At 35.6% G+C, this 91,247-nt stretch carries 45 protein-coding genes and 2 pseudogenes; 8 read left to right on the top strand and 39 right to left on the bottom strand.

Annotated features, from left to right (window positions below; all coding sequences use genetic code 11):
• Positions 1–499: 499 nt before the first annotated feature.
• The gene (locus tag Q0486_RS15015; protein ID WP_299235144.1) at positions 500–2,107 is read right to left on the bottom strand and encodes a DUF6377 domain-containing protein; all 1,608 of its coding nucleotides are present in this window, start codon (positions 2,105–2,107) and stop codon (positions 500–502) included.
• A 262-nt stretch (positions 2,108–2,369) separates the two neighbouring features.
• Here Q0486_RS15015 and Q0486_RS15010 point away from each other — a divergent pair, with 262 nt between their 5' ends.
• Positions 2,370–4,556, top strand: coding sequence for an alpha-galactosidase (locus tag Q0486_RS15010; protein WP_299235141.1), 2,187 nt, complete (start codon positions 2,370–2,372; stop codon positions 4,554–4,556).
• A 286-nt stretch (positions 4,557–4,842) separates the two neighbouring features.
• Positions 4,843–6,120, top strand: a complete 1,278-nt coding sequence (locus tag Q0486_RS15005) for a rhamnogalacturonan acetylesterase (protein WP_299235138.1) — start codon at positions 4,843–4,845, stop codon at positions 6,118–6,120.
• Positions 6,121–6,136: 16 nt separating this feature from the next.
• Here the strand turns inward: Q0486_RS15005 and Q0486_RS15000 are convergent, their stop codons facing one another.
• The 14 genes and pseudogenes from Q0486_RS15000 to Q0486_RS14935 form a co-directional block, all read right to left on the bottom strand.
• Complete coding sequence (locus tag Q0486_RS15000; protein ID WP_299235135.1) at positions 6,137–8,485, bottom strand: glycosyl hydrolase 115 family protein; 2,349 nt, start codon at positions 8,483–8,485, stop codon at positions 6,137–6,139.
• A gap of 44 nt (positions 8,486–8,529) precedes the next feature.
• Entirely contained in the window at positions 8,530–12,807 is a 4,278-nt protein-coding gene (locus Q0486_RS14995; RefSeq protein WP_299235132.1) for a hybrid sensor histidine kinase/response regulator transcription factor, read from the bottom strand.
• Between the two features lie 259 nt (positions 12,808–13,066).
• Entirely contained in the window at positions 13,067–15,136 is a 2,070-nt protein-coding gene (locus Q0486_RS14990; protein WP_299235155.1) for a beta-galactosidase, read from the bottom strand.
• 191 nt (positions 15,137–15,327) lie between these two features.
• Positions 15,328–15,642 carry an L-rhamnose mutarotase gene (gene rhaM, locus Q0486_RS14985; RefSeq protein ID WP_299235129.1) on the bottom strand — a complete coding sequence of 105 codons (315 nt, stop codon included), beginning with the start codon at positions 15,640–15,642 and terminating at the stop codon, positions 15,328–15,330.
• A gap of 47 nt (positions 15,643–15,689) precedes the next feature.
• Positions 15,690–18,563 (bottom strand): sugar-binding domain-containing protein, encoded by a 2,874-nt coding sequence (locus Q0486_RS14980; RefSeq protein WP_299235126.1) that lies wholly within the window; start codon positions 18,561–18,563, stop codon positions 15,690–15,692.
• A 13-nt stretch (positions 18,564–18,576) separates the two neighbouring features.
• The gene (locus tag Q0486_RS14975; RefSeq protein ID WP_299235123.1) at positions 18,577–19,803 is read right to left on the bottom strand and encodes a DUF4861 domain-containing protein; all 1,227 of its coding nucleotides are present in this window, start codon (positions 19,801–19,803) and stop codon (positions 18,577–18,579) included.
• A gap of 160 nt (positions 19,804–19,963) precedes the next feature.
• Positions 19,964–20,650: a rhamnogalacturonan acetylesterase gene (locus tag Q0486_RS14970; RefSeq protein ID WP_299235152.1), complete on the bottom strand. Its 687-nt coding sequence runs from the start codon at positions 20,648–20,650 to the stop codon at positions 19,964–19,966.
• A 72-nt stretch (positions 20,651–20,722) separates the two neighbouring features.
• Positions 20,723–22,111 (bottom strand): annotated as a pseudogene (locus Q0486_RS14965) (glycoside hydrolase family 88 protein); the annotation flags it as partial.
• 25 nt (positions 22,112–22,136) lie between these two features.
• Positions 22,137–24,143, bottom strand: a complete 2,007-nt coding sequence (locus Q0486_RS14960) for a rhamnogalacturonan lyase (protein ID WP_299235120.1) — start codon at positions 24,141–24,143, stop codon at positions 22,137–22,139.
• Between the two features lie 127 nt (positions 24,144–24,270).
• Complete coding sequence (locus Q0486_RS14955) at positions 24,271–27,552, bottom strand: DUF6250 domain-containing protein (RefSeq protein ID WP_299235117.1); 3,282 nt, start codon at positions 27,550–27,552, stop codon at positions 24,271–24,273.
• A gap of 138 nt (positions 27,553–27,690) precedes the next feature.
• The gene (locus Q0486_RS14950) at positions 27,691–29,805 is read right to left on the bottom strand and encodes a RagB/SusD family nutrient uptake outer membrane protein (RefSeq protein WP_299235114.1); all 2,115 of its coding nucleotides are present in this window, start codon (positions 29,803–29,805) and stop codon (positions 27,691–27,693) included.
• 31 nt (positions 29,806–29,836) lie between these two features.
• Positions 29,837–32,980, bottom strand: a complete 3,144-nt coding sequence (locus tag Q0486_RS14945) for a TonB-dependent receptor (RefSeq protein ID WP_299235109.1) — start codon at positions 32,978–32,980, stop codon at positions 29,837–29,839.
• A gap of 255 nt (positions 32,981–33,235) precedes the next feature.
• A complete protein-coding gene (locus tag Q0486_RS14940) occupies positions 33,236–35,080 on the bottom strand; it encodes a rhamnogalacturonan lyase (RefSeq protein WP_299235106.1) in 1,845 nt (614 codons plus the stop codon).
• Between the two features lie 95 nt (positions 35,081–35,175).
• Positions 35,176–36,819, bottom strand: coding sequence for a rhamnogalacturonan acetylesterase (locus Q0486_RS14935; RefSeq protein WP_299235104.1), 1,644 nt, complete (start codon positions 36,817–36,819; stop codon positions 35,176–35,178).
• Positions 36,820–37,009: 190 nt separating this feature from the next.
• On the opposite strand from Q0486_RS14935, the pseudogene Q0486_RS14930 reads away from it, so the two are divergent.
• Positions 37,010–37,987 (top strand): annotated as a pseudogene (locus Q0486_RS14930) (glycoside hydrolase family 43 protein); the annotation flags it as partial.
• A gap of 84 nt (positions 37,988–38,071) precedes the next feature.
• On the opposite strand, the gene Q0486_RS14925 reads toward Q0486_RS14930, so the two are convergent.
• From Q0486_RS14925 to nadA, 21 genes are all read right to left on the bottom strand, one after another.
• Positions 38,072–39,298, bottom strand: coding sequence for a DUF2264 domain-containing protein (locus Q0486_RS14925; RefSeq protein WP_299235102.1), 1,227 nt, complete (start codon positions 39,296–39,298; stop codon positions 38,072–38,074).
• A 55-nt stretch (positions 39,299–39,353) separates the two neighbouring features.
• The gene (locus tag Q0486_RS14920; RefSeq protein WP_299235099.1) at positions 39,354–40,796 is read right to left on the bottom strand and encodes a nucleoside hydrolase-like domain-containing protein; all 1,443 of its coding nucleotides are present in this window, start codon (positions 40,794–40,796) and stop codon (positions 39,354–39,356) included.
• A 4-nt stretch (positions 40,797–40,800) separates the two neighbouring features.
• Entirely contained in the window at positions 40,801–42,828 is a 2,028-nt protein-coding gene (locus Q0486_RS14915; RefSeq protein WP_299235097.1) for a glycoside hydrolase family 2 TIM barrel-domain containing protein, read from the bottom strand.
• A gap of 326 nt (positions 42,829–43,154) precedes the next feature.
• Entirely contained in the window at positions 43,155–45,014 is a 1,860-nt protein-coding gene (locus Q0486_RS14910; RefSeq protein WP_299235094.1) for a rhamnogalacturonan lyase, read from the bottom strand.
• Positions 45,011–48,016: a DUF4982 domain-containing protein gene (locus Q0486_RS14905; protein ID WP_299235091.1), complete on the bottom strand. Its 3,006-nt coding sequence runs from the start codon at positions 48,014–48,016 to the stop codon at positions 45,011–45,013. Before Q0486_RS14905 ends, Q0486_RS14910 begins: the two co-directional genes overlap by 4 nt.
• A gap of 23 nt (positions 48,017–48,039) precedes the next feature.
• On the bottom strand, positions 48,040–49,368 hold the full coding sequence (locus Q0486_RS14900; protein ID WP_299235088.1) for an oligogalacturonide lyase: 1,329 nt from the start codon (positions 49,366–49,368) through the stop codon (positions 48,040–48,042).
• A gap of 132 nt (positions 49,369–49,500) precedes the next feature.
• Positions 49,501–50,262, bottom strand: coding sequence for a hypothetical protein (locus Q0486_RS14895; protein WP_299235085.1), 762 nt, complete (start codon positions 50,260–50,262; stop codon positions 49,501–49,503).
• A 170-nt stretch (positions 50,263–50,432) separates the two neighbouring features.
• Positions 50,433–52,136, bottom strand: coding sequence for a RagB/SusD family nutrient uptake outer membrane protein (locus Q0486_RS14890; RefSeq protein WP_299235083.1), 1,704 nt, complete (start codon positions 52,134–52,136; stop codon positions 50,433–50,435).
• A gap of 27 nt (positions 52,137–52,163) precedes the next feature.
• A complete protein-coding gene (locus Q0486_RS14885; protein ID WP_299235081.1) occupies positions 52,164–54,974 on the bottom strand; it encodes a SusC/RagA family TonB-linked outer membrane protein in 2,811 nt (936 codons plus the stop codon).
• A 36-nt stretch (positions 54,975–55,010) separates the two neighbouring features.
• Positions 55,011–56,975 (bottom strand): RagB/SusD family nutrient uptake outer membrane protein, encoded by a 1,965-nt coding sequence (locus Q0486_RS14880; RefSeq protein WP_299235077.1) that lies wholly within the window; start codon positions 56,973–56,975, stop codon positions 55,011–55,013.
• 18 nt (positions 56,976–56,993) lie between these two features.
• Positions 56,994–60,176 carry a TonB-dependent receptor gene (locus Q0486_RS14875; RefSeq protein ID WP_299235074.1) on the bottom strand — a complete coding sequence of 1,061 codons (3,183 nt, stop codon included), beginning with the start codon at positions 60,174–60,176 and terminating at the stop codon, positions 56,994–56,996.
• A 282-nt stretch (positions 60,177–60,458) separates the two neighbouring features.
• On the bottom strand, positions 60,459–61,109 hold the full coding sequence (locus tag Q0486_RS14870; protein WP_299235071.1) for a hypothetical protein: 651 nt from the start codon (positions 61,107–61,109) through the stop codon (positions 60,459–60,461).
• A gap of 14 nt (positions 61,110–61,123) precedes the next feature.
• Positions 61,124–62,671, bottom strand: a complete 1,548-nt coding sequence (locus tag Q0486_RS14865; RefSeq protein ID WP_299235068.1) for a DUF4990 domain-containing protein — start codon at positions 62,669–62,671, stop codon at positions 61,124–61,126.
• 485 nt (positions 62,672–63,156) lie between these two features.
• Positions 63,157–65,025 carry an FAD-dependent oxidoreductase gene (locus Q0486_RS14860; RefSeq protein WP_299235066.1) on the bottom strand — a complete coding sequence of 623 codons (1,869 nt, stop codon included), beginning with the start codon at positions 65,023–65,025 and terminating at the stop codon, positions 63,157–63,159.
• Positions 65,026–65,099: 74 nt separating this feature from the next.
• The gene (locus Q0486_RS14855) at positions 65,100–66,851 is read right to left on the bottom strand and encodes a hypothetical protein (protein WP_299235065.1); all 1,752 of its coding nucleotides are present in this window, start codon (positions 66,849–66,851) and stop codon (positions 65,100–65,102) included.
• Positions 66,852–66,860: 9 nt separating this feature from the next.
• The gene (locus Q0486_RS14850; RefSeq protein WP_299235062.1) at positions 66,861–68,540 is read right to left on the bottom strand and encodes a glycoside hydrolase 43 family protein; all 1,680 of its coding nucleotides are present in this window, start codon (positions 68,538–68,540) and stop codon (positions 66,861–66,863) included.
• A 30-nt stretch (positions 68,541–68,570) separates the two neighbouring features.
• Positions 68,571–69,590, bottom strand: a complete 1,020-nt coding sequence (locus Q0486_RS14845; protein ID WP_299235059.1) for a M20/M25/M40 family metallo-hydrolase — start codon at positions 69,588–69,590, stop codon at positions 68,571–68,573.
• Positions 69,591–69,645: 55 nt separating this feature from the next.
• Entirely contained in the window at positions 69,646–72,051 is a 2,406-nt protein-coding gene (locus Q0486_RS14840; protein ID WP_299235056.1) for a glycoside hydrolase family 3 N-terminal domain-containing protein, read from the bottom strand.
• Positions 72,052–72,062: 11 nt separating this feature from the next.
• Positions 72,063–73,319: an alpha-L-fucosidase gene (locus tag Q0486_RS14835; RefSeq protein ID WP_299235149.1), complete on the bottom strand. Its 1,257-nt coding sequence runs from the start codon at positions 73,317–73,319 to the stop codon at positions 72,063–72,065.
• 85 nt (positions 73,320–73,404) lie between these two features.
• Positions 73,405–75,717, bottom strand: coding sequence for a family 20 glycosylhydrolase (locus Q0486_RS14830; RefSeq protein ID WP_299235053.1), 2,313 nt, complete (start codon positions 75,715–75,717; stop codon positions 73,405–73,407).
• 418 nt (positions 75,718–76,135) lie between these two features.
• Entirely contained in the window at positions 76,136–77,125 is a 990-nt protein-coding gene (gene nadA / locus Q0486_RS14825; protein ID WP_299235051.1) for a quinolinate synthase NadA, read from the bottom strand.
• A gap of 475 nt (positions 77,126–77,600) precedes the next feature.
• Between nadA and Q0486_RS14820 the strand changes: the two genes are divergently transcribed.
• A complete protein-coding gene (locus tag Q0486_RS14820; protein ID WP_154044911.1) occupies positions 77,601–78,146 on the top strand; it encodes an RNA methyltransferase in 546 nt (181 codons plus the stop codon).
• 74 nt (positions 78,147–78,220) lie between these two features.
• Here the strand turns inward: Q0486_RS14820 and Q0486_RS14815 are convergent, their stop codons facing one another.
• A complete protein-coding gene (locus tag Q0486_RS14815) occupies positions 78,221–78,817 on the bottom strand; it encodes a DUF4294 domain-containing protein (RefSeq protein ID WP_299235048.1) in 597 nt (198 codons plus the stop codon).
• A gap of 78 nt (positions 78,818–78,895) precedes the next feature.
• Here Q0486_RS14815 and Q0486_RS14810 point away from each other — a divergent pair, with 78 nt between their 5' ends.
• The 3 genes from Q0486_RS14810 (at position 78,896) to Q0486_RS14800 (ending at position 84,719) form a co-directional block, all read left to right on the top strand.
• On the top strand, positions 78,896–80,944 hold the full coding sequence (locus Q0486_RS14810) for a helix-hairpin-helix domain-containing protein (RefSeq protein ID WP_299235046.1): 2,049 nt from the start codon (positions 78,896–78,898) through the stop codon (positions 80,942–80,944).
• A gap of 67 nt (positions 80,945–81,011) precedes the next feature.
• Complete coding sequence (locus Q0486_RS14805; RefSeq protein WP_299235044.1) at positions 81,012–81,791, top strand: radical SAM protein; 780 nt, start codon at positions 81,012–81,014, stop codon at positions 81,789–81,791.
• Between the two features lie 102 nt (positions 81,792–81,893).
• Complete coding sequence (locus tag Q0486_RS14800) at positions 81,894–84,719, top strand: beta-glucosidase (protein ID WP_299235041.1); 2,826 nt, start codon at positions 81,894–81,896, stop codon at positions 84,717–84,719.
• A 79-nt stretch (positions 84,720–84,798) separates the two neighbouring features.
• Here the strand turns inward: Q0486_RS14800 and Q0486_RS14795 are convergent, their stop codons facing one another.
• Positions 84,799–86,730, bottom strand: a complete 1,932-nt coding sequence (locus tag Q0486_RS14795) for a heparinase II/III family protein (RefSeq protein ID WP_299235038.1) — start codon at positions 86,728–86,730, stop codon at positions 84,799–84,801.
• Between the two features lie 20 nt (positions 86,731–86,750).
• On the bottom strand, positions 86,751–86,930 hold the full coding sequence (locus Q0486_RS14790; RefSeq protein WP_299235035.1) for a hypothetical protein: 180 nt from the start codon (positions 86,928–86,930) through the stop codon (positions 86,751–86,753).
• Positions 86,931–87,132: 202 nt separating this feature from the next.
• Between Q0486_RS14790 and Q0486_RS14785 the strand changes: the two genes are divergently transcribed.
• The gene (locus tag Q0486_RS14785; RefSeq protein WP_299235033.1) at positions 87,133–91,146 is read left to right on the top strand and encodes a hybrid sensor histidine kinase/response regulator transcription factor; all 4,014 of its coding nucleotides are present in this window, start codon (positions 87,133–87,135) and stop codon (positions 91,144–91,146) included.
• Positions 91,147–91,247 lie beyond the last annotated feature (101 nt).

Here is a 91,247-nt window from a genome sequence, read left to right as displayed (position 1 = left end):
CTGCAATACATTTGACAACTTTTTTTTCAAAAAAATTATAACTATATACATAACTAGCTGTTAATCAATGGGGGAAAAGAAATAAAAAATTTACAGGTGAATTACACACAGAATTATATAATAAATCAACACACATTATAATTATATATTTAGCTCAAACCCTGGAAATCTTGATTTCCATAAAGGGGAAAACATGCATAAATAATAAGACACAAGAAATAATTATTTATAACGACAAAACAAACTTGGCGTGACACGGACGTGCAACGCGCGTGACACGAACGTGTAACGAGTGTAACACGTAGGTGTTACGACCGTAACACGAACGTGTAACGATAACAATGTCTTGACAAACCTGCAGTCATAACTGAAAATGCAGACTCAAAAATAAAACTTATAGCTTGGCACCAAAGTCACTACTAGCGCCTAAATACACTAATACATATACCACTGAAATATGTAAAATTGCTAATAAGGTTTAATCTTACACTATAATCAATTATTCTATAGAACAAAGTCCTTTTACCTTCTCCTCAAACTCATCTCTATTCCTAGCCTTGTTCTTGACTGCAGTACGGTAATTATAAATAGTTTGCGGAGAATAGAAAAGTAAAGTAGCAATCTTTGAACTATCCTTAATACCCAATCTAATAAGAGCAAAAATTCTCAACTCTGTGTTTAAAATATCACCTTTACCAGGAACGATCTCTTCACCTTCTCTAAGAAGTTTATTAAACTCAGAAACAAAATCAGGATATAGAGTTACAAAAGCTGTATCAAAATTCACAAAGAATTGCATTGCGTCACTATCTGTCATTTTAGTGCTATTAACCATTTTCAGCAAATCATCTATCTGTTTTGCTTTGACTTTTCTTCTCACCAGATCCTGATATTTATTGAGTTTATCAATATAAGCCGCACAAAGCTCTATGAACAAACTGACATATTCTTCACGCGTACGATTAGTTTTCATAAGTTCAGAATTCAAATCTTTGAGTTGTATATTCATATCTGTCACTATGGCCCTTTGCCTACCGAGAAGTTTAAACTGCCTGAAAATATACAGCATGGCAAGAACAAGCATTATGCCAAGAAAACTAATAAAATATACAGCCTTCACAAGCACCTTGTTCTTTTCTATCCATTTACTCTGATAAGCATTTACAATAGGAGGAAATTTCTTGGCAATCTCTAACATTCTCAACCTATTATTATAAAACATAGCATCTTCCATGGAATAACTGATATACCTATTGGCCCTTTCCAAATCCGGTTCCTTGCTTTTATAAAGAAACATTGCAAGCTCCTGCATGGATAGATTTTCCTTCAAAGGACAGGTTATATCCGAGATAGCCGACATTATAAGGTACTTCTCATACTCACGCATATTCCCCTGGCTTCTATGAGTGAAAGCAAGACCACACGTTACACACGCATAAAGTCGGGTATTTACCCTCAAACCATTCAATGCTTTTTCATAAAATCTTTGAGCCTCATACTGATTTCCATTTCTAGCTTTCAGTTCTCCACTCCAATACATAAACTCATGTGATGAAGGATCAATAACCTGCAACATAGAGTCTATATACAATACTTCTTTATCTTTAAAGTCTATAGAGAAATTGTCATCTGCAGAATATTCGCTCCATACACTATAAACCCATTCGTAGGCCGAAAAATAATCCAACAACAATGATTTATCAATTTTGGCCCTTTCTATATTATTTAATATATCCAAAGATTGAGAAAAATATCCTGTAGTGGCAAGCAACAACGAACGGTTTATATTACATTTCTGAATATATCTGTCATCAGAAGCTTTCAAAGCTATTTTATCCAACAATGACAAATAATAATAAGCTGAATCAGACCTATATGTATAATACTCTTCAAATACTTTATCGTATAATTCAAACAATGCAGAATTTCCCATACCAACAGTTTTTATTTTTTTGATACTATCTATACGGGATTCTTTTATTAAAGAAAATTCATTTCTGCGTAATAATGCAGCATCCAGCTCACTATATAACTTTGTAATATCATTTACGGCATATGCAAACAAGACACAGTTTATAAGCAAAACTAATAGAACTATTTTCTTCATAAAGCACAACATTAAAGAGTATGATACAAAAATAAGCAAAGTTTCGAATAAATCAAAATCTACTTTACGCGTTAAAGCATATTATCATAAAGCATTGGATTACAACCCATTATACTAAAATAATCAATTAAAGAATCTACTTTATGTCTACTATAATAGAAATAACTCTATGATTAATCATATATTTGTATATCTCATAATGGAAAACATATGTACTTTTATTTAGAGAACAAAAAGATTCAATAACTAATAAATAATAACCATGAAAAAATTAATCATTGCCGGTGCACTTGCGTGTATGACCTTACACACAAATGCAGAAAACAAAGTATTCCGTATTTCAACAAATCAGACAGACCTGATACTCCAGGTAGCCGATAATGGTCGTCTTTATCAAACTTATTTAGGTGAAAAATTACTTCACGAAAAAGATATAAAAAACCTCAAATGGAATGTACATCCCGGAACTGACGCCAGCGTCAGCCAACGCGGTTGGGAGGTTTACAGCGGTTCTGGAAACGAAGAATTCTATGAACCGGCAATAGCAATCACTCACAACGATGGAAAGACTTCTACATATTTATATTATATATCTTCATCAACCAAAGAAGTTGAAGGAGGTACACAAACTACAATCAATCTCCGCGATGACAAATATCCTGTAGATGTTACACTCCACTATGTGGCATATCCTGAAGAAAACATAATCAAAACATGGAGCGAAATCAAACATCAGGAAAAGAAACCTATCACTCTTTCCACATACGCTTCTACAATGTTATACTTCAACCGTGCATCGTACTATCTGACAGAATTCAGTAGTGACTGGGCAAAAGAAGCACAAATGAGTAGCCAGCAGTTGCTATTCGGAAAAAAAGTAATCGACACAAAACTTGGAAGCCGTGCAGCAATGCATACACATCCTTTTTTCGAAATAGGACTTGACCAACCTGTAGCAGAAAATCATGGTGAAGTGCTGATGGGAACATTGGGATGGACAGGTAACTTCCGTTTCACTTTCGAAGTAGACAACGTCGGTAATCTACGTGTAATCCCCGCAATCAATCCATACGCATCAAATTATGAACTACCTAAGAACGAAGTATTCACTACACCAGAATTCATATTCACTCTTAGCTATAATGGAACATCAGAAGGAAGTCGCAACTTCCATAACTGGGCTAGAAACTATAGTCTGAAAGATGGTAAAGGCGAAAGACTGACTCTTCTGAACAACTGGGAGAACACTGCATTCGATTTTGACCAAGAGATATTGGCTGAACTGATGAAAGAAGCCAAACACCTTGGAGTAGACATGTTCCTTCTTGACGACGGATGGTTTGCAAACAAATATCCTCGCAAGGATGACAAAGCCGGACTTGGAGACTGGGAAGTGACACACAGTAAATTGCCAGGAGGTATTCCTGCACTCGTTAATTCTGCAAAAGAAGCTGGAGTTAAATTTGGTATATGGATTGAACCTGAGATGGTAAATCCTAAGAGCGAACTTTTCGAAAAACATCCAGACTGGGCTATTCACGATGAAAACAGAAAAATTTACTACTACCGTAATCAGTTAGTCCTCGACTTGAGTAATCCTGAAGTGCAGGATTATGTTTATAACGTAGTAGAAAATCTGATGAAAGAAAATCCAGAAATAGCATTCTTCAAATGGGATTGCAACAGCCCTATAACAAACATCTACTCTCCATATCTGAAAAACAAACAAGGTAATATGTATATTGATCACGTTCGCGGTGTATACAACGTAATGAAAAGGGTGAACAAAAATTATCCTAATGTTCCGATGATGCTTTGTTCTGGTGGTGGTGCACGATGCGATTACGAAGCTTTGAAATATTTTACCGAATTCTGGTGCAGTGACAACACTGACCCTATAGAACGTATCTACATACAATGGGGATTTTCACAGTTCTTCCCTGCAAAGGCTATGTGTGCACACGTTACAAGCTGGAATAAGAACACCTCCGTAAAATTCCGTACAGACGTGGCTTCAATGTGCAAACTCGGTTTCGATATAGGTCTTAAAGAAATGAGTGCAGAAGAACTGGAATATTGCCAGACTGCCGTGAACAACTGGAAAAGATTGAATCCTGCAATCATGGAGGGCGACCAATTCAGACTGGTTTCACCATACGAATCAAACCATATGGCTGTAAACTATGTTAGCAAAGACCAAAACAAGGCAGTATTATTCGCCTATGATATCCACCCACGCTATCAGGAAAAACTTATGAATGTAAAACTTCAAGGACTTGATGCAAACAAGATATATAAAGTGGAAGAAATAAATCTTATGCCTGGAACAAAATCAAGATTCAAATCAAATGGTAAAACTTTCTCCGGTGATTATCTTATGAAAGTAGGAATAGAAGTATTCGGTTTTACACATACTCAAAGCCACGTAATTGAAATAACAGCAGAATAACACAAGAACTAAATACCAGACAAAAATTCTCATTAATTGTAATGGTGCAACAGGGAAACCGGATTGCACCATTATTTTTTTCATGCGTTTCAAATTCTTTCTAACTACAATTGCTAATATATTATTTCCAATTAGAGCTGATATCAATAAATTTTTGAAACAAAATTCAATTCTTATGTATAATATTCCATTTCCAGACAATTGCATTTGGTTAACTTTGCAATTGTCAAAAAAGACTAGAATATAAGATTGATTTAAAGTTAAAATAACAATTAAATATCTACACATGAAAACATTATTATTATCTGTTCTCTTAGCGAGTGCACCAGTTTCAGGCTATTTAAGTGCACAAGACTATTTATTTGATTTTTCCAACCGTAAGAATGTAGAAAATGTAATCAAAATAAATCAGGAGAATATTTATCCTGGCACCAACGGATATGGTTATGACATTCTTCCCGCGCCAAAGAAAAATAGTAATACTCCTTATTACTTTTCAGTCAATGTACCAGATGGTAATTATAGAGTAACAATTACCATTGGAGACAAGAAGGAAAATGGTATCACAACAGTAAGGGGTGAATCAAGACGACTCTTCCTAAATAATGTTGTCACTAAAAAGAATGAATTCAAGACATTCAGCTTTATTATAAACAAAAGAAATACTCAAATAAATGAAAAAGAGTTTGTAAAGATAAAAGATAGAGAAAAAAACAAACTGAACTGGGATAACAAACTGACATTCGAATTTAATGGAGAAAAACCGTGTGTATCATCTTTAAAAATAGAAAAAATTGATAATGTAACAACAATATTTTTAGCAGGGAACTCAACTGTTGTAGACCAGGATAATGAGCCATGGGCCAGTTGGGGACAAATGATTACTTATTTCTTTGACGATAACATTTGTATTGCTAATTATGCAGAAAGCGGAGAACGTACAGACACGTTTATCAAAGCCAAACGATTGAAGAAAGCATTAAGTGAGATGAAAGAAGGTGATTATATGTTCATCGAATTCGGACATAATGACCAAAAACTTAAAGGCCCTGGATGTGGAGCATATTACTCATTTGCCATGTATCTCAAAACATTTGTTGATGAAATAAGAGCAAAAGGTGGTATACCTATATTCGTTACCCCAACCCAAAGACGTTCATTCGATAACAACGGACATATAAAAGATACACATGAGGATTATCCGGATGCCATGAGATGGGTTGCAGAAAAAGAAAACATTCCGGTTATAGAACTTAACAAACTGACACGAACTTTATACGAAGCCATGGGTGTAGAAGAATCCAAAAAACTTTTTGTTCATTATCCTGCAGGAAGTTATCCGGGACAAACAACTGCACTTGCCGATAACACACACTTCAATCCTTTCGGTGCTTACGAGATTGCTAAATGCGTAATAGAAGAAATAAAAAGACTAAATCTTCCTTTTGTTAAGAATATCAGAAAAGACTATATTACATTCGACCCTTCAAGTCCTGACAATCCTTCAGACTTTTTGTGGAACAATAGTCCGTTTACAGAAATTGAAAAACCTGATGGAAATTAATCCATCAGGTTTCAAACTATTTTTTAAATATCAATATCTGATCGAGGATAACACCATTATCCAATGCTTTTATCGAAAGTTTATGCCTGTTTGAATTACTTACAGGTAAAGTAATCTTCTTGCGGGCCTGATTTCTAAGGACATTCTGTTTCCATTCCTCACTTCTACCTTTTGTCTCATAATGAATAGGCATTGACTTTACTCCATCAAGTTCAATAATAAAGCGCAAGCTGTTCCCAGAAACCGGATGAGAAGGTAACAAGCATACCTCAACATCAACGGAGTCAGAGTCTATACAACCAAACTCATACGACACAGATGAATCCTTTGAAATCATACCAGCCTTACCTTCATAACCAAGACCTTCGCATGGCGAAACATTACCGGAAACTGTTTCTATGGCATTCATAACAAACACCGGTCTATCATCATTCAACAATCTGCTTTCAGAAAGAGATTTCTTTACTTTTTCAAAAACAGGCAGTTTCCTTGGCTTGGCATCCATAATAAAATTCCATTTACCATTATTGCCTATACCTCTATTATATATTGATGTCAAAGTCATTATACTATCATAAGCAATTTCACTTTTACTCCAGTCCATCAAATTATGCCTTGCCAGTTGGGCATAAATAAACTTCTTATTCATCTCAGCGGCTCCTTTTATAGGATATTCCGCCAATTGAAAATAAGCATCCAATAACGTTTCAGGAACTTCTTTCTTTAAAGCATCAACCTTTGATGAAATAGACTCATAATTATTTACTCTTTCCAACAAATAATCCTCACTCCATTCCAAATCCCTGACAGTATTGTAATAGGCCTTTTTCTCATATTCTTCTACACGAGTATTTCCCATAAACTCAGGCTTACGAATATATGCAAGTCTGTAATGTTCATTCAATAAAGGTAACAAGTCTTTAGCCACAACACTACCAAAATCCCTGTTCAGATAACTATACAATTGTTTACTAACCCCGTTTTCAGCTACATCATTAATATTCCATGCCATATCCATGAATAACTCTATCTGATATTCAGCTGGTTTTATATCACCAACATTTAAAATCCATATTTTCTGAATACCACTGTCATAAGCCAGTTTCATTTGCTGATATAACAAATAAGGACTAAACGTTCCAAGCCACAAATAATCATGAGGGCGCCCCCAATAAGATACATGATAATAAATACCATTACCTCCTTTACGCTTTATCTCATTCTCATTAGGGAAATGTCTGATATATCCATAATTATCATCACACCACATTAATGTTACATCATCCGGTACATCTAAGCCATAATTATATATATCAAGTACCTCCTTATAAGGGATGAATACCTGTGGAATATTATTAAGATTCTTATCAACAAACTCAGTCAGCATGTTACGTTGCTCAGCAATAACATTATCCAGAACCTTCTTTTGTTCTTCTACAGTTTTTGCACCTTGCATCTTACCGTCATGCACACCTCTCATCCCTAATGTATAAATAATCTCCTGACCTGATACTTCTTTTACACGTTTCTGCCAAAAATCAATTACATTGGAACTGTTATTTACAAAATCATATTCTCCATTACCTCTAAGTGGCCATTCTCCGGCTGTGCTGCATGCCATAGGTTCACAATGAGAACCTCCCACATATATACCATAATCTTTGGCTACCTCCATATTTCCTTCTGTCATGAAGAAAGGATAAGTGCACTCATGCATGGCAGGCCAATACGCATTCGCTTTCAGGCGAAGAAGCAGTTCAAAAATACGCTTATTTGTCTCAGGGCCTATTACCCCAGGGTTATTGCCCTTCTCGTAATTCTTATTACTCCATGGCAATAATCCCCAGTCTTCATCATTAATAAATATACCCCTATATTTCACAGACGGACACTGAGCATCAAAATAACCAGAGGCGAGACTAAAGCTTTCCTTTTTACGAGGTTTTACATCGGCCCACCATTCCCATGGAGATACTCCAAGAAGTCTTGAGAACTCCATTATACCATAAGCTGTTCCATGACAGTCACTACCAACTATGGCCAACGTATTATCAGGCATAACAGAAATGACAAATGCCTGAGATTTATTTCTGATACAAGAAAAATCAATATTCAGAGATTCTACAAGATTACTTTTCCCTAACGTACCAATAATAATATTACCTTTATTGCCAAAATTAACAGTAACATCAAGAACAGACGATAAGTCATGTTCAAGCAGCCTCAACGCATTTTTTACGATACCTTCTTCTTTTTTTTCAACAGATATATCAATTTTCTGTGATGACTTTATTGAAAACCCTGCAGACAATGCAAATGCCGTTACACTATAATATAAAAATAAAAAAAACAGATATTTCCTCATATTTACAAGCTATACAATCAAGATTATAAACTACAAAACAAAGACTAATCTTCTGTCTTATCAGAATCAGGTAATTTACCTTTCAGTTTCTGATAAGTGGAAGGTGAAACGCCAAACTGGCTTTTAAAGCATTTACTGAAATAAAAAGGATCTGCTATTCCAACACTATATGATATTTCTGAAATATTCATCTTACCTTCTAAAAGTAAAGTTGTAGCCTTACGCATCCTCTTTATTCTGATATATTCATTTGGTGAATATCCTGTGATACCCTTCACTTTTCTATAGAATATAGAACGTCCTACCCCCAATAATGAAGCCAATTCATCTACTGAAAGATTTTCATTAGACAGATGTTCATCAACTACTTTCGAAAGACTATCTGCAAACTCCTTATCTTTATCTGTCGTACATAAAGCATCATGTATAGCAGTAGGATCCTTAGAAAATTTTTCTCTAAGTTTCTCGCGCTGACTTATTAGCTTAAACACTCTTGCCACTAATAGCTTTGTACTGAATGGCTTTGTTATGTATGAATCCGCACCCACTTCTATACCCTCAAGATAACTTTCTGACGTTTCCAGGGCAGTAAGAAGAACTATTGGTATGTGACTTGTAGTAAAATCGTTTTTCAACAGTTTCGTCAATTCAAAGCCCGACATTCCAGGCATCATAACGTCACTTATAATCAAATCTACCTCAGAAGAACGTACATACTCCAATCCACTCTTTCCATCAGCTTCGGCAATAACCTCAAAATATTTACTCAATGTCTCCTTTAAATAACTTCTGACATCATTATCATCCTCAACAATTAATATCCTTTTTTTATTAAGCGGAGTAACAATACGTTCCTCAAAACTTTCATCTATATCATTCACTATAACATGATCGCTATGTTCCTTTTCTTCTTTAAACACTGGACTATCAGATTCCAAGAAGTCTTCAGATCCATATAAATCTGTACCTAAAGGCAGAGATATTGTGAAAATTGAACCACCGTTGACATTATCGTCAAAACGTATACTACCTTTATGAATAGTAACAAGTTCATAAGTAAGGTTCAATCCAATACCCATGCTGTTACCTGATATTCTATTATGAGTAAAACGTTTGAATAATTCCTTGCGTTCTTCTTTAGATATTCCAACTCCTGTATCAGATACTTTTATGTCAAAAGTCGAATTATCGGTATTTACAAACAAACTCAATTCAATTTTTCCACCTGAAGGAGTATATTTAAATGCATTCGACAATAAATTATAAACTATCTTATCAACTTTACTTTTATCAAAATACATTAAATAAGAATTCTCAGATGAGGTAAAAACAAAATCCATTTTCTTAGATTCTGCCGCATCCTTAAAGTCCAAATAAATATCATTTATAAAAGATATAATATCTGTTTCTTCCAAAGACAATGATAATTTATTTTTCTGCATTTTTCTGAATTCTATTAACTGATTTACAAGTCTCATCATCCTTTTAGTGCTTCTATCCATTAATTTAATAGAATAAACCATATCCTTAGGTATATTAGGTATGGAATTTATTTTTTCCAAAGCACCTTGAATCAATGAAAGCGGAGTTCTGAACTCATGAGATATATTCGTAAAGAAAACCAACTTGAATTCTGTCATTTGCTCTTCGACCTTTATCTGATTGCGTAAATTATTCATCTTATTAAATACCATAATAACAATATACAGCAAAACAGACAATAAAATAAAATATATAAAATAGGCTAACGATGTTCTCCAAAACGGAGGATTAACCACAATTTTCAAAACAGAATCTTCAGTGCCCCATTTCCCTGATGCATTACAAGCCTTTACGTGAAGATAATATGTACCGTATGGCAAATTTTTGTATGCAGCAAAATTAATATTAGATGGTGAACGCCATTCCTTATCATAATCCTTAAGTATGAAACTGTATTTAGAGTTACCCATATCAAAATCCATGGTTGAAAACTCTACCACAAACGAATTCTGTGAATAATTTAATTCTATTTCATTGACAAAAGGCAAAGAACTTACAATTGGAGAATCCTTCTCATTGGGTTTGACAGACACTCCATTTACTTTTAAATCAGTAAATGTTACAAAAATATCATTCTCCACTAACTTTACCTGCCGTGGATCAATGACCATAAATCCATAATTAGTACCAAATACTAGATTACCATTATCCAGACCAATACCACAATTCTCGCAAAATGTATTACCTAGGTCTATATTAGAGAAGAAAAAATTCTTGAATTCTTTCTTTTCAAGACTAAAACATGATATTCCGTATTCAGTAGAAATCCACATTCGTCCGAAAGGATCTTCCACGAACTTCTGAACCATATTATTAATCAAGCCATCTTCTGTACCAAAGTGTTCAAATTTTAACCTTGAATAATCATTCTCCTGCACATTGCAGTAAGCAAAGCCTGCACCTGCCTCAGATATCCAGATATTACCTTTTGAATCTGATTCTATACATCTTATTTCATTACTCTTAAACAAGCCATTATTAAACGAATAATGATAATATGAATCTGGATTTTTTATTAATTCATCTGGATTAAAAACGAACAAACCTTCATCAGTACCTATCCACATCCATCCGTTAGAGTCTTGACTGATTGTCCTTACTCTTTTTTGTCCATATGTCTTATTAAAAAAATGTTTGAATATATATTTCCCGTCATTCTTTATCGCAAGATTCAATCCTCCACCCAATGTAGCAATCCATACTCTTTTTTCAGAGTCCATAAACATACTATAAACATGATTAGATGACAAAGAGAGTGAATCATTCCAAACACTCCTATATACCACATTATCTATAATCAAACCCTTACCTCTGGAGCCATACCATTTATTACCTTCCGAATCTTCTAACAATGCATATATATTAGTATCAAGAATAGATGATGATTTTAAATTTAAATCTTTATCATAAACCGAACAAGTACCTGTACGTGTAAATACATAAAGTTCATCATTTATATATGACAAGCATCTTACAGTATTAGACCTGTCAATTCTCTCGGAAACATTAGGATATACCATAAATGCTCCTTTGTTAATCATATACAACTTGGAAACACCGGTAAATTCAGAGCTAACCCATATATTTCCTATCTTATCCTCCATTATATCCAACAAATAATTAGATCCAAAAATATATGGAGAATTACCGTTTTTAGCTTCTATCTGACTAAAAACATCATTGTTAATATCATATGTGAAAAGTCCATTACCATAAGTAGCTATCCAAATTATATCTCTAGAATCATGTACCACATCGAAACGCTCCTCATCTATATAATCAACATCAACATTCTGTGTTACATCAAATGCTTTTACCTTACCAGTATTTACATTTACATATCTTAGAATACCTGTGTTATTATATATCCAGTAGTTATGTTTATTGTCTTCCAGAATCAAAGCCTTTGATATATTAAGTGAAGTTTCTATTGGAACAAGCTTATGCATATTCATATCAAATGATATACTTCCCTCACTATAAAAGATATTCCATTTGTTACCAACAGAAAAAGCGCCTGTTATTTTTGATTTACGTTCCATTCTAAGATCAGATACAAGAGATAATTCCTTTCTCTGATTATCAAAGCAATAGATTTCTCCTCTTACAGTAACAAAAAATGTTTTAGATTTATAATCTTGGATTAGTCTAAAGTTCTTCTTATTATTTACTGTATGTATTTTAACACCATCCCAGTAATATAGTCCTTTGCTGGTAGCTATCCAAGTCAATTTATCTCCACCATCTTTTAAATCATTTATAATAATATTATCCCTTTCTGAATTTAAAAAAGAAACTGAAGAAAATTTACCGTCTTTATATAATATACGCCTGCAACCATTAAGATCACCCCATAACCACATCACATTATTTTCCGTTTTAGAGAAATAATGGTTTCTATAAAAATCATTATACTCTCCGCAGCCTGTAAAATCAACAAACTCTTCTGTTTTAGTGTTATAGCACCCATAAAGATCTGCCACTGTTTTCACCCATAAAAAACCATTTGAATCCTCAAAAATTCCTCTGACCCTGTGATCAGGCAAAGACAGTGTCTCTTTTTGTGATGGAGTATATGTTTTAAATGAGATACCATCATATCGGGTCAATCCATTTAATGTACCAAACCATATAAATCCTTTTGAATCTTGATACATCGAACGAACAGTATTATTAGATAAGCCATCAGACACATCAAGCCTGACAGAAGACACATTAACCGAAGAGTATGCTTTATAAGCAAAAAGAAGAAATATAAATAATAAATGATTTATTCTCATCCTTTGTTTATTTTTTATAGAAGACATCAACATTAAATTTCATTTATCAGTTAACACTATATAACAAAACATTATAATACAATAATTATATGATTGTACTGCAAAATTAAATAAAAAAGGATAGAAACAAAATAATGCCAATAATTATAACTATATTCGGATAAGTGATTAAATCAATAAACATAAAATATGCTGAAAACACGATATGGTCTTCAAAAGAATATTATCGCATTTTCAGCATATAAAAGTATAATGAATATCAATATTTAAACACCATTACATCTACAGGAGATACATCTTCTTTACCGATTATAACCTTTCCTCCTTCTGGAAGCTGGAAATGATAAGGCTTGTCACTATAATTAAGCACTACACCTAAACCGTTTCTATATTCTACAGATATACCGTATGGTAAATCCATTACATCTATATTAAGCCTTTTGTATAACTTATTCAATACATCATGTTCCAGTTCACCATTTTGGGTATCTACACCTATATATGTAACACTACCTGCACCATCTTGCTTGAACGTTACAGCAGGTTTACCTTCATAGAACTCTTCTGAGTATGTAGCCCATACTTCATTTTTACTTTCAGGAATAAGAATCTCGCCCCATGTATTCCATTTATAAGATTTGTTATCCATTGTCACTAATCCCGGACTGTCAGGCAGTAACAAGTCATAGAACTCTATTTCGTTTCCAGTAAGATCATATATCATCGAACCAAACTTACTTTCAGGCAAGCGTCCGAATCTGTCCTTCTGTGCAGTTCTGCAGGTAATAACAAGATTTCCACCTTGTTTTACATAGTTCTGCCATTTATCTACCAGTTCTTTATCCGCCAACTGATAAGCAGGAACTATTAAAACCTTATATTTTGTGAAATCCATATCTTCAGAAATAATATCAACAGGTGCACCGTATGACTTTAATACCTTATAATATTTGTCCAAGTGCTTAAATGTATCCCATGTCCTATTCTGTTTTTGTCTGTCAATACTCCAATAATTTTCATGATTCCACAAAATAGCAGTCTTTCTATTAAGATATGATTCCGGTTTTGTTGATTTTGATTTTACCTTTCCTCGTAAAGACTTTATTTCTTTCATGAAAATCTCATATTCTTTACCACCACTAGTAAGAGTCACACCATCAGTTCCAACAATTCCATAATGATATTGCTCTGTTCCAAACAAAGGCTGTCTGTATCTATAAGTACAAATAAAATCTGCCCCACCGGCAAAAACACTCCACAACCATAATCTTACTGCTCCCGGATAAGGTTGTGGATTTATACTTCCCCAGTTCACCTGTCCTGGCTGTAATTCCATTACACCGTATGTCTCACTTATAGGTCTGAAGAAATCATTAGCTAAAGCTATTCTCAAAGGATTACCTACCCTAAATCCACGACGTCCGATACCTTCATTGTCACCATATACCATATATCTGGTATAACTTACAAAATCAAGCTCCTTGCTTCCACCTATATGACCTTTATCATAATCAGGAATATAATTGGTCGTAACCCATTGGTTTTTTGCATACTTTTTAATTATACGAGCCTGTTCATCTAGAAAATCATTGGTTTGTTTTGCAGCATAACGACGATAATCCAAAATCTGATGATGATTCATAAACATCTGAGCTGTCTTAGGGAGTGTGATTTCGGAAAAAGAAGAATAAACCTCACTCCAGAAAGATGTTCCCCAAGCATTATTCAATGAATCAATATCCTTGTATTTGTCAGCCAGGAAAGATCGGAAACCCATTTCAGCCTGATAACTGTAATCAAACTGTACTGTAGGCTCATTATCCAACTGCCATCCTATGATTCTACTATCATTACCATAATGCTTTGCCAGTTCCTCAATCATCTTATATGCAAGATTTCTATATGTTGTAGATGCGAATGACGCATGCTGTCTTGCACCATGATCGCAAATAGTACCATCCTCTGAACGTAATAAAACCTCCGGATATTTTCTACTCAACCATACAGGAGGAGTAGCTGTAGATGTACACATTATTACTTTCAGGTCGTATTTATCAGCCAAGGCAACAGCTTTGTCCAACCACTCAAAATTATATACCCCCTCTGACGGTTCCAGCTGAGCCCATGCAAACTCTGCAAAATGTGTAAATTCAAAACCCAATTCATGCATACGTTTCAAGTCCCTTTCCCATTGACCCTCATCCCAATGCTCAGGATAATAGTAAGCTCCTGTGGTAACAAGATCGTCTTCATCAAACCAAGATTTCTGGGCAAAAGTCACTTCTGTAAATAAACAGCAGCATAAAATAGAAAAAAATAGTGTCTTCATACTGTTCTTCATATTGTTTTTCATAAAATTCGTTTCAAAAATACATCAAATAAATACAATTTGCAACATGTTGATTTTTACAAAATTAAATCCGTCTATAGTTGATAAATACCTAGGTTGGAAGTAAAAATAAAAATCGATTGATAAAACTCTTGACGACAACATTTTACCAATCGATTAAATATGACAATTTAGTCCATATAAAATACTTCCTTGAGCTCTATTGTCACAGGTGAATTGTCTGGGTTGACTTCCATGATATCAGCCATGTAGTCCCACCATTTCTTTACAATCTCAGTGTTTCCTAAATCTTGCGAGCCATTATCACCACTCACCTTCTGGAAAGCAAAAAGGATATTGGTATCCTTATCCCAGAAAATAGAATATTCCGACACTCCGGATTCAGACAACAAAGATTTCAACTCAGGCCATATAGCAGCATGACGTCTTTCATACTCTTCTTCACAGCCTTTCTTCAAATACATTTTAAAAGCTTCTCTTTTCATATCAATTATTTTATGAGACTGAATGACAGTCCCTGGTTAAAGTTATTTCAGTTTATCTTAGGTTTAAGTTCATCTGGAGAGTCGTTTGTATATAATTCTACTCCATTGTCAATTTTATTGAACAAGCTCATCACCAAGTCAGTACTGATATTATATTCAGGTCTGAAATAGTCAGAGTTCATATAATCCAAAATAGATTTACGCATCTGGCGTGCAACAATTCTGTCATCCAAGTCTGAATTCAAATCCATACTTGTCATTATCAATTTTCCATTCAATACATTAGCCTCAAAAAGTATACCTATTTTACGGCTTAAGAACCAGGTATCAATACTTTGCACTAGAGGTCTAAAGTTTGCCGGGAAATCACTAAACCTCATTACCTGACAGTTATTCACCAGTTCCCACCACTGTAAATCACTATGATAGTCAGTCGGGAAAGATTTAAATAACGGATGTTTATTGTTCAAATATATACCAGTAGTATGAGGTGGTCTCATCTTAAACCATGATGTATTCCAGAACACAGGCAAGAATCTCTGTACAATACTTTTTCCGTATGAAATTTTTCCGTTAGCAATAATAAGGACTTTACCACCTTCCTGCAAAATATCCAATGCTTTTTTATCCAAATAGTCTGTTATATACACCTCACTATTATTTATTTCAACAGACTCAGGATATACCCAAAAGTTCCAGCTATTTTTAGCTTCCGAACCATTAATACCCACTTCCAGAGTAATCTTCTTTGCTACAATTATATTATTAAGAGGTATATTTATTTCTCCAATATTATTACAATTGCCTATATTAATACTGCAAGCAGGAAAGACCCCACTGTATAAGACTTTTTTATTATCATCAGTAACAGTATAAGAAACATCGACATTTTTCAATGCTTTTACACCAAAATGAGCTACTTCTATATCTGCTTTAAGATTCTCACTATTCTTATAAATAAACTTTGAAGTTCTCATTAAAGGAACTGTAGCAGAACAGAATGTCCTCCATTCATCAGAATTTATATAACCTTTTTCCTCAAAGAAAACATCAAGAACACCAACAAGCGCACTTCCCTGACCTGAATAATCATTTAATGCCAGTAACTGAAATCCGGCATAATCAGGAGTTCGCAAAGTTTTCTCAATCTCGTATTTATAACAGATAGATTGTAACTTTCCACTTGCCATAAGAAATTTGTGTCCCATATCTTCCATGCCATTATCCCTCAATATATCACGGAATATCTCAAAATTCTTTGCCTTATTTACTCCTGTATATTTATTGATTTCATTGAAATTCGGGAAAACACACCATTGTCCGGTTTCATGTGATACATATGGTTGTTTAACAGTGTCCAGACCATTCTGGAATCTATAATCATCCATTGTTGAAGGACGTTTATTCTTCCAAGTCAATCCTCTTGCACCAGCCTTTACATGATATTGGCTTTTAGGCTGCCATTGCCAACCGTTTCCTACTGATGCCCCAGTATACACACGCCTGTTATCCTCATTTTTCCAGTAATCTACAAAATCACTTACCCAACTTACCCAATTTCCATACGGTTCATTACCACAAGCCAACATACAAAATGAAGCATAATTACCGTATGCCTTGGTTAAAGCTTTTGTTTCATTCATCAGATATTCATCAATAGGTTTACCTAAGCCAAGTCCTGAGCCATGATTAGGCCAACTCGGTCCCTCTGGCTGTAAATAGAATCCAACCAAATCTGCTGCTATAAAAGCAGCTTCCGGCGGACAATATGAATGGAAACGCATGTGGTTTAATCCGTAATTCCTACATATTCTGAAAACTCTTTCCCAGCTTTCAACATCCATTGGAGGATAACCTGTATTAGGAAACAAGCAGTTCTCAACCGTACCTCTAAGCATTATTTTCCGGTTATTCACATAAAACCACTTACCCTTTATTTCGAATTTTCTCATACCGAATTGGACTTCTTTAACCTCAGTCTCTCCTTCCAATATAGATTCAACCTTAAGTTTATACAAGGCTGGATTAAATTCATCCCACAACTGAAAATCATCCCCCATAGGAAGAACAATGCTTGTTTCTGTGACATTTCTACCAAGCTTTACACTAGTTTCTACCGTTGGAACAATATGTTTTAAATCTGAGTTAAAACTTTCTGCTGATAATCTCAACTTCGTTTTACCTTTTCCTTCCAACCTGATTTTTACCAAAGCTTCACCTTTATCTACATCAGGATAAACTTGCACATCTGTTATATGTATTTCAGGAGATGAATAAATTCCAATTCTACCTACTATCCCATTCCAGTTTCCCTGTGTCTGGTCTGTAATACTATGAGAATCGGGTCCCACATTTATTTCTTTTATCCTATTGTCAACACTAACAGACAAAGTATTATTTTTCCCATAGTCAACATATTCTGTAATATCATATTCGTGAGGAACACACAGACTATTCTGCATTCCAACTTTCTTTCCATTAATCCAAACATTTGTTTCTATATGTGGACGCTCAAGAAATAAATAAATCTTTCTACCCTTCCAGTCAGCTGGAATCTCAATTTTTTTCTGATACCAAGCTACACCGACATAATGCCTATCAGGAGTAAGAAAGAAAGGTAATTTTACATTACCTTCTTTCCTGTATTTATCGAAATAAGGATTATAATAATATGTACTGTCGTATAATGTTCCTGTCCACTTTGTAGAAGAAGAAACAATATCACCCTTAAGTTTTTCCGGCATAGATGCCGGTAAATTTATATTATCGTTTAAATGTCCAATATACCATTTTTCTTTAACACCTCTATCCAGACTATCGATTTGAAAGGACCATTTACCTTTTAAGTCAATAAATCCTTCAGCATAAATAACTTGAGAGAAAGTCAGAAAAGCACATAAGACAAAACCCAATATCCTCATAAACATTTCCTTATTACTTTTTTACATACACCTTACATGGAGTGTTCAGTCCTTCTCTCCATTCTTTCAAATATCCAAACCACTCCTTACTTCCTCTCATACCATTTTCTTCTTTCTCACTAAAGAATATGATATTATAATCCAGAGTATTGCTTTTTGGATTTACAAGAATCAAATAATTATTCGTTTCTTCTACAGTTTTATTCACAAACTTTGTCGGAACATTAATACCTAATCCCAAAGTTTCTATCTTATTGTTTATAGTATCATTTTTATCAGGAAAGTTTCTACCCCAAGATCCTGCCAAACCATTTTCTAAAACAAAACCTGTGTTATTTTTCTCCAATTTCTGTACTCCTGTACAAAACAACATATTATTTGTATCACCTTTAAAATCAATAGAGACATTTACATCACGGTGTCCGGAATAAAGCACATATCTCTGACTGATATTAAGTACGCGTCCATTTATAACCCAATCCTTATCTTTGAATTCAACAACAGTACGTACAGGACCATACGCCAATACACCGCCGGTTCTGCTTTCTACACTGTCCAATGTCACATAGTTATTGTTGGACCATCCTCTAAATGATCCAAGTCCAATACTGGTGCCAGCCCATAATATATCACATCCATATCCTTCGGATTTTTGTTTGGCGGTAGTATAGAAATTTGTTTCACTCAATTCCAGACGTTTATGTTTTTTTCCATATATGTCTACAGACTGACGATTGTCAAAGTAAACCCTGAAACCAACCAGTTCCGACTCAAAGGCAGGACCATGATGATACAAAGCATCATATATATCTCCAAACTTTGTAGTTCCAGGTACTGTCATCGAAGATATATGCGGAAATCTTGACTTTTTATCATTTATCATCATTTGAGCATGAACACGTGGAGTATATGTTATTTTCTCTTCTGTTGTCTTGATAATGAAAGTTTTCGAGTCTTTGGCAGGTATGTCTGCAACAAAAACAAGTTCATCATATTCTGAGTCAGAATTCAGATCATCCAACTGAACAGGGATAATTTTATCTCCATCCATAACAACAATATTCTCACCGGAATTCAAAAAAGGAATTTCATTCGAAGTAAGTACAACTGGTTCATTATACTTTGGTTTACTCCAATTATTTTCCACAACCACAGATATACTGTCAGCATAAGCCGATGCACAAACAAAACATGTATTAACTACAAGAAATAAAGAATAAAGGTTTAATTTAAGCTTCATAGTCGATTATAATATTAAATAATATGCAAATAAATCAAATAGTCAGACAACTGACAATGGAAAATCATACACATATATTATATAATTGTACATTAATCGCAAAAATAAAGGCCAAGAGTTTAAAACACCCCTGGCCTTCATAACAATAAAATGTAGACTGTTACTTAATAAATTTGTTCAAGTCAGACTTTGTAGCTTTAATGCCTTCTATTACAGATTCAGCATTTAGAATAGCACCTTCTTTAGTATTATGAACACTATCTACAAAATATGATGCGGATTTCTCCTTTCCCATTTTTTCAAGTTTATCTGCTGTTATAGCATTCAAATCTACAAAAGTAACTCCTTCTTGAGCCGCAACTTCTTTGGCCCATAATCCGTATGTGTTATCACATCTCTTTACTTTTCCATTATCCCATCTGTTGCCAGGTGTATGAGAAAGAACTATAACGTTAACTCCCTTAGCTTTAGCCTGACGTATATATGTACGGATGTATTTTCCGAAAGTATAAACTTCTTCTGTTCTGCCATCTCTCTCCATCACAACTTTCTGAGACTTGTCATCCGAGCCAGCCAATGATCCGCGTGCTCTACCTGTATTAAGAGGTCCGCCATCATTGTGTCCGAAATCAATCAACAAATAATCGCCTTTCTTAAGTGCCGGAAGAACCCTACTCCACAATCCTTCAGAAATATAAGTTCTACTGCTTCTACCACCAAGCGCACAGTTTTCAACAGTGATTTTCGAGAGATCAAAATAATTTTCGAAGAAACTTCCCCAACCCCACATATTATTCTCACCGTTACCTTTACCACACTTAACTGTAGAATCACCTATCAAGAACACTACCGGTGCCTTATCATTCAAACGGCTTACCCCAGCAACAAACTCTCTAGGATTACCTGGTTCTGAATAGAAGAATATAGGTTCTTTTGTCTGCTGTTCAGTTGGATAAAAATGTACAGCACTGTCATTCATTTTAGGATGCTGATTATTCAACAGACGAATCATTTCAGCACCAGCCCAAATTACAGGACCATAACCATGTGCAGCATAGACATTTACAGGACGATAGTAATAGAAAGCAGGATCATATCCCATACCTGTACCTACACAAACACCTTCGACTTGACCTTCTTCATTAATTGCAGATGAAACAGCATGCCAGCCTAACTGTACAACCGGGCCGTATGCCAACGCATCAATCCAACCTTCGTTTATTGCGTGAGCCATACAATATACATATATTGCAGTAGCAGAAGTTTCCAGATATGAATCGTTTCTATCCAACAACTGATGCCAGAATCCATCCTTGCTTTGACATGCAGCCAATCCACGTACATGAGCACGCAATAAATCAATAATCTTACCTCTTTCTGGATAATCCTGAGGTAATACATCTAATACCTCGCACATTGTCAGGATAGCCCAACCGTTTGCGCGTCCCCAATGGAAAGCAGGATGATCTTTCATTCCTTCCACCCAACCATGACGGAACAAACCAACTTCAGGTACAAACATACGTTCAGCAAACTGCAGTATCTGTTTAACAGATTCTTGAAGATATTTATCTCCATTATCAGATGCATATTTACCCATCAAAGCAACAGCAGGTATACCCATAAACATATCATCCAACCACAAAGTATTATGATAAGGCCTGTTTCTTGCAAAAGTACCATCAGCAAGTCTATATTCCTTATACATGATAAAGTTGAAATAATTTGTAATCAGATCCTGAAGCTTAAGTTCTTTATCTTTCATCTGAGCCTTCATCATAGCAGCACAAACCGCACCGGCATCATCCAAAGCATGTGGAGTAAGGATTTGTAACATCTGAGGATCTGTAGTTCCATACTTTTCGTATACCTTCTTAAAATATGGAGCTACTTCAGCCAAAAAATTAAATCTATCGTATACATATTTCTTATACTGATCATCACCTGTAATTTCGGCAGCAGCCAACATTGCAGAATATGTAACACCCCATTCGTAACTAGCCAATCTGAATGCACCTCTTTCCAGCTGTGCATTTGCATCCATATTTGCATAATCGGTAATCACCTTGCCATTACGTTTATCAACCACCCTTGTTGGAGTTGTTGATTCCAGATATTTCAAAACTTTATCTATATCCTTCTTAACTTCTGACGATTCAATTACCCCATAACCCACAGTATAATCAGGTTCAAGTAAATGTAACGGAGTATTAGAATCGTTCATCACTTCTTTTTTCTTCTGTGCATTTACATTCATACCTGCCGACAACATCATCAGCAGAGCCATACTAAATAATGGTTTATTCATAATTAATTATAAAGTTAAAAAATTCTTACTTGATAACATAACCTCTAAATTCGCCCTTCAAATCAGGTCCAAAATAGAAACCAGGTTGTGTAGGCTGATTATAAGCAACATTCTGAGTTGCTATACTTATACGGTAAACAGGATCTGTAACAAAAGAATGGAATCTGTATTCTGTCGGAATAGTTGTAACATATAATCTCATAGATTTGCTATCGGCTGTTCTCATAAGTACTTCTTCTCTCCAGTCTCCGATAAAGTCACCCTGCAAACATGGATTTGCTTTTGTTCCATTATTCCATTCAGCACCTTCGAATGTCTGAATTATATCAAACTTCTTATTATTCCAGTCGTATTTGCTAACTTCATTCTTGTCTAGTAATTCTCTAAGCAAATCTCCATCCCACCATACAGCCATATTATATGACAATCCTGGAACATTACTTGCTATTACTTCACCCTTATAATTAACAATACCACCAGAAGCCTCCAACCAATCAAGACTTGTATTGCCATTAGCATTTACATTCTGTTTTGCAGTCTTTGACTGATAACCACCAAACATTTCAACACCTTCATTTGTAGGATCAATATCAGCGGCCATACATCTTCCTACATCCTGTTTCATAGGGAACTGGAATATAACCTCACCAGTCGCTGCATCTCTAAATGATGTTCCATCCTTACGATTTTCATGACAACACCACACCTGATATTTATCAGAGCCAGGTATAAACTTAGTAAGATGCATAGCATCACCATGTCCCATACCTGTAGAATACAATCCTGTTCCATCATTGTCGATAGTACATGATCCATAAACTATTTCATCACATCCATCTCCATCAACATCAGCCACTCTCAGGTTATGGTTTCCCTGTCCTGCGTATGCTTCGCATCCAGGATTATTACTGTCGAAAACCCATTTTACAGACAAATCCTTACCGTCCCAATCGTATGCAGCAAGTACCGCTCTTGTATAATAACCTCTACAAAAAACTACGCTAGGTTTCTTTCCGTCAAGATATGCTACAGTAGCAAGGAATCTGTCACTTCTATTAGCTCTGTTATCTCCCCAATCCATAAGATTTCCTCTAGCCGGTACATAATCTACAGTCTTAAGAGCCTCACCTGTCAGTCCGTCAAACACTGTAAGATATTCATTACCTGTCAATATTCTACCCTGATTTCTCAAAGGATCTCCAGGTTTTGCCTTGCTTCTAGGGTCATTGGCGCCAAAGTCACCACCTTTAGGAGCATTTGGATCACCCTTTTCTCTATAATCAGCAGTTGCATCACCTATAATATTACCTTTACCGTCAATAGTACCATCAGAGGTTTTCATATAAACTTCCGAACGTCCATCACCGTCCAAGTCATATACCATAAACTGCGTATAATGAGCTCCGGCACGTACATTTCTACCCAAATCTATACGCCATAATTTTTCACCTGTCAGTCTATAACAGTCTATCAGTACATTTCCTGTATAACCGTCATGTGCATTATCATGAGCATTAGTAGGATTCCATTTCAAAATATATTCGTAATTACCATCACCATCAACGTCACCTATTGATGCATCATTTGCTTCATAAGAATATTTCTCCCCAGCAGGTGTAACACCATCCTCAGGTTTATCCAGTTTAATGTCTATATATCCGACTGGAGAATTTTCTGGAAGAGTATATGAATTACCATTTTCAGACAATTCTTTTCCGTTTACAACAGGTACTACCGAATACTCTACTGCCGATTGACCATTATAAGCATCAGTATAGAAAGTACCTGTTCCAGCAGGAATTTCAGCTATCTTTTCTCCATTACGATACACATTGAATACTGTATTCTTATCATCAGTTACAAGATATCTCCAAGACAAAGCGACTTTATCTTGTGATTCTCTTACAGCAACAACACCACGTCCCAGCTTTTCCATTTTAAGTCCAACCAATTGTTCCGGTTCAGACTGTGTACAACTTGCTACAGCAATAGAGCAAGCTGCCATTAACATAGTAAGTTTTCTATTTTTCATAACTCATGGCATATTAATTATAAGATAATTCATCTGCTGCAAAATTAGTTCCAATTCATATGCTCTTAAATAGAATATTATACACAAGTATGTCTATTTGTGTACAAACACATAAATACATAAGTTATTAGTATTGAGGTATAGTTTCCAACATATATATAGCATCCAGACTCCACAATGCAGCATCATTTGTACTGATTGTAGGACATTCATAAATATCCGAAGGAACCTCAGGAGTTTCTATAATATTAACCTTAAACTCAGGAGCTTCAAAATGCTCATTTCTATTCCACAGATCATCCCATGCCTGAGCAGAAAGTTCAGGATCGTAGTTATGCCATGCTGCATAAGCCATCAATCTGACAACCCTGAATTTGTTATGTGAAATTTTCAATGCATAACTCTTATAATTCGCAGCATGATCCAGCCAACATTTTTCAAATTCAGGCATATTTACCATCGTCTGCAATTCATTCATCACTTCAAATCCTCCCATAATTGTCATAAGATGATTTGTATTCATTCTTTTAGGATCTCCGGTATATGATATTATTCCTGTAGCTGGATCAAATCCTAAGGCTAGATTTCCTGTAAATAATCCGTTTGGAAGTTCTGAAATACTTTTCATTCCAGCAATAATCTTATCCCTATACTTTATATTTTTAGTTCTTTCCCATTCTGTCATCCAGTTACCAGCATAAGCCAACCAGTCAGGTCCGATACGAAGACGTGCCGGAGCAGAACAAGGGAATTTTTCCCTAGGTTCAGCCAAACGCATAGGGTCCAAAGTATAAAGTTTTTGATCACAATCTTTCACCTCGGTCATCAAGTCTCCAATTCTTTCATCTGTTGTAAGATAATAATAGAATCTGTTCCATGCAGCCTGACTGATTCTAGCCTCTTTTGCGCCACATCCCCAATGACTTACATTATGTCTACTACCCAAACCGGCATTATCACCAATATGATAAACATCAACCTCCGAATTATGTCTGGTCATAGCCTCAGCCATATCCCAAATATCTTTCCGTCCTGTCCTTAAGAAACTATACCATAGCCACATATTTGATGCCAGTTCAGTATTATCCCATGCATATCCCCCTACATCATATCTCCATGAATGTCTTATAGGGTCGTATGCATGCATAAAATCACCATAATTCCAGAATCCATACCATTTATGCTGTTCCACAGCCTTCTTATATATATCAAGATACTGGTTAAGGCGATTTTCAACCTTAGCTCTTTGTTCATTCGAATAGTCAGGAAGTGACCATATTCCAAAAGCCTTCTTCTTATGCAAATATTCAGGTGTACAGAACAATTTTGAATCTTCAGAACAAGCTTGTGCATAATCGGCAACACCAGCCTTACCCGGATATTTTTCATGAGCAATAAGTGTAATTGAATGTGTTCTGGATATCCCAAACGGAGTACTCATTCCCTCCTGAACATCTTCATAACTTGCATTAAGATCATGAGCCACCTTGTCATAATGCCTCAAATCCATACACTCAGACTCAGGACTCCACAGCCAAACAATTATAGAAGCCTCTTCACTTCTTGCATCACAAACTTCAAGACTTGTAGGATATGATTGCCAGAAATCCTTTAATGAGACACCAATACCTCCACTTACACCACCAACAAAAACATAACCATTAGACTTTTCACCAGTAAATGTTCCAATCCAAGGACTATCTGAAGTAGCCCTCTTTCTTATTGAGAAAGAATTATCTGTAAGCTGACTCAATCTATATCCATCCCAAGAAGCCCAATTATCTATGAGATTTTTATTCTTAGAATCGAATTTTTCATATTCAGGTATTCTTTTACCGTCCATTTGCTGTTTCTGGAATGTATTGTCACCATTCAAAGTCAATACTCTTCTACCAACAAGAGGTTTGACAGGTTCACTCCATACTCCATTTTCTCCACACGAAAAAGCAACATGCCTGTTATACAATTCATCTCTCATTGGAACAGAAAAGCGTAAACCTAAAGAACGAATAAAATCCTTATTCTGGTCACCGTCATAAATGAAAGAATGAACCATTTTTATCTGTTCACTACCTCTATAAAAATACATTCTAAGAACAAAAGGCAGTAACTGTTTTCCAGTATCAGCTTTATGAACACCTTCTATTTTCACCAAGGTACGTACTGAATTAACATTTTCAAGCGATACATTATTAATAGAAGTTACATATTGTTCAATATCTGATTTGGTAATATCCTGATTAGATTGAGTAGTCAGTAACAAATCTGCACTTCCACCAACCTTCTTTCCATTTCTATACAAGCTATCTAACACGAAAGCTCCTTGTTTAGGTATATATGCCTTAAGAATATCGTTGGAAATTATAAACTGTTTTTCTGTTTCATTTACATCAACAGGTTTTACACTATTCTCCAGTTCATTTAGTTTTTTCTTAGTATCCTTATTTGGTTTATTATCCACCACTACAAACAAGGAATCAGACTTGGCAGGAATATAAGCAGAAACCCCAGCCCATTTTACAGAGCCATCAGGCCAATAAGCATTTACCCATGAATCAGCCAGTAAAGGCTCTCCATTTTTTGTTTTAAGCGTTATTCTATCTGTCGTTTTCAGTTCACCCATATTGAATGGAACACCAAAGCTAACTCCAGCCGATGTAGAAGGTACATCACCCACCCAATGCAAAGATATATTATTCGAGTCTTCTACTATACGTGTATATTTAAAGTTAGTAATACGTGTTTTAGAAAGTGTAGTCCTGAATCCAAACCATCCTGACTTCAGAGGATTAACATCAACAAAATCGACGAGTAATTTTCCATCAATATAATACTGAACTCTATTACCCTTACTAACCAACTTTATATGATACCATTTATTTGCAACAAGTAAATTATCCTTATCTTTATATTCTTTCAATATAGTAGGTCTGAAACTTGCCTGATCAACTCCTCTTTCATCACCGGTATATCTTCTGAATCTGGTAGTAGAATTATGATTACCTCCATATCCCAAATAATACATTTCCAATGTATAGCAATTCAAGAATACACCTTTTCTCCAATCCTCTCTTTTAAATATATTATTTGGATATTTAGGATCAGAAGCCATCCAAAAACAATTCAAGTCACTTAGACGTTCCCCTTCAGCCCCATTATACACCACACATGCATCATATTCTATAGTTACATCTCCAGATATTTTCTCTTTTCTCCATAAAGTAAGACCTTTAGGAGATAAAATTTCACAAGTATCACTATTGAAAGATACCCTATAATCAGGAGATTCGGATTCCACCTTCCAATACTTATTGAAAGATTTCTTATCAAGACCTGATTTTACACTTTCTGTAGCTAAACAGTTTAATGATGCTAACAACCCAATTAAGAAAATAATAAATTTATTCATAAATATTGATTTGTATATAAAAATAATACCTACAAAAAACTTACTCAGGAATACATATCTATTGTAGACCTGAGTAAGATTATAAAATTTACTAGGGCTCAAGACTAACCCTATTTTAACTAATCATAATGAAATAAATCAATATCCAGGATTTTGCATTGCTGCTTTTTCAGCATCAGAATAATTCGTACCATCTTCATGTTGTAACCCATCCAAGAATGTTTGAGGAATAGGACGAAGTTCATGTTTACCCTCAGTTATAGCCTGAGCCTCTGGATTAAACATTTTAGCACGTTTAATTAACATACCTGTACGACTCAGTTCTTCCCAACGATTCCATTCACCCAATAATTCACGTGTACGTTCATTTAAAATAAAATTTATCATACGTTCTTTATCTGTCCTACAACCTAAAGCTGATAAGATTACCTCATCTTCAGCAGGAAGGTTATGATAATCAGCAATTTGAAGATTAGAGGCCGCAGTTGTACGCTCAATGCCTGTTGATAAATAATATGTGTTTTTCTGTATGAATGATACCTCATGTGCCTCAGAATTAGTTAATTTACGTCCTGTTGCATCCTTACATTTTCCCAATGTTGCATTTGCCGTAGTATTTTCCGCAAAAGCCATTGATCCATCTGTATAAAACTCACGGTCTTCACCTTCTTTCCATTGAGCTCTAGCACGAAGTTCATTTACTGTTACAATTGCTCCTTGATAATCTTCTAACCTTACTTGTGCTTCAGCCTTAACCAAATATGTTTCACCTGTACGAGCCATGATAACATCACGATGTGCATCACCTTTTTCTGCTGTACGAGTACCATCTTCGGTTTTATTAATACCACAAAAAACATTAGACTGTGAAGGATCACCACTAACTCCGTAAGTATTCATTACATACTCTCCATTCAAGAATACAGGAAAAACATTGGGTACCCACTTACCAGTTTCAGGATGAACAAATGTATGAGGAATTGCTCCACGACCAAATGTACCATAAGTAGATTCGTCTATGTGTGTATCATCTTTTTTATTTAAGATAAACAAAATTCCATAATCTCCCAAAGTTGGAACCTGATCTTCTTTAATTCCATTGTTTTCTACTACTTTTGCAACATCCTCAGCAATACTATTCAATCCAAAAACAGTCTTGAAAGTTTTCCACATTCGTGAATCATTCACATTATCAAAAATAGAATAACTATATTCTGTAGGACGGCAACGTTGAAAATCCATACCTCCAATATACTGACCACGCTGAACCCAACCTCCAGAAAAATTAGAGAACTGTGGATTGAAATAATTATATGAGCGATTACCAAATCGTCCTTGAGTAGAGCTATCATCATTATGTTCAGCAGCCATCAAAATCTCACTAAGACCTTCATTTGCACAATCAACTCCTGTCCATTCTGCATAAAGCTGGTTATAATCCTTAGCTAGAGGACATGCTTTAATAACCTCATTACATAACGTTATTGCACGCTCTAAATCTGTTTTTGCAGGATATTTAGAATTCCAATCCTGACAACGCTCACTTTGACGATACAATAAAGCTTTTGCCAAAAAATGAGCTGCTGTATAACGTGTCCAAGTTCCATTACCACGCCATTTATTTGTAGGAAGCAATCTATAGGCTTGTTCAAAATCAGATATTACTTGATTTAATGTTTCTTCAGCACTAGCACGCTCAAAGCTGCGTACTACACCTTGTAAAGGTTCTGTCTGTAATACTACGCCACCGTATTGAGAGAACAAACGATAATAATTATATCCTCTTAAAAAATAAGCCTCTCCCATAGCCTTATTACGACTATCTTCATCAGCTACTTTTCCGACCTTTGAGATTACCAAATTAGCTGTAGAAATACCATAATACATCTGATTCCATAATGCAGATACACCTGGACAGTTATTATTAGCAGCCCCTGTCGCTACTGTACAGTCAAGAGGATTTAATCTTGTATCATAAGTATTCCACGGTTCACTTGTCAAATCTGCTCCATTAGTAAATTCATCTGTACCATAAAGAGTAATACCATAAGCCCATTCATATCCAAAATGCCAACGTATATTCCCATATAAACCTGCAGCCATTGCCAAAGCGCCATCAGCTGTCTCCAATAGACCATCAGTTACCATATGATTGGAATTTTCCTTCAAAAATTCGTCAGTACAAGCAGTAGAACCTGCAACCAACGATAGTGCTAAAGCACCTATATACAATTGATTTTTTATGTTATTCATAAAATACTAATTTAAATGTTTAATATATACTTTAGAAACCAATCTGCAGACCAAATGTAAATCCACGATTAAAATATGTAGTTCCTAAATCCAAATCCATAAAATCAACAGTTGTAAATAAATCACCTAAATTCTTACCTTGTGCATAAACTTTAAGTGATCCTATTCTCAACTTATCACAAATATTCTTACTAAAGTTGTATCCCAAAGACAAGTTACGTACCTTAATAAATGAAGCTTCCTTAAATCCAAGTAAACTAGAATATTCATCCCCACCAGCAGTACTATATATAGGTTTCTGCCATTCAGCATCTGTATTATCAGGTCTCCAATAATCAATCTCACGCTGGTTATACATACCATACTGTCCTTCACCACCAGTACTAATCATATATTTGAATCGTCCATAAAGTTCTACACTCAAATCAAGACCTTTATAACTAAATGTATTTGTCCACCCCATAGTCCATCTAGGATTTTTGTTTCCAAGAATTATACGGTCATCTTCATCTATCTTATAGTTACCATCCTGATCAATTGGTTTAACTTTACCTATTTCAAATTTATGTCCGTTTGCATTAAATTTCGCCATTTCTTCTGCATCACTTTCCTGCCACAATCCATCAGATGCAATACCATAATGTACTGCTATTGACTGACCAATAAACCACGCATTTGAAATATCATCGACTTTACCATTTGACAACTCTACTATTTCATCTTTCTGATATGAAAGATTAATATCTGAAGCCCATTCAAAATCTTTCAAACGAATAGGTACTAAATTTAAAGTCAAATCTACACCAAAATTCTTAGTCTGACCAACATTTGCCATCATACCAGGATATCCACTTAATGAAGGTATTGTCATCTGCATCAAAAGGTCTGAAGTTTTCGAATGATAAATATCCATACTACCACCTATACGACCTTTTAAGAAACTAAAGTCAACACCGTAGTTATATTGAGTAGTCTTTTCCCAACCAAGATCTTTATTTGGCATTAAATTTGATGATTTTGAATAATAAGGGTCATTTGTTACAAATATCATACTGTTACCTGTACTGAAAGGCATCCAATATGCACCAATAACACCTAATGTACCATAAGCAGATACAGCAGCATTACCCGTAGTACCCATACCTAAACGTAGTTTTAATTGATCAACCCACTTCACATCCTGCATAAATGCTTCTTGGTCAATACGCCAACCTAAAGCAGCAGATGGGAAAAAATCCCATTTGTTACCTTCTGCCAATACAGAAGAACCATCATAACGACCAGAAACAGTTAAAAGATAACGATCTCTGAAAGAATAGTTTACACGAGCCATATACGAAGCTAGTTGGTTTTCAGACAATCCTGTACCCATCCCAGCAGCATATTTGGTATTAGTAATATCAATTAATCCCATATTATTCCATAAAAACTCAGGAATCAATACATTTTGTTCACTCATATTACCACTTTCATGATTAAATTTTGAAGCACTCTGTAATAATGTCACTCCAATTGAATGCTCATTGAAAGTCTTATTGTACATTACCATGTTATCAAGTGTCCAAGAGAAATAACGATCAGTATTCCAACTTGCATAATTACTACCTCCAGCACGTACAGCAGAACTACTATCAATAAAAATACCCTTTCTGTAATGACGGAAATCAGGACCAAAAGCAAATTTGTAACTCAAGCCTTCAAGAGGTTCCCACATTTTACCAAAATCAATCTGAGCGTAAAAGCTTCCTAATGCTCTGAAATTCTGTCTGTTATCAGTAGATTTTGTCCATTCATCAACAACAGTATATGCATTCACAGCTGAACCTCCAGGATTTGTTATCAAATTTCCTTCTTCATCATAAGGTACTGTGTAACGAGGTAAAGCCTTAGCAGCACTGTATATATCTGTTGGTCCTGAATTAGAAGACTGACCAGTACGAGAATAACCATAATTCTGAACACTCCAAGCAGCATTAACAGATCCACCCATCTTAAACCACGGTTTTGCTTGAATATCTACTGACATAGCCATATTATAACGTTCATATTCCTGACCTTTCTGAGTACCTGTATTATTCAAATAACCTACAGAGAAAAAACCTTGCATATTTTCTGTACCACCGCTAGCACTTAATGTATGTTCATGAGTTATACCAGTCTGTGTTACCATTCCACCCCAATCAGTATCAATTACTTTTGAGCCATCCCATTGTCCATTTACCCAACCTCTATTGACATTGGCCAATGCAGCTGGATCCCCAGCAAAATAATCCTGGTCTTTATCATAATTAGGTTGGTCACCCATAGGATTTGCTGAAGGATTTGAGTTATAATACGCCCAACGACGCCATGTAATATAATCACTGGCACTCATTGCCGGTGATTTATCAACCAAGTTTTCAACAGTTACAGAACCTGAATAATTCAAAGATAAAGTACCTGATTTACCACGTTTTGTAGTGATAAGAATAACACCATTAGCACCACGAGAACCATAAATAGCAGTTGAAGAAGCATCTTTTAAAATATCAATAGATTCTATGTCACGCGGATTAATAGTTTCAATACCTCCAGAATTCAAAGGAACTCCATCCACTACATACAATGGAGAATTTGAAGCACTTAGAGAACGATTACCACGTATACTTATACTACCAATCTCACCAGGACGTTGATTTGAGGTAATGTCTACACCAGCAACTTTACCCTGCAAAGCCTCAAATGCATTTGACACAGGTTTAGTATTAAGTTCTTCAGAAGATACACTAACCAAAGCACCTGTCACATCAGATTTCTTCTGAACACCATAACCAACTACAACCACTTCATCCAATACTTCTGTATCATCCTTTAAGGTTACATTAAATTGGGTTTTCCCGGCAACAGGAATTTCCTGAGTTTTATAACCAACAAAACTCACAGAAATAGTTGCATTCTCATCGACTCCCTGTAAAGAGAAATTACCATCAATATCAGATATAACACCAATGGTAGTACCTTTCACCAATACACTAGCTCCAATAACAGGTTGACCTGTAGAATCAACTATTTTACCAGAAATAGTCTTAATCTGCGCATAGCTACTAATAGCAACTGAAGAAAAAAGCGCAGCAAGAAAAAGCCATTGGATAAAAAATATCCGGCTAAACAAACGATTTTTTTTGCTGTTTCTCATAATTAAACATTTAGTTAAACAAAAGTGATAAAATCATTAAAATTATCATATAATGCAAAATTATATAAAACGGCTACATAAGACATGGATTTTTGTACAGAAAACATGGAAAATATTGCTTATACACCTTTTTGGCCACATATTATATATAAAATCCCCTTTTTCGATTATTTTTTACTAAGTAAAAACGAAAAAGGGGACAAGTAAAATTTACTATTACAACTCTAGTCAAAGATTAACATATACATAAAATTATCATTTAAAAATATACCCTCTAAATTCACCCTTCAAATCAGGACCAAAATAGAAACCTGGTTGTGTTGGCTGGTTATATGCAACATTCTGAGTAGCAATACTTATTCTATATACAGGATCTTCAAGAAAAGTATAAAAACGATATTCTGTAGGTATAGTAGAAACATACAATCTCAAACTTGAATTATCAGATGTCCTCATTAGAACTTCTTCTCTCCAGTCACCAATAAAATCTCCCTGAAGACAAGGATTTGATTTTGTTCCGTTATTCCATGTTGTACCTTCAAAAACCTTCAACACATTACATTTTTTTGATTTCCAATCATATTTGCTGATAACATTCTTATCTAAAAGTTCTCTCAGTAAGTCACCGTCCCACCATACAGCCATATTATTTGAGAGTCCTTGAACGTCTTCGGCTATTGTTTCACCTTTATAATTTAAAATACCAGAAGTAGGCTTGATATAAGTTACCCCTTCTTTTCTTTCAAACTCAGGAATATCATTCTGATAACGTTTACTAACTCCTGCAAACATCTCAACACCGTAATTTTCCGGATCTATATCTGCAGCCATACATCTTCCTACGTCCTTCTTTACAGGCATTTGGAAAATAACCTTACCAGTAGCTGCATCTCTTAGCGACGCTCCGTCTTTTTTATTTTCATGACATGCCCATACCTGAAGAGCATCTTTATCAGGAACAAACTGAGTTAAATGCAAAGCATCACCATGTCCCATACCTGTAGAATATAAGCCTGTTCCATCGTGATCTATTGTACATGAACCATAAACAATCTCATCACAACCATCTTTGTCAATATCAGCAACTCTTAGATTATGATTTCCCTGACCCGCATATTTTTCACAACCTGTATTGTTACTGTCAAAAATCCACTTTACAGATAAGTCCTTACCATTCCAATCGTATGCTGCCAATACAGCTCTAGTGTAATAACCTCTACAGAATACGACACTGGGGTTCTTACCGTCAAGATATGCCACAGCAGCAAGAAATCTGTCACTTCTGTTTGCCCATGTATCACCCCAATCAGCAAGATTTCCTCTTTCCGGTATATAATCAACTGTTTTTAAAGCCTTACCGGATAATCCATCAAACACAGTAAGAAATTCGTTACCGGTAAGAATCCTACCCTGATTTTTGTCACCATGAACACGATAGTCTGCATTCTTGTCGCCTATTACATTTCCGCATCCGTCAATTGTACCGTCAGATGTTCTCATATATACCTCAGAACGTCCGTCACCATCCAAATCATATACCATTATCTGAGTATAATGTGCACCTGCCCTTATATTTTTGCCTAAATCTATTCTCCACAGTTTCTCTCCTGTCAGACGATAACAGTCGATAAAAACATTTCCAGTGTAGCCATTCTGTGAATTATCCTTAGAATTCGAAGGATCCCATTTCAATATATATTCATATACACCATCTCCGTCGACATCACCTATAGATGCGTCATTGGCATTGTATGTATACTTCTCTCCGGTTGGAGTAACACCGTCAGCAGGCCTGTCTAACGGAATATCAATATAACCTATTGAAGAATTTGCTTTTATATTATATATACCTATTGATTCATTATTTTCTATACCATTGACTACAGGCACTACTCTATATTCACAATTTTTCTCTACATTATTGTTATCCTGATAAAATGTACCCTCAGTGGAAGATACATTAGCAATCATTTTACCATCACGGTAAACATTAAATGAAGTTCCTATATTATCTGTCGACAAATACCTCCATGACAAAAATACCTTTTTACTATCCTCTCTCAGTGCAACTAGTCCACGTCCTAGTCTTTCTTTTATCATTTTATTATTATCATAATTAGTTTGTCCATAAGAAGATAAACCAATTAGTGATAAAAAAAATAAACTTATAATTTTACTTTTCATAAGGTTGTTCTTTAGTTCTTCAAATAGTTCTTCAATTCACTTTCCGATTGTAAAAGACCATCCACAATACTCTGTGCATTTAGTTTTGCCCCTTTTAATGATGTATGGGTATGATCATTCTTGAAATATTCATTTACATATTTCAAACCTGAATTATAACCTATTTCCTGTAACTTATCTGCAGTTATCTTATTCAAGTCGATATAAATGGCACCTGTTCTCTCCGCAGCTTGTTTTGTCCAATTACCAAAGCTATCGGTATTTCTTATAATCATACCGTTATCCCACATATTTCTTGGAGTATGGCTAAGTAATATAGGATGAGCACCTTTTTCCAATACATCCAAAACAAACTTCCTCAAATACCAGCCAAAAGTATATATAACCTGATACTTTCCGGTTTTTTCCATCTTAAATACCTTACTATCATCACCAAAACCAGGTAACTCAGCTCTTGCCTTACCTGTATTTATCTGGCCTGCATCATTATGTCCAAACTGAATAATAACAAAATCACCAGGCTGAAGAGCATTATATATTTTATCCCATCTTCCTTCATCAAGGAATGTCCTGGCACTTCTGCCTGCCATTGCATGATTCTCTACAGAAATTTTATCCAAATCAAACCATTCAGATATTACACTTCCCCAGCCCCACATACTGTCTCCATTATCTGTATTCTTCACAGTACTATCTCCTATTGTAAACAAAACCGGACAACTTTTTTTTCTAGTAGCACCTGTTTTATCATCGGTTTCTTGTTTAAGAAGATAATTTGCAAGTTTAAGTCCTTTATACGTTCTTATACCTTCAATAGCTGATTCTGCATTTACCCTGGCACCAAAAGCACTTGTATGAATTCTATCCAAGTAGAACATATATTTTACTTTCTCTTTTCCAAACTTTTCAAACTTCTTGGCTGAGATTTCATTCAAGTCAATAAAAGGAACTTTTTCTTTTTTGGCAACTTGCTTAGCCCAAAGTCCAAATGTTTTGTTCACTCTAGTTATAATAGTACTATCTTTATCTTCCCATGCATTTCTAGGAGTCAACGACATAAGAATTGGAAAAGCTCCTTTGGATTTTACATCTTTTATAAACTTACGCATATACTCTCCATAAGTATATACAGTTTCCTTTACACCAGTTTCTTTAATTGTAACCTCAAGTGTTTCCTTACCTATACCAGGTATAGAAGCTCTGGCCCTTCCACTATCGTATGGTCCATTGTCGTTATGGCCTAATTCTATAATTACCCAATCACCTTTTTTTACACCTTTAAGAACATCAGGCCATAACTTATTATAGAAAGTTCTACTACTCATACCACCCAAAGCATGATTCTCTACAGTAATCTTTGATAAATCAAAATACTCATGAACATAGTATCCCCAACCCCACTGTCCGTTGTTACCATTACCTAGGGTGCCTGTTCTCATCGTAGAGTTTCCAACTAAAAACAACACAGGATTGTCACCTTTTCTAGTCGAACCAGAAATCGGTCTTGCTGTATTGGCAAGATTAAGACTATCCAAGGTGTTATCTACTACAAGATTAACATCTTGCATAGGTCTGGGAATATTATTATTTTTATTCTGAGCATAAATTCCAAGGCTCAATCCCAAAAACAATAAAGAATAAAAATAGCGTTTCATATATTTATAAATTAGATTTTATTGCAAAGGAACAAAATTAGACAGTATGGGAAATGTAATTTCATATATTTATATGTATAATTGTACATTTGCCACTTAAAAAGGAATATTACATTTTGCACTGTCATTTGTTATAACGAACTTAGCAAAAAAATATTATTCATAATAACTAATACTAAAAACGATAAACATGAAAAAGACAACTATCTTGATAATATTCGCAGTATTATCATTCCTAAATGCAAGTGCACAGAACCATTCTGATGGAAAAAATTTCTCAGGATACCTATTTACCTATTTTACTGGTAATCACATCTCACAGGAAGCAATACATTTTGCTATCAGTAAGGATGGATATACATATACAGCTCTAAATAATAATAAGCCTGTTATTGATTCCAAAATTATAAGTTCGACAGGAGGAGTAAGAGATCCACATATACTGAGATGTGAAGATGGGAAAACATTCTATATGGTAGTTACCGATATGGTATGCCATAATGGTTGGGACTCAAACCGAGCTATGGTTTTGCTAAAATCAGAAGACTTGATAAACTGGAAACATTCTATTATCAATATCCAGAAGAAGTACAAAAATCAAGAAAACCTAAAGCGCGTCTGGGCCCCACAGACAATATATGATCCTGCAGCAAAGAAATATATGATCTATTGGTCTATGAAACATGCTGACGGACCTGACATAATATATTACGCATACGCAAACAACAGCTTTACTGACATTATAGGAGAACCTAAGGTACTATTTATGCCATCCGACAAGAAATCTTGTATCGACGGAGATATTATTTATAAAGACGGATTATTCCATCTATTTTATAAAACAGAAGGACATGGAGATGGTATTAAAATAGCAACAACTTCTTCTCTAACTTCAGGAAAATGGAAAGAGGATCCGAAATATAAACAGCAAACAAAAGAATCTGTTGAAGGTTCAAGTGTTTTTAAACTAATAAATGAAGATAAATATATATTAATGTATGATGTATATAAAAAAGGGGCATATCAATTCACAGAATCAACTAATCTGAAAGACTTCAAGGTAATAGACAACGAAGTAAAGATGAATTTCCACCCACGCCATGGAACAATAATACCTATTACACAGAAAGAAATGGATAACCTTATGAAGAAATGGGGTAACGAAAAATAATAAACATATATATAATAAATTAGTCCCGACCTGGAAATAAAATATCCTCGGTTGGGACTAATATTTTGTATATATCAGAAATTATTCATGCATAGCATGATCTTTAGGAAAATCTTCACCTTCCCAAGCCTTCTTTGAAGTCCATGATTCAGGTTCAGAAGTCCAGAAAGGATGATCAGCAGACAAGCCTAATGGCAAGAATGCAAATGAGGCCAAATAAAGACTACCATTATTAGTATAGCTGTCTGAAATATTTGGCTGCGAACCATTAAATCCAAGTTTGAGGAATCCTTCTTTATTATAATTACGATCATCCTTAAACATATTCTTTATCACAGCAGTCATAGCAGCTCTGACCTGTCCGTTTGATAACTCTGAAGGTAGTTTTTCCTGCCATGCTAACATTGCCAATGGCTGCAATACACCAGTACGATAAGTAATGGAACGTCCGAATACAGGGAAAGTTCCTTCTGGCGATATCAGTCTTTCAAGTACCACACCATATCTCTGCATACGCTTTACAGCCTTATCGTACGAAACCTTCCAACCTCTGCTATCTTTTCTCGCTTCAAGACAATCCACATACATGGGTTGTATAACAAAGCTATTATAATAATCGAATGCAAAACGAGGACCGTCAGAATACCATCCGTCACCAACATACCATTCATCTATCTTTCGTAAAGCTGAAACAATTCTATACTCGTCATGCTGTGCCCCTGCCTTATGTAAAAATGTTTCTACAGTAGCAGAAAACAATAACCAGTTAGAATAAGGCGGGTTTACACGACGTAATTGAGTAAATTCCTTTATATAACGCTGCTTGGTAATGCTATCCAAAGGAACCCATAAGGCATCATAACCTCTTAAGAAACTTTCAGCAAGAAAAGCAGCATCTACCAATGCCTGACCCGAACCTCTCCATAATAGATAGTCTGGACTCTCAGGATCGACGGCATGGGCGTATGAAGCTAATGCCCATTCACGAAGCTGTTTTCTCATTTTTCCTTCTTTAGTATTATCATCTGGTAATGCAAGCCACGGAGCTATACCATCCATCAAACGTCCAAAACATTCCATATAAGTTACTTTTTTGCTTCTGCCATCCCATCTCGGACTTACTTCTACAGCCATCCTCTCCTGCAGTTTTCCCTTACTCATATTTGAAAGTACAGGTTCAGCCATTTTATAAATGATTTCACACCATGCTTCTCTGTCACTAACATTATCCTCTTTCTTGGATTTTGCAAAACCTGGTACACTTAAGAATAAACATACAATAAGTGTAAATACAGAAATCTTTTTCATTGTTCTAATAATATTAAATTTTTTATGCTATCAATACTTTATATTAGTCTCAATATTAATCTATTACATGTATAATTATTCTTTTATATTTAGTAAGCGAAGGTACACCATCATCCGACACCTCACATATAATATGTATAGTTTCTCCCGAACGGGCATCTAGCGGAATTTCTAAAACAGTATTAACTTCATTTGATTCAAAATAAAAATCTCCTTTATATTTTCCTGCTTCGGGATACATCCACCAGTGATAACTAAGATTATCACCATCAGGATCTACACTTTTTGAAGCATCCAAAATAATTCTATCACCTGTTTTGGCATTCAAGTCCAAAGACTCGATATTTAGATTTACAATAGGATGATGATTCGCTGATTCATAATCATTTACACACCAATCTGCTCTGGCCGCAAAATCCTTTTGTACCTGTTCAAGCCATCTCCATAATGGTTTAAAATAATGCGTACGCATTACGATTTGTACCGAATCTTTATAATGCTCCATCATTTTCGACCAACTATTGTCAAAACCGTATTGTCCATCAGGGTACTTATATTCAGAAGATGGCTGTGGATCCATCCAAACGTTATTTCTTACCTTGACGTAGCGTCCACCCCAACCACCATATCCCGGATTTTCCATGTTACGAAGGCCTGTTGACATAGTATGAAGAAAAGCAGGTGTATCACCCTCAGCATTAAAAGCTCCTTTCTTATTTGGATATGCTTCGCATAATACACCATGCCCTTGTAAAATGTTAGGTGTAATCCATTCTCTCTTGAAAAAAGTCTGTACCGAAGATGGTAATACCTCGGACCAAATATAAGCCATACAATCAAACTGATCTGAAATAATGACCGGCATCTGAAAATGTTCCCAGTTAGGACGAATATATTCCTGATATGCCTTATCCTGTTCCCAAATCAAAAACAAACGGATTTTTGCAGCCACATGCTTCATCTTATCCGGATAATCTTCCTGAATTATTTTCAGAGCTGAAGCAAGTGTATTACATCCTCCCCATGCCTGAATCCAGATTGGACGCGGATCCTTATTATCCTCCATAAGAACATTCGCTATAAATTTAGCTCCTTCAGTCCTTTCGTGATATTCTCCATCTCCTTTTATATTTCCAATTTTCCATTTACTCAATAAAAATTCAGGAGAAGGATAACGTTTATCATGTAATAAAAGATTATCGTAAATCTTACTATAATAATCTATGTATTCCTTTATCCATTCTACAGGATGAAATGCATTCCATCCTGTACCTCCTACCCAGTGAAATTGAGAACTGCTATTTATAATTCCTTCCACATCAAATTCATTGGAAGAAAGCAAAAAACGTACCATAGAAGCCCTATCATCCGCCTCGCCATCTGTAGTTATAATTACACGTGCTCTTTCAGATTCAAAAACAGGATTCACTGATACCTTAGAAATACAACTAAGAGAGTAGAAAACAGATAAAAATATAAGTAAGAACTTCTTATTCATATTTTTAATTATTAACTACTATAATTTCACAGGAATCATATAGTTTTTTATTCTTTACATCAACTACTTTTATCAAGTTATTTCCATCCACAAGTTTTACGTTTTCCCATAAAACTGTACTATACTTATCTGCTTCCTTTCTGCCGTAAGATTCTCCGTTTATCCATAATTCCACTTCTTTTTGAGTAGTAAACACCATAATATTCTGAGTCCCTGATTTCCGTCTATTATTACGTTTTTCTGCTATATATATCATAGGATCTTCCTTATTCCAATTAGCTTTGTAATAGAAATATGAATCCTTGAATACTTTACGGTCGAAAGTAACTAGTCCTTTGTCATTAATACCAGGTCTGTCACCTTCTGTACGGTGTGCGGCACCAAAATCAAAAAGATTCCAAATAAAACTACCCCATACAAACGGACGTTCGGAAATTATTTCCCAATTTTTTCTATGGTAATATGTCTGCCAGTTTTCAGGATGCCACCAACTGTTTGGAGAAACCTTTTTCAAGCTATCCTGCTGATGATAAATACTTGCTCCGGCTCCATATTCACTAATACCTATCTTTATTTCCGGATGTGCTGCATGGGTTTTATCAAGAAATACGGCAAGAGAATTAGGATCTCCTCCATACCATCCATCATAACGATTCCAAGCTATATTGTCTGTTAGGAAATTTATATCTCCGCTTTGATTACTTGCAGCTGTTGTAGGACGTGTAGAATCTTCTTCATGAGCCAAAGCATTAAGTTCTTTAATATATGATATAGGGTTGTCTCCCTGTTCTTTCAATTCATTGAATATACCCCAAAAACATATTGAAGGATGATTATAATGTTGTCTGATAAGTTCTCTAAGCTGTTCCTTACCGTTTTCCTTGAACGATTTCTGATCAATAAATCCTTTATCATCATATCCACCAGGACCGACAAAAGGAATTTCAGCCCAAACCACAATTCCATGTTTGTCCATTAAATCATAAACTTCTGTTGCCTGAGGATAGTGAGCCAGACGCACTGCATTTGCTCCCATATTAAGCATTATCAGTACATCTTCTTCATGGTGAGAATAATGCAACGCATTTCCTACCTCGGCCCTGTCCTGATGACGGCAAACTCCTTTCAGTTTCAGATACTCTCCATTAAGGAAAAAACCTTTCTGAGGGTCAGTACAATAATATCTCAGTCCAAGAGGCTGTTTCACTGAATCTATGACTTTATCATTTACTTTCAGTTCAACCAGAACTTCATACATAAACGGATCCTTACGTCCATTCCATAATCTTGGATTCTTTATTTCCAGAGGAATGAAAATACGCTCATCTTTATTATTTATCTTTATCTCTTTATTTTCATTCAAGACTATTTTTTTACCGTCTAAGACTTTAACACAAACATCGGCTGATGTATTTAACTTAGAGGAAGACAAAAGTACCTCCGCTGAAATCTTTGCATTGTCTTTACTAACCGATTCCTGATGAAGATACACTCCTGGTGAAGCATAATCTAATGGAGAAATACACAACTGGTCAGTCACTATAAGTTCTACTCCTCTGTAAATACCGCCATACATATTAAAATCTCCAACCAGGGGCATAATATCAAGTTGTTCTGCATTGTTGACTCTCACCCACAATTTATTGTTTTCACCATACTTCACAAAGTCAGTAAGTTCAAATATAAAGGCACCATAACCTCCTCTATGTTCACCTATATGTTTTCCATTCAATAAAAGATTAGTCACAGTATTAGCACCTTTGAATCTGATAAACAGACGTTTGCCTTTCCATTCATTCTTAATGAAAACTGTTTTATAATAATTACCTACACCACGTTTGTAATCTCTTTTGCCAACCAAAGCGTCAACAGTATTCCAAGTATGTGGTAAGTCCACTCTACGCGTAGTTCTTTCTACTTGATGAGAAAAGCGGAAATTCCAGTTTTCATTCAAGTCTATACTTAACCTCTGAGAAAATAAACAAGATACATTTAAAATACTAAAAAACAATAAACAATAAAAATACTTCATAGTAATTTATATAAATGATTTTACTTAAATTAATTGTCAACAATTCATCCAACTTATTAATATCACAAAAATGAGAGATATCTTACACTTGAAAAATGTAATAAAAAACTATTCTAATGTACAATATCTCCAATTATTAACCAACATGAGAAATAGGTTAACAATCTTATAGAAACGATGTAATTACATATACACAATAATAAATCACATTCTGTAATATTTTAAGGTTTGCTACAAAAGTAGTAATTTATTGTAGATTATGAATATTTTTAAGATTAAAATCATTAATGTACACAATTCAGGTTCACAAAAGACATAAAAATATATCAATAACTTGTATGTGGAGGTTGGTTATAAGCTACATTCTGCCAAGCTATAGCCAATCTATATTGGCGATCGTTCATTAAAGTAACACGTTTATTTTCGGCTTGAACTGTAGTTACATAAATTCTTAATTCTTTCTGATTCTCATCAGCCCAAATCACTTCTTCACGCCAATCTCCCAAAATATCTCCTGATAAACAAGGATTACCTTTTGTTCCGTTATTTGACACAACACCTTCTGCCTTCATTACTAAATCTGTAGTCTCTGTTATCCAATTCCACTTACTTATAGAAGTATGATCTAGTAATTCAGACAAAGAATCGGCATCCCAATATATGTTAAAATTACAAGAAGATGGTTTCTTGGAAGTGATAATTTCTCCAGTATCTCCCCTACGCAAACCTCCATAATTACACCAACATTCAGCTCCATCGAATCTAGGATCAATATTTGCAGCCACACCTCTACCTGCGTCTTTTCCAAAACCATCTTGCCAAATAATATGACCGGTAGCACCATCGAACATTGCTAAAGCAGGTGTCTTTTTTACAATTGGGTGATTACCTTCATTCTCATGGACACCAAAAACCTGTATTCCTTTCCTAGAAGGAATAAGTTTACCTACATGCATAGCATCACCATGTCTGAGACCGGTAGTATAAAGTCCGTTCCCATTATGATCGACCGTCATAGCACCCACACAAATTTCATCAAACCCATCTCCATCAAAATCTGCAACTGTCACTCCATGGTTAGCCATTCCAGAATAGCCTTCATATCCGGGACAAGCACTATCAAAAGTCCACAATGGACGTAACTTTTTTCCAACGAATGTCCACGCTACCACAACTGTACGTCCATACCATCCCCTAATCATAACAGGAGAAGGGGTTTTACCATCCAAAAGAGCTACACAAGCTGAAAAACGATCTGACCGTCCTCCTGTATTATCATTTCCACAATTACCTCCAATACCTCCCCAACCATCCAATGGATAACGTGTAGGAATATATTCATGAGAATCCAAAGCACGCCCTGTCTCTCCATCAAAAACTGTCAAGAATTCAGGTCCTTTCACTATTTTTCCATAAGTTGGAGAGTCCTTATCCAGTGTTCTCCAATCTACATTCTTGTCACCCAAAACATGTCCCTCACCATCAACTGTTCCATCAGCGGTTTTACAGCATATTTCAGCTTTACCATCCATATCAAAATCAAAGACCAAAAAATTGGTTGTTGCTGCCCCAGAACGAATATTATGTCCCAAATCAATACGCCATAATTTCTGTCCATTCAATTTATACGCATCCAGAAATGTATTCCCAGAGAGGCCACGCTGAGGAGGATTCTTGGCATTAGACGGATTCCACTTCAATACAATCTCATATTCACCGTCTCCATCCAAATCGCCAATACTTGCATCATTAGCCTGATAATGATAAGAAATACCGGCAATCTCACCTCCTTCTGGCCTATCTATAGGAATAGATATATAAGGAACACGCTCCTTATTCTTTGGAAATGTCCAACTAGCCACTTCATTATTATTCAGACGTAATGACCAACGGTTATTTATTGTCCAATCTACCTTTGAATCAAAAAAATCAGTAGTATTCTTAATCGGACTATCATTTAACTTCAATTCTTTTCCGCTATCATCTATCCTATAAATATCAAAGAATGTATTTTGTTTATCTTCATACAACATTCTCCAACTTAAGTACATGCCACCATCAACCGGTATACCTACCATTCCTCTATTCAAATGTTCGGCCAAATAGGGTTGTCCTATTAAAGATATTGGGGCTAAAAGCCCCAATATCAATACTATAGCATAATATATTCGTTGTTTACAATTCATTGATTCAGATTTTCCTTAAACTCAATTTCTACAATTCTTAATTCATGATTTGTCTTATCACCATTTTTAGCTTTAAACAAATCCAATTCACCTGCAGCAGGAGCAGCAACCTCAACAATCTGTCCAAATTCATCTCCTTCTTTACTTGCCCCTTTCAAACGAATAGTAATCTCATCTGCCAATACAGGTTTTACATTCAGATGTATGTAGCCCAAACTTTTTTCTGTATCTCCACTCCATATAAGTTCTTTTCCTGCATATATTTCCAGTGGATAACTTCTCATACGCCAACCTGTAAGTTTCATACAAATTTCATCAACCATAGCTCTACGCTCCATCTTATATGTAATCCAAGCAGTCTGTAAACGTCCATCGTTAGACCATTCACTTAATTCATTATCATCAAAACTATTTACGGCTTTATCAGTATTTGCCCCTGCTGATGCTGAAAGGATTCCAACATCTACTTTGGTAATAGTATAAGAAGGGGATAATGGTGTTTCACCACGAGTAAGGCGGCCTTCCAACTCATCACCAGGTATATAATTGCTAAGTCCATGTTCTACTTCAACTGGCAAAGTAGACAATTCTAACTCAGCAGGTTTCAAACCATCAGCAGTAGCCTTAATATGTACCTTTCCTGAATCTACAAGTGAACGAATCAACGCACGATTAATACCACACTCTACAGGTAAATCTTTAGACAAAATATAGTTATCAGGTCCTTGAGCAATACCTCCACGCCACTCAGCAGGTCCTTCCAAATCGAAATGGATAAGGTTATTAGCCAACGGACAACGATTACCGTCCTTATCAGTCACCTCTACCTGTAGCAATATCATATCAGCTCCATCAGCCTTCCAGCCTTTTGGATTTTGTATGACACTCAATTTTATTTGCTCAGCCTCACCTGATGTAGTAAGTTCTGTACGACAAGTTTCTTTGCCATTTTCATCATAACCAACAGCCTCCAACTTTCCAGGAATAAATGCTATATTGTCAAAGGTATACAGAAAACGATGTGTTTGTCTTCCAAGTCCCATAGATTTACCATTCAAGAACAATTCTACCTGTTCCGTGTTAGATACAACATAGACAGGTTTTACAACCGTATCATTGTAATTCCAATGGCCTATTATATGGATTCGTGGATTTTCAATATCAACCCATCCATCCCACATTACCTGATGTGCAAAGAACGGATCTTTAGGGATTCGCATAGGATCTGTTACGCCACTACGACGATAATTTTCAACTCCACGATAGTGAGTATTAGTATCTGAGAATATTATCTTGACACCTCCTGAACTTACACGATCACCAGTACCAGGACGTTCCCGCCAATAATCGAACCATCTTATCACATTTTCTATTGTAAATGAGTCCTGATTATGGTTATAAGCTCTTGCATCTACCTTTTTCTGAACCTTATTAGTCATAGCAGAGCGGAAAGCATCGTTTCCTTCACCATTCTTGTGATACGGATAAGAATATTCATCCCAGTATTTACGTAAACCTTCATCACGACAATATTCCATTGCCCACATAGGATGATGCTTACTTTTGTTTATATATAGCATTTCACCACCATACTCTGCCTCACGTATATCAAGCATCTCACGAGAACCGATAGCTCGTCCCCCATTTGGATCATACTGATCACGTATTGCTTTCATCTCATTCATGTGCTCTCTGCTAATAGATTCATTTCCACACTCATAAAAAATAATACTAGGATTATTTCTATTGTATATAATAGCATCTCGCATAAGTTCCACACGTTGTTCCCACTGACGTCCCTGTCTATCCTTTTCAGCATCACCGGCAGGCATGGCCTGCATTAAACCGACACGGTCACAAGATTCAATATCCTGCTTCCAAGGAGTAATATGCATCCAGCGTACCAGATTAGCATTTCCTTCTACCATCAAACCATTACTATAATCACTTAGCCATGCCGGAACACTCATACCTACTCCAGGCCATTCATTACTAGTGCGTTGAGCAAAGCCCTTTACTTGAATAACACGGTCATTCAACCAAATCATACCTTTCCCAAAACGGGTTTTACGAAAACCAGTGCGAGTGTCGACTTCATCTATCTTCTTGCCGTCAACCCACAAACTAGTTCTTACTACATACAAATAACCGTATCCCCAACTCCAGAAATGAAGGTTATCAACCTCGGAAAATGCTTTCAATACTACTTTCTCACCAGGAGCAACAACTACTGGTGTACTTTCAAAAGTTTTCAGAAGTTGTCCGTCACGATCTATTAGCTCTGCACGATAAAGGACTTCTTTAGCGCGACTGTATTCATTATATACCTCAGATTCTGCATGTATAACAGCTTTTCTTGATTTTACACGTATATCATTTGCATATATATAAACACCGGTTGTTTTCAGATTACTGTATAAAGGAAGTGTCTGATACAATTTATCTGTCACATGCAACCATACATTTTTAGGAATTCCACCATAATTAGCATTAAAATTACGATCACTCCATTGATATTTGGTATTCGTCGCACGTTCTCTGTAGTTCCAATTATTGTCAACTCTAACAGCCAATACATTATCGCCACTATAACGAATATAAGGAGTCAAATCAAAACCTACAGCCATTGCTCCATTTTCATGTAATCCTATAGTTTTTCCATTAATATAAAAGTCAGCTCCCTGACGTACTCCTTCAAACTCTACAAACACTTTCTTCCCTTTTGAACCTGCAGGCAAACGAAAGTGCTTACGATACCATACTACAGTATCTGTCAATTGTTCAATACTAAGTTTAAAAGCCTCATCTTCATTAAATGGACGGGGTAAAGTAACACGTTTCCAATTACGATCATCAAACTTAATCTCTTTTGCATCAGCATTGTCACCTATATTTAAAAGCCACTCTGCATTGAAATTATACTTTCCACGTACACTTTGCTCCATTGCAGACAAAGGGTACATCCAAAAACTAATCAGAAATATAAATAAAAGTCTATACATAGTTTACTTATTATATGAATTTATTAATTATCAAATGAAGAAATATCCACCATCATTAAATTTAATCGTTTTCCATTTGTAAAATGACCGGATTGTAAAAGTACCTTAGTTCCGTCAGGACTAAAGCTAGGATGTGCATGGTCAGGACGCATTTTTGTATCTGAAACTAACTGATGACGTTCACCAGTCTGTAGATTAATCAGCCAAACATTTCCACCAAATGTATCACCTACAGCCCATCTATCATCACGACTGGCATTACAATGCCAAAAACCACGTCCAACTAACTGTCCCTCAATAGCCTGACGATCCTTCTCCATTTCAACTTGCCCCAACAAATCTACATCATCAGTACGTAAGTTAATGCGTAGAATACCATTGGCCTGCTTACGTAAACGTGGCTGGAAACCTAAAACATTAAAATATACATAGTCTTTCGAAGCAAATGTTTCATGAGTTACCCAATCAAGAGCTGTTTCTTTATACAACGGTTTAAATACTTTTCCATCAGCAGTACAAAACCACATACGTTGATGAGCATCACCGCCTGTCTCATTACAGAAAACTATCTCTCCAGATGTAAAACGACTGGTTTGGATATGACCAACTTTAAACTCGGTATCAATCACCTTTTCCACTTTTCCTGTTGCCAGGTTCATCTTACGAATACCACATAAAGTTGGCTGAATCTTTATCGGCTGATTACCTTCAGGTTTAAATGTATTCTTATTCATACGTTCCATCTCCTCAGGTGTTCCTTCACGCTCTACAGTAATATAAGCATAATCATCGTTACAGTCTACAGCAAAGCCTCCCGGACGTCCCATTTCTGTAGGGAAAGTACCAATCAGACTTTCATAATCAGCAGGATGTCCAACTTTCTGACGTTTCACATCTTCAAAAAATTTATCAAGATTCATAACGTACATGTTCCATTTACCTTGCTGTTTCCTGCTGATGAACATACGATTACTTTTATTTGCCAAATATATGCCTCCCAAATCAGTACCTTCTGTAGCCTGAATTATTTTACCGGTAGACATCTCAATAAAAAACATCTGTGTTGGCCTCCATTTGCGCTTTTTGCCATCCGGCATGATTTCTTCTTGTTCTTTGTCACCAGCACGGCTTGATGAACGAAATATCAGATATTTTCCATCAGATGTCCACATAGGATCAGTTTGATAAAGAAAGCGGTCATTTTGTAAAGTATCAGTCAATACTGTGATTGTATGCCCGGTCTGAGCATCTTTATAACTGGTCATCTCTGACGGTGTACATTTACCAAACTGGGCAGAAACATATCCACCACAAAGCATAAAGAATGAAATTGAAAGAAAAAATTTTCTCATGATATTATACAGTTTTTTTATATGTGAATACACAAAAGTATTCCTAATACACTGTATAACAAATAGAAAATAATCCAATTTACATAGGTAATTGTACACCTAAAACTTAACAGATCATACTGTCTATAATAATCATGGTAATTGCAAGTCTTTAAGAGATAACTTACATTCGATTTCTTTATTTCCTGAAAATGCTTCAACATTCAAACGGCAAGTTATTGAGTCTGAATCTTCTTTTCCAGCACCAATAAACCTAGAATAAATTCCATAAGGTATTTCCATACTGATAAATGAAGAAATTTCACCATAAGGAGACTCAGTACTATTATTAAAGTAAAGATTTAGACAAAACTTGTTATTAACAACATCAATATCTTTCACACCGTCATAATACAACAAAAAATAAACAGGATTAACAGGAGAATAATCAAATGTTGGTACTAAATTTAAATACCCATTTTTTACATAAAACGAACCTTTACTTTCTTCAATTGAACGTATAGGTTCATTTTTAAGAGCAATTGAATCTTTACCTCCATTTTGGTAATCTACACTTAACGTATCTACTCCTACAATAAATGTTGGTATTTGCTGAGCAGATTTCAATATAACAGAATATACTTGACCTGGTTTTAATTCCTCCGTTTCCTCAATCATATCAAAACCAACTATCACACGCCTAGCCTCTTTTAACCATTCCAATTGACTAAGACTTTCTTGGGTTGGTTCTAAAACAGCATCAAAGTCAGTATACAGACGATAACCCTGAACATCATCTCCCGCTACAGTTACATACACACCTGAAAAATCAGACCAACGTTCATTTTCCTCACTCAAACAAGAGCCTAAAAATATTACAATACAAAACGACAATAAAACAAATAAATTCTTCATAATCATTTTTCAATACTTACAAGTCTATTCGTCAATACAATAAAGACTTATCAATTAGAATAACAAACTTAAATATCTCCTTATAATTTATATTGTAAAGATACAAAAGTATATTTAACCTCAAAATAGAATAAAAGGGGAAACTGAATATTCAGTTTCCCCTTTCTTATTTACCATCCCGGATTCTGTTCCAGATTAGGATTTTTTAAACGTTCAGACTGAGGAATTGGGAATAAATACATTTTTTCGTCCCAAGTACGGTTCACTACATTACGTTCGTATGTAATTGAACCGTCAGGATTTTTAGTCAGTTTCATTTCTGTAATACTCTTCAATTTATCACCCTCTTTCCATCTTCTTAAATCATAAAAACGATGACCTTCAAAAGCAAGCTCAACCATGCGTTCATTCTGATATTTTGTCCAGAAATCCTGAGAAGAGAGTCCTGTTGGCAACGGAGGCATTTCAACTCCAACACGATTACGGATTACATTTACAGCTTCACGTGCTGTCATTTCATATTCAGAAGGGTCATCTGCCGATTCCGTATATTTAAATACTGCTTCTGCATAATTTAAGTAAAACTCACCCAAACGATAAGTAATCCATGAATGACGTGCTTTATTAGTAGTACTACTTGCACTTAAATCAATAGCAGAATCCAAATATTTCTTCAAATAATAACCTGTAGGTGTTGCACCAGAGAGAGGCTCAGCATTTAAGCCACCATAAAAGGTCTCTATAGGACTGGCATTTTTAGAAGGCCATTTAGTATCTCCATTTTTTACAATTGTCATTGCAAAACGTGGATCACGACCTTCATAAGGATTAGCAGGATCATAACCACTTCCTGGTTCATTCCATAACTTACCTGTAGCCTTCATTTCATAAGCATCAACCAGATTCTGTGTTGGACAGTTACCTGATTTACCACCAGGAACACCCATTGGGAAGTTATATCCTTCCATTACATTGTCTCCACCATTTACAAAATAACGACGAACAAAAATCATTTCCTTGTTTGTCCAGTTATCAGGTCCCCACAATTCAGTATATTCACCAAGCTTAAAATCATATTTAGCACAAGTATCTATAACAGCCTTGTTCGCTTCAGCAGCTCTTTTCCACAGCTCTTTATCATTATTCTTATTAAACAAAGGACTTGCTGCATACAATGCAGCTCTGGCTTTCAAAGCTAATGCCGCATAACGAGTTACACGACCGTTTTCTGCCGGACTTATACCATCAAGTCCAAGTTTTGTATAATCAGCTGGTAATTTGAAGTATAACTCATCACATTCCTCGATTATTGAATTGAAAATTTCTTGTACCGGAGTGCGAGTCAATGTATTAACTTTATCTGTTGAAACCATCTCTGTAAAATAAGGGACATCACCATAAGCACGAGCCAGATTGAAATAGAAATAAGCTCTCAAAAAACGTGCCTCATTGAAACTATTATGATAACGGAACATTTGAGCACGATAGTCATCGTTCAGTTTAAGTTCATCAAAAGTAAGCCCCTGAAATTCTGCCAAATATTGATTACATGCCTGAATACCTTTAAAACTTGATGTCCAAATAGAAGACATTGGATTTGCCGGACTCCATGATCCATTAGTAAAGTCACAAATATCATTGGATACGTAAGCATATTCTGCTTCATCACAAGCAGAAGCTAACATTCCACCACTATATGTTTGACCAAAATCATAATCCAACATGGCATATATATTGGTAACCATACCTATCACATTGTCGTAAGTTTCCTGCACATAATCTTTACCGTAATTGGAATATTCATGATAATCCCAATTACAAGATGTCAAAGCTAATGTACAGGCAACTCCACTTAATATATTCTTAAGTTTCATATAAAAATTCAATTTAAAAATTAATCATTAAAATTCAATAGTCAAACCTGCAACAACACTGCTTGTCAAAGGATAAGTTGCTCCATAAGATTCCGGATCAGAAATCTTTATTTTATCAAAACAAAGTAAATCAATTCCTCTTACGTAAATCTTGGCATTACTTAAGATTTTGCTTTTCTTTACCATATTTTGTGGGAACTTATAATATAATTCTACAGAACGTAACTTCAAGAAAGAACGATCTGCCAGCCACAATGTATTAGTCTGATAATTGTTTTCATTACTTTGAGAGCTCAAACGTGGATACTTAGCATCAAGATTATCTTCAGTCCAACGGTTATCATAATATTCTTGAGATATTGTAGTATTGTTAACTAAAGGCCAATATAAACTCTTAGTATTCAATACAGCTGAATAACGTCCTGTACCCTGGAACATAGCATCTAAACCAAGACCTTTCCACTCTACTCCTAAATTGAAAGAATAATAGATTTCAGGAGCTGAAGTACTGTAACCTATAGCAACCTTATCATTTGCATCAATTACTTTATCACCGTTAATATCCTTGTACTTGATATCACCTGGACGTACTGTTCCAAAAGACTGTTTAGGACTGTCATCTATTTCCGCCTGATCCTTAAAAAGACCTTCAGCTACCAAACCGTAAATTTGCTCTAAACGATCTCCTGTTGTAACAAGGTTCTCATACATTTTCGGTTCTTCCATCTGCTCTACTATTTTATTCTTAGCTACAGCCAGATTTCCACCTAGATTAAGTAATACATCTCCGAACTGCTTATTATATTTCACTCCAAGTTCAGCTCCCCAACTATCAACGATACCACCATTTTCATACGGAGCTGTAAAACCTAACACACTGGAATAATGACCGCTTGAAGATACCCAAATATCAGAACGTCTTTCATAATATGTATCAAAATTAATATCCAACCCCTTAAACAAACTCATATCCAAACCGAAGTTATATTTATAACCTTTTTCATGAGTAGAATTAAGAGAAGCCAAACGTCCTAATGTCCAAGAACTGGTACCTACAGAGTAGTTTGTATCAAATGCATAACCATTACCGCTTCCGTATGTTTGTTCCCAATAATTGGATTCAGGGATACGGTCTGTATTGATAATACCTGCAGATGCACGTAACTTCATAAAGTCAATCCATGAAACATCCTTTAGGAAGTCTTCTTTTGACATAACCCAAGCCAAACCTAAAGTTGGTGAGAATCCCCATCTATGACCTGGAGCCAACATATTAGAAACAGAAGCCACTAATGTCAAATCTGCAAAATATCTATCTTTATAGCCATAATGAGTAAAGAAAGATGCATTTCCTCTATACCATGTTTGGTCTACACCTTTATTATTACGATATTCATAATCCCACTTCAACTGACTATAAATCTTATTATCATCATTAATCTGCTTGTCATAGAACAAAGTAGCTGCAAAATTAAACGCACGGGTAAAAGCATTACAACTTGATCCGGTTCCCATAGAAGAATCTTTACCATCTGTATAATAAGCTGTTTCTGTAGGTACACCGTTTTCCCATGCGGTTACAGTATTACTACCATAAACAAATGTTCTGGAATGATCCTCATAATACTGGGCATAGTTATCGTAAGCCAACAAAGCACTCGCACCCAATCCTGGTGTAATCATAGAAAGATCCTGCGTCAATGTCATATCGGCAAAAAGAGTTCTTTCATGATATTTTGTATAGGCAGAAGCTTGAGACATAGCTACAGGATTTTTTGTACCTGCCCAAATAGAATTACCTCCCCATACACCATTCTCAAGGCGAGCAGGAAAAGCAGCAGAAGGTAAAGTGTAAATCATATCCCATAAATCTCCACTTTGTGCCCTAGTTTCGGAAAGTGATCCTAAAATATTCAGTTTCAATTTGGTGTTCTCAGTCAAATCTATATCCAAGTTTGTACGCAAGTTAGCTTTTGAATATTGATCCTGAGTAGAATAACCTTCATTCATATAAGGATTAGCTATAAAACCCTTATTTGTTGTCAAATCGGCCATTGCATAATAACGGAACTTACTGGCACCACCACGGAAACTGATATTATAAATATTAGTAGCATCGTGATTACGGAAAGTTTCACCCATCCAATCTACATTTGGATACAAGAAAGGATATTTTCCGCTCTTAAATGCCTCTAATTCTTCTGGCAGATAACGTGGAGAAAGCTGATCATTTTTTAAAGCTTCATTCATAGCATTGGCATAAGTATAACTGTCTACAAATTGAGGCTTACGTACCTGCCAACCATTGCCATGCTCATACTTAAATTTAATCTCTTTAGAATTATATTTACCACGTTTAGTTGTGATATTAATAACACCATCAATACCTTTATAACCATACAAAGCTACAGCAGCTGCATCTTTTAATATACTTACAGATTCAACCTCCTCTGCTGTAATATCCTTGATGTCACGTTCAATACCATCAACCAATATCAATGTTTTTGTTCCTGAAAGAGTTTTCAGACCTCTTACCAATAAAGTTGGATTATGATCAGCATAAGAACCTGCACCTTGCAAAACTGTCAAACCTGTTCCATAACCAAATAAAGAATTGGCAATATTCTTTGCACTACGTTTGTTAAACTCTTCATTATATATAATAGAAGTTGAAGCAGTAGTTTCTTCTAGTGTCTGTGCTTTCTGATACCCAATTTGTACCATTTTGCCATACTTCTCCGGTACACCAGCAGATATACTGTCTTTAGATTCCTGAGCATTGGATTGTACAGCTACTGCGACACAGAAAGTAGAAATTATCAATTTATTTTTATTCATAATCATTCAATCAAAAAAATGTTGTTAGTATGTTCATTACCATCCCGGATTCTGTACCAATCCATACCCTTTGTTTACTTCTGTTGCAGGGAAAGGAGACAAGTACCATTTAGGATCAAATCCATTAGTCCACCAGTAACGTACAGGATTATCCAATTCATACTTTTCATACTCATATTTACTTGGGAAAGGCATGTTCTTATCATCCTTACCATACCATGGTACATCGCGACGCTGGCCATTTTCATCCAAACGATACATCAATAATCCATGAAGTTGTTTAGAAAATACATCAGCACGCTTATAACGAATCAAGTCAAAGAAACGTGCATCTTCCATACCTAATTCGCATGCACGTTCACGCAAAATTTCTTCAAGCAGAGCATTCTTATCTGTCAACAGATTTTTATCAGGATTACATTCAACTAATCCTTTCATACCTACACGCGCACGTACTATATCAATCTGATCTATAGCTTTTTGCATATCACCCTTCTGACTCTGCATCAAAGCTTCAGCATAAATTAAATACAATTCAGACAAACGAACGCAAGGCCAATGAACATAACGACGAAGCATATCATTACCCATCAAAAACTTCATCGGAGCATATCCTGTAGCAAAGGAAGCTGTTTGTGTTTTCGGACCTTCACCGGCATCTTTACCACCATACCATGCTTCAAAGCTACGACCTGACATGTTTCCTGTAGTCCAGTCCATTGAAATCTGCATACCATTAACAACAGCTTCTTCATACAAACGTGGATCACGAGTTAATGATATATTCTGGTCTTCAGCATTACCAGTCAGAAACATTTCATCCAATTTTCCCTCAGCCTTTGTCTTTTCCCAATCAAAAGGTGTTCCATCCTTCCATGGGAACATTTCAACATATTCCTGAGTAGGACTATATCCACGATGAATACTCATCAATGGATCTCCCCACTGATGCCAATTGTAGTGACTTGATTTAAAAGCATCATAATCAATAACACGAGTACTCAACAGAACTTCAGGACTATCCAAGTTTGCATAACCTGAACGATAAGCCAAACGATAGTCTTCCGGACGTGTACCATTAGCCTGCTGCAAATGATATACACCATTATTTCCCAGTTCTGTGAAGAACTGATCGCAGGCTTCCAAACAGCGATCCCACAATTCAGCTTTATATCCACCATACCAAATAGCCGGATTGTCTGTCACACCTGGATAATAAGGTTCATCATCATTAAACAAAGGAGACGCAGCGAACTGTAAAATTCTACATTTATAAGCAAGAGCAGCAGCACGATTCCAACGTCCAGCATCTGAAGCAGGTGTCTCGACACTCCATGGTAAAACAGCTGCAGCTTCATCTAACAATTGTACCATAAAATTCACAGTTTCCTCCACACTATTACGAGGCATCGAATAAGATGCATCTGTTCCTGAAAACGTTGATTTAATCAAAGGAACTCCTCCATAATGACGGAAAACATCAAAATAACGAGATGCAAGAATACATTTAGCCTGAGCTACCATTGACTTCTTTTCATCATCACTTAATCCTGGTACAGCATCAATATTTTCTATCAACATCCATGCAGCACGAACAGCTTCCCAAATATTATTTCTAAGATAATCAAATTTATCCGAACGCTTACCATAATTTGCAGAATGTGTTCCTGAAAAATAAGGTCCAGTAATACCAGCGCCGGAATAAGTAAATACATACAAATCTGTCAATGCTTCAGGTTTACCAACATAATTATTAGAACTTTCCTGATTACTTACATTTTTATATGGAAGGCCATAATATTGCATACCGTACAGATTATTAAGGAACTGACGAGTATACTCAGCATTATTGAAAACTGTATCTTTGGTCACAGAACCACCTGGAGCCTTTTCCAGGAATGCGCTACCAAACTTGATTTCATCTACACAAGAGGTAGCCAACATAGAAGTAACAAAAACTCCTGAAGCAAGCCTTAATATCCAATTATTATATTTCTTCATTTTTCTATACATATAATGTTAAAAACCTAATTTCAGACTCAACGAATACGTTTTTGTCAAAGGGTAAGAAGGAGAACTACTTGCTCTAGACTCAGGATCTCCCCAAATATAAGGAGTAAAGGTTAGTAAATTATAACCAGTCAAAGCCAATTGGAAAGTATTCAACTTCAATTTTTTCATAAAAGGTAAATCAAAATTATAAGCAATCTGCAGATTCTTCAAACGAAGATATTTAGAATCCTTTTCCCACAATGTTGATTCTACATAGTTATTTGTATCACGAGTAAATGTAGGACGAGGATAAGCAGCATTAGGATCAGGATTCTCAGGTGTCCATGTATTATCTAGCATATAAGATAACAAACCACCCTGATCTGAATCATTTCTATCAGTAAATGGCTTACGGAATACACTGGAAATACTTCTACTTACATTCCAAGCACCTGTCCATTGCATAGACACATCTAATCCTTTCCAAGAGAATCCCATATTCAAACCGGCCATATATTCAGGATCATCTGTAAATCCATAATCACGTGACATATCATTAGCATCAATTTTACCATCGCCACTTAAGTCAACATATACACAGTCACCTGCCTGCAATTGGTCTGCTGCCAACTGTTCTGGCATTTCAACACCATATACTTCTTTATAACGTGCCGGAGTAGTTTCAGGATCATAATACTCAAAGAATAAATATTGACTTCTAGCTCCTAATCTACGTCCTTTTTGATACATATATTCATAGTTTACAGGTGCTTCCTTGCGCTCTACAACCTTATTCTGGTTATACATAAGGTTCAAGCCTAAATTATAACGAAAATCGCTTCCAATCTGATCATTCCATTTCAATGAAAGCTCCCATCCCCAACTACACATAGAACCTAAATTAGCAACCGGAAGTGCAAATCCCAATACTGAAGGAGCTGTTCCATCCTGCAACATAATATCAGTTCTATCTTCATGATAATAATCAAATGTTGTACGAAGACGATCATTAAAGAAATTGGCATCAACACCAAAGTTCATTTTTAATGCTTTTTCCCAAGTTACATCCTGATTATTTTTAGAACTTTCATATGCACCAGGGCTTGCAGTAGAATTATTGATTCCAAACAAGAAACCATGACCATCACGATTTATTAATGTAGAGTTATTTACAGTATATGGATCGGCCAAATATAGGAATCGTTGAGTATTTCCATCAAAACTGTCATTACCAACCATACCCAATGTATAACGGAATTTCAAGAAACTAACTACTGGCTTTACAGGTTTCCAGAAATCTTCTTCACTTACTACCCAACCTATAGAACCAGCAGGGAAAGTACCAAAACGTTTACCTGGAGCATAGTTTTCTGAACCATTGTAACCAACATTAAATTCAGCCAAATAGCGGTTTTTCCAATCATATGTTGCACGACCTACCAAACCTACCAAACCTCTTGGAATATCTGAATAAGCAGAAGGATAATAAGTTTTTGATTGATTATACAATACTAAACCAGTTACATGGTGATCACCAAAATTACGAGCATAGTTAAAAGCTGCTTCCATGTACCAGTTACGTGACTTAGCCGGACTTTTATCCTCATACTTTAACTGACTATTCTGTCCATATTTCTTATAAGCTATAGTTCCGTCATCCTGTAACACTGGGGTATAAGTAGCTATTCCAGCACTAGCTTGTGTATAAGCTGTAAAACCACTATTATATGAACCTTTAATATGGAAAGACAAGCCTTTAGTAATAAAATCAAGTTTCTGTTTCAACTGTAAGTCAGAGGTCAATGTATTATTACTTGTAGCCATAAAACCTCCACCATAATATCCTAAACCATTGCCTCCAACAAAAGGTAAACGCAAGTCAGCATAATCACTTGCTGCATTGACCAATTTTCCGTCAACAAAGCCCGGACTAGAGAAAGGTGTTGAATAATACATATTTATCAGCATACCAGCACTACCTTGACCTGTATAAGGTTTTGAAGAATTATTCACATTACCTGCAATATTCATTGTCAAAGTAGTAGTCTTGGTTACATCAATATCCAAATTAGAGCGGTAATTGAAACGATTATACTGATAAGACAGATTGTAAGGTAAATCAAACTCTTTAAATAAACCTCCCTGTGTATAGGCACCAGCTGAAATGAAGTAACGAATACGGTCTGTACCACCTGAAATATTAACATTATGCTGAGTCTGGATTGCCATATCTTTCAAACAATAATCAATCCAGTCTACACTAGGAAAACGAATTGGATCAGAACCATCCTTAAACTTCTGAATAATTTTTTCATCAAATACAGGTTCAGTTCCATCCAATTTATTTATCATATTATAAAACGTAGCATACTGATACGAATTAACCATCTCAATAGGTTTTGTAGGAGCAATAATACTTGCTGATGAAGATACTGAGATTTTTGCTTTACCTTCTCTACCACGTTTTGTTGTAATCAATACAACACCATTGGCACCACGTACACCAAATACAGCTGTAGCAGAAGCATCCTTCAAAATAGAAATACTTTCAATTTCATTTGGGTCAATATCATTAAAATCACGTTCTACACCATCTACCTGAATAAGAGGAGCAGATTGATTCCATGTAGCCTGACCACGAACAAATATCTGAGCAGCATCACTACCAGGTTCTCCAGAATACTGTACTGTAGTCAAACCAGCCATCTGACCAGACAACATATTGGAAATAGATCCTGTTGGAGTTTTCACCAACTCTTCACCTTTAACACTGGCTATAGATCCTGTTACAGAAACTTTTTTCTGTACACCATAAGCCACAACCTCAACTTCACCTAACATTTGTGAATCATCTTTAAGAACGACCTCCATATCAGGTTTTGCAACTACAGTTTGAGTTGAATATCCAATAAAGGAGACTATTAACTTGGCACCTTTAGGTACATTCAACCTAAACATACCATCAATATCAGTAATGGTACCATTAGTAGACTGTTTTTCCACTATAACATTTGCACCAATAATAGGTTCTCCGTTACTGTCTACAACTTTACCAACTATAGACACATTTTGCTGCACGATATTTGTAGCAGCCGACAAATGCTGGACTCCCATAGGAGGAGCCATTGTTCCAGCAAGTAAACTAAAGAGAAATAACCACCGATGTTGTTTTCGGCAGTTCAACAGAGTTGTTTTCTTTCTGTCTCTCATACTTTAATAATTAAGTTAAACAAAGCAAATATTAAAAAACTCTTTTATAAATTGTATTGCAAAAGTAATTGATAAGTCAAATTATAGGAATAGAAAATCGTACATATAAATGTATTTTCATGTAATTCTCACAAGTCAAAATCAATGTCTAAACCTATATATGCTTTTGAAAATCATAAAAGTATTTATAATTAACTCCATATTTCTAATAAGATACATTGAGAGATTGCATACAACATATTAATTTTCATATCGTATATTTCCCTAACAAAAAATTAATGGCTACTTTATAAAAACAAGTTCACCAATCTTATTATCAACAGAAAAAGTAATAAAATAACATTGCTCTTTAATATCCAATATTTCAAGTCCAGTTAATTCTATTTTACTAGGATCTTCACCTTTTTTATAAGTAGTCAAAATAGCATTTAACTTCTTTCCTATTGTAGAATCTCCTTCCCATTCCAACACATATTGAATCTGATCCACACAAGAAGTTACAGCGACCTTATTTTCAAAAACAGTCAACCCCCAACCATTAGGTTCATCTAGAAATATACTATTTGTCCAAACAAACCTCTGTCTATCTGAATCCATTATTCTAGAGGTAATAATAATATTAAGGACTACTGTTTGGCCATTGTCATCAGTAACAGTTAAAGTTACACTACCAGCCAATAGTGCACTGATATTTATTTTATTATTTTCTATCTGTGCAACAACTAATTTCTCATCTGATAAAGAAATTTGATAATTTCCACTTCCTCCAATTATTTTTACAGAAACCATCTCTCCTTCTTTTATCTGAATTTCAGTTTGTTCAAGAGATAATTCAGATACACCTTCCACCTCATCTTTACAAGAAGTTAACACATTAGCAACTATTCCCAAAAACAATATACAGAAAAAATGAATACTTAATAATGTTCTCATAACTTACACGTTTATTATTTATTAATAAGAAGAGTTGCAGCTGCTCCATTTTCACTTGTTGCTTTCAAGTTTAATTTTCCACTCATTGAAGTCAAATCAACAACTCCATTTTCTATACTTACTTCTTTTTCATTAACGTAAAATTTATTAAAAGAGTTAGAATTATCGCCAACAATACGAGCCACTCCATTTTCCAGTACAATTGCTGGTTCTTTTATCCAACTATAATCAACAGCCTCATCATTTACAAAACATCCCATTCCAGAGAAACGAAAATTTGCATTATTTGTCAATCGTAAAAAATTTATATCAGGAAGACTTCCGTCAGATTTACGAGGTCCCATTAGTTCTTGTTCATTCAAGCTCACAAAATCAGACTCTAACAAATTCAAGTCATTTGGTGCAAATGAATTGTTTTTTATTTCAGAAAGATTATTATCTATATTAATTAAATGCTGTGGGGAATCCCCAGAATTACGAGGACTTAATGATAAATTATTTTTAATAATATGTCCATATCCAGGTACATCTACAGCCTCACTTGACGATTTTCTATTCAACATATTATAATTACTTGGATTTTTATAAGCTGTATTGTTTTCAAAAATCAATCCTCCAAGATGATGATTAGCATAGAATCCTTGCTGACGATTATAATATGCTAAACAATAACGTACTGTATGTTGCGGTATCGGATTTGGTACCTTTTTTAAATCTCCCATACCATATCCACCAGATTTAAAACCAGCTCCATTTCCACCAGAAGATTCTATGGAATGAGGTTTATATCCATTACGAAATGCCCAACAATTCTCTATAATATATGAAGCATAACAATTAATCAAATCAAAACCATCATCTCCATTGTTCCAAGCACGACAACCTCTAAATATATTTCCAGTACTAGTTTCCTTATTTGCATGTCCCCCAAATCCATCTACATTCCCTGAATCACCTTCAGAATATCCATCATAATTATCATGAGCATCACAATTCAAAACTAAATTATTCATACCTTTCACCAAATAAAAACCTATAGCCATACCATCATGTACATCTATATTTTCCAATATATTATTATTTCCTCCTTCAATACGAAAAGCTTCAGACTGAGTATGGCCTTTAATTGCTACCTGAGTACCTATAACTTCAAAATTTTTGAATCTCCAATAACTACCAGAAATATAAAATACGGCAACACGGCGATCTGTAAGTTTGATTTGCTCCATATTAAGTACCGGCCGTTCCCCTTCATAACCAATAACACAAATAGGACTTGATGAACTTCCCTTCTGTTTAATATCAAACACCTTAGCATAATTCTTATTTCCAGTCCTGTCCATAATCCAATCTTCAGTAACATTATATTCACCTCCACGCAGATATATATTATCACCAGGTTGAACTAATTTAAGAGCTTTAGACAAAGTTGCAAAAGGTTTTTCAATACTACCTACATTCATATCATCTCCATCTGTTGCCACATAATAATCTGTAGCATAAACAGACAATCCACATACACACATCAATCCGGCGCATAATTTCCTTACAAATGATTCCATAATATAAAATTTAATTATACAATATAAGATTATAATCTGACGTCTTAAAACACTTTATTCCTAAAAACTACACCAATGCTGGCAATATTCTTCAAACAAATCAACGAAGAAATAACCAACATATCTATTTAAAGTAATTAAACAAAGATTTACTTTTTCTGTCTTCTATAATCTAATTATTAAGTTAAACAAAGATTATATAGAAAGGCTCTTCTATAAAAGAGTAATGCGAAAGTAACAGATAAATAAAACAATATAAATGGAAAATAGTACATATAAATGTATTTTTATATAATATACCGATATCCAACATACGATATAAACATATATTTATTTTACATTTATCATAAAAAATATAAGCTAGGGTACGTTAGGTCACAACAATTAATCAACCAAAACACGTACACCCTAGCTTAAAACAAAAACAAGAAATCCTCTAAATATATTAAAATGTAAAAAACTTACAAATAGGATATTTTTTTCTATTATTCTACTACAACTGGATATTTTTTCAGTGATGCGCCGGTATTATATTTCTGATTATTAGGTAATTCTTTATTACCTACACCCTCCTTCATAAGCTCTCTTAATTCTTTAAGATAATCCAGATAGATTGCTCTAGGCTTAACATTATACTTTTTACATAAAGAAGCAGCCATACCTACAACCTCACCCATCATACCAGCTGTTCGCATAACTCTGACTGTTCCAAGAGCTACATGTGTTACGCTTATATTTCGACCAGCCATAAAAAGGTTATCTACATTTCTTGAATATAAGCATCTATATGGAATAGGATAAGGATAAATCTTAATATGCTTTGCTATAGACTTAAATTCACCATTTGGAAAATATTCAGTATTCTTAGGATCAGGATAGTGTAAATCAATAGTCCAACTTGTACAGGCAGTTGCATCTTCATGAACTATATATCTCCTGAAATCAGATTCCTTCAGAATATAATCTCCCATAAGACGTCTTGATTCTCTTTTTCCAGAAATATAAGCTACCCAGCCCAGAGTACGATTCTTATAGTCATTTTTCTTAGTATACTTATTTTTCAGGAAGCTCCAATTTGAATATACTACCATCAAACCATAATCTCTTATACGTTCAAAATCATATATTTGATTAAAATTCATTCCTGTTTCCCATGTCCATTCTCCCATTGTTACCTTTTCAGAACTTTCTTCATTAAAATTCAAGCCATATTCAAAAACCGGGAATTTTGCCGGAGCATCTGTTTTAATTGAATACCATTGTACAGAAGCTCCCATAGTAAGACTATCAGACACTTCAGGCGCTGTTGTTTCTCCAAAATCAGACTTTGATTCTCTTCCCATCCTATAATTTGCACCGGCAAGATAACCTATAGTACCATCACCGGTACAATCAACAAATAACGGAGCTGAAAAAAACAGCTCGTCACCTGTCTCAATATGTTTTGCAGTCACAGACTTAATGCTATTCCCATATTTTTCAACTTTTATAGCACGGAAATTCATAAAAAGTTTCACATTCTTTTCCTTAAGTATCCACTCCATTTTCTTTTCATCTTCATAAAACTCTGCCGGCTGTGCATTACCTTTTCTTGTTGGACCAAATTCTTTCTGAAGATTTCCCAGATTTTCGTATGGACCTACACATATCTGACCTCCTAAATGTACACGTATTTCAGAACTGTTATTTCCACCTAACACAGGACGATCATTTATCAAAGCTACTTTACAACCTAAACGTGCCGCAGAAACAGCAGCACTCATCCCTGCTATACCGGCACCTATCACAACCAAATCATACTCACCAGCGGAAGTAGATGAACGAGATTTATTTAATAAGCGTTCACGCATATCATACAAATCTGTTAAAGAAGTCGGTAATTCCGGATTCATATTCTGTGTAAAATAAATAGCATCACAACGACCATTGAATCCAGTCAGATCCTTTAACTGTAACTTTACAGGAAGATTGGATTTTACAGAAACTGTTCCCGCATACTGCCAAATCCATTTATCTCCTTCGGTTCCTAATTGATTGGACAGTTTTCTATTTCCAACAATCAATGTAAATTTTCCAGGACCTTTACCATTATACCATGGAGATGTCCAATTATATGTACGGACATAAACTTTATATTTTCCTGACTCCGGAAAAACCACTTCAGTTTCGGCATCAGCTACAGGTACACCCATTCCATGAGCCATCAAATAAGAAGATCCCATCAGATCCATAAATTGCTGATCAACAACCCAACCTCCTTTATTTGTAAAACTCTCTGCCTCAACAAGTAATTCAGAAGCGCTCAAAATTATAGTATATAAACTAAACAAATAGAACAATAAAATTTTCTTCATAAATTTTTAAATAGTAAATAGTATTATATAATAGTCCCAATTACAGAAAAAGTATTTTTGAACAGTTCAACCTTTCATTTGGTAGAAATTATTTTTCTCATTTTGTCTGCCAACTCCCCTATACTACCTTTTTTATCATTTCTGAATGCCATATCAGTATAGATAGTCGCGCAACATTCATTATTATCTTTTAATGACTTCCACTCTTTCCATAATGAATCATACTTCAGAAGTTCTTTCTTGATATATTCTTTATCAGCACTTTTACCTCTCTGTATTTCTTCATATTCTATCATCAGCTTCCACATGGATTCTATCAGCTGATACTTGATTCTCCCATAAACAGATGAAACCTTAATAAATTCCTCCAAATCATCATTATCACACTCTACCTGTTTTGACAATGCTTCTATAGCTGTCCAAATAGCACTTGCCTCTTCTTTTTCGGCTATTACTTTTTCTTTTACATTTTTCGAAATAATCTCATCTATTACACCTTTATTTCCTGACCAACTGAAAAACTCATCACGTGTCCACCACATATTGTTCTTGGTATAACTGTTGGCATGTCCTTTTCTTACTCCCTCAATACTTAACATAGCCAATTGCCTTAAACAATAGGCAGAGTACCCCCTTATTCCATTTTTTTCCGCATACTCAAAAAATAATTGTTCCTCAGTTTTATTTGGATTCTTTGCCCAGTTTGAAACTACATAAGTGTTAAGTGCAGACCAAAACTCATTATTTATATATGGTCCCTGCCATCCTCCACCGTTAGACCAAGTGACTACCCCTGATATTAGCCCTGTTTTTATTACATCTTTTAATCCTCTTGGTTTATTAATATCATTCTTTTTTCCTGTAAATCTATGTGATCCGAATTCAATTTCAAAAACGGTTTCCGGCCATCCTTCTATTACTCCTTTTGCAGTATAATATGGATGTGCAGCCTTTCCATATGCTTCCATTCTGGATTGTGATTCAACCAGTTGCTGATGTTTACCTATACCTAAACTTGGATTGAAAGGGGTCATTCTGTGATAATCATCCTGTTGGTATTTAATAGAAAAAATTAAATTTTCATGTGGCTCAATCTGATTGGTAACAGCAAGATAGAATTCCGGACTATTATGAAAGTTATATCCAAAATCCCAAGTTCTGTAAAATAATTTTTTGTTCCATTTTTCGCAAACCTGTTCTCTCAGAATATTTATAAGCAGAATATGATCCTCAATCTTTCCTTCCTTATTATTTATAGGACTATTACCAATATGAAATGGAGTATCATGTAGATATGTTTCTCCAAATCGTAAAGTAATACCATCTAAATCAGGAAATGTTCTGAATATTTCATCTATCTGAAATCTTAACAGTTCCTGTGTGCGTTTTTTTCTTATATCAGGTTTTCTATGCTTATCATTAGAGTCTTCATTTGATATCTCATTCCCGTAAACTTTCCATACAGACTCAGGAAAAACTAGGAAGTCAGTAAAAGGATAAGTTGCAATATTCGCTTTCTCAAAATCTTCCAACTTCTTTTTAATTTTCTCTGAATGATTTAATATCCAATTATACTCTTCTGTACCTTTACGTGTAAGTTTCCTATTGAATTTATCATACATTATGGCACAATTTATATGCCAGTGTGGAACTGAACCATTAAACCCCTCCTGTTTTAGGAAAAAAGGGTCTGTATATGGTGTATCGTAAGGTTTCTCTCCCGGATTATTATGAACCATATCAAGTATAAATTTACTTGTGGTTTGGGCTATTGTAAATCCGAAACAGAAACTTAAAATAGCAATTATTATAAGTTGTTTTTTCATAAATAATAGTTATTTTTTTATTTCATCATAAGTCATATAGTCAATATCTATATATCCTTTTTCCTGCTTATTATTATACGTGAAAATTCCAATTCTACTTCCTCTGTAATTTCCCCACTTCAATAAATATTCTTCATTACATAAATTATATTTTTTGCCGTTTGTACTCCAATAAAAAACAGCTATACCGGAAAAATCTATTTCAGTTTTTAACCATATAGTTCGTTGTTTGGAAGATATATTACCAAGATTAACAGTTAATTCATCGTTTTTTCCATTTTTACTTTTATAAACTATACTTAAATTACTACCATTTTTAGATACAGATATGCAAGCATAATCCTTCCCCCCATTAAAATGAGACAATCCTGCTACCTGACCATCAGTCATACCTTTGATATCAATGCGTGTAACAGCTTCGCCTTTTCCCCATCTAATATAACGTTGAGATACAACATTTCCTGTAGAAAAGAAATCACCCTTTCTTAATTGTCCGAAAGCATATAATCTTAAATAACCTTTACGTTCATTTAATGACCACTTTCCTTCTTTTGGTTGATGATTGAATTCCCACTGATGTCCTAATATTTGTGAATCAAAATAATCTGACGTCTGGATTTTCCCTTTATAAACTTTACTGACAGGCCTATTAAGCTCCCAAACCATTTCACCTACTCCATCATTATCAGTATCCTTTCCGATATGCGGCCATCCATCTCTCCACTCAACCGGTAAAACGCTCAATACTCGACCATCAAAATCGCCTGTTCCATGATGAGTGACAAAATACCATTTTCCATCCTCAGTATCTATTATAGTACCTTGATTAGGCTCTTTATCAATATTCTTTCCCTGAGAATGCATCAACAGTTGTTCTTCGTATGGACCATAAATACTTTTTGACCTTCGCATAACAGGAACTCTGACCTTATTTCCATGAATTTCACGAACTTCACTGAAATATATATAATACATTCCATTCCACTTGTATAATTTATTAGCCTCAGCAGTCCTATAGGGCTTTACTACATACCCACCGATAATATCAATATTCTTTGTGACATCACAATTACTATCTATTACACCGTCAAGCAACTGAGTCCCATCAGGACTCATTTTATAAATATGCGGAAACCAGTACTTACCGAAATTACTTGCTATGATATATGCTTGTCCATCATCATCCCATAGAGGGCAGACATCATCCCATCCACGACCACGCAACTCTCTTCCATTACTATCTTTCATTGCTTTTACTTCCCATTTTCCCCTTATATCTGTAGTAGTGGCAACAAACCAACCTCCACGTGGAGTAGCAAAATGACAATAAAACTTTCCATTATGTAAACGTAGTGAGCCTGCCCATACACCATTATAGTATCCTTTCATCTCGGACCAGTCAAGTTCAGGATTAAGGAATGATATATCATCAACCACATGATTTATTATTTCCCAATTAACCAAGTCTTTTGAATGTATAACAATCATTCCTGGTGAAAAACAAAACGTAGAAGCAATTGCATAATAGTCTTCGCCTACTCTGATTACATCCGGATCACTATAATCCGAAGGAATCACAGGATTCCTAAACAAGCCATTACCTAAATCACCAAATACAGACGTCTGCTGACCAGACAAATTTAAACAATGTGCAATGGTCAAAATAAAAGCAATAAAACAGATTTTCATAATAATAATTGTTTATAAGACAATCAAATACTAATAATCAATTTCATTAGCCAGATTCCATACATTAAGAAAAGATGCTTTTGTTATATCTACCACCTTTTCCCAATTCAGACGTTCAGAATGATCCGAAGGCTGGTGATAGTCAGGATGTCCATCTGTATGATACCATATTATAGGAATTTCATGTACAGCGAAAGACGCATTATCACTACCTCCAACAGGACGGTCCCATGGACGATAATCAGGTTCAAGACGAAGTCCATATCGGACAATATCATCTTTAAGCCACTGACCGAAAGACGGATGAGAAGCTGTATAAAAATAAACTACATGATTAGGACGATCAGGTTTACTGTTACGTCCAATCATATCAAAATTCAAATACCCCTTTATTTTGCCTATAAAATTACAATTCTGTACAAAATAACGTGAACCCAGCAATCCTTTTTCTTCTCCATCCCAGAAAGCAATTATGACATTACGCATTGGTTTCTTTCCGCTAGCCTTAAAAGCACGCGCTATCTGCAATACAGCTGATACCCCGGAAGCATTGTCATCGGCACCATTATAGATAGGATCATTAGCAAGAGTCTCATCAACACCTAAATGATCAAAATGTGCACCAACAATAACATATTCGTCAGTTCTTTCGCCTGGAATTATACCAAGTACATTAGCCATTTGTAGTGAACGGTATGTTCCGTTCTTGAAATGCGAGATAGAATCAGGATGTACCCACCAACGAGCCCCTTTCTGTTGTCTTTCCTTGGCACAGGCTTCAAAAGGTTGAAAATAACTGTTACCATAAAGAGGATTAATACCAGCTTCCTTGAGATTAGCCGCAAGATAGCGTGCCGCAATACGTGAACCATTGAATCCGGCTTCGCGGCCTTGTAATTCATCATCTGCAAGGAAAACAACTATAGCTTCGGCAGAAATACGGTTAATACTGTTCAGACCTTTTTCAATAGCAGTCTGTGCACAGATATAGGACGTTTCATTATTAAAAACGCCCCACATCATGATAATCAAAATAATTATTCTTTTCATAATTAAAGACTAATAAAATAAAGTACTACAACTTTCAAAAAAATAATAAAAACAATTATTGCAATGCCTTTACTATCTTTCTCAACTTTATATCCTTACTTGAAGCACCTATCATAAACTCAAATTCCCCAGGTTCTACAGTCCAATGCATATTACGGTCCAACAACTGTAAATCCTCAGGAGTAAGCTCAAATGTTATCTGTTTTGTTTCTCCTGGATTTAAAGATACACGCTCAAAACCACGTAAAACAGAATCGTAAGCTATTACACTGCTATATTTGTCGCGAACATATAGCTGAACAATCTCATCACCTTGACGCTTTCCTGTATTGGTAATATTGAAAGTTATTATATAATTTCCCTGAGTGCGCTGCTCAAGAGGAGTAACCTTCATATCGGAATATTCAAAACTTGTGTAACTAAGTCCGTGACCAAAAGGATAAAGTTCACCCAATACACGTGTTGAACCAGAACCATTAGGACCTGATTGTGGCTGAGAACCATGTGAACCTGGCTTGAACGGGAAATTAAGTTCTATCTGACCGACAGATTTTGGGAAAGTAACTGTAAGTTTCCCACCCGGATTATAATCTCCAAACAGAGCCTCGGCTATTACCGTTCCTCCCTGACAACTTGGAAACCATGTTTCAAGAATTGAAGGTATATACTTATCTGCCCAGTTGATAGTCAGCGGCTGTCCGTTTATCAACACCAATATAACAGGTTTTCCTGTAGCATATAATGCTTCAAGCAATTCCTGCTGACGTCCAGGAAAATCCAGTGAAGTACGTGAGCGACTTTCACCCGTTCTATACTCATCTTCTCCCAATACAGCTATAATGACATCAGAATCCTCTGCCTTATCAACAGCAGTACGAATATCTGATTTTTCTTTATCAGAAAGAGACTCTGGCAAAATCTCTGTAGAAGGCCATCCTTTATTAATTACATCACATCCTTTAGCATAATCAACTTCCACACTACCTTGAAGATATTTGCGCAAACCTTTCAGTACCGTTACTTTATCCAGTCTGTTAGGGCCGTAACGGCTTTCCATAAAATTACTTTCATCAGCTAACGGACCAGTTACAAGTATCTTTTTTATTTTGTTTTTGTCAAGAGGTAAAAGATTCCCTTCATTTTTCAACAAAACCAAAGACTGCTGCTGTATCTGCTTGACGAAATCAATATTACGATCCACACCACCCACCTTATCGGATTCCTTTACTTTCTCTATGTATGGATGATCAAAAAGTCCAAGACGGAATTTCACACTCAACACTTCAGCAACTCGTTTATCTATTGTAGCCATAGAAATTTTCTTTTCTTCCAAAAGACGGCGGATAGGCATAATAAAATCAGAAGGTGGAGTAAAATGAGTTCTGACGTTCAATCCGGCTTCAAGAACCTGACGTACTGCATCATCGTATGTTTCTGCCACACGATGTTTTGTATGAACATACTCCACAGCCTCACTGTCACTCACCACATATCCGTCGAAACCATACTCCTCCCTAAGAAGTTCGGTAAGAAAATAATAGCTGGCTGTAACAGGTACTCCGTCCCAATCGTTGTAACTACTCATCACTCCCATAGGATGCGCTTCACGGATTACTTTCTTGAAAGGATACAAATAAATCTGATGCATTTCTCTTGGAGCAACGTGTGGATCCGTTCTGCAATTACCGTCCCTACCACCTTTAGGTACACTATAAACAGCAAAATGTTTCAATGTAGATGCAACACCCTGCGACTGTATTCCATCCACCATCTGTGTTCCCATAGTTGCTATCAGATAAGGATCTTCGCCATAACATTCCAAAGTGCGTCCCCATCTGGGATCACGAACCACATCAAGAATAGGAGCATATATATTAGTATATCCCAAAGCTTTAGCTTCCTGTCCCACTATCTCTCCTGCTCTATATACAAGTTCTTTATTCCATGTACTTCCTATAGCTATTGGAGCAGGCAATGGAGTAGCCTTGGTATGATTAAGTCCGTGAATACCTTCATTGCTGAAATCAACTGGGATTCCAAGCCTGGTCTCCTCTATAAACCATTTCTGGATTTTATTGATAGCCTCGGCATGATTGCTGAACGGATAAAGCATCTGCTCTACACGTTTAGATTTTCCTCCAACACCATTCAGCATTTCGTCGATATTGGCTATGCCATCCTTCCAAATTTCATTTTTCCAGTTTTCTGTCGGCAGAGAATCCTTCAGTACCCGCCCGTATCCATAGAGTGTAGCCAACTGACAAGTCTTCTCATTAATATTCATCTGTTGCAATAGGTTTTCAACTCTCTTTTCAACAGGCTGTGAAGAATCTTCATAAATATCCTTCACCCCATTCTTGTTGAAATCTATCCAACCTTTGTGATATATATTTTTGTTTTGTGCTTCGGCAGGAATAGCCAACAGCAATCCTCCTAATAATAGATTTACGAGTTTGTTCATTGCTGTCATAATTATTTCAACTTCAATTCAACAATACAGTCAATTTCAGACTCCAGATTCTCTGTATGCAAAACTATTCCTCCTTTAATCTTTTCATAAGAAACCTTGGTACCTGTATTCAGATTTACTGCACTCAATACTTTATCTTTCAAAGGCAAGGTAACAAATTGAGGCATATTGTCTGTAAGTATATGTACATATAGTGTATTACCTTTTCTGGTTGTCGTACCCCAATCGGCTGTCATAACATCACCTCTTGTTGTGCCATAAACAGTTTCACCATATTTGGAAAGCCATTCACCCATTCCTTTCAAACGTTCCAAGGCTACAGCAGGAATCTCACCGTTAGGCTGAGGACCTACATTCATCAAAAGGTTTGCTCCCTTACCTGATGCCTTGACAAGAAGCCTTATAAGCTCGGATACCGATTTGTAATTCTGATCCTGAATCTTATATCCCCACATACCGTTCATGGTTTCACAAGTTTCAAGAGGAAGCTGCCCTATCTCAGATTCAGAAGAAAGACCAGCCTTGTTTTCACCAGGCAGATCGCGTTCAAACATCTGGAAATCCTCACCCTCTATCGGTTTCTTATGATGATTGTTTCCAATCATACAAGCAGGCTGAAGCTTATGAATCAATGAATACTGTTCGTCAAGACGCCAGTTAAAATCATCCGGCTGATCCCACACTCCATCGAACCATATTGCACCTATAGGTCCGTAATTGGTCAGAAGTTCTGTCAACTGGTTGTTCATAAAATTAAAATAATCATTCCAGTTTCCATGTTTTGTACGACCTGTATTTCTTCCTGTTCGTCCGTATGGGTAATAATCTTCACGTGTCCAGTCGAGATGTGAATAATAAAGATGAAGTTTTATCCCTTGCTTCTTACATTCTTCTGCCAGTTCTTTCACTACATCACGTTTGAAAGGGGTGGCATCTACAATATTATAATCTGAATATTTTGTATCAAACATTGAGAATCCGTCATGATGTCTGGTAGTAAAACATATATACTTGGCCCCCGCTTCCTTTATGGCAGAAACCCATTTCTTTGCATCAAAACGTATAGGATAGAAACCGGAAGCCGCCTTGGCATATTCATGACAGTCTATACCTGCATTAGTCATATACCATTCACCCTGACCAAACATACTGTAAATTCCCCAATGGATGAACACTCCAAATTTACTGTCGCTGAATTCTTTACGGGCCTGTAAATTACTCTCGGAAGGTACATAACCGCTTTGTGAAAAAACAGGCATTGACAAAGCTATACTATTTAAAGCTATAAAAGCTAAAGTTTTGAGATTTAATGATTTCATAATTATATTATTCATTCTATTAAACTTAATTTTTGCCGAACAATATATCAGCCGGAATAACATTTCCTTTACTATCCTTCACTTCCATTTTAAGCATACCACCGTTGCTGTCGAAGTATCTTACTTCAACAGGATGATATCCCTTTGCCAAAGCCTTCTGGCCTACAACTTCACGAGGGCCATGAGGACCATCGTTATCAATTACCATATCTCCATCTATAACTAGTGTACTTCCATCGTCGGAAGTAAGAGAGAAAGTATATATTCCATCTTCAGGAATATTGACAAAGCAATTTATCACGAGACCTATATTTCCCTTTACACCTTCAGGAATAGATACTTCTGACACCTTATATGTTCCGTTTTTCTTTGCTTTGTCTATATCGGCACACTTATTTCCCTTAAAGTCATACCATACAGCCTCTATTCCTTCTACTGACGGTTTCTCTGACGATGCAGGTGAAAACTCACCTTTAATGAATTTAGTTGTAAAAATATCACAAGGTTTTCCACTGGCACGGAAAGTACGGAAAGTAAACTTTGTAGTCTCAGATATTTTCAAATTACCATCATATTTAGCAGAACTCAATGTAGGAATACTTCCATCTGTGGTGTAACGTATTTCAGCTGTAGGATCCATACAGGAAATCTTCACATCACACTCTCCAATAAACACGTTGGTCTTGTAGAATCCTTCTATATCAGGAATTCTATAATTAACATTCATCACATTCAATCTCTCAAACTGATTTGAAAGCCTTTTCTTAAATCCTTCCCAATTTTTCTGTTGAGGATTACTCCAACCAAGCTCGGCAATAGCCTGCATACGAGGAGCAGCCATATACTGCATACGTTCTCTTGAAGGAATCCACTCGCACCAAATATTTCCCTGCACACCAAGCATCTGTTTCATCAGTTCCGGATTCTCTGTAAATTCCTTTGAGGGGTCATAATTATATATATTAGGAAGTGACTTTATATCCTGCGCATAATCAAGATAGAACTGAGAGTTAGGTGTAAAAATAATATTATTTCCCTGTGATGTTGTTTTCATAGGAGCATTCTTGGCCCACGAGCGCCACCACATAACTGTAGCAGTTTTTGAAAGTCCTCCTTCAAGAATCTCATCCCAACCTATCATTTCTTTTCCATGTGAATTGAAGAAAGCTTCCATCTCATGAATAAACCATGACTGAAGTTCTTCTTCAGATTTAAGTTTTTTATCACGTATCCGTTTCTGACAATCAGGACATTTCTTCCAGTTTGTCTTCTCTACCTCATCACCACCTATATGGATATATTTATAAGGAAATAAAGGAATTATTTCACTGTATACATTTTTACAGAACTCCATAGCCGATTCCTTTCCAGGACATACTGGAGATGAGAAGGTTGTTCCCCAACCTGTTGTCTTGAAACATGAAACACCATCATAATTACTTACTGCAGCAAGCATGTGTCCTGGCATATCAATTTCAGGAATAATATCAATACCTCTTACCTGAGCATATGACACTATTTCCCTGATATCATTCTGAGTATAGAATCCTCCATAAAGAGTATCCCCTTCAACCACTCTGATTTTTTCTTCAGGAATAAGAAAATCAGTATTATCTTGCTCTTTGGCCATACTCATACAACTCTTGTCATGTGAATTGTACTTTCTCCATGCACCTTTTTCAGTAAGCAAAGGGTATTTTTTTATTTCTACTCTCCATCCCTGATCATCTGTCAGATGCCAATGAAATTTATTCATCTTATAAAGAGCCATAAGATCCAGAAGTTCTTTTACTTCTTCTTTATCATAAAAATGTCTTGAGACATCAAGCATCAAACCTCGCCAACTGAATCGTGGATTATCATTTATCTCTACCGACGGAATAACCCAGTCTATTCCTTTAACTACACTCTTGCTTTCTATTGCCGAAGGTAACAACTGTCTTAATGTTTCTATACCATATATTACCCCGGCATACGAATTACCGGAAATGGATACGTTCTTACTTGTTGACACCAAAGAATATCCCTCCAAATCTACTTCAGAACCTGATAAAGAGAGGTTAATGTCACCTTTTCCTTCAACGATTGAAAAATCATAGCCTGTAGACTTACTTAATAATCCAACCATATACTCTGCCGCAGGAATAAGACTTTTGTCTGTTACTCCTATGGTACACTTTTCAGGAAGAGTAAATATAGAATTAGTTTCAACTATACTGTTTGGAAGAGGAATAATAGAAATGTCATTTACCTTAACAGATGTTGTATCACATGCATTTAAAAACAATGCTCCTACAAGACTAACCAAACCTAACAAACTTTTGTAACTCTTTCTCATAGATATTAAATTTTTAATGATATTTTCTCTGAACACAAAACTATGCTATTTCTACATAATATACAACATAATACGAAATTTATTATCAATAATAAATGAACTGTCATTCGAACTTAAACGAACTGTCGTTTTAATTAAAATGAACTGTCATTTTTTTAAAACATATCAACAAGGAAAATCCGATTAATATACGACGAAACGTATAGACATAAAAAAAGGAGTACCGCTGTACTCCAACCTTTGTTAACCTTAAAATCTAATACTATGAAAAACACAGTACAAAGGTACGGACTTTCTGGTAATCTGCAAGTATTTCAGCCAAAAATCCATGCTTTATAACATAGTTTAATAAATAAAGAAAATGCTCCATGTTTGTTAACAACATGGAGCATTTATGTTAATTGTTAAAATACAAATTTTACAATCCAAGTTTAGCAGATATGTCAAGCATACGCTTTATAGGCTTTATTGCTTCTTTAGCTATCGCTTCGTCCACCACAACCTCAGGCCATTCGTATTTCAGTGTGTTATAGAGTTTTTCCAGAGTGTTCAGGCGCATGAAGTTACATTCATTGCATGCGCAGGTACTGTCCTCCGGTGGTGCAGGAATGAAGTTCTTATTAGGACATTTGCGTCGCATCTCGAACAGTATTCCGCTTTCAGTAGCTACTATAAAGTCTTTCTTATCACTGTTAATTGCATGTTTCAGCAGTCCTGCAGTAGAACCAATCTTGTCTGCCAGTTTGGCTACCGCTCCCTTACACTCAGGATGTACCAGCACATCGGCATCAGGATACTGCTTTTTAAGCTCTATAATCTTCTCTACAGAGAATTTTTCGTGTACATGGCATGCTCCGTCCCAAAGAAGCATATTTCGGCCTGTAACGGAATTTATGTAGTTTCCAAGGTTCTTGTCCGGACCGAAGATCATTGGCTGGTCGGCAGGGAAGCTTTCCACTATCTGTTTGGCATTGGTAGATGTAACCACAACGTCTGTCACAGCCTTGACTGCCGCACTTGTATTGACGTATGAAATTACGGTGTGGTCAGGGTGCTGCTTAACGAACTCGGCAAATTTGTCGGCAGGACAGCTGTCGGCCAACGAACATCCTGCGTTGAAATCCGGAATGAGAACTTTCTTGTCGGGACACAGTATCTTAGCAGTCTCTCCCATGAAGTGGACACCGCACATCACAATTATTTCAGCATCGGTCTTTGCCGCCCATTGTGCAAGCGCAAGGCTGTCGCCAATGAAATCGGCAATTTCCTGTATTTCGTCCGCCTGGTAGAAGTGCCCCAGTATCACGGCATTCTTTTCCTTGCGGAGCTTGTCTATCTCGGCTTTCAAGTCCAGTGTCTTATCTACGGGTTCATCCACATAACCCTTTTTCAACCATTCTTCTTTCATAACTATAAATATTTTATTTTTTCTTCTTTTTAAAAGAAATCCTATGATGCTATTAATAGGCTGTTGATTGTGTTGGCAAAAATAATACTGTATTTCTTGCTTTTTAAGTTATTAATATAAGTGCTTACTGTATCAATAACGATTCAACAGCGTTAAGTGCTGATAATTCAGTACTTAGTTGGTATATTAACATTTTGTTGATATTGTGCAAAGTTAAAAACTTTCTGTTTATCAACTATTCATTTCTTATTAAAATTGTGTTCAAATTGTTTCGGAAACTTTCCGGTAAGTTTTTTGGATTGTTGGTTTCCAGATTCTTATAAATGTTTGATTCATAAATGCAAGAAATAGTTTTAAAAATCTATTCTCATGTTTTCTACATGTTTTCTACACCTTTTCAACAGATTTCAACAGGGTTATTAATATTGTTTTTATCTTTGCGGACAGTAATTGTAAATAAATAGGTATGTCTGAAATAAGAAAGCTGAAAATAACGGAAATGAACCGTCTGACGGTGGAAGAATTCAAGGAGGCAGACAAGCTTCCTCTGGTTGTGGTACTTGATGAAGTGAGAAGTCTGCACAACATTGGTGCTGTATTCCGTACTTCGGATGCTTTCCTTGTCAACAGGATATATCTTTGCGGAATTACAGCCACTCCTCCTAATGCAGAGATGCACAAGACAGCTTTGGGGGCAGAAAATACAGTTGACTGGAAATATTGTCAGAACACACAAGATGCTGTAAATGAGTTGCATGAGGCTGGATATACAGTATTGTCGATAGAACAGTGCGAAGGTAGTACGATGCTTGGTGATATGGTTCTGGATAGGGACAAGAAATATGCAATAGTAATGGGAAATGAGGTGAAGGGAGTAAAACAGGAGGTTGTTGACATGTGCGACGGATGTATAGAAATACCTCAGTATGGCACAAAACATTCACTGAATGTATCCGTAACTGCCGGAATTGTGTTATGGGAGTTTGCCAACAAGCTTATGGAGTTCAGAAATAACTGTTGATAACATTATTAATAACGTAATTATCCACAATATAAACATTTGTAAATCATGTGTTTATATTGTGGATAAATGTTTTATAGCTGTCCGTTTTCAACAAGGGTAATTATACGTTCCACCATCTCATCTTCGTCTTCCGGTCTGTATTCTTTTTTGAGGCTGGCACCGAACAATGCGGCGAATGTCTGATAGAATCCGGCTTTGAAAGGTCCCATGAAAGCCTTAACCAGTTGGTATGATGATTGGTTACATTCACGGTTTACCAACTTTATCAACAATTTGCCCTGTGAAAATGTCAATTTCTTCATTCTTGGAGTGTATTGCTCTTTTAATCCTTTCTCTACAGCCTTGATATGTTTGTCTTTGGCTTTTTCGTCGGGGAGAGTTTCCAGATATTCGTATGTCTCTATTACAATATTTCTAATTTCCTTGGCTATAGGCAGTGTTTTCTTTACGTCTCTAACCAGGCGATAATAATATCTTTCCTGTTTTTTATTCTTGAATTTCATTTTCGGGTACACATACACATTCCGCAGAGTTATATATGGTATCGTATCTCCTTCATACACACATACTTTTACCATATATCCTTTGTTTTGTGATATGTCTTGTGCCCTTAATCCAGGAAATGTTAAAAAGCACGCAAAAATTAATATGTATATGTATTTACTCATTTACGCAAAAATAGGAATAAAAACGATAATATTGTCGATAAAATTATTAATTTTATTGTTCATAAAATTATAAACAATATGTGGATAAGTAGATTAGTTGTTTATGTTTCAATGAGTTGTGTTTTTATAACTTGTTTATATTCACAATCTGATATTATCGAATGGCAGGAAATGGCAGTCGATGATGAAAATATTGCCACATTGTTTGAACAGTATGAAGAATTGTCCGAAATAGCCGAAAATCCGTTCAATTTTAACACTTTGACTAAAGAACAGCTTGAACAGTTACCTTTCCTGTCTGATAAGATGATAGAGAACATACTTTATTATGTATATAAGTATGGTCCTGTGGTCAGTAAAAACGAATTGCTTGGTGTTGAAGGAATGGATTGGCAGACAAGGAAGTTTCTGGAATACTTCATTTATATAGGGCCTGCTGCTGATGATAAAGATAAATTCAGTATTAAACGTATGATGAAATATAACCGGCAGGAATTAACAACACGTGTTGATATCCCGTTAAATCAGAAAGCAGGATATGCTGATTATCCTGATAATGTGCTTGTTGACAGTCCTAACAAGAAATATTATGGTAGTCCGTTTTATAATAATATCCGTTATAGATTTGAGTATAACAAGCAGGTTTATTTCGGACTGACAGCTGAGAAAGATCTCGGAGAGCCTTTCTTCAGACTCTATAACAGGAAAGGATACGATTTCTACTCTGCTTATATATTTTTGCAGAATGTAAGTCGGTTCAAGTCTGTGGCTTTAGGTAATTATAAGGCATCATTTGGATACGGACTTGTTATGAACATGGGGTTCACTATGGGGAAATATACTTCTTCTTCCTCATTGAGGCGCACAGGGCAGGGTATATCAAAATATACTTCTACAGGTGAATATAATTACCTTCAGGGAATTGCCGCTACTTATAAGTTGTCAAAAAGATGGGAGGCGACACTTTTTTATTCGTTCAGAAACATGGATGCACGTGTTGAAAACCAGTTTATAAGATCGTTGAAAACTGATGGATATCATAGGTTATATAAGGATATTGAAAAGAGAAATACTATATATAACCACGTGGTTGGCAGTAACTTAACATATAATGGAAAAAATGTTGAATATGGATTAACAGCTGTTTATAACTGTTTTGATAAAGTGTTGAATCCTGATTATCAGCCTTACAATCATTATTATCCCCGAGGAAAGGATTTTTTCAATGCCGGGGCATTCTATAAATTTTTTCTGAACAAATTTATGATTTCCGGAGAGACGGCAGTTGACAAATGTGGAGCAATCGCAACAATAAATTCTTTATGTTATTCACCGACTGTTGATACAGATATAACACTTATCAACAGGTATTATGATAAGAAATATCAGAGTCTCTATGCTAATTCTTTTGGTGAGAATTCACGAATACAGAATGAGGCCTGTATTTATTTAGGACTGGAAACCAGTGCTATACGTAGAACAAAGTTATTATGTTATGTTGATTACTTCTATTTTCCATGGAAAAGATATCGTGTGGATATGTCAGGTACATCCGGGATAGAGGGAGTATGTCAGTTGAGTTATTCACATAGCAATTCACTGTCTATGTTAATAAAGTACAGTGTAAAAAACAAGGCTCAGAACTATACTGCTGACGATGGTGGAAAATATGTTTTGCCGTATATACGCCATAGAGCAAGATATCAGGTGAATTATTCACTGAATGATAATAACTCTGTTAAAGTTCTTGCCGATTATACCAATACTGGATATTGGGGACAGGGAACAACAAATGGTTTTCTGCTTTCTGCTTCGGCAAATTTAGGTTATGACTCGTTTCCAGTGAAAGCATCCGTAAGCGGTGCATGGTTTTCAACAGATGATTATAATTCTCGTGTATATCTTTACGAACCTGGATTACTTTATGCTTTCTCTATGTCTTCGTTTTATGGAAAAGGAACAAGAGCAGCTTTGAAATTACAGTATAATTATAGGAAATTTCTAATGTTTCAGGCTAAATTCGGATGGACACACTATATAGATAGGAATACCATCAGTTCGGGTACAGAAGAAATACAGGGAAATAACAAGGCAGATATACAGTTTCAGTTGAGAATAAAATGGTAACCGTATGTTGATAACGTACTGATATTTTCCTTATTTTTGCCAATAACTTAAAAACTTAAAACATAATATGTCAACAATAATATATCCTTCTCCTATTTTCGGACCGATACACAGTCGTCGTCTTGGAGTGTCATTGGGAATAAATCTTCTGCCGTCAGACGGTAAGTTCTGTTCTTTTGACTGCATATATTGCGAGTGCGGTTATAATAAGGATCATCGTCCGAAAAAGAAACTTCCAACACGTGAAGAGGTAAAAGTAGCTCTTGAATCAAAGCTTATTGACATGAAGGCAAACGGACCGTTTCCTGATGTATTGACATTTGCCGGAAATGGTGAACCTACTGCTCATCCGCATTTTGCGGAAATCATAGACGATACGATTGAACTTAGAAACAAGTATTTCCCACAGGCTAAGGTAAGTGTATTGAGTAATTCAACATTTATTCATAAGCCGGAAGTATTCAATGCTTTGATGAAAGTTGACAATAATATCCTGAAACTTGATACGGTGAATATTGATTATATAAACACTGTTGATAAACCTGTTGGAAACTATGACTTGAATCATATAATAGACTGTATAAAAGCATTTAACGGTCAGTTAATAATCCAGACTATGTTTCTTAAAGGAACTACAGACGAAGGTGTGGATGTTGACAATACGCATGATGATTACGTACTACCGTGGCTTGAAACGGTAAAACAGATTGCTCCACGTCAAGTCATGATTTATACCATAGACCGTGAGACTCCGGATACTCATCTGCAAAAGGCTACTCATGAGGAATTGGACAGAATATTACATCTTCTGGAAGATGCAGGAATAAAGGCTAGTGCTTCGTATTGATTTACGAAGCACTTTTTTTGTGAATATGGTTTATATAATTGGCGTATAATCTATTATTAATTATCTTTGTGCAAAGTACAAACCTTATTCAAAACCATTTATATGAAATTATTAATCACATTATCACTTTTAGCTCTTGGTGGAACATTGGTTTCCGCTCAAAAAATTCCTTCCGTTTATAAGCCTGTAAAAAAGGAAATATACCATAAAGGATGGATAGATTTCAACAAGAATGGTGTAAAGGATGTTTATGAAGATCCTTCTGCGCCACTTGACAGTCGTATTGAAGACCTTCTGAGCCAGATGACCATGGAAGAGAAAACATGTCAGATGGTAACTCTTTATGGTTACAAACGTGTACTAAAAGATGACCTTCCTACTCCAGAATGGAAAAATTCATTGTGGAAAGATGGTATAGGTGCCATAGATGAACATCTTAATGGCTTTCAGCAGTGGGGACTTCCTCCATCGGACAATCCTAACGTATGGCCGGCATCACGTCACGCATGGGCTTTGAACGAGGTACAACGGTTCTTTGTAGAAGAAACCAGACTTGGTATTCCTGTTGATTTCACTAACGAAGGTATCCGTGGAGTGGAGAGTTATCGTGCTACTAACTTCCCTACCCAACTCGGTATCGGACACACATGGAACAGAAATCTTGTGCGCCGTATAGGAGAAATAACCGGATATGAGGCACGCATGTTGGGATATACCAATGTTTATGCACCTATTCTTGATGTAGGTCGTGACCAGCGTTGGGGACGATACGAAGAGGTTTATGGTGAGTCACCGTATCTTGTTGCCGAACTAGGTATAGAGATGGTGAAAGGAATGCAAAAAGACTATCAGGTGGCAGCAACAGCAAAGCACTTTGTAGCTTACAGCAATAACAAGGGAGCACGTGAAGGTATGGCGCGAGTTGACCCTCAGATGCCGCCGCGTGAAGTAGAGATGATACATGTATATCCTTTCAAGAGAGTGATTCAGGAAACTGGTTTGCTTGGTGTTATGAGCTCATATAATGATTACGACGGTATTCCGGTTCAAGGCAGTTATTATTGGCTCACAGAGCGTTTGCGTGGAGAAATGGGATTCCGTGGATATGTAGTTTCGGACAGTGATGCTGTGGAATATCTGTATACCAAACACGGGACTGCAAAAGATATGAAAGAGGCCGTGCGTCAGAGTGTTGAGGCTGGACTAAATGTCAGATGTACTTTCCGTTCTCCTGAATCGTATGTAAAACCATTAAGAGAACTTGTAAAAGAAGGAGGTATTAGCGAAGAGACTATCAATAGCAGAGTACGTGATATATTAAGAGTAAAATTCCTCGTTGGATTGTTCGATTCGCCTTACCAGATGCAATTGGCAGAAGCTGACAAGGTTGTTGAAAACCCTGAACATGAAGCTCTGGCTCTTCAGGCATCTCGCGAAAGTATTGTACTTCTGAAGAACGATAATAATACTCTTCCTTTGGATATAAATAAAGTGAAGACTATATCTGTTTGTGGTCCTAATGCAAACGAAGAAGGTTATGCATTGACACACTATGGTCCTCTTGCAGTGGATGTTACTACAGTACTTGAGGGTATAAAGGATAAAGTTTCAGGAAAGGCCGAAGTGCTTTACACTAAAGGTTGCGACCTTGTTGACGCAAACTGGCCTGAGAGTGAAATCATAGACTATCCGCTTACTGCAGACGAGAAAAAGGAAATTGACATAGCTGTTGAAAACGCATTGAAATCTGATGTTGCTGTAGTTGTTTTGGGAGGAGGACAGCGTACATGCGGAGAGAACAAATCGCGTACAAGTCTTGAACTTCCGGGACGTCAGTTGCAGTTACTTCAGGCTGTTCAAGCTACAGGAAAACCAGTTGTTCTTGTTTTGATAAACGGTCGTCCGCTATCTGTGAACTGGGCTGACAAGTTTGTTCCTGCAATCCTTGAAGCATGGTATCCTGGTTCAAAAGGTGGAACAGCAGTTGCTGATATATTGTTTGGCGATTATAATCCGGGTGGAAAGCTCACAGTAACATTCCCTAAAACTGTAGGACAGATACCGTTTAATTTCCCTGCAAAGCCTGCTTCGCAGGTTGATGGAGGAAAAAATCCAGGTCTCAAAGGAAATATGTCACGCATCAATGGTCCGCTTTATCCATTCGGTTATGGTTTAAGTTATACTACTTTCGAATATTCTGATATACAGATAAGCCCTAAGGTTATCACTCCAAAAGAGACTGCAACAGTAACTCTGAAAGTAAAAAACACCGGAAACATGGCAGGAGATGAGGTAGTACAGTTATATACACGAGATGTAGTGAGCAGTGTCACAACGTACGAAAAGAATCTTGCCGGTTTCGAACGTGTTCATTTGCAGCCGGGAGAAACAAAAGAAGTGAAATTTACTATCGACAGAAAGCATCTTGAACTTCTTGATGCAGATATGAAGTGGGTGGTAGAACCAGGAGAGTTTGTAGTAATGGCAGGAGCGTCATCCGAGGATATCAGACAGTCTGTAGTGCTTAATGTAGAGGATTATCATACACGTAATGCACGTTTGGAAGCCGAGAAATCAGAAAAACCGGTATCGGCAAGCACAAATCCGGAAGATGTGATGAAAGTTTTGGATGGTGACAACACCACTTACTGGCAAGGAAACAAGGGTGATTATCTGACATTTGCACTGAAAGGAAATCCTAAGGTGGATGAAGTGTCGATAACTTTCGTGCGTGAGAATAATCTTCCTTCAACATTCGAAATACAGCTTTCAGGTGGTGGAGGACAGTTCTTAACAGTTTATAATGGAACAGTAACCGAATATGGTAAACCGATAACTTATACATTTAAGGGAACAACAGCCAGCGACCTGAGAATATTGCTTAACGATGACCGTGTGGGAGTGGCTGAAGTAAATATCGTAAGATAATAATAATCAAATAAATAGCTGTTTAAACAGTATTTGAACACTGTTTAAACAGCTATTATTATATATAGTCATTAGCGTATCAATCGGCTTTACTCACTGTAACTTGTGTCTTTCCTGTAATAGAAGGCTTTATTATATTTAATCTGATACGATAAATATGTGTCATTTTCCAGTTTGATGTCAAATTCTTGTCATTGAGAGGAATAGTTTCTACAGTAGGCTTGAATACATCGTTATCAAATTTCATTTTTAGTGTGAAATCTGAATGTTTTAATAACAAACATCCATCCTTCACTTCCGGAGTACATACAGTCATGAAATTCAATATCTGCTGTGAGTTATCATTCAGTTTTTCTAATTTCCACTGGTCAGAAACTATAAATTCACGATTGCGTTTAAGAGTATAAGAACGGATCCAACTGGAAACTCCGGCTTCTTTAGGATATGCAGAAGCTATATCGGCACTGAAAAAAACATTCCTACCTTTGTCTGAAAATCTTACATCTTTTGCACGATATTGTTTTCCATCATGTTGGTCTACACCATTTATTGTAGGAAGATTGTGATATCCTGACTGCATAGTCCATATTGAATAACGTTCGCTGCTAAATGTTTTCTTGGTATAAACTCCCACTCCAACATCTATCAAAACAGGCTTTCCATTAAAATACAACATACAACTACCTACGTCATTATGATTGTGAGGTACTCCATTATTGCTTCCATGTGCAGCAAAATAGAAACCTTTGTCAGATTGGCGTGAGTCTCTTGCTACTGCTAGTTGACTGTCTTCAAAATAATATGAGAGTTCTTCAATAGAAGCGCCTTCACCATCCAGAATTTCTTGGGCATCCAATACATCATCCAGCAATCTGGCAAACAAGCTACCTGTGTGTAATTTGTTTTTCCAGTCATTATTACGTGCGAAATCGGAAGCAAATCCCATTAACTGTCTGTCGTTTATTCTTTTGCCATACAAATATACTGCTCCTGGACTTACAAAACATCTGGCAGCTGCATCTGAAAAGTTCACAAAATACTGGTCGTTTATATTTACTCTGCGTATATAGCTACCTATATTCTTTATTTTCTCATTCGAGAATATATTTACTTTACCTCCGGTTGCTCTATCCAGCAAATCAAGAAACTTTATCAGATTAGCTCCTGCATGGCCGAAATAAGATGGTCCTTCCTCGCATGCACCGTCTGGATTTTGTACATCAATATAATAATCAACAGAACGCATTAGCTGGAAAATATATTTTGCTTTGTCAGAAGGATTATTTTCCAGTAACAACACAGCTTGCAGCATGTTATAATTGATCCAGATATTCCAGTTGTTTACTTCTCTTCCTGTAAATCCCATCCACCAATAATCAGTGCGCGCGTAATAAGGATTTATCAATCGTTCATAAACTGTATTTTTTATTCTTTTGGCTATTAGAGGGCTGACTTTATCCAATTCCTCATGTAAAAAATAATATATCCAGGCCATTTGAGCTCCTATATCTGCAACTACAAGTTCTACTGTAGGTTCTTCAGGATCGGGAAGTCCGGACTGATCTTTCTGGAAATAGGCATGAGCAGAATGTACCCATGAAACTTCACACAGAAACCATGCACCATTTATAATGGCGTCTATGAAACGTCCTTTACCTTCCACCAATTCTGCTAAAAGAAGAGTATTAAGTGTCATCTGGTTTTTCCTGCCGGTCAGAATTTGTCCATTACGTTTATAAGCCAGATAGTCTGTCGCAAGATCAGGCTTCCATTGATATGACAAGGCCTTTTCACCTTCCTTGATAATGTTCTCGCGAATATCGGAAGGAATACGTCTGTCCCATTCCGAGCGGTCCTTATAAGAAGGATAATTTATCCACTGTTCAGTTGGCAGTAATGCTGTTTTCAGCTGTTCAATAGTGAGGCTGTTTTCCAGTAAGTTAGTTTCTTTCGCATTAATTCCGAAAGAATAACATAAAATACAAATAATTGAAAAGATAATTTTTTTCATATATTAGTCATAAAATTAAGTTATAGTATTTTTCCCACAGTTTTGTCAAATGCTTTTCCACAGTCTTTACAGACATATTCCCAGTGTTCCGTTCTTGGAGGAGACGCAGATAGCATGGTAATCCCTTCATTTTCAGGTGTACCTTTTATCACTCTTGTCTGAAATAATTTATAACATGTTATCAGTTTTACGGTTCTCATATAAGATTCAAGATTATTGTTCTTTACAAAGATATATAAAAACATATATTTTACTTTCGGTATAAAAGGAGATTTTTACATTTCTAATACAAATTCTTTCTCAAAAACTATTACTTAGACAATAAATTTCTATAACTTTAAACTCTGTGAGTGTATTATATAAAGTATGTTGATTAGAAAAAGTTTAGATTATATTCTTACTATGATTAGGAAAGTGTATTTGATTGTATTTATATTCCTTGCAATTGTGTCACTTAAACTGAATGCACAATATTTTCATAATCTTGATGTCAATAACGGTTTGTCCCAGCCTTCGGTTATGGCAATAGGTCAAGATACATTAGGAAGAATGTGGTTTGGAACGAGAGAGGGGTTGAATGTATATGATGGTGGTAGAATAACATCATATAAAGGCGAAGTGGATAATGGTGAAAATGGAAAGTTATGGATAGGTAATAGTGTGTCATATATAGTATCGGATAATCTTTCTGATAGAAGCAAGATATTTTTTATTTCAGATTTCTTCTTATATTCTTATGATGTGGAGTCGGACTTGTTCAGCAGGATTGATGCTGAAGGAGATGTGACAGCAATTACGGAATATGAAGGGAATATTCTATTTGCACAAAAAAATAATCTTTTCTTATATAATCCTCTGAGTAAAAAGAAATCAATCTTTAAGATTTTACCGGAGGATACACATATCAATGTGATTGATATAAATAAGGAAAATATGTATATAGGAACAACCAATGGCGTAATAATATCACCTGTTAAAGCTGTTTGGGAGGAACAATGTATTCTTGATGGAGAAGATATATATAGAATTTTTGAAGATTCGAGACATGATTTTTGGATTGGAACCAGAATGAAAGGACTTTATAGATTAAGTAATGATAATCTGGAGAAGGTTCCGTTGTGTCCGAATGGAGTAAACGGAATCATTGATCCTCAGATTCGTGAATTTGTGGAAGATGACGATGGGAATGTATGGTTTGGAACTTTTATGGGACTTCAGAAATATGATGCAAAAAATAAAATCTATTCTGCGGTGAATATTCCTCAATATGTAGGTGGATTGAATCATCCGTCAATATTTTCTCTTTATAAAGACCGCCAGGGAACAATATGGGCTGGCAGTTATTTTGGAGGAGTAAACTATTTTAATCCAACAAAAAACAGCGTAATACATTATGATTATCAGGCAAAAGAATTGTCAGGTCTATATTATTCCTATATAGGCGAAATGGTAATTGATAAAAACGACAATTTGTGGATAAGTACAGATGGTGGTGGAATAAGCTGTATAGATAGAAATTGGAAAATAGTAAAACAGTTTACTTCGCAATCATCCTCGCATGGAATTCCTCATAATAATATTAAGAGTCTGTGTTATGATGAGTCCAATAATATGCTTTATATAGGTACACATCTTGGTGGTCTGTCACGATATGATATCAATAAAGGTGTATTTTATAATTATATGACTGACAATAAATCATCATTGGATAATCCTGGTGAGATTATACATCACATAGAAAACTGGAAAAATGGAATAGTCATTTCTTCAAGAGAAGGAATTTTTTTTCTTGATACAAAACAGAATGTATTTAAAAAATATCCTGATTTTTTTGAAGAAACTTTGACTTTTGATATTGATGAGAATGATGTTTTTTATGCTACAAAAGGAAATGACATAATGGCTATATCCTTGAACGAACCTTATAACCGGCAAATAATAGAACTTCATATTCAGGGAGAAATATCACATATATTGTCTGCACAGAACCGACTATACATTTCTACGCTCGGAAGCGGTTTACTGGTATATGACATATCAACAAAAAGACTTGAAACTTATACTAAGGATAATAGTAATCTTCCTAGTAATTATTGCTATGTGTCACAGTTAACATCTAATGGGAAACTAATGATTACTGGTGATAAAGGGATAACTATGTTTGATACAACCGGAAAAACATTTTCCACTATAAAACAGAATTATTTGAAAGCACCTATTATATGGGGATGCGGAATTTGTGTTGCACCCAATAATGTCATTTATGTAGGAGATACGAAAGGTATTACACGAGTTGAGGAATCGGACTTTCTGACTCCAATGCAACAGCAGCAACCGATATATTTTTCCGGTATTTACGTGAATAACAATCTTATTCATCCTTCGGAGAATGGAGGTATATTAAGCAAGATATTGGCTTTTACTCACGAGTTAAAATTGTCTGCATCGGAAAATAATCTTATAATTGAGTTTGCAAGTTCCGATTATATTGATAGGCATGTACAGCAGATTTATGAATATAAACTTGAGGGATTCGATGATGCCTGGACTTCCACGGCAGTTCCCTTTGTTCGTTATACAAATCTTACTCCTGGAAAGTATGTATTGTGTGTACGTACTGGAGGTGAAAATGGAAAGAATGTAGCCAGACTTGATATCAATATTCAATCTCCATGGTATAATACCTGGTATGCATGGGTATTATATTTGATTACATTTACGAGTATAACGTGGTTAATTGTACGCTATAAGAATGAGAAGAAGAATCTTGCGTATTCACTTGAGAAAGAAAGATTTGAAAAACATCATATCGAACAGTTGAATCATGAGAAACTTGTATTCTTTACGAATGTCAGCCATGAATTCCGTACCCCATTAACACTGATAATAAGTCATATAGATACTTTATTGCAGATTCCTAATCTACAACCGGTTGTTTATAACAAGGTATTGAAATTAAAACAGAACGCGCAATACATGTATAGTCTGATATCTGACCTGTTGGATTTCAGGAAGTTTACACAGAATAAATATACATTACATTTGGTGCAAAGGGATATTTGCTCTTTCGTAAAGGATATATTTTCTGTTTTTAGTGATTTTGCCGGACGTAAAGGATTAAAGTATGAATTCCATTCGGAAGTAGAGAATTTATTGTGTTGGTTTGATTCAAGTTTATTGGAAAAGGTTTTTTTCAATTTGCTTTCGAATGCACTTAAGTACACAGAAGAAGGGTGTGTGGAAATAAACATCACATCGTCTGGAGATAGTGTGGATATTTCCATACGTGATACAGGAAAAGGTATATCTGCCGAAGATTCTACGCGTATTTTCGAACGTTTTTACCAGATTGAAGACAAGAATGATGATTACACATCAACAGGTACTGGTATAGGACTAGCATTTACAAAAAGTATTGTTGAAAAACATCATGGTAAAATCTTGTTGGACAGTAAATTAGGTGAAGGTAGTATATTTACGGTGAGACTTCCATTAGGTGATTCAGAATATGTAAATGACCCGCACGTGCACTTTATAGAGGAGAATAGGGAAAACCTGGGTGAAATAAAGAATTATGTTGATATGGAGGTTGATACTGAGATAAGCAGACCTGATGATAATTCACTTCTGGAAGAAAATAATGAAGAGAAAAAATATAGTGTACTGATTGTAGAAGACAATGCTGAGTTGCTTAAGGTTCTTGATAATCTGTTTTCTCCATTTTATTTTGTTATAACAGCTGTCAATGGCAAAGAGGGATTGGATAAGGCTAACGAATATAAACCGGATCTTATCGTTTCAGATATAATGATGCCGGAGATGTCGGGCACAGAGATGTGTATGAGAATAAAGAATAATATTGATTTATGTCATATTCCAGTTATACTTCTTACTGCATTAAACACTGTAGAACAGAATATTGAGGGACTTAACAGAGGGGCCGACGATTATATATCGAAGCCGTTTAATTCAAATATCCTTCTAGCTAGAGCCAATAGTCTTGTTAGGAACAGATTGTTGATTCATAATCAGATACGTAAGAAACCGATAACTGAAGTAGATCTTACAAGTATAAATTTACTTGATCAGGATATTCTTAAAAGGACTTCCGAAGCAATTGAGGCACATATAGATGATACGGAATTCGACGTTCCGGAATTATGTAAGGAGATAGGTATCGGACGTTCGGTTCTTTACTCAAAATTTAAGGCTTTGACTGGTATGACACCAAATAATTTCATATTGAATTACAGATTGAAGTATGCTGCCGCAATGCTTCTTAAATATCCGGATTTGCCTGTAGCTGAAATAGGTGATAAATGTGGTTTCAGTTCGCCGGTTTATTTCAGCAGATGTTTCAAAAATCAGTATGGAGTTACTCCACAAGTTTATCGGAAAAATTCGACAAATAACTAAAAATAAAAAAAGCGCCTATTAAGGCGCTTTTTTTATTTAATATGCTATTACCATCCAGGATTCTGTCCGGCTGCAAGATCAGGATTCTTTTCACATTCTGA

Origin of the sequence: uncultured Bacteroides sp., assembly GCF_937912035.1 — a bacterium.
GTDB lineage: Bacteria > Bacteroidota > Bacteroidia > Bacteroidales > Bacteroidaceae > Phocaeicola.
Note: the sequence above shows the minus strand (reverse complement) of the source record. Positions and strands in the feature narration are given on the sequence as shown.

Excerpts from the sequence above, each read along its gene's own strand:
- Q0486_RS15015 (WP_299235144.1), bottom strand. The coding sequence starts at position 2,107 with ATGAAGAAAATAGTTCTATTAGTTTTGCTTATAAACTGTGTCTTGTTT.
- Q0486_RS15010 (WP_299235141.1), top strand. The coding sequence starts at position 2,370 with ATGAAAAAATTAATCATTGCCGGTGCACTTGCGTGTATGACCTTACAC.
- Q0486_RS15005 (WP_299235138.1), top strand. The coding sequence starts at position 4,843 with ATGAAAACATTATTATTATCTGTTCTCTTAGCGAGTGCACCAGTTTCA.
- Q0486_RS15000 (WP_299235135.1), bottom strand. The coding sequence starts at position 8,485 with ATGAGGAAATATCTGTTTTTTTTATTTTTATATTATAGTGTAACGGCA.
- Q0486_RS14995 (WP_299235132.1), bottom strand. The coding sequence starts at position 12,807 with ATGAGAATAAATCATTTATTATTTATATTTCTTCTTTTTGCTTATAAA.
- Q0486_RS14990 (WP_299235155.1), bottom strand. The coding sequence starts at position 15,136 with ATGAAGACACTATTTTTTTCTATTTTATGCTGCTGTTTATTTACAGAA.
- rhaM (WP_299235129.1), bottom strand. The coding sequence starts at position 15,642 with ATGAAAAGAGAAGCTTTTAAAATGTATTTGAAGAAAGGCTGTGAAGAA.
- Q0486_RS14980 (WP_299235126.1), bottom strand. The coding sequence starts at position 18,563 with ATGAGGATATTGGGTTTTGTCTTATGTGCTTTTCTGACTTTCTCTCAA.
- Q0486_RS14975 (WP_299235123.1), bottom strand. The coding sequence starts at position 19,803 with ATGAAGCTTAAATTAAACCTTTATTCTTTATTTCTTGTAGTTAATACA.
- Q0486_RS14960 (WP_299235120.1), bottom strand. The coding sequence starts at position 24,143 with ATGAAAAATAGAAAACTTACTATGTTAATGGCAGCTTGCTCTATTGCT.
- Q0486_RS14955 (WP_299235117.1), bottom strand. The coding sequence starts at position 27,552 with ATGAATAAATTTATTATTTTCTTAATTGGGTTGTTAGCATCATTAAAC.
- Q0486_RS14950 (WP_299235114.1), bottom strand. The coding sequence starts at position 29,805 with ATGAATAACATAAAAAATCAATTGTATATAGGTGCTTTAGCACTATCG.
- Q0486_RS14945 (WP_299235109.1), bottom strand. The coding sequence starts at position 32,980 with ATGAGAAACAGCAAAAAAAATCGTTTGTTTAGCCGGATATTTTTTATC.
- Q0486_RS14940 (WP_299235106.1), bottom strand. The coding sequence starts at position 35,080 with ATGATAAAAGAAAGACTAGGACGTGGACTAGTTGCACTGAGAGAGGAT.
- Q0486_RS14935 (WP_299235104.1), bottom strand. The coding sequence starts at position 36,819 with ATGAAACGCTATTTTTATTCTTTATTGTTTTTGGGATTGAGCCTTGGA.
- Q0486_RS14925 (WP_299235102.1), bottom strand. The coding sequence starts at position 39,298 with ATGAAAAAGATTTCTGTATTTACACTTATTGTATGTTTATTCTTAAGT.
- Q0486_RS14920 (WP_299235099.1), bottom strand. The coding sequence starts at position 40,796 with ATGAATAAGAAGTTCTTACTTATATTTTTATCTGTTTTCTACTCTCTT.
- Q0486_RS14915 (WP_299235097.1), bottom strand. The coding sequence starts at position 42,828 with ATGAAGTATTTTTATTGTTTATTGTTTTTTAGTATTTTAAATGTATCT.
- Q0486_RS14910 (WP_299235094.1), bottom strand. The coding sequence starts at position 45,014 with ATGAATTGTAAACAACGAATATATTATGCTATAGTATTGATATTGGGG.
- Q0486_RS14905 (WP_299235091.1), bottom strand. The coding sequence starts at position 48,016 with ATGTATAGACTTTTATTTATATTTCTGATTAGTTTTTGGATGTACCCT.
- Q0486_RS14900 (WP_299235088.1), bottom strand. The coding sequence starts at position 49,368 with ATGAGAAAATTTTTTCTTTCAATTTCATTCTTTATGCTTTGTGGTGGA.
- Q0486_RS14895 (WP_299235085.1), bottom strand. The coding sequence starts at position 50,262 with ATGAAGAATTTATTTGTTTTATTGTCGTTTTGTATTGTAATATTTTTA.
- Q0486_RS14890 (WP_299235083.1), bottom strand. The coding sequence starts at position 52,136 with ATGAAACTTAAGAATATATTAAGTGGAGTTGCCTGTACATTAGCTTTG.
- Q0486_RS14885 (WP_299235081.1), bottom strand. The coding sequence starts at position 54,974 with ATGAATAAAAATAAATTGATAATTTCTACTTTCTGTGTCGCAGTAGCT.
- Q0486_RS14880 (WP_299235077.1), bottom strand. The coding sequence starts at position 56,975 with ATGAAGAAATATAATAATTGGATATTAAGGCTTGCTTCAGGAGTTTTT.
- Q0486_RS14875 (WP_299235074.1), bottom strand. The coding sequence starts at position 60,176 with ATGAGAGACAGAAAGAAAACAACTCTGTTGAACTGCCGAAAACAACAT.
- Q0486_RS14870 (WP_299235071.1), bottom strand. The coding sequence starts at position 61,109 with ATGAGAACATTATTAAGTATTCATTTTTTCTGTATATTGTTTTTGGGA.
- Q0486_RS14865 (WP_299235068.1), bottom strand. The coding sequence starts at position 62,671 with ATGGAATCATTTGTAAGGAAATTATGCGCCGGATTGATGTGTGTATGT.
- Q0486_RS14860 (WP_299235066.1), bottom strand. The coding sequence starts at position 65,025 with ATGAAGAAAATTTTATTGTTCTATTTGTTTAGTTTATATACTATAATT.
- Q0486_RS14855 (WP_299235065.1), bottom strand. The coding sequence starts at position 66,851 with ATGAAAAAACAACTTATAATAATTGCTATTTTAAGTTTCTGTTTCGGA.
- Q0486_RS14850 (WP_299235062.1), bottom strand. The coding sequence starts at position 68,540 with ATGAAAATCTGTTTTATTGCTTTTATTTTGACCATTGCACATTGTTTA.
- Q0486_RS14845 (WP_299235059.1), bottom strand. The coding sequence starts at position 69,590 with ATGAAAAGAATAATTATTTTGATTATCATGATGTGGGGCGTTTTTAAT.
- Q0486_RS14840 (WP_299235056.1), bottom strand. The coding sequence starts at position 72,051 with ATGAACAAACTCGTAAATCTATTATTAGGAGGATTGCTGTTGGCTATT.
- Q0486_RS14835 (WP_299235149.1), bottom strand. The coding sequence starts at position 73,319 with ATGCCTGTTTTTTCACAAAGCGGTTATGTACCTTCCGAGAGTAATTTA.
- Q0486_RS14830 (WP_299235053.1), bottom strand. The coding sequence starts at position 75,717 with ATGAGAAAGAGTTACAAAAGTTTGTTAGGTTTGGTTAGTCTTGTAGGA.
- nadA (WP_299235051.1), bottom strand. The coding sequence starts at position 77,125 with ATGAAAGAAGAATGGTTGAAAAAGGGTTATGTGGATGAACCCGTAGAT.
- Q0486_RS14815 (WP_299235048.1), bottom strand. The coding sequence starts at position 78,817 with ATGAGTAAATACATATACATATTAATTTTTGCGTGCTTTTTAACATTT.
- Q0486_RS14810 (WP_299235046.1), top strand. The coding sequence starts at position 78,896 with ATGTGGATAAGTAGATTAGTTGTTTATGTTTCAATGAGTTGTGTTTTT.
- Q0486_RS14805 (WP_299235044.1), top strand. The coding sequence starts at position 81,012 with ATGTCAACAATAATATATCCTTCTCCTATTTTCGGACCGATACACAGT.
- Q0486_RS14800 (WP_299235041.1), top strand. The coding sequence starts at position 81,894 with ATGAAATTATTAATCACATTATCACTTTTAGCTCTTGGTGGAACATTG.
- Q0486_RS14795 (WP_299235038.1), bottom strand. The coding sequence starts at position 86,730 with ATGAAAAAAATTATCTTTTCAATTATTTGTATTTTATGTTATTCTTTC.
- Q0486_RS14790 (WP_299235035.1), bottom strand. The coding sequence starts at position 86,930 with ATGAGAACCGTAAAACTGATAACATGTTATAAATTATTTCAGACAAGA.
- Q0486_RS14785 (WP_299235033.1), top strand. The coding sequence starts at position 87,133 with ATGATTAGGAAAGTGTATTTGATTGTATTTATATTCCTTGCAATTGTG.